This window comes from Neisseria sp. P0006.S004 (assembly GCF_051963015.1).
Taxonomy (GTDB): Bacteria; Pseudomonadota; Gammaproteobacteria; order Burkholderiales; family Neisseriaceae; genus Neisseria.
Window position 1 is genome coordinate 516,263 of the sequence record NZ_JBQCUS010000001.1, and the last position, 115,343, is coordinate 631,605.

Annotated in this window: 98 protein-coding genes, 1 other RNA gene and 2 pseudogenes (2 of these 101 running past the window's edge); 48 read left to right on the forward strand and 53 right to left on the reverse strand. The window is 47.1% G+C overall.

The window, feature by feature from the left end; all coding sequences use genetic code 11:
• From rnr to recR, 4 genes are all read left to right on the forward strand, one after another.
• Positions 1-2,075: the 3' portion of a ribonuclease R gene (rnr, locus tag ACTHR2_RS02485; protein WP_440375310.1), read on the forward strand. Its footprint begins 406 nt before the window's first position; 2,075 of the gene's 2,481 nt are visible here — the last part of the coding sequence; the start codon falls outside the window, past its left edge; it ends in the stop codon at positions 2,073-2,075.
• An 81-nt stretch (positions 2,076-2,156) separates the two neighbouring features.
• The gene (locus ACTHR2_RS02490) at positions 2,157-2,504 is read left to right on the forward strand and encodes an ArsC family reductase (RefSeq protein ID WP_128582770.1); all 348 of its coding nucleotides are present in this window, start codon (positions 2,157-2,159) and stop codon (positions 2,502-2,504) included.
• Between the two features lie 145 nt (positions 2,505-2,649).
• Positions 2,650-4,503, forward strand: coding sequence for a SurA N-terminal domain-containing protein (locus ACTHR2_RS02495; RefSeq protein ID WP_263335963.1), 1,854 nt, complete (start codon positions 2,650-2,652; stop codon positions 4,501-4,503).
• A gap of 82 nt (positions 4,504-4,585) precedes the next feature.
• Complete coding sequence (gene recR / locus ACTHR2_RS02500; RefSeq protein ID WP_263335966.1) at positions 4,586-5,191, forward strand: recombination mediator RecR; 606 nt, start codon at positions 4,586-4,588, stop codon at positions 5,189-5,191.
• 62 nt (positions 5,192-5,253) lie between these two features.
• On the opposite strand, the gene ACTHR2_RS02505 is transcribed toward recR, so the two are convergent.
• Positions 5,254-5,541, reverse strand: coding sequence for a hypothetical protein (locus tag ACTHR2_RS02505; RefSeq protein WP_003683377.1), 288 nt, complete (start codon positions 5,539-5,541; stop codon positions 5,254-5,256).
• A 214-nt stretch (positions 5,542-5,755) separates the two neighbouring features.
• Here ACTHR2_RS02505 and ACTHR2_RS02510 point away from each other — a divergent pair, with 214 nt between their 5' ends.
• The 4 genes from ACTHR2_RS02510 to ACTHR2_RS02525 all read left to right on the forward strand — a co-directional run bounded on the left by ACTHR2_RS02510 (position 5,756) and on the right by ACTHR2_RS02525 (position 10,873).
• On the forward strand, positions 5,756-7,006 hold the full coding sequence (locus ACTHR2_RS02510; RefSeq protein ID WP_263335975.1) for a lipoprotein-releasing ABC transporter permease subunit: 1,251 nt from the start codon (positions 5,756-5,758) through the stop codon (positions 7,004-7,006).
• Positions 6,999-7,682: a lipoprotein-releasing ABC transporter ATP-binding protein LolD gene (gene lolD, locus ACTHR2_RS02515; RefSeq protein ID WP_440375311.1), complete on the forward strand. Its 684-nt coding sequence runs from the start codon at positions 6,999-7,001 to the stop codon at positions 7,680-7,682. The genes ACTHR2_RS02510 and lolD overlap by 8 nt, the downstream gene beginning before the upstream one ends.
• 131 nt (positions 7,683-7,813) lie before the next feature.
• The gene (gene recD, locus ACTHR2_RS02520) at positions 7,814-9,577 is read left to right on the forward strand and encodes an exodeoxyribonuclease V subunit alpha (protein ID WP_440375312.1); all 1,764 of its coding nucleotides are present in this window, start codon (positions 7,814-7,816) and stop codon (positions 9,575-9,577) included.
• A gap of 96 nt (positions 9,578-9,673) precedes the next feature.
• Positions 9,674-10,873, forward strand: a complete 1,200-nt coding sequence (locus tag ACTHR2_RS02525; RefSeq protein ID WP_440375313.1) for a hypothetical protein — start codon at positions 9,674-9,676, stop codon at positions 10,871-10,873.
• A gap of 94 nt (positions 10,874-10,967) precedes the next feature.
• Here the strand turns inward: ACTHR2_RS02525 and ACTHR2_RS02530 are convergent, their stop codons facing one another.
• On the reverse strand, positions 10,968-11,369 hold the full coding sequence (locus ACTHR2_RS02530; RefSeq protein ID WP_003679090.1) for an RNA-binding S4 domain-containing protein: 402 nt from the start codon (positions 11,367-11,369) through the stop codon (positions 10,968-10,970).
• Between the two features lie 204 nt (positions 11,370-11,573).
• Here ACTHR2_RS02530 and ACTHR2_RS02535 point away from each other — a divergent pair, with 204 nt between their 5' ends.
• From ACTHR2_RS02535 to ACTHR2_RS02560, 6 genes are all read left to right on the forward strand, one after another.
• The gene (locus tag ACTHR2_RS02535; protein WP_049333774.1) at positions 11,574-12,533 is read left to right on the forward strand and encodes an acetyl-CoA carboxylase carboxyltransferase subunit alpha; all 960 of its coding nucleotides are present in this window, start codon (positions 11,574-11,576) and stop codon (positions 12,531-12,533) included.
• Positions 12,534-12,723: 190 nt separating this feature from the next.
• Entirely contained in the window at positions 12,724-13,959 is a 1,236-nt protein-coding gene (gene tilS, locus ACTHR2_RS02540; RefSeq protein WP_440375314.1) for a tRNA lysidine(34) synthetase TilS, read from the forward strand.
• A 211-nt stretch (positions 13,960-14,170) separates the two neighbouring features.
• On the forward strand, positions 14,171-14,770 hold the full coding sequence (gene rpoE / locus ACTHR2_RS02545) for an RNA polymerase sigma factor RpoE (RefSeq protein ID WP_004519728.1): 600 nt from the start codon (positions 14,171-14,173) through the stop codon (positions 14,768-14,770).
• Between the two features lie 5 nt (positions 14,771-14,775).
• Positions 14,776-15,324, forward strand: coding sequence for a sigma-E factor negative regulatory protein (locus ACTHR2_RS02550; RefSeq protein WP_440375315.1), 549 nt, complete (start codon positions 14,776-14,778; stop codon positions 15,322-15,324).
• A 118-nt stretch (positions 15,325-15,442) separates the two neighbouring features.
• Complete coding sequence (locus ACTHR2_RS02555) at positions 15,443-16,234, forward strand: TrmH family RNA methyltransferase (protein WP_188209743.1); 792 nt, start codon at positions 15,443-15,445, stop codon at positions 16,232-16,234.
• A 34-nt stretch (positions 16,235-16,268) separates the two neighbouring features.
• Positions 16,269-16,928, forward strand: coding sequence for a YecA family protein (locus tag ACTHR2_RS02560; RefSeq protein ID WP_188209742.1), 660 nt, complete (start codon positions 16,269-16,271; stop codon positions 16,926-16,928).
• Between the two features lie 69 nt (positions 16,929-16,997).
• On the opposite strand, the gene ACTHR2_RS02565 is transcribed toward ACTHR2_RS02560, so the two are convergent.
• The 4 genes from ACTHR2_RS02565 to ACTHR2_RS02580 form a co-directional block, all read right to left on the reverse strand.
• Positions 16,998-17,486 carry a DUF456 domain-containing protein gene (locus ACTHR2_RS02565; protein WP_188209741.1) on the reverse strand — a complete coding sequence of 163 codons (489 nt, stop codon included), beginning with the start codon at positions 17,484-17,486 and terminating at the stop codon, positions 16,998-17,000.
• Between the two features lie 143 nt (positions 17,487-17,629).
• On the reverse strand, positions 17,630-18,865 hold the full coding sequence (locus tag ACTHR2_RS02570) for an MFS transporter (RefSeq protein ID WP_440375316.1): 1,236 nt from the start codon (positions 18,863-18,865) through the stop codon (positions 17,630-17,632).
• A gap of 100 nt (positions 18,866-18,965) precedes the next feature.
• Entirely contained in the window at positions 18,966-19,364 is a 399-nt protein-coding gene (locus ACTHR2_RS02575; protein ID WP_263336020.1) for an extensin, read from the reverse strand.
• A 96-nt stretch (positions 19,365-19,460) separates the two neighbouring features.
• Positions 19,461-21,494, reverse strand: coding sequence for a TonB-dependent receptor (locus tag ACTHR2_RS02580; protein WP_263336022.1), 2,034 nt, complete (start codon positions 21,492-21,494; stop codon positions 19,461-19,463).
• A gap of 397 nt (positions 21,495-21,891) precedes the next feature.
• Here ACTHR2_RS02580 and ACTHR2_RS02585 point away from each other — a divergent pair, with 397 nt between their 5' ends.
• The gene (locus tag ACTHR2_RS02585; protein ID WP_263336025.1) at positions 21,892-22,512 is read left to right on the forward strand and encodes a TetR/AcrR family transcriptional regulator; all 621 of its coding nucleotides are present in this window, start codon (positions 21,892-21,894) and stop codon (positions 22,510-22,512) included.
• Positions 22,513-22,602: 90 nt separating this feature from the next.
• On the opposite strand, the gene ttcA is transcribed toward ACTHR2_RS02585, so the two are convergent.
• A complete protein-coding gene (ttcA, locus tag ACTHR2_RS02590; RefSeq protein WP_004519719.1) occupies positions 22,603-23,562 on the reverse strand; it encodes a tRNA 2-thiocytidine(32) synthetase TtcA in 960 nt (319 codons plus the stop codon).
• Between the two features lie 128 nt (positions 23,563-23,690).
• Positions 23,691-24,044 (reverse strand): RidA family protein, encoded by a 354-nt coding sequence (locus ACTHR2_RS02595; protein ID WP_003683286.1) that lies wholly within the window; start codon positions 24,042-24,044, stop codon positions 23,691-23,693.
• 98 nt (positions 24,045-24,142) lie between these two features.
• Here ACTHR2_RS02595 and ybaK point away from each other — a divergent pair, with 98 nt between their 5' ends.
• The 5 genes from ybaK to hemB all read left to right on the forward strand — a co-directional run bounded on the left by ybaK (position 24,143) and on the right by hemB (position 28,012).
• Entirely contained in the window at positions 24,143-24,628 is a 486-nt protein-coding gene (ybaK, locus tag ACTHR2_RS02600; RefSeq protein ID WP_263336029.1) for a Cys-tRNA(Pro) deacylase, read from the forward strand.
• A gap of 15 nt (positions 24,629-24,643) precedes the next feature.
• The gene (locus ACTHR2_RS02605) at positions 24,644-25,231 is read left to right on the forward strand and encodes a DnaJ domain-containing protein (protein ID WP_263336033.1); all 588 of its coding nucleotides are present in this window, start codon (positions 24,644-24,646) and stop codon (positions 25,229-25,231) included.
• A 3-nt stretch (positions 25,232-25,234) separates the two neighbouring features.
• Positions 25,235-26,107: an EamA/RhaT family transporter gene (locus ACTHR2_RS02610; protein ID WP_440375317.1), complete on the forward strand. Its 873-nt coding sequence runs from the start codon at positions 25,235-25,237 to the stop codon at positions 26,105-26,107.
• 160 nt (positions 26,108-26,267) lie between these two features.
• Entirely contained in the window at positions 26,268-26,978 is a 711-nt protein-coding gene (locus ACTHR2_RS02615; RefSeq protein ID WP_314591664.1) for a DUF6973 domain-containing protein, read from the forward strand.
• Positions 26,979-27,010: 32 nt separating this feature from the next.
• Positions 27,011-28,012 (forward strand): porphobilinogen synthase, encoded by a 1,002-nt coding sequence (hemB, locus tag ACTHR2_RS02620; RefSeq protein ID WP_440375318.1) that lies wholly within the window; start codon positions 27,011-27,013, stop codon positions 28,010-28,012.
• 205 nt (positions 28,013-28,217) lie between these two features.
• Here the strand turns inward: hemB and lipA are convergent, their stop codons facing one another.
• From lipA to ACTHR2_RS02635, 3 genes are all read right to left on the reverse strand, one after another.
• A complete protein-coding gene (gene lipA, locus ACTHR2_RS02625) occupies positions 28,218-29,201 on the reverse strand; it encodes a lipoyl synthase (RefSeq protein ID WP_440375319.1) in 984 nt (327 codons plus the stop codon).
• A gap of 129 nt (positions 29,202-29,330) precedes the next feature.
• Positions 29,331-29,933 (reverse strand): lipoyl(octanoyl) transferase LipB, encoded by a 603-nt coding sequence (lipB, locus tag ACTHR2_RS02630; protein ID WP_263336047.1) that lies wholly within the window; start codon positions 29,931-29,933, stop codon positions 29,331-29,333.
• Positions 29,933-30,208 carry an HP0495 family protein gene (locus tag ACTHR2_RS02635; RefSeq protein ID WP_049328369.1) on the reverse strand — a complete coding sequence of 92 codons (276 nt, stop codon included), beginning with the start codon at positions 30,206-30,208 and terminating at the stop codon, positions 29,933-29,935. The genes lipB and ACTHR2_RS02635 overlap by 1 nt, the downstream gene beginning before the upstream one ends.
• 213 nt (positions 30,209-30,421) lie before the next feature.
• On the opposite strand from ACTHR2_RS02635, the gene lon reads away from it, so the two are divergent.
• From lon to ACTHR2_RS02660, 5 genes are all read left to right on the forward strand, one after another.
• Positions 30,422-32,881 (forward strand): endopeptidase La, encoded by a 2,460-nt coding sequence (gene lon / locus ACTHR2_RS02640; RefSeq protein ID WP_440375320.1) that lies wholly within the window; start codon positions 30,422-30,424, stop codon positions 32,879-32,881.
• Between the two features lie 185 nt (positions 32,882-33,066).
• Positions 33,067-33,336 carry an HU family DNA-binding protein gene (locus ACTHR2_RS02645; RefSeq protein ID WP_003683413.1) on the forward strand — a complete coding sequence of 90 codons (270 nt, stop codon included), beginning with the start codon at positions 33,067-33,069 and terminating at the stop codon, positions 33,334-33,336.
• Between the two features lie 346 nt (positions 33,337-33,682).
• On the forward strand, positions 33,683-33,952 hold the full coding sequence (locus ACTHR2_RS02650) for a FeoA family protein (RefSeq protein ID WP_036490759.1): 270 nt from the start codon (positions 33,683-33,685) through the stop codon (positions 33,950-33,952).
• A 27-nt stretch (positions 33,953-33,979) separates the two neighbouring features.
• The gene (gene feoB, locus ACTHR2_RS02655) at positions 33,980-35,848 is read left to right on the forward strand and encodes a ferrous iron transporter B (RefSeq protein WP_070646101.1); all 1,869 of its coding nucleotides are present in this window, start codon (positions 33,980-33,982) and stop codon (positions 35,846-35,848) included.
• A complete protein-coding gene (locus tag ACTHR2_RS02660; protein WP_084824579.1) occupies positions 35,845-35,973 on the forward strand; it encodes a FeoB-associated Cys-rich membrane protein in 129 nt (42 codons plus the stop codon). Before feoB ends, ACTHR2_RS02660 begins: the two co-directional genes overlap by 4 nt.
• Before the next feature lie 142 nt (positions 35,974-36,115).
• Here the strand turns inward: ACTHR2_RS02660 and ACTHR2_RS02665 are convergent, their stop codons facing one another.
• The 8 genes from ACTHR2_RS02665 to yhbY all read right to left on the reverse strand — a co-directional run bounded on the left by ACTHR2_RS02665 (position 36,116) and on the right by yhbY (position 48,005).
• Positions 36,116-36,769 (reverse strand): DUF1287 domain-containing protein, encoded by a 654-nt coding sequence (locus ACTHR2_RS02665; RefSeq protein WP_440375321.1) that lies wholly within the window; start codon positions 36,767-36,769, stop codon positions 36,116-36,118.
• 224 nt (positions 36,770-36,993) lie between these two features.
• Positions 36,994-38,370 carry a UDP-N-acetylmuramate:L-alanyl-gamma-D-glutamyl-meso-diaminopimelate ligase gene (mpl, locus tag ACTHR2_RS02670; RefSeq protein ID WP_440375322.1) on the reverse strand — a complete coding sequence of 459 codons (1,377 nt, stop codon included), beginning with the start codon at positions 38,368-38,370 and terminating at the stop codon, positions 36,994-36,996.
• Between the two features lie 412 nt (positions 38,371-38,782).
• A complete protein-coding gene (locus tag ACTHR2_RS02675) occupies positions 38,783-39,121 on the reverse strand; it encodes a P-II family nitrogen regulator (protein WP_003683576.1) in 339 nt (112 codons plus the stop codon).
• Positions 39,122-39,210: 89 nt separating this feature from the next.
• Positions 39,211-40,995: a dihydrolipoyl dehydrogenase gene (gene lpdA / locus ACTHR2_RS02680; RefSeq protein WP_440375323.1), complete on the reverse strand. Its 1,785-nt coding sequence runs from the start codon at positions 40,993-40,995 to the stop codon at positions 39,211-39,213.
• Between the two features lie 77 nt (positions 40,996-41,072).
• Positions 41,073-42,635: a dihydrolipoyllysine-residue acetyltransferase gene (gene aceF, locus ACTHR2_RS02685; RefSeq protein ID WP_440375324.1), complete on the reverse strand. Its 1,563-nt coding sequence runs from the start codon at positions 42,633-42,635 to the stop codon at positions 41,073-41,075.
• Positions 42,636-42,783: 148 nt separating this feature from the next.
• Positions 42,784-45,447 carry a pyruvate dehydrogenase (acetyl-transferring), homodimeric type gene (gene aceE, locus ACTHR2_RS02690; protein WP_440375325.1) on the reverse strand — a complete coding sequence of 888 codons (2,664 nt, stop codon included), beginning with the start codon at positions 45,445-45,447 and terminating at the stop codon, positions 42,784-42,786.
• 618 nt (positions 45,448-46,065) lie between these two features.
• Positions 46,066-47,493, reverse strand: a complete 1,428-nt coding sequence (locus ACTHR2_RS02695) for a tetratricopeptide repeat protein (protein ID WP_440375326.1) — start codon at positions 47,491-47,493, stop codon at positions 46,066-46,068.
• A gap of 224 nt (positions 47,494-47,717) precedes the next feature.
• Complete coding sequence (gene yhbY / locus ACTHR2_RS02700) at positions 47,718-48,005, reverse strand: ribosome assembly RNA-binding protein YhbY (protein ID WP_263336086.1); 288 nt, start codon at positions 48,003-48,005, stop codon at positions 47,718-47,720.
• Positions 48,006-48,117: 112 nt separating this feature from the next.
• Here yhbY and ACTHR2_RS02705 point away from each other — a divergent pair, with 112 nt between their 5' ends.
• Both ACTHR2_RS02705 and ftsH read left to right on the forward strand, forming a co-directional pair.
• A complete protein-coding gene (locus ACTHR2_RS02705) occupies positions 48,118-48,738 on the forward strand; it encodes an RlmE family RNA methyltransferase (protein ID WP_263336089.1) in 621 nt (206 codons plus the stop codon).
• A gap of 70 nt (positions 48,739-48,808) precedes the next feature.
• The gene (gene ftsH, locus ACTHR2_RS02710) at positions 48,809-50,770 is read left to right on the forward strand and encodes an ATP-dependent zinc metalloprotease FtsH (protein WP_263336091.1); all 1,962 of its coding nucleotides are present in this window, start codon (positions 48,809-48,811) and stop codon (positions 50,768-50,770) included.
• A gap of 102 nt (positions 50,771-50,872) precedes the next feature.
• On the opposite strand, the gene tpx is transcribed toward ftsH, so the two are convergent.
• From tpx to trpS, 3 genes are all read right to left on the reverse strand, one after another.
• Positions 50,873-51,367 (reverse strand): thiol peroxidase, encoded by a 495-nt coding sequence (gene tpx / locus ACTHR2_RS02715; protein ID WP_263336094.1) that lies wholly within the window; start codon positions 51,365-51,367, stop codon positions 50,873-50,875.
• 42 nt (positions 51,368-51,409) lie between these two features.
• Positions 51,410-51,949, reverse strand: coding sequence for a hypothetical protein (locus ACTHR2_RS02720; RefSeq protein ID WP_263336097.1), 540 nt, complete (start codon positions 51,947-51,949; stop codon positions 51,410-51,412).
• Between the two features lie 83 nt (positions 51,950-52,032).
• Positions 52,033-53,043, reverse strand: a complete 1,011-nt coding sequence (gene trpS, locus ACTHR2_RS02725; protein ID WP_263336100.1) for a tryptophan--tRNA ligase — start codon at positions 53,041-53,043, stop codon at positions 52,033-52,035.
• A 257-nt stretch (positions 53,044-53,300) separates the two neighbouring features.
• On the opposite strand from trpS, the gene clpB reads away from it, so the two are divergent.
• Together clpB and ACTHR2_RS02735 are read left to right on the forward strand one after the other, a co-directional pair.
• Complete coding sequence (gene clpB, locus ACTHR2_RS02730) at positions 53,301-55,874, forward strand: ATP-dependent chaperone ClpB (protein ID WP_108699942.1); 2,574 nt, start codon at positions 53,301-53,303, stop codon at positions 55,872-55,874.
• A 230-nt stretch (positions 55,875-56,104) separates the two neighbouring features.
• Entirely contained in the window at positions 56,105-58,093 is a 1,989-nt protein-coding gene (locus ACTHR2_RS02735) for a recombinase (protein WP_315039346.1), read from the forward strand.
• 65 nt (positions 58,094-58,158) lie between these two features.
• Here ACTHR2_RS02735 and clpP read toward each other — a convergent pair whose 3' ends face one another.
• The 10 genes and pseudogenes from clpP to ACTHR2_RS02785 form a co-directional block, all read right to left on the reverse strand.
• Positions 58,159-58,779, reverse strand: a complete 621-nt coding sequence (gene clpP, locus ACTHR2_RS02740; RefSeq protein WP_003683589.1) for an ATP-dependent Clp endopeptidase proteolytic subunit ClpP — start codon at positions 58,777-58,779, stop codon at positions 58,159-58,161.
• Between the two features lie 90 nt (positions 58,780-58,869).
• A complete protein-coding gene (gene tig / locus ACTHR2_RS02745; RefSeq protein WP_263336110.1) occupies positions 58,870-60,180 on the reverse strand; it encodes a trigger factor in 1,311 nt (436 codons plus the stop codon).
• Between the two features lie 192 nt (positions 60,181-60,372).
• Positions 60,373-62,712, reverse strand: a pseudogene (locus ACTHR2_RS02750) (DNA translocase FtsK); the annotation flags it as partial.
• Positions 62,713-63,005: 293 nt separating this feature from the next.
• Positions 63,006-63,557: a hypothetical protein gene (locus ACTHR2_RS02755; RefSeq protein WP_263336117.1), complete on the reverse strand. Its 552-nt coding sequence runs from the start codon at positions 63,555-63,557 to the stop codon at positions 63,006-63,008.
• Between the two features lie 36 nt (positions 63,558-63,593).
• Positions 63,594-63,947 (reverse strand): nucleolar protein, encoded by a 354-nt coding sequence (locus ACTHR2_RS02760; RefSeq protein ID WP_263336119.1) that lies wholly within the window; start codon positions 63,945-63,947, stop codon positions 63,594-63,596.
• 47 nt (positions 63,948-63,994) lie between these two features.
• The gene (locus tag ACTHR2_RS02765; RefSeq protein WP_263336122.1) at positions 63,995-65,914 is read right to left on the reverse strand and encodes an ATP-binding cassette domain-containing protein; all 1,920 of its coding nucleotides are present in this window, start codon (positions 65,912-65,914) and stop codon (positions 63,995-63,997) included.
• Between the two features lie 171 nt (positions 65,915-66,085).
• Positions 66,086-66,853, reverse strand: coding sequence for an amino acid ABC transporter ATP-binding protein (locus ACTHR2_RS02770; protein ID WP_004520600.1), 768 nt, complete (start codon positions 66,851-66,853; stop codon positions 66,086-66,088).
• Positions 66,854-66,862: 9 nt separating this feature from the next.
• Entirely contained in the window at positions 66,863-67,579 is a 717-nt protein-coding gene (locus tag ACTHR2_RS02775) for an amino acid ABC transporter permease (protein ID WP_049336124.1), read from the reverse strand.
• On the reverse strand, positions 67,569-68,393 hold the full coding sequence (locus tag ACTHR2_RS02780) for an amino acid ABC transporter substrate-binding protein (RefSeq protein WP_049344811.1): 825 nt from the start codon (positions 68,391-68,393) through the stop codon (positions 67,569-67,571). Before ACTHR2_RS02780 ends, ACTHR2_RS02775 begins: the two co-directional genes overlap by 11 nt.
• A 155-nt stretch (positions 68,394-68,548) precedes the next feature.
• A complete protein-coding gene (locus ACTHR2_RS02785) occupies positions 68,549-70,459 on the reverse strand; it encodes an alpha-amylase family protein (RefSeq protein WP_440375327.1) in 1,911 nt (636 codons plus the stop codon).
• A 667-nt stretch (positions 70,460-71,126) separates the two neighbouring features.
• On the opposite strand from ACTHR2_RS02785, the gene ACTHR2_RS02790 reads away from it, so the two are divergent.
• Genes ACTHR2_RS02790 through ACTHR2_RS02800 form a run of 3 tightly spaced genes read left to right on the forward strand, consistent with a single transcriptional unit; the run spans position 71,127 to position 74,055 of the window.
• Complete coding sequence (locus ACTHR2_RS02790; protein WP_070647216.1) at positions 71,127-71,906, forward strand: (Fe-S)-binding protein; 780 nt, start codon at positions 71,127-71,129, stop codon at positions 71,904-71,906.
• Positions 71,903-72,604 carry a LutC/YkgG family protein gene (locus ACTHR2_RS02795; RefSeq protein ID WP_128581005.1) on the forward strand — a complete coding sequence of 234 codons (702 nt, stop codon included), beginning with the start codon at positions 71,903-71,905 and terminating at the stop codon, positions 72,602-72,604. Before ACTHR2_RS02790 ends, ACTHR2_RS02795 begins: the two co-directional genes overlap by 4 nt.
• Positions 72,601-74,055 carry a LutB/LldF family L-lactate oxidation iron-sulfur protein gene (locus tag ACTHR2_RS02800; protein ID WP_263336140.1) on the forward strand — a complete coding sequence of 485 codons (1,455 nt, stop codon included), beginning with the start codon at positions 72,601-72,603 and terminating at the stop codon, positions 74,053-74,055. The genes ACTHR2_RS02795 and ACTHR2_RS02800 overlap by 4 nt, the downstream gene beginning before the upstream one ends.
• Before the next feature lie 182 nt (positions 74,056-74,237).
• Here the strand turns inward: ACTHR2_RS02800 and ACTHR2_RS02805 are convergent, their stop codons facing one another.
• Positions 74,238-78,071 carry an FAD/FMN-binding oxidoreductase gene (locus tag ACTHR2_RS02805; RefSeq protein WP_263336143.1) on the reverse strand — a complete coding sequence of 1,278 codons (3,834 nt, stop codon included), beginning with the start codon at positions 78,069-78,071 and terminating at the stop codon, positions 74,238-74,240.
• A gap of 260 nt (positions 78,072-78,331) precedes the next feature.
• Here ACTHR2_RS02805 and ffs point away from each other — a divergent pair.
• Positions 78,332-78,428: signal recognition particle sRNA small type (ffs, locus tag ACTHR2_RS02810), an RNA gene on the forward strand.
• A gap of 117 nt (positions 78,429-78,545) precedes the next feature.
• Here ffs and ACTHR2_RS02815 read toward each other — a convergent pair.
• From ACTHR2_RS02815 to ACTHR2_RS02830, 4 genes are all read right to left on the reverse strand, one after another.
• The gene (locus ACTHR2_RS02815; protein ID WP_003679234.1) at positions 78,546-79,763 is read right to left on the reverse strand and encodes a uracil-xanthine permease family protein; all 1,218 of its coding nucleotides are present in this window, start codon (positions 79,761-79,763) and stop codon (positions 78,546-78,548) included.
• A gap of 167 nt (positions 79,764-79,930) precedes the next feature.
• Entirely contained in the window at positions 79,931-80,242 is a 312-nt protein-coding gene (locus ACTHR2_RS02820; RefSeq protein WP_263336149.1) for a hypothetical protein, read from the reverse strand.
• Positions 80,243-80,305: 63 nt separating this feature from the next.
• Positions 80,306-80,917: a hypothetical protein gene (locus ACTHR2_RS02825; RefSeq protein WP_263336152.1), complete on the reverse strand. Its 612-nt coding sequence runs from the start codon at positions 80,915-80,917 to the stop codon at positions 80,306-80,308.
• Positions 80,917-82,179 carry a multifunctional CCA addition/repair protein gene (locus ACTHR2_RS02830; protein ID WP_440375328.1) on the reverse strand — a complete coding sequence of 421 codons (1,263 nt, stop codon included), beginning with the start codon at positions 82,177-82,179 and terminating at the stop codon, positions 80,917-80,919. The genes ACTHR2_RS02825 and ACTHR2_RS02830 overlap by 1 nt, the downstream gene beginning before the upstream one ends.
• 192 nt (positions 82,180-82,371) lie before the next feature.
• Here ACTHR2_RS02830 and ung point away from each other — a divergent pair, with 192 nt between their 5' ends.
• Positions 82,372-83,031, forward strand: a complete 660-nt coding sequence (ung, locus tag ACTHR2_RS02835; RefSeq protein WP_440375329.1) for a uracil-DNA glycosylase — start codon at positions 82,372-82,374, stop codon at positions 83,029-83,031.
• A gap of 54 nt (positions 83,032-83,085) precedes the next feature.
• Here ung and ACTHR2_RS02840 read toward each other — a convergent pair whose 3' ends face one another.
• The 5 genes from ACTHR2_RS02840 to ACTHR2_RS02860 all read right to left on the reverse strand — a co-directional run bounded on the left by ACTHR2_RS02840 (position 83,086) and on the right by ACTHR2_RS02860 (position 86,754).
• Positions 83,086-84,159: a sulfate/molybdate ABC transporter ATP-binding protein gene (locus ACTHR2_RS02840; RefSeq protein WP_263336159.1), complete on the reverse strand. Its 1,074-nt coding sequence runs from the start codon at positions 84,157-84,159 to the stop codon at positions 83,086-83,088.
• The gene (gene cysW, locus ACTHR2_RS02845) at positions 84,156-85,016 is read right to left on the reverse strand and encodes a sulfate ABC transporter permease subunit CysW (protein ID WP_036490816.1); all 861 of its coding nucleotides are present in this window, start codon (positions 85,014-85,016) and stop codon (positions 84,156-84,158) included. Before cysW ends, ACTHR2_RS02840 begins: the two co-directional genes overlap by 4 nt.
• Before the next feature lie 83 nt (positions 85,017-85,099).
• Positions 85,100-85,936 carry a sulfate ABC transporter permease subunit CysT gene (gene cysT, locus ACTHR2_RS02850; protein ID WP_063069002.1) on the reverse strand — a complete coding sequence of 279 codons (837 nt, stop codon included), beginning with the start codon at positions 85,934-85,936 and terminating at the stop codon, positions 85,100-85,102.
• 161 nt (positions 85,937-86,097) lie between these two features.
• Positions 86,098-86,547, reverse strand: coding sequence for a DUF4124 domain-containing protein (locus ACTHR2_RS02855; RefSeq protein WP_263336164.1), 450 nt, complete (start codon positions 86,545-86,547; stop codon positions 86,098-86,100).
• Positions 86,548-86,559: 12 nt separating this feature from the next.
• On the reverse strand, positions 86,560-86,754 hold the full coding sequence (locus tag ACTHR2_RS02860; protein ID WP_263336167.1) for a hypothetical protein: 195 nt from the start codon (positions 86,752-86,754) through the stop codon (positions 86,560-86,562).
• Between the two features lie 185 nt (positions 86,755-86,939).
• Here ACTHR2_RS02860 and ACTHR2_RS02865 point away from each other — a divergent pair, with 185 nt between their 5' ends.
• From ACTHR2_RS02865 to ACTHR2_RS02875, 3 genes are all read left to right on the forward strand, one after another.
• Positions 86,940-88,568, forward strand: a complete 1,629-nt coding sequence (locus ACTHR2_RS02865; protein WP_070591311.1) for an ABC-F family ATPase — start codon at positions 86,940-86,942, stop codon at positions 88,566-88,568.
• Between the two features lie 9 nt (positions 88,569-88,577).
• Entirely contained in the window at positions 88,578-88,838 is a 261-nt protein-coding gene (locus ACTHR2_RS02870; RefSeq protein ID WP_263336172.1) for a hypothetical protein, read from the forward strand.
• 295 nt (positions 88,839-89,133) lie between these two features.
• Positions 89,134-91,605 (forward strand): type 1 secretion protein, encoded by a 2,472-nt coding sequence (locus ACTHR2_RS02875; protein WP_440375330.1) that lies wholly within the window; start codon positions 89,134-89,136, stop codon positions 91,603-91,605.
• 89 nt (positions 91,606-91,694) lie between these two features.
• On the opposite strand, the gene ACTHR2_RS02880 is transcribed toward ACTHR2_RS02875, so the two are convergent.
• Positions 91,695-92,912 (reverse strand): D-alanyl-D-alanine carboxypeptidase family protein, encoded by a 1,218-nt coding sequence (locus ACTHR2_RS02880; RefSeq protein ID WP_107723228.1) that lies wholly within the window; start codon positions 92,910-92,912, stop codon positions 91,695-91,697.
• A 204-nt stretch (positions 92,913-93,116) separates the two neighbouring features.
• Between ACTHR2_RS02880 and ilvA the strand changes: the two genes are divergently transcribed.
• Positions 93,117-94,640 (forward strand): threonine ammonia-lyase, biosynthetic, encoded by a 1,524-nt coding sequence (gene ilvA / locus ACTHR2_RS02885; RefSeq protein WP_263336181.1) that lies wholly within the window; start codon positions 93,117-93,119, stop codon positions 94,638-94,640.
• A 60-nt stretch (positions 94,641-94,700) separates the two neighbouring features.
• Here the strand turns inward: ilvA and trmB are convergent, their stop codons facing one another.
• From trmB to ACTHR2_RS02900, 3 genes are all read right to left on the reverse strand, one after another.
• Entirely contained in the window at positions 94,701-95,417 is a 717-nt protein-coding gene (trmB, locus tag ACTHR2_RS02890; RefSeq protein WP_263336184.1) for a tRNA (guanosine(46)-N7)-methyltransferase TrmB, read from the reverse strand.
• A 137-nt stretch (positions 95,418-95,554) separates the two neighbouring features.
• Entirely contained in the window at positions 95,555-96,211 is a 657-nt protein-coding gene (locus ACTHR2_RS02895; RefSeq protein ID WP_004520571.1) for a response regulator, read from the reverse strand.
• Positions 96,208-97,968, reverse strand: coding sequence for a histidine kinase (locus ACTHR2_RS02900; protein WP_263336198.1), 1,761 nt, complete (start codon positions 97,966-97,968; stop codon positions 96,208-96,210). Before ACTHR2_RS02900 ends, ACTHR2_RS02895 begins: the two co-directional genes overlap by 4 nt.
• 259 nt (positions 97,969-98,227) lie before the next feature.
• On the opposite strand from ACTHR2_RS02900, the gene mobA reads away from it, so the two are divergent.
• Positions 98,228-98,809 carry a molybdenum cofactor guanylyltransferase MobA gene (gene mobA, locus ACTHR2_RS02905; RefSeq protein ID WP_063068994.1) on the forward strand — a complete coding sequence of 194 codons (582 nt, stop codon included), beginning with the start codon at positions 98,228-98,230 and terminating at the stop codon, positions 98,807-98,809.
• Positions 98,810-99,194: 385 nt separating this feature from the next.
• Positions 99,195-99,773 carry an NAD(P)H-dependent oxidoreductase gene (locus ACTHR2_RS02910; protein ID WP_150537351.1) on the forward strand — a complete coding sequence of 193 codons (579 nt, stop codon included), beginning with the start codon at positions 99,195-99,197 and terminating at the stop codon, positions 99,771-99,773.
• Between the two features lie 261 nt (positions 99,774-100,034).
• Here the strand turns inward: ACTHR2_RS02910 and ACTHR2_RS02915 are convergent.
• Positions 100,035-100,971, reverse strand: a pseudogene (locus tag ACTHR2_RS02915) (IS5 family transposase).
• Between the two features lie 166 nt (positions 100,972-101,137).
• Complete coding sequence (locus ACTHR2_RS02920; RefSeq protein ID WP_263336204.1) at positions 101,138-101,839, reverse strand: glutathione S-transferase family protein; 702 nt, start codon at positions 101,837-101,839, stop codon at positions 101,138-101,140.
• A gap of 458 nt (positions 101,840-102,297) precedes the next feature.
• Here ACTHR2_RS02920 and ACTHR2_RS02925 point away from each other — a divergent pair, with 458 nt between their 5' ends.
• From ACTHR2_RS02925 to ACTHR2_RS02940, 4 genes are all read left to right on the forward strand, one after another.
• The gene (locus ACTHR2_RS02925) at positions 102,298-102,744 is read left to right on the forward strand and encodes a tetratricopeptide repeat protein (RefSeq protein WP_263336207.1); all 447 of its coding nucleotides are present in this window, start codon (positions 102,298-102,300) and stop codon (positions 102,742-102,744) included.
• 29 nt (positions 102,745-102,773) lie between these two features.
• Positions 102,774-103,757 carry an alpha/beta hydrolase-fold protein gene (locus tag ACTHR2_RS02930; protein WP_263336211.1) on the forward strand — a complete coding sequence of 328 codons (984 nt, stop codon included), beginning with the start codon at positions 102,774-102,776 and terminating at the stop codon, positions 103,755-103,757.
• Positions 103,758-103,985: 228 nt separating this feature from the next.
• Positions 103,986-105,266: an ATP-binding protein gene (locus ACTHR2_RS02935; RefSeq protein ID WP_263336214.1), complete on the forward strand. Its 1,281-nt coding sequence runs from the start codon at positions 103,986-103,988 to the stop codon at positions 105,264-105,266.
• A 26-nt stretch (positions 105,267-105,292) separates the two neighbouring features.
• Positions 105,293-107,101 carry an ATP-dependent nuclease gene (locus ACTHR2_RS02940; RefSeq protein WP_263336217.1) on the forward strand — a complete coding sequence of 603 codons (1,809 nt, stop codon included), beginning with the start codon at positions 105,293-105,295 and terminating at the stop codon, positions 107,099-107,101.
• Positions 107,102-107,245: 144 nt separating this feature from the next.
• Here ACTHR2_RS02940 and ACTHR2_RS02945 read toward each other — a convergent pair whose 3' ends face one another.
• On the reverse strand, positions 107,246-108,136 hold the full coding sequence (locus tag ACTHR2_RS02945; protein ID WP_440375331.1) for a LysR family transcriptional regulator: 891 nt from the start codon (positions 108,134-108,136) through the stop codon (positions 107,246-107,248).
• 128 nt (positions 108,137-108,264) lie between these two features.
• On the opposite strand from ACTHR2_RS02945, the gene ACTHR2_RS02950 reads away from it, so the two are divergent.
• On the forward strand, positions 108,265-109,113 hold the full coding sequence (locus ACTHR2_RS02950; RefSeq protein ID WP_440375332.1) for an aldo/keto reductase: 849 nt from the start codon (positions 108,265-108,267) through the stop codon (positions 109,111-109,113).
• A 123-nt stretch (positions 109,114-109,236) separates the two neighbouring features.
• Here ACTHR2_RS02950 and ACTHR2_RS02955 read toward each other — a convergent pair whose 3' ends face one another.
• Positions 109,237-110,307 carry a lipocalin-like domain-containing protein gene (locus ACTHR2_RS02955; protein WP_263336225.1) on the reverse strand — a complete coding sequence of 357 codons (1,071 nt, stop codon included), beginning with the start codon at positions 110,305-110,307 and terminating at the stop codon, positions 109,237-109,239.
• Positions 110,308-110,458: 151 nt separating this feature from the next.
• Between ACTHR2_RS02955 and ACTHR2_RS02960 the strand changes: the two genes are divergently transcribed.
• From ACTHR2_RS02960 to ACTHR2_RS02970, 3 genes are all read left to right on the forward strand, one after another.
• Positions 110,459-111,025 (forward strand): TetR/AcrR family transcriptional regulator, encoded by a 567-nt coding sequence (locus ACTHR2_RS02960; protein WP_263336228.1) that lies wholly within the window; start codon positions 110,459-110,461, stop codon positions 111,023-111,025.
• Between the two features lie 234 nt (positions 111,026-111,259).
• Positions 111,260-111,571 (forward strand): ArsR/SmtB family transcription factor, encoded by a 312-nt coding sequence (locus ACTHR2_RS02965; protein WP_308111336.1) that lies wholly within the window; start codon positions 111,260-111,262, stop codon positions 111,569-111,571.
• Positions 111,572-111,644: 73 nt separating this feature from the next.
• A complete protein-coding gene (locus ACTHR2_RS02970; protein ID WP_440375333.1) occupies positions 111,645-112,856 on the forward strand; it encodes an NADH:flavin oxidoreductase/NADH oxidase family protein in 1,212 nt (403 codons plus the stop codon).
• Between the two features lie 806 nt (positions 112,857-113,662).
• Here ACTHR2_RS02970 and ACTHR2_RS02975 read toward each other — a convergent pair.
• The 3 genes from ACTHR2_RS02975 to ACTHR2_RS02985 all read right to left on the reverse strand — a co-directional run.
• Positions 113,663-114,145 carry a hypothetical protein gene (locus tag ACTHR2_RS02975; protein WP_440375334.1) on the reverse strand — a complete coding sequence of 161 codons (483 nt, stop codon included), beginning with the start codon at positions 114,143-114,145 and terminating at the stop codon, positions 113,663-113,665.
• A 459-nt stretch (positions 114,146-114,604) separates the two neighbouring features.
• Positions 114,605-115,000 (reverse strand): pentapeptide repeat-containing protein, encoded by a 396-nt coding sequence (locus ACTHR2_RS02980; RefSeq protein ID WP_150537337.1) that lies wholly within the window; start codon positions 114,998-115,000, stop codon positions 114,605-114,607.
• A 5-nt stretch (positions 115,001-115,005) separates the two neighbouring features.
• On the reverse strand, positions 115,006-115,343 hold part of the coding region annotated (locus tag ACTHR2_RS02985) for an RHS repeat domain-containing protein (protein WP_440375335.1) (this coding region is incomplete at its 5' end). Its footprint extends 736 nt past the window's final position; 338 of 1,074 annotated nt are visible.

Consider the following 115,343-nt stretch of genomic DNA (forward strand, 5'->3'; position numbering starts at 1 on the left):
CCGTTCGTCCTGCCGGTATCGACCGCAGAGGCCGTCGTGAAGGTACGGTTTTAGATGTGGTGGAGCGTGCGCAGTCTAAAGTGGTCGGCCGTTTTTATATGGATCGCGGCGTGGCTATTTTGGAGGCAGAAGACAAGCGTTTGAGCCAAAGTATCGTGCTGGAACCTGAAAGCGTGGCGCACTTTAAACCGCAATCCGGTCAGGTGATTGTGGCTGAAATTGAGACGTATCCTGAAGCGCATCGTCCTGCTGTGGCTAAGCTGATTGAAGTATTAGGCGATTATGCCGACAGCGGTATGGAAATCGAAATTGCTGTACGCAAGCACCATTTGCCTCATCAATTCAGCGAAGCATGTGTCAAAGCTGCGAAGAAAATTCCTGATCATGTGCGTAAAACCGACTTGAAAGGGCGCGTGGACTTACGCGATTTGCCTTTGGTAACCATTGACGGTGAAACTGCACGGGACTTTGACGATGCGGTTTTTGCTGAAAAAGTCGGTCGCAATTACCATTTGGTGGTGGCGATTGCCGATGTCAGCCATTATGTCCGTCCTGATGACGGAATTGATGTAGATGCTCAGGAACGCAGTACCAGCGTGTATTTTCCACGCCGCGTGATTCCGATGCTGCCGGAGAAGTTGTCCAACGGCATCTGCTCGCTCAATCCTGATGTTGAACGCCTGTGTATGGTGTGCGATATGGTGATTACCTATGCCGGCAATATCAAGGAATACCGTTTCTATCCGGCAGTAATGCGTTCTCATGCGCGACTGACTTACAATCAAGTTTGGGATTGGATTTCAGACGGCCGGGATCATCCGTTTAAACCGCAAATTGATACTCTGTATAAGTTATTTAAAATCTTGCAGAAAAAACGTTTTGAGCGTGGCGCGGTTGAGTTTGAGAGCGTTGAGACTCAGATGGTTTTTGACGACAACGGTAAAATCGACAAGATTGTTCCCGTTTTCCGCAATGATGCGCATAAGCTAATTGAAGAATGTATGTTGGCGGCGAATGTTTGCGCGGCAGAATTTTTGCTGAAAAACAAACATACGGCTTTATTCCGCAATCACTTGGGCCCGACTCCTGAAAAACTGGCTACTTTACGCGAGCAGCTTGGTTTGCTGGGGCTGAGTCTGGGTGGCGGTGATAATCCGACGCCGAAAGACTATGCTGCGCTTGCTGAGCAATTTAAAAACCGTCCGGACGCGGAATTGTTGCAAGTGATGATGCTGCGTTCTATGCAGCAGGCGGTTTATGAGCCGCATTGCGACGGTCACTTTGGTCTGGCTTATAGCGCATATGCACACTTTACTTCGCCTATCCGCCGTTATCCGGATTTGACGGTCCATCGTGCCATTAAGGCTGTATTGAACGGACAAACTTACCAGCCCAATAAAACCTGGCAGGCTTTGGGCGTGTATACTTCTTTCTGCGAGCGCCGAGCCGATGATGCCAGCCGCGATGTGGAAAACTGGCTGAAAACTTATTATATGCGCGACAAAGTCGGCGAAGTCTTCAGCGGCAAGATTTCGGGCATGACCAGCTTCGGTATTTTTGTAACCTTGGATGATATTCATATCGACGGCTTGGTACATATCAGCGATTTGGGAGAGGATTATTTCAACTTCCGTCCTGAAATTATGGCGATTGAGGGCGAACGCAGCGGTGTCCGTTTCAATATGGGCGATACGGTCACTGTAAAAGTTGCGCGTGCCGATTTGGATACCAGCAAGATTGATTTGACCTTAATCAGCGGTGGTTCAGTCGGTAAGAAACGTGGCGCTAGAAAAGCAAAACCTGTGAGTAAGCCGACAGCTGCTGACAAACCTGTCGAAAAGCGTAAGCGTAAACTTTCGGCTAAAGAAATTGATGAAGCGTTGGCTACTCCCGTGAAGGCAAAGAAGAGCAAGGTGAAAAGTAAACCTGCCTCCAAGCCTGCTAAGTCAAGCAAACCTAAAGCCGCAAGCAAGAAAAAAGCGCAAACGAAAACAGTTTCTGTCAAAGCTGGGCATAAAAATAATGCTCAAGGTAAAAGCGTGAAGATTAAAGTGAAGAAAGCTGCTAAGAAATAAGTAGCATTCAATTCAGGCCGTCTGAAAAGTTTCAGACGGCCTGAATTCGTGATTTTATGAATAAAACTAAGGATAAATAAGATGATAAAACTATACGGTATTCCCAATTGCGATACGGTTAAAAAAGCGCGTAACTGGTTGGCGGAAAATGGCATCGAGTTTGAATTTGTAGATTTTAAGAAAAACGCCCCGACTGCTGATTTGATTGATGGCTGGCTGAATCAGGCGGCTTTGGAAATTTTGCTCAATAAAAGAGGCACGACTTGGCGCAAGCTGGATAAAGATGCACAGGAATCTGCCGCCACAAAAGAAGGTGCGATTGCTTTGATGGTGGAGAATCCCAGCATCATCAAGCGGCCTGTGTTGGTCAAAGAAGGGCAGGTTCATGTCGGATTTTCAGTAGAAGCGTATCAGGAAATTTTTGGATAAGGCATTTTTAGGTTTTTAGGCCGTCTGAAAAAGCAAGCCTTGAAAAAATACGTTACAATACGCGCTTTGAGCCTGTTTTCAGGATTTTAAGATTTTTGCGGCAGCATTTTGCGGCTGCCGCGCCAAACTTTTCTTTCGGATAAATATGTTCCATATTGTTGAAAAATATAAAACACCCGCCCAGATTGTTTTAGGTATCATCGGTCTGACCTTTATCGGATTCGGTGCCAATAATTTGTCTTCGCCGGGTTCTGATTACATTGTCAAAGTCGGGGATGAGAAAGTCAGCGAACACGCTTTACAGATTGCGATACAAAACGAGCAGGCTGCCGGCAATAATGCGCCTTCGCGTGATGCGGTATTCCAATCGTTATTGCAACGTGCTTATCTGAAGCAGGGTGCCAAGCTGATGGGCATCGCTGTGTCTCAGGAACAAATCAAGCAAGTTATTGTGGATGATCCGAATTTCCATGATGCTTCCGGTAAATTCAGCCAGGATTTGCTCAAGAAATATTTGGATCAACGCAGGATGACCGAGGATCAGTTCGTTGAAGATATCCGCGAACAGTTCCAGTTGCAAAATCTGTTGAATTTGGTGCAAAACGGCGCTTTGGTCAGCGATGCGCAAGCGCGTCAATTGATTAACCTGACTCAAGCAACGCGTACCATCCGTTCATTTACGTTCAGCCCTGAAGCATTTGCGGCACAAGTCAAAGTAGATGATGCGGCTTTGCAAAAATATTATGAAGCGCATAAGAAAGATTACTTGATTCCTCAAGCCGTTAAGCTGGAATATGTGGCTTTGAGCATCAAAGATTTGGCTGACAAGCAAACCGTCAGTGCGGAAGAAGTCCAAAAAGCTTACGACAGCAAAAGCGTAGATTTGTCGCCAAGAGCCGAAATTGCGCATATTTTTATTCCGGTCATGCCTAACGGAGATGAAGCAAGCAATGCGGAAATTAAAGCCGAAGTGGACAAAATGGCTGCGGAGCTTAAAGCACATCCGGATTCGTTTGCCGAGCTGGCGGCCAAGTATTCCAAAGACTTGTCCAGCAGCAATAAAGGCGGCAACTTGGGCTATCTGAGCAAAAGCGGCGGCAGCGGCTTCGGGCCGGAATTTGATAAAGCGGCATTTGCATTGGGCAAAGGCGAAGTCAGCGATACCGTTAAATCGTCTTTGGGTTATCACGTCATTAAAGTTTTGAATGTCGAAGCTGAGCCGACTTTGGAACAAGCCAAAGCGCGTATCGAAGCAGCCTTGAAACTGAAAAAAGCGGCTTCTGCCTTTAATGCCGCTAAAGAAAAACTGGGTGAAGATACCTTCAATGATCCGTCTTCTCTGGCAAAAGCAGCCGCCAATTCAGGTTTGAAAGTAGAAAGCCTGGATGAATGGGTGACCAAAGCGGGTGCGAAGGAAGCCGGCTTGCCTGAAGCATTGATTAATGCCGCGTTTAGTGATGATGTACTGAAGAAAAAACACAATTCTGAAGTGATCGCCATCAACAACGATACTGTTTGGGTCATTCGTGCGAAAGAAGTGCGCGAAGAGAAAATCGCACCATTTGCGGAAGTCAAAGACAATGTCCGTGCAGCATATCAGCGCTCTGAAGCCGCCAAACTGGCAGAGAAAAAAGCCCAGGAAACTTTGGCCGCATTGAAAGCCGGTAAAGCTGCCGATGTTCAATGGTCACCTGTTTCTCAATTGAGCGCGCAAGATGCACGTAAAACCATGTCTCCGGAGGCTTATGCGGCTTTGCTGAAAGCGCGTCCTGTCGGCGGCAAACCTGCGTATACATTGTTGGAAGGTATGCCTGCGCCGGTAATTATGGAAGTTCAGAGTGTTTCTGCTCCTGAAAATGCCGATTCACAGATTCCGGCTGCTAAACAGGCTTTGGTTCAGCAGCTTTCTGCCAATGTTTTCGATGCCTTGCTCCAGTATTTGGGTAAGAAAATCGATCGTACGCAAGGTGCACAACAAGTTAATAATGCTGCCGAATAAGCAGAATATTAGAGTAGGGCAGCCGGATGAATTCCGGCTGTTTTCTTATTTTTAGCTATCTTTTAAAAGGCCGTCTGAAATCATGAGTAAAAATCCTGATGCCTTTGTCCGCTTGATTAATGCATTAAAAATTCTGCCCAATGTCGGCCCGAAATCCGCACAACGTATGGCTTACCAGCTTTTACAGTACAAACGCGAAGAGGCTCAGGAATTAGTGGACGCTTTGCAATTTGCTTTGAGGCAGGTGCAGCATTGTCGGCTATGTAACACATTTTGCGAAGGCGATTTGTGTGAAATTTGCGCAGACGAAAAACGTGATAAAAGCCGTTTGATGATTGTGCATATGCCGGCGGATGTCTCCAGCATGGAGGCGGCCAATTGCCATGATGGCCTGTATTTTGTTTTGATGGGGCAAGTCAGCCCGGCGCAGGGGATGGATATTTCGGCAGTGGCATTAGATAAGCTGGTTGCCCGTTTGCAGGCGAGTGATATTGAGGAAATCATCATTGCCACCAACTTCACAGCAGAAGGCGATGCAACAGCGTATGTATTGGCGGAATTGTTTAAAAATCTTCCTTATAAAGTCAGCCGATTGGCAAGGGGAATTCCTTTGGGCGGCGAGATGGAATATGTGGATGCCGGTACTTTGGCACAGGCTGTTTACGATAGAAGAAATATCCAATCTTAAATGCCAATATAAAAAGGCCGTCTGAATGTTTTTCAGACGGCCTTTTCATTGATGAAATCAGATTATTTGCAGCTCACGCCTTGAATTTGAGGCGTATCGCCGTTGCCGACTTTGAATGCGCATTTGGTTGCGCTGCTGCCGGATACGGTAACAACACCGTTTCCGCTGTTGAGGCTGACAGGTTCTTTTACGCCCATGCCGACAGCAGTGGCTGCCAGTTTTTGAACATCGGCGTCGGAGTAAGCGGTATTGTTTGAACTGATTTTGATTTCTTTGGCGGCATATGCATTGAAGCTGAATGACAAACCTACAGCTACGGATACGAGGGCCAAGAATTTTTTGCTGTTCATTAGTGTATTTCCTTTTTGATGGTGACAAAGTGTGTCACAGCTTCAGAATAAGGGCGATTGGCCGATTGTGCAAGTTTTTCGGCGGAATTTACGGGAAGATACATGGTTTTACATACACTTTATCCCTGAATGCTACATCAGTCGGGCAATCGGACGACCTGTCGGTTTTACGGTACAATAAGCCTTTTTTGACAAACGAATGAGGCATTTTTGAATGGCTTCTTTAGAAACTTGGATAGGCCTGCGCTATTTGCGTGCGAAAAAACGCAATGGCTTTATGTCATTTATTACCATGATTTCAATCGCCGGTATCGCCTTGGGCGTAACGGCACTGATTGTGGTGCTATCAGTGATGAACGGATTTCAGAAAGAGATACGCGGCCAATTGTTGAACGTCGCACCTCATGCGGAAATCGGCTATTACGATGTCGGCAGTGCGCCGGGTTGGCAGAATTTGCGCGAATTTGTAAAAGGCAAAAAGGAAGTATTGGCCAGCGCGCCTTATGTTTCCGATCAGGCTTTGCTTGCTAATGCCGGGGAAGTGCGCGGTGTACAAATACGCGGTATTTTGCCGTCTGAAGAAAAAAATGTCGTTGATTACGGCAAGGATATGCCGGCCGGCAGTTTCGACGATTTGAAGCCGGGCGAATTTGATATTATTTTGGGTCAAGGGCTTGCTGAGGCATTGGGCACGGAGATTGGCGGCAAGGTTACAGTGATTACGCCAGAGGGTAATGTTACTCCTGCCGGCGTAGTGCCACGCTTGAAGCAGTTTAATGTAGTCGGTGTGGTAAAAACAGGTGTTTATGAGGTTGATAATACCTTGGCCATGACGCATATCAAGGATGCGCAAGTCTTGTATCGACTGGGTGAAAATGTCGGTGGGCTGCGTTTGCGGTTGGCTGATCCTCAGAATGCACCATCTTTCATAGCTAAGTTGATTCCTGATGCTAAAAAAGATGAGGTGTGGGTGCGCGACTGGACGTTTAACAACCGCAGCTATTTTGAAGCTGTTGAGTTGGAAAAACGCATGATGTTTATCATTTTGACATTGATTATCGCGGTTGCTGCGTTTAACCTCGTCTCTTCTTTGGTAATGGCGGTAACGGAAAAACAAGCCGATATTGCGATTTTGCGCACTTTGGGTTTGTCCCCGGGCGGCGTCATGAAGATTTTCTTGGTACAGGGCGCTTTTGCGGGGTTCTTTGGTACGCTTGTTGGTGTCGTATGCGGTGTATTGCTGGGTTGGAATGTCGGCAAGATTGTCACGTTTTTTGAAGACCTGTTTGGCGTGCATTTGATTAACTCACAGGTTTATTTCATCGATTACCTGCCTAGCGATGTGAATTTAAAGGACGTCGCCGTTATTGCCTGCATTTCGCTTGGTTTGGCATTTATTGCCACACTGTATCCGAGCTGGCGTGCAGCAAAAACCCAACCTGCGGAGGCTTTGCGCTATGAGTAAGATAATTTTGAAATGTATCGGCGTTGGCAAAAGCTATAATGATGGCGCATTGAATGTACAAGTGTTGAATTATTTAGATTTTGAAGTTGCCGAAGCGGAAAGCGTGAGTATTATTGGTTCATCAGGCAGCGGTAAATCCACATTGCTGCACCTTCTTGGTGGCTTGGATATGCCGTCTGAAGGCAAGGTAATACTGATGGATCAGGATTTGGGCGGTTTGAGCCAAAAACAGTTGGGCGAATTGCGCAACCGTTATTTGGGCTTTGTGTATCAATTCCACCATCTATTGCCTGAGTTTTCTGCTTTGGAAAATGTCATGATGCCGCTTTTAATCGGCAAAATGCCCAAGGCGATGGCTGAGGAGAAGGCTGTCAAGATGCTGGAAAAGGTTGGCTTGGATAAGCGTATGCTGCACCGTCCGAGCGAACTTTCCGGCGGCGAGCGTCAGCGTGCGGCGATTGCCCGTGCTTTGGTCAATGAGCCGAAATGCCTGTTGGCGGATGAGCCGACGGGGAACCTTGACCGTAAAAATGCGCAAAATGTGCTGGACATGATGCTGGATTTGAAACGTGAATTGAACACCAGCCTGATTGTGGTGACCCATGATGACGAGCTGGCTGAGCGTTTCGACCGGGTAATGACCATGAAAGACGGCAGCCTGCAAGTGCTGCAATAAGGTTATTATTTCAGGCAAATATTTTATGCTTTGAACGGTATAATAGAGTCCGTCTGAAAAATAGGTTTTCATTTATGGAAACACTGTTTTTCAGACGGCCTTTCTTTTTCCGTATCAATCAAGCTTGAGCCATGAATCCGACCGACTCCATCCTTTCCTCTGCCGCAGATGCGGCCATAGCTTTTTTCCGCCGCCACGAAGTACAGGGCGCATCCGTTATTGAGCCTTATGTGGTTCGACTGTTTGCAGCCTTGCAAAACGGGCATTCGTTTATTTACTTGGATAAAGCGGATGTCGATGCCTTAAGCAACTTGCCGAATTTGGTCGGCAATGCGGATAAACCGCTTATCCTGCAAGGCCGGAAATTGTTTTTAGGGCGGATGTGGCAGTTGGAGCATGATTTGGCTGTTGAAATCAAACGGCTGGCAAGTGCCGAGGCGGAAGAAGTGAATTTCATGGCGGCTTCAAAAAGCCTGAGCGACTGGTTTGATACTAAAGACAGCAAAGAGCAAAGGGGTGCTGCGGCTTTGGCCTTGCTGCAAAACTTTATGCTGATTACCGGCGGGCCGGGTACGGGGAAGACGACGACCGTAGCAAAGCTTTTGGGTCTGATTTGCAATAACAGTACGAAGCTGCCCCGTATTGCGTTGGCTGCGCCGACGGGCAAAGCGGCTGCGCATATGGCACGGGCTTTGCAGCGTGCTTTGGACGGTTTTGATTTGTCTCCGAGCGTCAAAGCGCATTTGGAAAACTTGGAAGGGCAGACTGTTCATCGTTTGTTGAAACTGCGTCCGCCGCAAATGCGCCCTGCGTTCAATCATGAATATCCGCTTGCATTGGATGTTTTGGTGGTGGATGAGGCCTCAATGTTGGATTTGCCGCTGGTGTTGGATTTGTTGCGCGCCGTGCCGACCGGCTGTCGTCTGGTGTTGCTTGGCGATGAAAACCAGTTACCGTCGGTTGGCTTGGGTGCCGTATTGGCGGCATTGTCGCGTCCGACGGCTTTGGATAAAGAAACCGCTGAAAAGCTGGAAGTGTACCTGCCCAATCATGGCTTTGAAATTAAAGGGCAGCCACAGGCTTTATCGCAAAACAATGCCAAATTGACATTCAGCCACCGTTTCGGTGCAGACAGCGGTATTGGTTGTTTGGCAAGGGCGGTGGTGTCCGGGGAAAAGCAAACTGCGGTCGAACAGTTTGACAAGTTCCCCAAAGAATTGGAAATGAAAACAGGCCGTCTGAAAGAGCAGGTCGCTTTGCTGTATCAAAAGCAACAGGATTATTGGCAGGCCGTGGCAGAGAATAATGTTGCACTCGCTTATGGTCATGCGGCCGATGTGGTGGTATTGGCAGCTTGGCGGCAGGATGCGGATGATTTGAATCAGGCTTATCAAGAATACTTGCAACGACAAGGCAAGGTTTCGGGCGAAACGCCTTGGTTTGCCGGACAAATCATCATGATTACGCACAATGATTACATGCTGGAAGTGTTTAACGGCGACATCGGGCTGATTATGAAAGATGAAGAATCGTTGAATGGCTTGTCTGCCTATTTTCCTGAGAAAGATGGATTCAAAAAAATTGCCATCAGCCGTTTGCCTGATTTTGAATCGGCTTTTGCCATGACGGTGCATAAGAGCCAAGGTTCGGAATATCGGGAAGTATGGCTGTTGCCCCCGTCAGTGCCTGCAACGACGGAAAGTGAAGAGGAAGCCCGAGGTTTGGATAAGGCTTTGCTTTACACGGCCATTACCCGTGCGCGTGAACGTTTTGTGTTTTGGGGAAATGCGGAGGAATTGTGTCAGGCTGTGGGATGCCATCAAAAACGCAGGACAGCATTGGCCGATGCCTTGAAATGGCAGTTTGAACAGCCTGATGAGCAGGCTTCTGTTTGACCTGAATCAAGAGGCCGTTTGAAAGGGAATAAAGCGTTTAAATCTGCTTGACTGATTACACTAATTTACATACGATAAAAATAATTAGTAAATAAAATGAATAATTTATACGAAATTCATAATTTTGTACGCTTTATCGAATACTTCACTTTCAATACCTTCTTTTGGAGAGTCGGCATGAAATTTCAAACCAAACTGATTGCAACCTGTATTTTATTGGCTTCATCATCTTATTCATTGGCAGAAAATGCTGATGGCGGACGTGATGCGGCGGCTTTGGCCACCACCAACGATTATGTCAATTCCGGCAGCATCATTCGCAAAGATGACGATAAAATCAGCATTTTCAATGATTTGTTGACTGTAAATGGTGGCTTGCGCGTACGTGCGGATACCAAAGACATCAATGCCAACAACAGCGGTATCAATCCGACGCCTGAAGACACCAATGCCAACTTCAATGCGGAGTTTTGGTTACGCACGAAACTGTACAAAGATTGGAAGTTGGTTGCCCAAATCGAGCCGAATATTGATTTGGAAACTGGTAAGTTCAACGGCGATCATGATGTGCCGGTGAATAAACTGTATGCCGAAGGTACTTTGTACAACAACATTAAAGCGCGTGTCGGTAAATTTGGCGCGTTCTCTTCATACGGCCGCGTATGGGATACCGAAGTTACCGGCGGCGAAATCTTCTTTGACAATAAAACCCTGCCTACCAAAATCTATGCGGGCCGCCGTACTGGCAATCTGAACGACAACACATGGGGCATTGGTGGCCGTCGCAGACATTTTGCCGCAGTTCAAAGCGTGTTGCCTGTAAATGAGAATATCAACGTCGGCGCAACCGTCAGCTACATGAAAGACATCGATGTACGCGGTGCGAAGAAAAATGCAGTCTTCGGAGAAATCGGTACGGACATCAAGTTTAATGACGATTGGCATTGGATGGCTGCAGTCAGCAAGTCCAATATCAAAGCCTATAATGATGCCGGCCAAAAAATCAAAAATGATGGCGTGTTCACTGAAGTGCGCTATAAATCAGCCGACTGGAACGTCCGCAATTCTTACGACGTATTCTTGAACTACCGCCGTGTCGGTTCGTTGTCCGGTGTCTCTTCCGTTGAGGATTACAGCAAAAACGTCCAAGGCGTGCAAATCGGTGCGACCTATATTCCTTGGAAAAACTGGAAACTCAAAGGCTTCTATTTAGCCGGCAAACAGGTTACGCCTACTGTTGGCACGGATAAGCAGGACGTAAACGTTATTCGTGGTCAGTTAGAATATAAATTTTAATCATCACAAATAAAAAAACAGGCAGGATGTCCTGCCTGTTTTTGGTTTTCAGACGGCATGGATATAGGGCCGTCTGAAATAATGGATTCAACGCTTACCAGCTATCGCGCTTCATACGGTCAAGCTGACGGCGGTCGCGTTTGGTCGGGCGTCCGTCCGGATAAGCAGCACTGATGCGGCTGGCTTGGTCGAGCTGTTTTTGAGCTTCGCGTTCGGCAGCCGTTTTCATGTCTTCTTCGTAGAGTAAACGCGCTTCCGGTGCCGGTCGGCGTTGATGATTGAGCGCGGCAACTTTGAATTTATAGGGCAGGGAGTTCAAAGTCATGTCGATGGTGTCGCCGGCAGAAATATTTTTGCTGTTTTTCACCTTTGAGCCGTTTACCAAAACCCTGCCCAGCTCAATATGTTTTTGTGCCAGCGCGCGGGTCTTGAAAAAGCGCGCGGCCCACAGCCATTTGTCCAAGCGCATGGACGAATTGTCATGATCGTTTTTCATAGCCTGTTTGAAATGATTGAACTGAATTGAAGTTTATCATAAGATACGGCACTTCATTCGTTTAGTGCAGATATACTATTTCTTTGTTAAAGGCCGTCTGAAAGATTTTTTATTGCAAAAGATGGCAGTTTCCCTTTGAGAAATGCTGTCAAATACGCCTGATTAGCGTATCATGTCAGCAACCGTTACCGAGAGCTTTGTTTTATGAAACCCGTTTTTTTGGACTTCGAACAACCCATCGCCGAATTAACCAATAAAATCGACGAGTTGCGATTCGTACAAGACGAATCTGCCGTTGATATTTCCGACGAGATTGCCAGACTGCAAAAGAAAAGCAGTGAGTTGACCAAGTCGATTTTCAGCAAGCTGACTCCGGCTCAAATTTCACAAGTGTCCCGCCATCCGCAACGTCCTTATACTTTGGACTATATCAACGGTATTTTTACCGATTTTGAAGAATTGCACGGCGACCGCCATTATTCTGACGATCATGCCATTGTCGGCGGTTTGGCGCGTTTCAACGGCCAAAGCGTGATGGTTATTGGTCATCAAAAAGGCCGCGATACCAAAGAAAAAATCCGCCGCAATTTCGGTATGCCGCGTCCTGAGGGTTACCGTAAAGCACTGCGCTTGATGCAGACTGCCGAAAAATTCAATATTCCGGTCATGACCTTTGTCGATACCCCGGGCGCGTATCCGGGCATTGGTGCGGAAGAACGCGGCCAGTCTGAAGCCATCGGCCGTAATTTGTACGAACTGACCCGCCTGCATGTGCCGGTATTGTGCACCATCATTGGCGAAGGCGGCTCGGGTGGCGCTTTGGCAGTGGCTGTCGGCGACTACGTCAATATGCTGCAATACTCGACTTATTCGGTGATTTCTCCCGAAGGTTGCGCCTCTATTCTTTGGAAAACTGCTGAAAAAGCAGCAGATGCCGCGCAAGCATTGGGTATTACCGCCAAACGCTTGCAAGAGTTGGATGTCATCGATAAAGTAATTGATGAGCCTTTAGGTGGCGCACACCGTGATTTTGAAACTACGATGAAAAACGTCAAAACCGTTTTGGAACAGCAATTAAGCGAAGCGCAAAGCATGACTATGCCTGACTTGCTTTCTCGCCGTTTCGACCGCATCATGGCTTACGGTAAATTTACCGATAAATAAGTTTGACTGTTGAAGAAGCAAGCAGATGCCGTCGCTGCTTGCTTTTTTTGTGTTCTATTTTTGAGTAATTCACAATTTCAGGCCGTCTGAAATGTCGCCAGTATCCCCTGATTCCCTATTTAAAAGTTTTCAAGCAGCTTTTCCTGATTTGCCGAGCCACACTGTTTTTGAAGTTGGCTTGAGTGGCGGATTGGATTCTGTCGTCCTGCTGCATCTTTTGCATCGGATGCGCGAATTTCGCTATTTTGATTTGCGTGCCGTCCATGTTCATCATGGTTTAAGTACCAATGCCGACAGTTGGGCTAAATTTTGTCAGGATTATTGTCAGCGTCTGAATGTTGCCTTGCGGGTGTGCCGTGTCAATGTGGAAAAACAAGGAAAAGGTTTGGAAGCGGCGGCTAGGGCTGCACGATATCAGGCATTTTCAGACGGCCTGAAGAAAATTATTGTTTTGGCCCATCATCACAATGATCAAATCGAAACATTTATGCTGTCGGCTGTACGCGGGGGTGGATTGCGCGGTATGGCGGCCATGCCGGTATGGCGTGATTTAAATGAGGAGATTCAAATCTGGCGACCGCTTTTGGCATTTTCCCGTCAGGAACTGGCTGAGTATGCGCAACAATGGGGATTATCTTTTGTTGAAGACGAAAGTAATGAAGACTCCGGCTATTTACGCAATTGGATGAGAAATCAGGCTTTGCCGCAATGGCAGCAGCGTATTCCGAATTTTGAGCAGCAAATTTGTGCCAATGTTCGATTATTGCAGGAAGATTTGCAGCTTTTAGATGAATTGATTGAGTCTGAATACCAGCGCATCAGTCCAAACGGAATATTCAGCATCAGCCTGTGGAGGCAATGTACGCCGCTTTTGCGTCGTCGACTGCTTTGGTATTTTTTGCGAAAGCAAACGGAATCATTGCCTTCTTATCACAGTATTGCCGATTTTGCCCGGGTGTTGGAAACTGCTGATCAGGCGAAGTTGAATTTGCCAGACGGAAAACTGGTCGCATATCGGGACAAGCTGTTTGTTTGTCAGGAAAGTGAGTTTCAAAAACTGCCTTGGTGTAATGGCAGGGAAGTTCAAGGCCGTCTGAAAGATATTTTGCTCGAAAATGGTTTTGTTTTATTACCGTTTAAGGGAGGTTTGTCGGCAGAGGAGTTGGAGAAGCCAGCGGTACTTAGAAGTGTGGCCAAAAGTGATGTGATTCAGTCGGGACAGAGGGAAAAATCAGTCGAAAAACTATTGCAAGAGTGTCATATTGTGCCACTCGTCCGTAAATATTGGCCGATTATCCTAAGTATGGGCAACAAGTGCCTTGCTGTTGTTAATCTTCGGGTGGGAAGCGATGTTCAAATAGGGGAAGGCTATCTGCCTGTTCATGAAAAGTTGGTCAAATATATAGCAGAAAAGCAAAGAGACTAACTGTAAATTTAGTAAGTATTAGTAATTTAACTACATTGTGCTAAGTGTATATATAATAAGCAATACAGCTTATGTTAGAGCATCTGCACGAATAAACTTTTGCGATTAAATGTAATCTTGTGGAACTATTTCAAAGCGATGCTGTCTTTATTGTGCACAGCACGCTTTACTATTTTTTGGTTTAAAGCAGTAAAACGATTAAAGGTTGGGTATGAACGATCGCCAAATAGATCAAGTTTTGGTGGAGCGCGCGCAGAAAGGTGACCATAAGGCATTCGAGATGCTGATGTCCAAGTATCAGCGTCGGCTAAACAGACTGATTTCCCGTTTTATTCAGGATGAGCATGAAGTGCACGATGTAACCCAAGAGGCAATGATTAGGGCTTATCGTGCGCTGGTTAATTTTCGAGGTGAGAGTGCATTTTATACATGGCTGTACCGTATCGGTATCAATACGGCAAAGAATTTCCTGACCACTTCGGGTCGTCAGTTTTTTGTCAGCTCGGAAGCAGCCAATGAGGAAGGAGATGTTCTTGATTTAACCGATCAGATTGCGGATTACCATACGCCGGAAGCTGAAATGATGAATCGGGAAATCTTGCAGACCGTCGAAGCAAGCATTGCGCAACTGCCAGACGATATGCGTCAAGCCATTACGCTTAGGGAAATGGACGGCTTGTCTTACGAAGAAATAGCTCGGGTAGTGGATTGTCCGATAGGTACTGTACGTTCGCGTATTTTCAGAGCGCGTGAACTGATTGCAAAAGATTTGCGGCCGCTGTTGGATACTTCTGAAGATCAAAGGTGGTAATAAAAATGAACGAAAAAACAAATAAAGCATTGGAGTATGTGTCTGCATTGATGGACGGTGAAGCATTGACTGATGAGATGCTGGATGCCGTATTGGCAGACGAGGAAGCTATGCGCGCTTGGCATGAGTACCACATTATCGGCGACTGTATCCGTCAGGGCGCGGCGGTGAAGGTGGCTGATGAAAGCATGCAAAGCAAAGCATTTACAGTGCCTCAAGCCGAAGCTGAAGGCAAACAGGAAAAATATGCTCAGCGTGAAGCGGCCAATAGCGGCTTCTTCAAATTCTTTGCAGCCGCTGCAAGCGTATATGCGATTGCTGTTGCAGTATGGCAATTTACACCGCAAACTTCTCGTGACGCTATGCCAGTTGCAGAGAAGTCTAATGTTCAGCCTGCACAAAATATCATTCCGGTAAGCGGTACGCCTGTTGATAAAGCAGCTTCCGAGCCTGGTGAGACTGTTGTGCCGAATGCGGCGAAAGACGGCAAACTTGAAAACCGTCCTACTGTCCGCACCGAGCAAAAAAATGAGCAGCAGACTGTTGTGCAGTAAAAAATGAAATCATGTAAAACCCTTGCTTTATTGCAAGGGTTTTTTATTTCCGAAGCAAAACCGTCAGGCCGTCTGAAAGCATAGCTTCAACGAAGTCAAAACAGTTATAATGCACTCCATGAAACTGATTACCTCTGCTCAAAACGAACAGCTCAAACATTTATTCCGTCTGCTGACGCAGGCCAAAGCAAGGCGCGAAAGCGGTGAAACCGTATTAGAAGGCGTACATCTGCTGCAAACTTATTTGCAAAGCGGCGGTACGCCCAAACAGGTTTACCTGCCTGAAAAGAAACAGCAGCATCCAGAAATTCAAGAAATTACGGCGCAGTTGGATGAGGGATTGATTACTTGGGTCGGTAACGAAGCACTGTCTAAAATCACCAGTCTGACCGATGCCGATGATGTGATGACTTGGATTGATATTCCGCAGCAGGCAGGTTTACCTTCAGACGGCGATTGCGTGGTATTGGAGCGGGTACAAGACCCCGGCAATGCAGGGACGATTTTGCGTAGCGCGGCGGCAGCCGGAGTCAGGCAAATTGTGTGTAGCAATGATTCCGTGGATATCTGGTCGCCCAAAGTGTTGCGAGCGGGGATGGGTGCACATTTTCTGCTGTCTATTTTCAGCCGAGTGGAATTATCCGCTTGGATGGAAACGTATCAGCATCAAATTTGGGCAACTGCCTTGGGTGGTCGCAATATCGGTTTGTATGAGATGGACCTCAGTCAACCTTGCGCTTGGGTGTTTGGCAACGAAGGTAGCGGCGTGAGCGAACCGACAAAAGAGAAGGCTGATGCTTGTGTCAAAATTCCCATGTTGGGGCAAACCGAATCCTTGAATGTCGCGATGGCGGCGACGGTTTGTCTGTTTGAACAAATGCGGCAGCGTATCCATGCCCAGGCCGTCTGAAAACAATAATACGATTTTATTTTAAGGAACAAAAATGCAAATACTGACTTTTGATGAAGCGGCACGCAGCCGATTGATGGAATTGTTGGATGCCAAATCCGAAGCCCACAACACCATGCGTTGTGATGAAGTGCAGGGTTTCATGATGGCTTTATTGAGCGGTCCGGACGCTTTGAATCCGACCAATTGGCTGCCTGAGATTTTGGGTGAAGAATCTTTGTTTGATGCCAAAGAGCGCACCGAAATCGAGCGTTTGGTCATGGCAATGGCCGCCGATATGCGCATGAAGCTCAACGAGAAAATCCTGCCTGATTTGTGGTTTTATGAAGATGAAGCCGGCAATCCGGATTTTTACACTTGGTGTAACGCCTATCTTTATGCACTGGATATTGTGCCTACCGATTGGTTTGAAGCAGTCGATCAGGAAGAGTTTGAGGATTTGTTCTATCCGATTATGGCTTTGGGCGGCATCTATGATGATGAGGAAAACGGCGAAGTCATCTTGCATCTCAATGAAAAAGAGCTGACCCAGCTGGAATCTGATTTGCCGCATGTCCTGCTTGATATTTACTGGTACTGGCAGGCCATCATCAATAAGCCACAAACCGTCCGCCGCGAAGGCGAAAAAGTGGGGCGCAACGATCCTTGCCTGTGTGGCAGCGGTAAAAAATACAAAGCCTGCTGCGGCAAATAAGAAAAATAAATAGTGAAATGAAAAGGCCGTCTGAATGCTTGAAATTCAGACGGCCTTTAATGTTTTGTCTTAGAACAACGAGGCCAACCAAACAAACAGGATGGTCATTGCAATGGTCAAGGCGCAGCCGATTTTGGCCACGGTGCCGATGATAAAGCCGATAAACGTACCGATACCGACTTTGCCTGCCTGCCAAGTGTCTTTGCGTGCGATAAATTCGCCGATGGCCGCTCCGGTCAACGGGCCGAGCAACAAGCCGGGAATAGAGAAGAATGCACCGACGATACCGCCGATAAATGCACCCCAAACTGCGGTTTTGCTTGCGCCGGTATATTTTGCACCCAATGCGCCCGCCACATAGTCCATCGCAGTACCGAATACGGCAACGATGGCCAAAAATGTCAGCGTACCCGAGCCAAACACTTGATAATCGCCGGCATAACCCAACAGCCATGCCCCACCAAACATCAAACCCAATCCGGGTAAGGCAGGGTAAATAGTGCCTAAAATGCCGACAACAATGGCGATCAAGCCGAGAACGATGAGAACAGCAGCCATGAGGTTCCTTTTGAATTTAAGAGTGTAATAACGGCAGTATTATGGGCACGTTTTGTTATATTTTCATGAGAGATTGTGCAATAAAATGAAAAATTATCCGGAGGAGCGCCCAATTAAAATCGATGGATAAATATCTGAACGAATTATTGTGAATCATGCTCTGAATGATTGAATAAATTTCTATTCAAATATAAAAGCAGGCCTACCAATACGGCCAAGTACACTGCAACCCAATACGCATTAGTATAACCAATAGCCTTTGCCAGCTGCAGGGCGGCGAAACCGGCCGCGTAACTGCCGAGCAGAACCACGGAAAATTGCAGGCTGCTGTCGAGTGCGGCGGTGGCACGGTTGGATTTGTCCATCACCAACGCCAGTATCACCGGCAGCAGCAGCGTGTAGCTCAGGCTCAGGGCGATGATTTGCGCGGGCGGCAGCCAAGGATGGACACGTGCGAGCGTATCGATGGCGGTCATGGACGCCAAAAGCGGCAGTTGCAGCGCGTAGAGCAGGAAAACGAGTTTGTGGCGCGGATAATTGCGCGAAAACCAGCCCGACAGCGGTGTAACGATCAGGCAGGCAACAGGAATGCCCACCGCCAGAATTCCGCCCGTCTGTTTCGGAGTGAAGCCCAAATCCGCCAGTTTGGGTACAAAAGTTGCCGCCATAAACGCATAAGGTGCGGCAACGGCAAACAGCAAAACCAGCCACCGCCAGCCTGTTTCAGGTTGCTGCCAAAAAGAAACTAGCCGTGCTGCCAACGCCGTCCAACTGCCTTGCGCAGTCGGACTTTCCGGCTCGCGGTAGTACAAGAGTTGCAGCAGCATCAGCAGGCTGAACGCCAGCATCAAGCCGGATGCCGCCGTCTGTCCGTATTCCTGATACAGCCACAATACCAGTGCGCCGCCGATCATCTTGCCGCCGCGCGCCGCCATCGTCTGAATCACGCCGCCGAAACCGCGTTCGCGGTGCGGCAGGACGATGCACGACAAACCCAGCATCGCGCAGCCGTACACCGCCGACATCGCCGAGAGCAGTATGCAGCAGGTCAAAAGCAGCGCGAAGTTCTGCGTTATGTCGGTACAGGCCATCAACCCGAACACTGCTGAAAGCCCCAGCGTCGCCGCCAGCAGCCAGCCGCGAAACCGCCCGAACCGCCCCGCCGGCCGCCGCTCCATCAGTGCGGCAAACAATACCTTCGCCGCTTCGATACCGCCGATTAAATGTATCCAGCTCAGTTGGTTCAGGCTGTAACCGTGATTTTTCAAAATAGCGATCAGCGCGACCAGATAAAAACCGTTTAGCGTAAATTTGTAAGTGCAGCCGCCGATAAGCAGCAGCCAGTCGCGTGAGTTTTGGGGAGTCTGATTGTCGGACATCACATGATTCTTTTGAAGATGAGGCAAATAAAGGGACAAGGTCGTCTGAACATATTGGGTGGCAATACTTGATTTGTATTTAAATAGGTTTAGTATCTTTTCAGACGGCCTTCAACGCTTCTTCTGCGCGAAGCAGGGCGGTTGTTTCATCTGCTTCGACGATGTAGTTCACGCCCAGCGCGGGGCCGAGTTTGGACGATTGTTCGCGGAAGAACGCCAGTTGCGCTGCGTCGGGTTCGATAAGGAGCATGGCGGCGCAGCGTTCGGACAGTTGCGGCCGATGTGCCTTTATCCATTCGATGTAAGTTTTGCGGTCGGCAATGCGCTGTTCATCGCTCACCTGCCGCCGCATCGGGGTGCAGACGGTGGCGAAGCGGGGGTTTTGGTTTAACAGGGTTTCGAATTCGGCCAGCCAGTCGGCGAAGTCGGCGACGTGGGTCAGGTCGGTCAGGTAGATGGTGCCTTCGGGCAGGGTTTTGGCGGGGGTGAAGTAGTGCATGGGATTCCTTTGGGTGTTTTGGAGGAATAAACGGTAGGTCGGGCATAAATGTCCGACCTATGTTTTTTCAGACGGCCTCCATCATTTCAGCTTCATTTAAAACTTCCATTCTGCGCTCACGCCTACGCTTCTGGGGCGTTGGTAGAGCGCGTCTTGGCGGTCGGCGCTGGAAATGAATATGGGTTGGCGGCGGTTGAACACGTTGTCGGCGTAGAGCGAGACGCGGCCTTGTTTGAAGTTGTAGGCGGTGTAGAGGTTGACTTGGTTGTATGCGCTGATTTTGCCTGATTCGGCATTGTCGGCAGCGGAGTAGTAGCCGCCGTAGAAGCGCACGTCGCCGCCGGCTTCCCAGCCTTTGTCGTTCAGGTATTTCACGCCGATGTTGGCGGTGTATTTGGGCGCGCGGCCGAGTTTGTTGCCTTCGATGCCGCTGTCGGGATAGCTTTTGATTTTGGTGTTGAGCAGCCCAAGTCCGGTGGTGAGTTTCAGGCTGTCGGTCGCCTGCCAGTCGGCGGCGAGTTCCGCGCCGTAGGTATGGACTTTTTTGGCGTTGCGGATGACGACGGAGTTGGTGCCGAGATAGAAGGGGAGCTGCATGTCGCGGTAGTGGTTCAGGAACAGGTTGCCGGAGAGTTGCAGGCGGCGGTCTGCGCTGCGCCAGCGAGTGTACCACTCGTAGTTGTTCACATATTCGGGTTCATAAGTGTAGGTTACGACAGGGCGGCCGAAGGTGATGCCCGCACCGCCGGGGTTGTAGCCGCGTGCGGCTTTGATGCCGCTGACCCATTGGTCGGTGGGTTTGAAGGCGATATCGATTTTGGGCAGGAACACGGTCTGGCCTTTGTCTAAATCAAGGTGCAGTGCGCCGCTGCCGCCGCTTCGTTTGTGCGTTTCTTTTTCAATGCGGGCGGCGGCCGTGATGTTCCATTTTTCGCTGGGGCTGTATGTGGTTTCGGCAAACAGGGCGTGCACGCTGTTGCGGTCGTCAAAGGTGTTGCGGCCGCCGATGCTACGGATATCTACCCATTCGTCTTGTTTGCTGCGGAAGTAGTGCAGCCCGGCAAGGCCTTTCAGACGGCCTTTGTTTGAAAAATGCAATACTGGCTCCCATTGCAGTTCGCGGCCTTTTAGTTCGGCGGGCACGCCTTGCGGGCTGACGGTCATCGGCAGGTGCAGCCGCTCGTTGTGGTAGCGGCCGTAAACCAGTTTGTTTTCCAGTTTCAGATAGTCGTTAAGCTGCCACGATACGTCCCAGATGCCCGATGTTGAGCCGGTTACGAACACGGGCTTTTCTTTTAAAAAACGGCCGCTGGCGGTGTTGCCCATGATTTCGTTTTGCGGCGCGCGCGAACGGATATGGTTCAGCGTCAGGCGGCTGTAAAAATCGGGATGGTTTTCGGGCGTGAGCAGGAGTTTGAAGCGCACGTTGGTATTTTCCACGCGGCGCGGGTTGCCGGTCGGCTCATAGGACACGAACGGCTCGTAGCTTTCGCGCTGCTGCCGTTCCGCGCTCAAGCGGAAGGCAAGGTTGTTTTTCACAATCGGACCAGACACTACGCCGGCGATGTTGCGCGTTTTCTGGTTGCCCAAACCCAAGCGCAGCGCGCCCTCCCATTCGTTGGTCGGGTCTTTGGAGCGCATCACCACTGCGCCCACCACTGCGTTCTGCCCGCGCACATGGCTTTGCGGCCCGCGCAAGACTTCCACCTGCTGCATATCCCACAGCGACTGCGTGCCGAAGGCGAATTCATTGTAAGTGGCGGAGCGGCCGTCTATGGACAGGTTCAGGCGCGGCCGCGTGCCCGCAAAAAACGCCACCGCACCGACGGCAGGACCAGAGCCATCCACGCCGCGCACGGTCGGTAAATCGTTGCCGCTGCCCAAGTCCACCGTGTTCACAGTCTGTTTGAGCAGGTCGGTTGCGGAAAGATTGTGGCCGCTGCGGTCGATGTTCGGCGTGGAGAAAACGCGGTTGGACGTGGCGGTTTCAAAGCCGCTGCGGTTGGTGCGTTCGCCGGTGACGACGACTTCTTCCAACTGCACTTGTTCCGCATCGGCGGCATAAATCCATTCGGAGGCGAAAGCGGCGGCAATCAATAGGGGGAGGCGGCGGAGGGTGTGTTGCTGCATTTCCTTATCCTTTCAGACGGCATACGTCGGGGTGGATTGAACATCAGGTAATCCAACCGCTCCATCAGTATGCAAATATTTGTTGTTTACACATTTACATAAAACAAACTATTAATGTAAAGTATAAGAAACAAAAAACAGGAATGCAAGTGTTTATCATTCACTTTGTTTCCCCTCTTATCGTGAATTGTCCAAAAAAATTCCTCTCCTATTTTTGGGAGAAGGTTGGAGGAGGCAGATTCTGTAACCTTTATGAATTTGGCCTGCTAAGCATCCGACAGCCCCCTGTCCGCAGGGCGGAGCGGAGGGACAAGGAAAGAGGCCGTCTGAAACGCCGCCGTATTGCCATTGCCGCCGTGGGGAAATATGATGAGTATCCGACTTGCGGATAACTTTAGTGAAAACCCTTTATGAACAAAATCAAAATCTTCTTACCGTCATGACCGCCAGCAAACAACAAACCATCGCCGACACCGCCCGCCGCTTATTCCGCGAACATGGCTTTTCCGCCGTATCCGTAGGTAGCATCTGCGCCGAGGCCGCCGTCAGCCGTGTTACTTTTTACAAATATTACAGCGGCAAAAACGCGCTCTTGCAGGAAATCGTTACCGAACAGAAAAACCGCGTCCGTGCCGAATTTGAGGCGCTGCTTGCACGGCAATGCAACCTGCGCGAAGCCGCCGAAGCCGTGTTTGCCCTACAAAAGCAATCGTTTGAAGAACTCTATTCCGCCGCCTTCCTGCGTGACATCGAAGAAAACACCGATTTGGAGCTGGAGCGGTTTTTCCACGAATTGAACGAAGAAAAATACGCCTTTATGCGCGGCTTCTTCCACACCCTACAACAACGCCGCCTGATTCAGCCCGATTTGCCGGTGGAACTCATCGATCTGTTCATCCGTCAGGCGGATATATTGATGCGCCATCCGCAACTGACCGCGCTTTATGACGCCGCGCCGCAAAAGTTGCCGCAAGACGTATTAGGATTGCTGCTGCACGGTTTGTCAGGGAAAGAATAGATAAAAAAGAATAGAAAAATTTTAAATATGAATATTCAGACGGCCTTTCGGTAAATAGCTACCGAAAGGCCGTCTGAAACTTAAATGGAATTATAAACCGCAGGTTTTAGGTTTGTTTGCCAGAATATTGATGACTTTGCGTTCGGCTTTTTGCGGCTCGATTTTGATTTCGCTTTCGTCTTCTTCGCTGCCGTCGGAGAAACGTTCCGGCATTTTTTCGCTATCAAACGCCAAGTCGCCGCCGTGTTTCAGGCTTTGACCGCGTTCTAAGCCAACAAAGTCGAAAAGCTCGGTATCGGCCAAATGTGATGGAACGACGTTTTGCAGCGCGGAGAACATAGACTCGATACGGCCGGGAAAGCGTTTGTCCCAATCGCGCAACATATCGCCGATGACTTGGCGTTGCAGGTTGGGCTGAGAGCCGCAGAGGTTGCATGGAATAATCGGGAATTGCTTCAGTTCGGCGTATTTGATCAAGTCCTTCTCTTTGACATACGCCAGAGGACGGATGACGATGTGTTCGCCGTTGTCGCTTACCAGTTTGGGCGGCATGGCTTTGAGTTTGCCGCCGTAGAACATATTCAGGAACATGGTGGCAAGGATGTCGTCGCGGTGGTGTCCCAAGGCGATTTTGGTGCAGCCCAATTCTTTTGCGGTGCGGTAGAGGATGCCGCGGCGCAGGCGGCTGCACAGCGAACAAGTCGTTTTGCCTTCGTCCAACACGCGTTTGACGGTGGAGTAGGTGTCTTCTTCAACGATTTTGTAGGGAACGCCGATGCTTTCGAGATAGGTCGGCAATACCTCTTCAGGGAAACCCGGCTGCTTTTGGTCGAGATTGACGGCGACCAGTTCGAAATCAATCGGCGCGCTGGCTTGAAGCTGGCGCAGAATGTCTAGGAGGGCGTAGCTGTCTTTGCCGCCGGAGAGGCAGACCATGATTTTGTCGCCCGGCTCGATCATGTTGAAATCGTTAATGGCATCGCCGACGGCGTGGCGCAGGCGTTTGCTGAGTTTGTTGTTTTCTAATTCTTGCTTGGTTTTTTTGGACATGGCTGTTTGTGCTTTGAAATAATAGAAAAATTTAAGGGCGGTATTGTACCGCAAAAGAATAAAGGCCGTCTGAAAAACTGCGCTTACTTGGTTGAAGCTGCATTTTCAGACGGCCTGATATTTGTGCTTTATTTGATTTGAAGGGCGGTAATTTTGATTTCAACCTTCCAGTCGGGCGAAGCCAGTTTCGCCTCCACGCAGGCGCGGGCCGGAGCGCGCTCGGGGGCTGTCCATGCGTCCCAGGCTTCGTTCATGGCGGCGTAGTCGTTCATATCGGGCAGATAGATGGTAGCCTCCAAAATATGGGCTTTGTCGGATTGGCATTGTGCGAGCCATGAATCGATTTGCGCCAAAACATTTTCAGTTTGCGCTTTGGCATCGGCTTCAGGATTTTCGGGAACCATGCCGGAGAGGAAAACCAAGCCGTTGGCTACGACGGCTTCCGAATAGCGTTTGCTTGCACCAAGATAGCGGATGTCCATGTTGTCTCCTGATTTCAAAAAGAAGGTATGGTAACATTGCGACTGTTTACGTTCCATATTTAAGAGGGGCCGTCTGAAAAAGGTGGCGGAAAACAACCATGAGTAAAGCAGAATATCCGGTTACGCAGGCAGTGCGCTTTTTACGCAGTAAGAAAATTGATTTTGTCCCCTATGTTTATGCGTATGAAGAACATGGCGGTACGGCGCGTTTTGCCGAGTGCACGGGCAAGCCCGAGCATCAGGTCATCAAAACGATTGTTTTGCAGGATGAGCATAAAAAAGGCTTGGTTGTTTTAATGCATGGCGACAAACATATTTCCACCCGTAATCTGGCGCGTGAACTGGGCTTGAAACACATCGAGCCGGCAACGGCGGAACAGGCGTCGAAATGGACGGGCTATTTGGTCGGCGGTACATCGCCATTCGGTATGAAAACTGCGTTGCCGGTTTATGTGGAAGAAAGCATTTGGGCTTTGGACGAGATTTTTATCAATGGCGGAAAACGTGGGTTTATCGTGGGTATAAAGCCTGAAAACCTGCGGACGCTCAATCCGCAAGATGTTCATGTTGCAGTAGATTCATAAAGGACTGGAAAACAGATGGAACAAGTAAATTTATACGAAGTTTTGGGCGTGTCTCAGGATGCAGATATTAACGTTATCCGCGAGGCTTATGGCAAATTGGTGGCCAATCCGGATATTCAGAAAGATGCGGAGCGGTTTAAAGTCATCGGACAGGCGTTTGAAGTATTGTCTCATCCGGAAAAACGTTTGGCTTATGATGCGGCTATGCAGTACGAGCGTCAGGAAGCCAATACCGACAACTTCACTAATATGGCGACAAATGTGGTCAATACGCCCAACTCTGACGTGAAAAACTATGTTTTTATCGCTTATGTTACATACGCTGTGGGCTTATTGATTTTGTTTACCCCCGTTGTCGGTGTGATTATGGCGTATGTTAAACGCGATGAGGCTCAAGGTAGCATTTACGCCAGCCATATAGATTATTTGATTAAGACATTTTGGGTATCTTTAGTGGGTACGGTTTTGGGAACTTTTACTACACTTATCTTAATTGGTTGGTTGATTCTGTTGGTAACTGCCATTTGGTTTATTTACCGTGTAGTCATCGGACTGATTAAACTGAATGAAGATAAGCCCGTCTCCACTCAAGGATGGTTCTAAAGCATGGCATATTTATTGGCAAGTATCGTTTGCAGCGTGTTGGTGTCTGTATTGCTGAAAGTGGCGCGCAAGCAAAAAATCAATATCGAGCAGGCGGTGGCGGTGAATTACATCGTTGCCGTCACTTTGACCATGCTGGTGTTAAAACCCGATTTGAGCAATCCGCAGGTATTTTTGCCGACTTGGTGGCTTTTTGCGGCCTTGGGCATCTTGCTGCCAACCGTGTTTGTCATTATGGGCAAGTCCGTAGATGCGGCAGGTATCGTCAAATCGGATGCGGCGCAACGCTTATCGCTGTTTCTGCCGATTGTCGCTTCATTCACGCTTTTTCATGAGCAGTTGACCGAAGGCCGTCTGATTGGTTTGGTATTGGCATTTACGGCACTGTTTTTCTTGCTTTGGAAAAGCGATGGTGGCAAGAAATCCGGCGGCTTCAGCACGCAAGTAATGCTGCTTTTGGGCGTTTGGTGCGGCTACGGCGTCATTGATATTTTGTTCAAACAAGTGGCGAAAAGCGGTACCGCGTTTGCCGGTAATTTGCTGGTGGCATTTTGTTTAGCCGGTATCTTAATGTTTGGCTACCTGTTTGCCAAAGGAAGCAAATGGACCAAAGAGGGCATAGTGGGCGGTATGATTTTGGGCTGTCTGAACTTTTTGAATATTGTTACCTACATTTCTGCACACCAAATCATGAAGGATAATCCGACCTTGGTCTTTGCCGGTATGAATATTGGCGTGATTGTTTTGGGTACGCTGATTGGTGCAGCAATATTTAAGGAAAAAATCAGCAGCATTAATGCAGCCGGTATCAGCATTGCTATTTGCTCGATAGCCTGTCTGTTTTACTGGCCGCAGATTCGCAGCTTGGTAGGTTAAAAAATACTTATGCCGTCTGAAAATTTTCAGACGGCCTTATTTTTATTATAAAATAGCCATTCATGCGCCGATTTGGCCGTATGGGAATTATTTTGCGCTTACGGGCGTTTCTATGTTAAACAATAAGTTGAACTCACACAATAATATCGATAGTTACATCATGAAACATATTCAAAAACACATTCAATGCGCCGTTCTTGGCATGCTGGTATTGTCCGGCTGTCAATCGTATCAGGAAGATCAAAGCCGCCGCAGTAAAATGGCTCAATTCGCGCTTAACCATCCCGTGGCCGCCCAAGTTATCGGGATGGAAGACGAAGGCTTAATCAATATGACCAGTAATGCCACACGCTTTGCCGAGCGTACAGGTTTGGACGACAAAGCAAACGGCGACAGCAGGGGAACACAGGTCAATGCCGTACGCCAAGCATTATGGCAGGCAGCGATTGCTTCTAAATTCGACAGCATTATTGCCGAAAAAGCAGGTAATGCGCGTCTGACGGATATGGAGTTGCGAGAAGGTAAAGACGACTACTTCAGCCGCTACCTTGCCGACCAGGCAGTCGATCAACGTAACAACCGTATCGGCCGCAGTATCGGCAGTGCCAAACCCGATAGCGATATGAAGACGCTGGCGGCAAGCATTTTATTCTACTACAACAAAGTAGGCTTATGGACGGCTTCCGAAGTGAACAACCGTTGGCGCATCAAACAGGAAAAACTTTCAGACGGCCAGTATGCCGAGGCATTGAAAAATATCGCCAAATTGGATCAAAACGGCATGACCGAACAGGAACGTAATAGTTATAAAACCGGTACGCTCAGCGAAATCAAACGTTCGGTCAAAGCCATACGTCAAGTCGAAGACTGATTTTAAGACTTCATTATTGAAAGGCAATTGTTATGAATTTCCCTCCGCGTTATGTCTCAAACACCCGTATGCGCCGTATGCGTAAAGACGATTTTTCACGTCGTCTGATGCGCGAGCATACTTTGACGGCAAATGATTTAATCTATCCGGTTTTTGTATTGGAAGGCCAGAGTCAGGAAGAGGCAGTCCCATCCATGCCGGGCGTCAAACGCCAAAGTTTGGACAAATTGTTGTTTACGGCTGAAGAAGCACTGAAGCTCGGCATTCCTATGCTGGCTTTGTTTCCCGTAGTAACGCAAAACAAAACCGAGTTTGCGGAGGAAGCTTATAATCCTGAAGGCTTGGTGCCGACAGTAGTACGAACCTTGCGCGAGAAATTCCCAGAGCTGGGTATCATGACCGACGTTGCCTTGGATCCCTACACCATTCACGGCCAAGACGGTTTAACCGATGAAAATGGCTATGTCCTGAACGATGAAACCATTGAAGTTTTGGTAAAACAGGCTTTGTGCCATGCCGATGCAGGCGCACAAGTCATTGCCCCGTCAGACATGATGGACGGACGTATCCTTGCCATCCGCGAAGCTTTGGAAGATGCCGGACATATCCATACGCGCATCATGGCGTATTCGGCAAAATATGCTTCAGCGTTCTACGGCCCGTTCCGCGACGCCGTCGGTAGCTCCGGCAATTTGGGTAAGGCAGACAAGAAAACCTATCAAATGGATCCTGCAAACACTAACGAAGCCTTGCACGAAGTAGCATTGGATATTCAAGAGGGTGCAGATATGGTAATGGTAAAACCGGGTCTGCCGTATCTGGATGTCGTCCGCCGAGTCAAAGACGAGTTCGGCGTACCGACTTATGCTTACCAAGTTTCCGGCGAATATGCCATGCTTCAGGCAGCCATTCAAAACGGTTGGCTGGATGGCGAAAAAACCATTTTGGAAAGCTTGTTGGCATTCAAACGCGCTGGTGCCGATGGCATTTTGACTTACTATGCGATTGAAGCGGCAAAATTATTGAAGAAGTAAAATAAAGAAATAAATTAAAAAGCGGCAAACAGTGTTTATCCTGTTTTGCCGCTTTTTTGTATTACTTAAGATTGGTTCAATAGAGCCTAGCTAAGGTTTATTTTTTGAAAATCTAAAAATTTTGTATAGTAAGTTATGACCAAATAAAGGCCGTCTGAAAAAAACAGTTTTCTGATTTTTCAGAAGACCTTATATGATTTAAACCTTAGTGGTGGCTGCAACCGCCGTGGGTTTCACGTAATGCTTCGGCTGCTTGTTCGTCTGCATGGTAGCTGGAGCGAACCATTGCGCCGATGGCGGCATTGGTAAAGCCCAATTCGTATGCTTCTTTTTCAAAAATTTTGAATTGGTCAGGCGTTACATAGCGCAAGACGGGCAGGTGGCCGTCTGAAGGTTGCAGATATTGGCCGATGGTAATCATCTCGATATTGTTGGCACGCATATCGCGCATGATTTCGCGCACGTCCTCGTCTGTTTCGCCCAAGCCGACCATGATGCCGGATTTGGTCGGGATATGGGGCATCATTTCTTTGTAGCGGCGTAGAAGCTCGAGGGAGTGTTGGTAGTTGGCACCCGGACGGGCTTTTTTATACAGGCTTGGATGGGTTTCCAAGTTGTGGTTCATTACGTCAGGCGGTGTTTCTGCCAAAATTTCCAGTGCGATGTCCAGACGTCCGCGGAAATCGGGAACAAGAATTTCGATTTTGGTATTCGGGCTGGTTTCGCGGATGGCTTTGATGCAGTCGGCGAAGTGTTGGGCGCCGCCATCACGCAGGTCGTCACGGTCGACGGAAGTGATTACGACATAGCGCAGGTTCATGGATTTGACGGATTCGGCCAAGTGTTTAGGCTCGTCAGGATCCAACATATTGGGGCGGCCATGGCCAACGTCGCAGAACGGGCAGCGGCGGGTACAAATATCGCCCATGATCATGAATGTGGCCGTACCCTTGGTAAAGCATTCGCTGATATTTGGACAAGATGCTTCTTCGCACACGGTATGCATTTTTTGTTCGCGAAGAATATTTTTGATTTCAAAAAATTTCTTGCCCGGTAATTTGGCGCGGATCCATTCGGGCTTTTTCAATTTTTGTTCCAATGGAACAACTTTAATCGGAATGCGTGCAGTTTTGTCTGCGCCTTTCAGTTTGATGCCGCGTTTGGGGTCGTTTTTTACTTCTTCACTCATGGTGATGTGTTCTTTCTGTCGTTATAAAGGCCGTCTGAAAAGCTGATTGCGGCCTTTATGGCCTAAGGGCTTGTGGGTTCAGAGGGGCAGTTAAAAGATGGCGTTGGGGTCGAATATTTTCAGACGGCCTTATGCTAGCTCTTTTTGTAAATGCTCGGTCAGTTTGTCTGAAACTTCTACCAAACTAGGTGCCGGAGAGACATAGTCGGCAATTTGGGTCATTTCCATACCGGCATAACCGCAGGGGTTGATATGGGTAAACGGACTTAAATCCATGTTTACATTGAGAGCCAAGCCGTGGTAAACGGAGCCGTCTTTGATACGCAGGCCCAGGGAAGCGATTTTACGCTCGCCGACATAAACGCCGGGGCGTTTGGGATCGGCTGCTGCTTCGATGCCGTATTCTGCCAAGGTGGCGATAATGCTGTTTTCAAGTGCGGAAACGATATGGCGGACGCTGGTTTTACGGCGTTTGAAATTGATCATCGTATAGACGACCAATTGACCTGGGCCGTGATAGGTAATTTGACCTCCTCTGTCAATTTGGACAACGGGAATATCGTCGCGGATGAGGAGGTGTTCGGGTTTTCCGGCCAAGCCTTGGGTAAATACGGGCGGATGTTCGACCACCCATAATTCGTCTTCGGTGTTTTCGTCACGCGAGGCATTAAATGCCTTCATGGCTTCGAAAGTCGGCAGGTAATCGACCAAGCCTTTGTGCACGATTTTCATTACAGCACCACTTTAACCAATTCGTGTGAAGTCAGGTCGCGGTAGATATTGTCGAGCTGCTCTTGGTTATCGACATTTACTTTGACGGTTGCGCTGGTGTAGTTGCCTTTGCTGCTTGGGCGCGTAGTAATGTGGTGCGGCTCGGTGTCGGGAGCGTGTTTACGCACGGTTTCCAAGATGGCGGATTCAAATTCGGGATGAACTGCGCCCATGACTTTTACAGGAAAGGTGCAAGGGAATTCAATCAGTGATTTTTTTTCGGTTGAGTCTGTCATGGTTTACTACCTTGTTTGGTTAGCCAGGGCCGTCTGAAAAGTTTTCAGACGGCCCGAAATCCGATATATTTTATCGTAAACGTCCATATCGGGCTATTAAAAATGATGTTTTCGAAAATAGGTACGGATAAGCTGTTTTCAAGTCTTGAAATGGAGCGCTTCAGCCCAATTTTGAGCTACATTCTGATTTAACAATGATTGAGATTATTAACTATGCCGACAAAAGACAAATATTTTGAGGAATACAGTGCGCTGGCTACCTTGCCTTTGCGTGATGTCGTGGTGTATCCGCATATGGTATTGCCGCTGTTCGTCGGTCGTCCTAAATCGATTGCGGCCCTTGAGGCGGCAATGGCTAATGATGATCCGGTTTTCCTGTTGGCCCAGCTTGACCCTAATACAGAAGACCCTAGAGCCGAAGATTTGCATCAAACTGGTACGGTTGCCCAAGTTTTGCAGGTTTTGAAGCTGCCTGACGGCACCGTTAAAGTGTTGGTAGAAGGTATCCGTCGTGCGCGTGCGTTGACGGTTGATGAAACAGGCGGATTGTTTTTGTCTCATGTTGAGGCGATTGATGAGAATAGCGACAAGGACAATCCCGAAATTGAGGCTTTGCGCCGTACTCTGCTGACTCAATTTGAGCAATATGCGAAGTTGAACAAAAAAATCCCTGCCGAAGTCATCAGTACCATCAGCAGCATCGATGACAACAGCCGTCTTGCCGATACGATTGCCGCGCATTTGCAGCTGAAATTGGAGCAGCGTCAATATGTGCTGGAGACTGCCGGCATTGTTGAGCGTTTGGAATTTCTGCTGGCTCAGTTGGAAGCCGAACTCGACATCATGCAGGTCGAGAAACGCATCCGTGGCCGTGTAAAACGTCAAATGGAAAAATCCCAACGTGAGTATTACTTGAATGAGCAAGTAAAAGCGATTCAGAAAGAGTTGGGCGAAGAAGACGAACGCGGCGAACTGGATGCATTGGAAGCAAAAATCAAAGAAGCAGGCATGAGCAAAGAGGCTGAAGAAAAATGTCTGTCTGAATTGAAAAAACTGAAAATGATGCCGCCGATGTCTGCGGAATCTACTGTCGTGCGCAACTATATCGATACTTTGCTTGAGCTGCCGTGGAAGAAAAAATCCCGTGTCAGCAAAGATATTGCCAAAGCTGATTTGATTTTGAATGCCGACCACTATGGTTTGGAAAAAGTCAAAGAACGTATTTTGGAATATTTGGCTGTTCAAAAACGTATGGACAAGCTCAAAGGCCCGATTTTGTGTTTGGTTGGTCCTCCGGGGGTAGGTAAAACTTCCTTGGGTGAGTCGATTGCCAAAGCCACAGGTCGCCAATATGTGCGTATGGCGTTGGGCGGCGTGCGTGATGAAAGCGAAATCCGCGGCCACCGCCGTACCTATATCGGCTCTATGCCGGGCAAAATCCTGCAAAACATGGCGAAAGCAGGTGTGAAAAATCCATTGTTCCTGCTTGATGAAATCGACAAGATGGGCAGCGATTTCCGCGGCGATCCGGCCAGTGCATTGCTTGAGGTGCTGGATCCTGAGCAAAACAACAAGTTTGCCGACCACTATGCCGAAGTCGATTATGATTTGAGCGATGTGATGTTTATTGCCACTTCAAACAGCTTGAATATCCCGACTCCGTTGCTTGACCGTATGGAAATTATCCGTCTGTCCGGTTATACGGAAGATGAAAAAATCAATATCGCCATGCAATACCTTGTGCCGAAACAAATGAAGCGCAATGGTGTGAAAGAGGGCGAGTTGGTGGTTGATGAAAGTGCGGTGCGCGATATTATCCGTTACTACACCCGCGAGGCCGGTGTCCGTTCGTTGGATCGCGAAATTGCCAAAATCTGCCGTAAAGTGGTGATGCAGGTTACTTTGAATGAGGACAAGAAAAAAGCGTCCAAATCCAAAACAGTAAGCAAGGCCAAGCCTAAAGCGATTAAAGTTACTGAGAAAAATCTGCATGACTATTTAGGCGTGCGCCGTTTCGACTATGGTGTGGCCGAAAGCGAAAACCGCATCGGTCAGGTAACCGGTTTGGCTTGGACCGAAGTCGGTGGCGAGTTATTGACCGTAGAGGCAGTTGCCTTGCCGGGCAAAGGTACGATTCAATGTACCGGCCAACTGGGCGATGTCATGAAAGAATCGGTATCGGCCGCATGGTCGGTTGTCCGTTCCCGTGCTGAATCAGTGGGTTTGGCTCCTGATTTTTACGAGAAGAAAGACATTCACGTCCATGTGCCTGAAGGTGCGACGCCCAAAGACGGTCCGAGCGCAGGTATCGCCATGACTTTGGCGATGGTTTCTGCCTTCACCAAAATTCCGGTGCGTGCGGACGTGGCGATGACCGGCGAAATCACTTTGCGTGGCGAAGTCTTGCCGATCGGCGGTTTGAAGGAAAAACTGCTGGCTGCTTTGCGTGGCGGGATCAAGCATGTATTGATTCCAAAAGACAACGTCAAAGATTTGGAAGAAATCCCTGAAAATGTCAAAACCGGTCTGACCATTCATCCGGTCAAATGGATTGATGAAGTGTTGGCTTTGGGCTTGGAAACTCAGCCTGAGCAATGGGCGGCTGAATTGGCGGTTGCCGATACCCCGCAAACTTCTAAGGCGAAGTCAAGAACAAAAGCAACCAAGCATTAAGTTGGCCGTCTGATGTTGCAAAAAATGTGGTTTTGCCCTGAATGCCACAAAAATAGGGCAATTCCACATCTTTTACTTGACATGATAATTTCAGAATTGCTATAAAGTGCGTATGTGCTTTAAAAGTGCTTAAGCCCCGAGTATTCGGGCATTTCATCATTTTTTACGATAGGAAGGGACTAATTGTGAACAAGTCTGAATTGATCGAAGCAATTGCTCAAGAAGCCGGCATTTCCAAATCTGCTGCGCAAAAAGCTTTGGATGCTACTACTAATGCCGTAACCAACGCGTTGAAAAACGGCGACACTGTTACTCTGGTCGGTTTCGGTACTTTCTACGTCGGCGAACGCGCCGAACGTCAAGGCCGCAACCCTAAAACTGGCGAGCCTTTGACTATTGCTGCTGCTAAAACTCCTAAATTCCGTGCCGGTAAAGCATTGAAAGACGCTCTGTAATTTAGAGTCTTTCCCTGAATGGGAATAAAAAACCGATTTGATTCGGTTTTTTATTTTGAAGGCCGTCTGAAACCTTTCAGACGGCCTTTAGTTTAAGTGTATATAAAGGCTGAAATCCTAATGATAAAAGGATTTCAGCCTTTTTAGTTTATCTTGTTACATTTGATTTTTACATCAATAAGATTTATCATTAGCAAAGAAAATAACAATACTTAAAATAAACCGCACTTATCGAAAGAAGGGGCAAATAGCCATTCATAACCAATCTTTCAAATGTGCCACACATTCGTCATTCTTCTCACGTTTTTTAATAATCTACTTTTAAAACAAATGAAAAGAGAGGCTTATGTCTACCATTCCTTTGTCGCGCCTGAAAAAAGGCGCAGTCGTACATATTGATTCTATTATTTCCAACCCTGTTTTTGGTGAATTGGATTCCTTGGTAACCCGTCGTCTTGCGGATTTGGGTTTTTCCAGCGGAATGCCGTTGCAAGTGATTGCCGTGGGCGGTTTTGGAAGAGGACCGTTTGCAGTACGCTTGGGCAATCAATCCCAATTTTCCCTGCGGTTGGAAGAGGCCGGGAAGATTATGTGTCGTATCGTTGAGGCCGTTTAAGGCCGTCTGAAAGAATAAGGAAAAATGATGGAACTAAGCTATTTTGCCTTGATTGGCGCGCCAAACTGCGGCAAAACCGTTTTGTTCAACGGTTTGACCGGCTCACATGCCAAGGTTGCCAATTATCCGGGCGTAACTGTCGATAAGCGCGAGGGCGCCTTCCTCGACGACGAGGCCGTCCGCATTATCGACCTGCCGGGCACATACAGCCTACGCACGACCAGCCCCGACGAAGCGGTGGCGAAAGATGTAATGGTAGGCAAGATGGGCATTCCGCCCGATGCCATTATTGCCGTTGCCGACGCGACCAACCTGCGTATGACCCTGCGCATGATTTTGGAACTGAAAACGCTGGGACTGCCTATGGTGGTGTCGCTGAATTTGAGCGACGTGGCCCGCAAAAGGGGCTTGAATATCGACGCGGCCAAACTGAGCGAGTTGTTGGATGCACCTGTTTTGGAAACAGTTGCAGTGAGCGCGTCGGGCGTACAGGCTGTACGCGAAGCCGTGGCGAAGCTGCCGCGCAAACGCTCTTTCCCCGCAAACCCCGCCTCTGCCGAACGCACGCTCGATGCGCTGGATAGCGACAAACTTTATCAAGAAGTCGAATCGATTTTGGCACAAGTGGTACGCACCCAGATGACGCTGCCCGCATGGCACAAAAAACTCGACGACATCGTGCTGCACCCCGTCTGGGGCATGATTATGCTGCTGGTGATCCTGTTTATGGTGTTCCAAGCGGTATACACTTGGGCGGCACCGATTATGGATGCTATTGAAGGCGGTTTTACCGCACTGGGAGAATGGATAGGCGCGAACATGGAACCGGGCATCCTCAACGATTTGCTGGTCAACGGCGTCATTGCCGGTTTGGGCAGCGTGTTGGTGTTCCTGCCTCAGATTACGATTTTGTTTGCCTTTATCCTGCTATTGGAAGACTCAGGCTATCTGCCGCGTGCAGCCTTCCTGCTGGATAACATCATGGCAAAAAGCGGTTTGTCCGGCCGTTCGTTTATTCCCCTTTTGTCCAGCTTTGCCTGTGCCGTTCCTGCCGTGATGTCGGCGCGTACCATTAACGACCCGCGCGAACGCCTTGTTACCATCGCGGTTGCGCCGTTGCTGACTTGTTCCGCACGTTTGCCAGTGTATGCGCTGATTATCGCCGCTGTTATTCCTGACCGTACAGTGGGTGGGATTTTCAACCTGCAAGGCCTGACATTGTTTATTCTTTATATCGTAGGCATTCTGTCGGCCGCATTGGCAGCGTATATCATGAAACGCTTGGCGCGGATGAAAGGCAATGTGCAACAATTCCCACTTTTGATGGAATTGCCGACTTTCCGTACGCCTAACTTCAAACACATCATGACCAGCTTGTGGGATAGGGTAAAAGCCTTCCTGAAACGCGCGGGTACCATCATTTTTGCGTTGGCCGTGGTTCTGTGGGGCTTGGTAAGCTGGCCGCAACCGCCTGAAGGCGCAACCGGTGCCGCCATCGATTACAGCTTGGCAGGTACGCTTGGTCATGCTATTCAGCCGTTTTTTGCACCTTTAGGCTTTACTTGGGAAATGTGTATCGCCATGATTCCGGGTATTGCCGCGCGCGAAGTGGTCGTTGCCGCTTTGGGTACCGTTTACGCCGTCAGCGCGTCGTCTGAAGATGCGGTACAAAACGCTTTGATTCCTATTATACACAACAACTGGGGCCTGCCGACTGCCTTTGCCTTCTTGGCTTGGTATGTTTATGCGCCGATGTGTGCCGCGACTTTGGCCGTAATTAAACGCGAAACCAAATCCACGAAAAATATGCTTATGATTACAGGCTATTTGTTCCTGATGGCTTATTTTGCCGCATTCGTAGTTTATCAAATTTCTTCAAGGATACTATCGTCATGACTCAATATATTATCGTTGGCTTGATTATGCTTGCCTGCATATTCTTCCTCTTGCGAAAATTCGTGTTCAAACCGAAAAAACGCGACTGCAGCAGCGGCTGCGGAAAATGTGGCGGTTGCGGTTAAATAAAGAGGGTTAGGTAAAATGAAAGGCCGTCTGAAATGGTTTCAGACGGCCTTTTTTGTATTTAATGCTATGTAAACTGATGAGGTATATTTGCTCTTTGTCGTTTCAGATTAATAGGTACCTAGGACTTGGCACTAAGGTTTATCGAACGGGAAGCCTGTAATGTCCGGTAATGGTGTAGCGGTAGAGGACATCGTCTTCACGGGTTCCTGAACCGATATTATGGATAATCAGTGGCCTGTCGCCGATTTTTCGATCGGAGACGATGCCGATATGGGGACGGTTGCCTTTCAGTTCCCAAGTTACAATATCGCCAGCTTGATAGTTTGCATCTTGAACGGCCCAGCCTTGACGCGTGAAATAAGTCATTAGGTTAGGCACGCGGCGGTGGTCAATATTAGTGTCCGGCTGTTTTAATCCCCACCGTTTCGGATAAACGGAAAAATTCCGACTCATATCTTGATGAACAAGCTCTTGCAAATCGATATTTTGGTCGCGCAAGGCACGGATGACCACGTCTGTGCAAACGCCTTTTTCCATCGGTACATCGCCCATTGGATATTTGAGCTTGGTGTAAGCCGGGTCGTAACGAAGGGTTTTGCCAATTTGGTTTCGCGCAGATTGTACGATTTGCGGTGATGGTCCTTCGGGTTCGGTAATCTTTTGTTGTAGAAAATCGGTATTAATACTTGAGATAGAGTTGTGATGACGGGCAAAAAATACAGCTGTTGTAATCAGAAGGATAGAAAGCGCAATACTGAGAACTATGGACTTAAAGGCAGTTTTGTGTTTCATGATATATGTACGGCTTAGATGTTGTCTGCATTATTATCAGATTTTGGGGAGGATTGGCAATCCATAATGAAAAAATGGTCTTGAGCAAGTATGTATGGGCTAATAATGGATGAGTGCTATTTGGGTATTACTAAAACGTTTTTTCGTAAATATAGATTTTAATTAGCACATGATAAAAGGCCGTCTGAAAGCTTTTCAGACGGCCTTAGTTATTGGAGAAGGCATTATTTCAATGCTTCTAACAGCTTTCCGTGTATTCCGCCGAAACCGCCGTTGCTCATGACCAAAATATGATCGCCTGCTTCGGCATTTTTCACGATTTCGGCAACAAAGGCATCGAAGTCTTTGCCGACGTGCAGCTTGCCGCCTAAAGGTGCAAGAGCTTCGGCGACGTCCCAGTCCACGCCGCCGGCGTAGCAGAACACTTGGTCGGCATCGTTTAAGCTTGCAGGTAGGGCGGCTTTCATTGTGCCAAGTTTCATGGTATTGGAACGCGGCTCGAGGACGGCGAGGATGCGTGCGTTACCGACGCGCTGGCGCAGGCCTTCGATGGTGGTTTCGATGGCGGTCGGGTGGTGGGCGAAGTCGTCGTAAACAGTGATGCCGTTTACCGTGCCTTTGATTTCCATACGGCGTTTGACGTTTTTAAATGCACTCAAAGCTTCGCAGGCCGTCTGAATATCGACGCCGGCATGACGCGCGGCAGAGATAACGGCGAGTGCGTTCATGCGGTTGTGTTCGCCCATCAGTTCCCACGCGACGTGTCCGACCGTTTCGCCGTGATGGCATACGTCAAACGAGCCGTCGGCATGGACGCTACCAACCTGCCAGCCTTGTTCGGTACCGAATTTTTCTACGGGCGTCCAGCAGCCTTTGTCCAAAGTATCTTGCAGGCTTTGCTGCTGGCCGTTGCAGACGATGAGGCCTTCAGACGGCACGGTGCGTACTAAATGATGGAATTGGGTTTGAATGGCGCCCAAATCGGCAAAAATGTCGGCGTGATCAAATTCCAGATTGTTCAAAATGGCGGTACGCGGACGGTAGTGCACGAATTTGGAGCGTTTGTCAAAAAAGGCAGTGTCGTATTCGTCGGCTTCGATAACGAAGAATGGGGATTTTGAATTAGGGTCTTGGCGCGGCGTTTGCGGCAGGCGGGCAGAAACACTGAAGTTTTCCGGTACGCCACCAATCAGGAAGCCAGGTGCGAGTCCGGCATATTCCAAGACCCATGCGAGCATGGAGGCTGTGGTCGTTTTGCCGTGTGTGCCGGCTACGCCGAGTACCCAGTGCCGGTGCAATACATTTTCAGCCAGCCATTGTGGGCCGGAAGTATAAGGCAGGCCTTTGTTCAAAATGGCTTCAATCACATCCATGCCGCGTTTGGCAACATTACCGATAACGTAAATATCGGCTTTAAATTCGTCTAATTGAGCGGCATCAAAGCCTTCGTGTACGTCAATGCCCAAGGCTTCGAGCTGGGTACTCATTGGCGGATACATCTTGGCGTCGCAACCGCTGACTTTAAAACCTGCTTCTTTGGCAATAGCCGCTACGCCGCCCATAAATGTGCCGCCAATACCGATAATGTGGATGTGTTTCATGATAAGACCGTCTTGGAAATGAATTAATTTTAAAGCCGTCATTATAACGGAGTTTGGATAAAGAAAGGGGTCGTCTGAAAAGTTAGGCAACAATAAGAATAGGAAAAAAATACAAGGAATTTGATTTTAAAAGGAGGGTATTGAGGTTTTGCAAGTATGGGATTGGGTAAGCACTACTTTGGAAAGAGTTATTTGATACGGTAAAGTCGTTCATGAAGATCAAGGGAAGCATTGCCTTGAATTCCTCCATACTTGATGGCGTGAGGTTTTCGGTAACCAGTTTATTTGGATAGACTTTAGAAAATGGATGGTTGTTGTTATTAAAATAATGCCGTCTGAGAAATAAGTCTTGATTAAAACAAGTCATGACTTTTTTCGGACGGCATTTGTATTCTGTGTTTTGCGATTTCTATTAAAGCGCTGCTTCTGAGCGTTCACCGGTACGGATACGGATAGCCTCTTCAACCGGATAAATAAAGATTTTACCGTCACCGATTTTGCCGGAATGCGCGGTTTCTAAAATGGCATCCACAGCCTGATCGACTTTGTCGTCAGCCAATACCAATTCGATTTTCACTTTAGGCAGAAAATCGACTGCGTATTCCGCGCCGCGATAAATTTCCGTATGGCCTTTTTGGCGGCCGAAACCTTTGACTTCGCTGACAGTCATGCCGGTAATACCGATTTCAGTCAGGATTTCGCGTACATCGTCGAGTTTGAAAGGTTTGATAATAGCTTCGATTTTTTTCATATTAAGTCTCCTTGTTTGCAAAAAGGCCGTCTGAAACATTCAGACGGCCTTTGTTCCATCAAGTTCGTTCAAATTTTATTTGAGTGAACTTATTTCTTTTTCTGAGCAGGCAGGTCGGTACATACGCCCAATGCCACTTCCGCAGCCATACCGATGGATTCGCCCAGGGTTGGGTGTGGGTGGATGGTTTTACCGATATCGGCTGCATCACAGCCCATTTCAATCGCCAAGCAGACTTCGCCGATCATATCGCCGCCGTTAGGACCAACGATACCGCCACCGATGATGCGGCCGGTTTCAGCATCAAAAATCAGCTTAGTGAAACCATTGTCGCAACCGTTGGCAATCGCACGGCCGGAAGCAGCCCATGGGAAGTTGGCTTTGGTGATTTTGCGGCCGGATGCTTTGGCAGACAACTCGGTTTCGCCAACCCATGCCACCTCAGGAGAAGTGTAGGCAACGCCCGGAATAACGCGTGCGTCGAAGTAGGCTTTGTGGCCGGCACAGTTTTCAGCGGCAACGTGGCCTTCGTGAACGGCTTTGTGTGCCAACATCGGTTGACCGACGATGTCGCCGATAGCGTAGATGTGCGGCACATTGGTACGCATTTGTTTGTCCACTTCGATAAAGCCACGGTCGGTTACGGCAACGCCTGCTTTTTCAGCGCTGATCAGTTTGCCGTTAGGAGCACGACCGGCAGCTACGAGTACGGCATCGTAACGTTGTGGCTCTTTAGGTGCATTTGCACCTTCAAAGGTAACGTAAACTCCGTCTTCTTTAGGCTCGACAGCAACAGTTTTGGTGTTGATCATGATGTTGTCAAAACGGTATTCGTTTTGTTTTTGCCATACTTTAACCAAGTCGCGGTCTGCGCCTTGCATCAGGCCGTCCATCATTTCAACAACATCCAAGCGAGAACCCAGAGTGCTGTAAACCGTACCCATTTCGAGACCGATAATACCGCCGCCGATAATCAGCAGTTTGCCCGGTACTTCTTTCAGAGCCAGTGCACCGCTGGAATCGATGATGCGTGGATCTTCAGGAATGAAAGGCAGTTTGGTTACGCGGCTACCTGCTGCAATGATACAGTTTTTGAAGGCAACGATTTTTTTCTCGCCGGTAAGAGTCGCTTGCTCGTACACGTCGCCGGTAGTCAGTGACACTTCCAAGTGGTGCGGATCTAAGAATTGGCCGTCGCCTTGGATAACGTCTACTTTACGGCCTTTAGCCATACCGGCCAAACCGGTAGTCAGACGGGAAACAACGCCGTCTTTGTAGCCGCGCAGCATGTCGATGTCGAGTTCAGGCTCTGGGTATTTGATACCGTTGGCAGCCAAGTGACGTACTTCATCGATAACGGCAGCGTTGTGCAACAAGGCTTTGGAAGGGATACAGCCGACGTTCAAGCAAACGCCGCCCAAAGTTTTGTAACGTTCAACGATGGCAACTTTCAAGCCTTCGTCAGCAGCGGCAAATGCAGCGGAATAACCGCCGGGGCCGCCACCCAATACGACTACATCGTATTCAGCATCGGCAGAACCGCCAAATTGTGCAGCTTGAGGAGCTGGAGCAGCAGCTTTAGGGGCTTCTTGTGCAGGAGCAGCTGGTGCTTCAGCTTTAGGAGCGGCAGTCGCAACTTCGGCTTCAACGATTGCAATCAAGCCGCCTTCGGAGATTTTATCGCCGACTTTAACTTTAACTTCTTTAACGACACCTGCAACTTCGGCAGGTACGTCCATAGTGGCTTTATCGGTTTCCAAAGTAATCAGGGTATCGTCCACAGCAATGGTATCGCCCACATTTACTTCAACCGCAATAATATCTACATTTTCGTGACCGCCAATGTCGGGCACTTTCAATTCAACTAAGCTCATGTCTAATCTTTCTGAATGATGTTCGGACTTCTTTTTTCAGACGGCCTGAGTAAAAAGGCCGTCTGAAAATGCTCGGATTACAGAGTAATGCGGCGGAAGTCTTTCAACAGGTTAGCCAGGAATACGGTAAAGCGCATACCGGCGGCACCGTCGATGACGCGGTGGTCGAAGGACAGGCTCAATGGGCACATCAGGCGAGGAGCGAATTCTTTGCCGTTCCAAACCGGTTTGATTTGGGATTTGCACACGCCCAAGATAGCAACTTCAGGAGCATTCACGATCGGCGTGAAGCCTGTGCCGCCGATACCGCCCAAGCTGGAAATAGTAAAGCATGCGCCTTGCATTTCTTGTGGTTTGAGCTTGCCTTCGCGGGCTTTTTTAGACAATTCGGTCAGCTCTTGGCTGATTTGTTTCAAGCCTTTTTGATCCACGTCTTTGATTACTGGAACAACCAAGCCGTTTGGCGTGTCGGCTGCAAAACCGATGTTGAAGTAGTTTTTCAGCACCAAGTTGTCGCCATCCAAAGAGGCGTTGAATTCAGGGAAGGCTTTCAGTGCAGCAACAGAGGCTTTAATGATGAAGGCCAATGGAGACAGTTTCACGCCTTCGCGTTCCCATTCTTTGTTCAGCTGTTTGCGGAATTCTTCCAATTCGGTCATATCCGCTTCCTCGTGTACGGTAACGTGAGGAATCACAACCCAGTTGCGAGACAGGTTTTGACCGGAGATTTTCTTAATGCGAGACAGTTCTTTAACTTCGACGCTGCCGAATTTAGAGAAGTCAACTTTAGGCCATGGCAACAAGTCCAGACCACCGCCCAAAGAGGCAGCGGCAGGTTTGCCAGCACCGCTTTGCATAACGGATTTAACGAAGGCTTTAACGTCTTCGCCCATGATACGGCCTTTCAGACCGGTACCTTTGACTTGACCCAGATCTACGCCCAATTCGCGTGCCAGTTTGCGTGCGGAAGGACCGGCATGTGCTTTGGCAAATGCAGCTTCGTCAATTTTGGCAGCTACAGGTGCAGCCGGAGCAGGCGCAGCGGCTGGTGCGGGAGCAGCAGGAGCTGCTGCGGCAGAACCGGCAGTTTCTACTTCGATAATGGCAGAACCTTCAGATACTTTGTCGCCAACTTTTACAAATACGGCTTTAACCACACCGGCTTCTGTACATGGTACGTCCATAGTGGCTTTGTCGGTTTCCAGAGTAATCAGAGTGTCGTCAACGGCAACAGTGTCGCCAACTTTAATTTCAACGGCAATAATGTCTACATCTGTATGACCGCCAATATCCGGTACAACAACTTTTACAGTTGCACCGCCTGCAGGGGCTGCGGCAGGAGCGGCAGCCGGAGCCACAGGAGCTTCAGCTGCAGGAGCCGGGGCTGCATCGGCAGCAGCGGCACCGGTTTCAACGGTCAGAATTACACCGCCTTCGGAAATTTTATCACCGACTTTAACTTTCACTTCTTTTACTACACCTGCTGCATCGGCAGGTACGTCCATAGTGGCTTTGTCGGTTTCTAAAGTAATTAGGGTGTCGTCAACGGCAATGGTGTCGCCTGCTTTAACTTCTACAGCGATGATGTCGACGTTTTCATGACCGCCGATATCAGGGACTTTGATTTCTACGATACTCATTTGAGTTCCTTTAATATTTTCAGTTTGATTCCGTCTGAAAACTATTTCACACGGCATCGGTACAGTTTGTCTGTTCAAACCATTCAAGCATTTGGTTTTCAGACGGCCTAATATCGGCATGAAGCAAACAGGCCGTCTGAAACATCAATTAGCGTTTCCAGCTAGGAGCTGCATCGGCTTTGATGCCATATTTTTCAATGGCTTGTTGAACGGTTTCTTTGCTGACTTTGCCTTGTTCGGCCAAGGCGCTCAATGCAGCAACGGCAACGTTGTAGCGGTCAACTTCGAAGAAGCTGCGCAGGTTGGCACGGCTGTCGGAGCGACCAAAGCCATCGGTACCCAAGACGTGGTAGTCGTTAGGGATGTAGGCGCGGATACGGTCGGCATAGCTGCGGATGTAGTCGGTAGCGGCAATAACTGGACCGTCATGACCTTGCAGTTGAGAAGTAACAAACGGTACTTTTGCAGTTTCCAATGGGTTCAGACGATTGAAGCGTTCAACTTCGATGGCATCGCGGTGCAACTGGTTGAATGATGGGCAAGACCAGATGTCTGCTTCTACGCCGAAGTCGGCTTTCAGCAATTCGGCACCGGCAATCACTTCTTGCAGGATGGTACCGGAACCCATCAATTGGACTTTTTTATCGCCTTTGCCGCCGGCTTTCAGCAAGTACATACCTTTCAGGATGTCTTGTTCTACGCCTTCAGGCATGTCCGGATGGGTGTAGTTTTCATTCATCAGGGTGATGTAGTAGAACACGTCTTCGTGGTTAACATACATGCGGCGCAAGCCATCGTGTACGATAACGGCTACTTCATATTGGAATGTCGGATCGTAAGTTACACAGTTTGGAATCAAGTCTGCTTGAATGTGGCTGTGGCCGTCTTCGTGTTGCAAACCTTCGCCATTCAGTGTTGTACGGCCGGCAGTACCACCCAACAGGAAACCGCGTGCATGCATATCGCCTGCTGCCCATGCCAAGTCGCCAACGCGTTGGAAACCGAACATAGAGTAGTAGATGTAGAAAGGAATCATGGCAAAGTCGTTGTTTGCGTAGCTGGTCGCAGCAGCAATCCAGTCAGCCATGGCACCTGGTTCGTTAATACCTTCTTGCAAGATTTGACCGTCAACAGATTCTTTATAGAACATCAGTTGGTCTTTATCTTGAGGAGTGTATTGTTGGCCTTTAGGGTTCCAAATACCGTATTGGCGGAACATACCTTCCATACCGAACGTACGGCTTTCATCAGGAACGATAGGCACCACGCGTTTGCCGATTTTTTTGTCTTTCAGCAAAGTAGACAGGATGCGGACGAAAGCCATGGTGGTTGAGAATTCACGGTCGCCGCTGGATTTCAGTTGAGTTTCAAATGCTGACAGTTCAGGCACTTCCAGAACTTCTTGGGTAGGTTTGCGTTGAGGCAGGTAGCCACCCAAAGCTTCACGGCGTGCATGCAGGTATTTGTATTCTTCGCTGTCGGGAGCAAAAGTCAGGTAAGGCAGGTCGCCACTGTCGATTTGCTCGTCGGTAACAGGAATGTCAAAGCGGTCACGGAATTGTTTCAGAGAAGCTTTGTCCATTTTTTTGGCTTGGTGGGCAACGTTTTGGCCTTCGCCGGATGCGCCCATGCCGTAACCTTTAATGGTTTTAGCCAAAATGACAGTAGGTTTGCCGTCAGCGTGGTTCACTGCACGGTCGTAAGCGTTGTACACTTTTTGAGGGTCGTGGCCGCCGCGGTTCAATGCCCAAATTTCATCATCGGTCATATCGGCAACCAATGCTTTCAGTTCAGGGGTATTGAAGAAGTGTTCACGGACGTATGCGCCGTCTTTGGATTTGTAAGTTTGGTAGTCACCGTCCAAGCATTCTTCCATGCGTTTGCGCAGAATGCCATCTTTGTCTTTTGCCAAGAGGCGGTCCCAACGACGACCCCAGATGACTTTCACAACATTCCAGCCGGCGCCGGCAAAGTTGCCTTCCAGCTCTTGAATGATTTTGCCGTTACCGCGTACTGGGCCGTCCAAACGTTGCAGGTTACAGTTGATGACGAATACCAAGTTGTCCAAGCCTTCGCGTGAAGCCAGAGCAATAGCACCTTGGCTTTCAGGTTCGTCCATTTCGCCGTCACCGCAGAATACCCATACTTTACGGCCTTTGGTTTTAGCCAGGCCGCGAGATTCCAAGTATTTCAGGAAACGGGCTTGGTAAATCGCCATCAATGGGCCAAGACCCATAGATACGGTTGGGAATTGCCAGAAGTCAGGCAACAGGTGAGGGTGAGGATAGGAAGGCAGGCCATGACCGGCAACTTCTTGACGGAAGTTGTTCAATTGGTCTTCAGTCAGACGGCCTTCAACGAAAGCACGTGCATAAATGCCGGGAGCGGCATGACCTTGGAAGAATACCAAATCACCTTCTTCGCCTTCGCCTTTGGCTTTCCAGAAGTGGTTGAAGCCAACTTCGTACATGGTCGCAGCAGATTGGAAAGATGCAATGTGTCCACCCAATTCCAGATCTTTTTTACCCGCGCGCAATACGATAGCCGCGGCATTCCAACGTACGAAAGCACGAATGCGGTGCTCGATGTTTTGGTCGCCGGGAATGCCTTTTTCGTTTTCAACGGAAACAGTATTCAAATATGGAGTAGTGGTGCCGTGAGGCATGCGGATGCCTTTGTCACGGCTGTATTTGACCAAACTTTCCAGAAGGTATTGGGCGCGTTCGCGGCCTTCATATTCTAAAACAGAGCTTAACGCGTCTAACCATTCTTTGGTTTCAATTGGGTCAACATCGTGTAATTGGGTGGACATAATATCTATCCTTGTGTTGAGTGTTTTTCAATGACGGAGTAGTACCCCGATATTTTCGTTTGTGAACAAATACGGCTTATAAACGAAAATTCCAAGAGTCAAATTCGAAAAAATTTTAATTATTTAAATATTTTCAATACGTTATATTAAGTAATGAAAATTCTGAAAAATTAAAATTTTTTGCAAACTGGCTAACCTGCAAATGCTATCAGTAATTGGGCAAACTGGCAAATCGCGCTGTTGATATTAATAGGAGGGTAGAGGTTGAATTGATGATTTTTTGAGAGTGCTCTTATGATGGTTTTTAAATTGAAATATTAAACAGACACGGTAAAAAATCTCTGTTGTTTGGATGAATAAATTCGAATACGAAAATTAATTTTCAAAATTTGTCTAAAATCGAAAATTAAATTTAAACTTTGAGTTTGGAAAAGAAAATTAGACCGTGTCATTTTTTACAAGAGAATGGGCCGTCTGAAGATTTTGGAAGAGGTTAAGAAAGAGTGAAATTCTAAGAAGACGATGATTGAGGAAGGGAAAATTAAAAAATGACATGCGCAGGCTAGTTGAATAGCTGGGCATGTCATTTGTTAGTAGTCTGAGAATTTCAGACGGCCTTTAAACTGCAGAGGATTTTTGAGCAAATTGCTTCCATTGAGCTAAAAGCTCTTTGAGAACATCTTGCTGTTCATGTCCATGTTGGATGGCTTCTTGCAGCCAAAAACATGCATTATTGATGTCTTTCTCTACACCCAGGCCGTGGTAATACAGACAGGCAAGATTATATTGAGCCATTGTATCCCTTTGTTTGGCTGCCGCCTCAAACCATTTCGCCGCTTGGGCATAATCGACAGGTACGCCTTGTCCGCTGTAATACATCATGCCAAGATTGGTTTGTGATTTACTGTGTCCTCGTTCTGCAGACTGAAGGTATAGCTCCAGTGCTTCAGCATAATTTTGTTGGCGTTTTAAGCCATAGTGCGCTGCAAATGCCAGCTTGTAAAGACGTTCAGCTTCCTGACGTTGGAGGGCGATTTCTTTCGTCAGCTTATAGTTTTGCTGGTTATTCAATGCGCTGTCAGACAGAAGTTTTTGGTAAGCGACAAGATTACCTAAATCAGCCGAGCGTTGATAATATTGACGCGCGGTGTCTGTATCAACTGCTCGTCCCAATCCGTAGCGATGGATATCGCCTAAAAGACGCAATCCTTCCGGGTCATTTTGATCTGCAGCCAATTTAGCATGCTGATAGGCCTTTTGAGGGTCTCGTTCGGTGTTTTTACCCAGAAGATAGATTTCGGCAAGTGCTACATGCGCATTGCTGTCACCTTGTTCGGCCGCTTTTTCAAACCATTCCAATGCTTCAGCAGGATTTGATACGGCTAAGAGTTCTGCAAGAGAAGTTTGCGCTGGAACAATGTCGTAATCGGCGGCAATACGCAAATGTTCGATTGCTTTTTCAGGGTTTTGTGCAACACCTTGCCCCAATTTGTATTGAAGGCCGAGTTGCCAGTGTGCCGCAATAAATCCCTGTGCAGCGGATTGCTGATAAAGTTTATGGGAATATTCCAAATCAGGAGAGCTGGAATATTGGTAATGCTGGGCTAAGAAGTATTGTGCCTGAGGATTTTGTTGTTCGGCAGCTTTCAGTGCCCATTTGACTGCTTCTTGGTCATTGCCATTGTCTGCATATAAACGCATCAGGCGCAGTTGGGCAGGAGCCAATCCTTCTTCGGCAAGCTCCTGATAGGATGCGATGAGCTTTTCTACTTCTATTCCATTATTTTCTTGTAATTGGAGAAGATTATAGCGGGCGTATGGATGACCAGCTCTTGCAGCTTGCTTTAAATATTCAACTGCAATTGCTAAATCTTGTGCATTTTCGTGGTGTTCGATCAGGCATCCTGCCAGCTGAAATGCAGCCTCAACATGCCCGGCTTCTGCTGCTTCGCAGAGCAATGGGATGGCTCGTGCAAAGTCAGGTGGGTCTTGAGTGATTAATTTTTCTGCTAGCAGAAAAGATTCTTCATATTGTTGAGCATTCATCGGTTTGCTTTTATATTTTGTGAAGGATTAAGAATAAAATAATCGGCCGACAGGGTGCGGCCGTTATGATTTTGTAATTTTGAGGTTATTTACAAAAACAGGCAACCGTATTTGTATTTTTATACTTAGAATAATGAAATAATTTGTTTTATGCTGCATAAATACAACAGAGGCATGTGATAAAGTGGGTTGAGAAAATACTTCTGCTGTTTATTCACTTTAAATTATTTATCGTCCGATTTTTTACGCCACAAAACAAGTAATTTGCCAATATGTTGCACCAGTTGAGCACCCAGTGTTTCACACAGGGCATTGCAAATTTCAATACGTTCTGCACGGTCATCGCCAAAAACACGGACTTTAATCAATTCGTGTGCTGTCAATGCGGCGTCGGTTTCTTTAATGACGGAGTCGGTCAAACCTTGTTGGCCAACAATAACAACGGGATGAAGGTGGTGTGCTTGGGCTTTCAAGGCCAAAATTTCTTTGGTGCTTAGTTTGTTGTCGCTCATTTTGATAAGTATCCAATTAAAAAGAATAATGGCTATATTGTACGCGATTTAGAACATTTACGGGAGAAATAACGTACAATACTGGTTTTTAACTTAAGTATTTCAAACCAATATGGCTGTACGCTCAAAATCTTCAAAAGCATGGCTGCATGAGCATGTCAACGATCATTATGTCCATATGGCACAAAAGGATGGATATCGTGCCCGAGCGGCTTATAAATTATTAGAAATCAATCAGAAAGATAAATTGATCAAGCCGGGTACGGTCTTAGCGGATTTGGGTAGTGCGCCGGGAAGTTGGTCACAGGTGGCAGCCAAGCTGGTTGGTAAAACAGGGGCGGTGTTTGCATTGGATATTTTACCGATGGATGCGATTGATGGTGTGTTGTTTATTCAGGGTGATTTTAGGGAAGATGCTGTTTTGGAGCAGTTTGAAGCTTTGTTGGATAATCGCCCGTTAGACCTTGTAATCTGTGATATGGCACCCAATATGTCAGGCAATGCCGTAACAGACCAGGCACGCAGTTTTTACCTGTGTGAACTGGCTTTGGATTTTGCCTCGCAGCATTTGAAACCCGGAGGCAGTTTTTTGGTGAAGGTGTTTCAAGGCGTGGGCTATCAGGAATATACGGCGGCAATGCGCGAAATTTTTGCCAGTGTACAAACTAGAAAGCCGGATGCTTCCCGCAATCGTTCCAGTGAGATTTACCTATTAGGCAAAAATAAACGCTGACAATGTAGGGTGGGTGCTTTAAAATTCTTTCCCTTGATTTTATTTATTTTGTAACCATGGAGCCTGTTCAGTGGGGAATACCATTAAAAACATATTAGTCTGGGTAGTGGGTGGTGCTATGCTTTTAGCAGCATTCAATGCACTCAGCGATAAGCAGGAAGATAAACAGCAAATCGAATATTCTCAATTTATTCAGCAAGTTAATAGTGGCGAAGTATCCAATGTCAATATTGAAGGATCTGTTGTCAGCGGCTATCTGATTAAAGGTGAGCGCACCGATAAAACTGCCTTCTATACCAATGCGCCTTTGGATGACAACTTGGTTAAAACACTGTTGGATAACAAAGTACGCGTCAAAGTGACTCCGGAAGAAAAACCAAGCATGCTGGCCAGTCTGTTTTACAGCCTGCTGCCTGTTTTGTTGTTGATCGGTGCATGGTTCTACTTCATGCGCATGCAAAGCGGCGGTGGCGGTAAAGGCGGCGCCTTCTCTTTTGGTAAAAGCCGTGCGCGTTTGTTGGATAAAGATTCCAATAAAGTGACTTTTGCCGATGTTGCCGGTTGTGATGAGGCAAAAGAAGAAGTACAAGAAATCGTAGATTATTTAAAAGCCCCCAATCGTTACCAAAGCTTAGGCGGTCGTGTGCCGCGCGGTATTTTGTTGGCTGGTAGCCCTGGTACGGGTAAAACATTGCTGGCCAAAGCGATTGCTGGTGAGGCAGGGGTGCCATTCTTCAGTATCTCAGGTTCTGACTTCGTAGAAATGTTTGTCGGTGTCGGTGCGAGCCGTGTCCGCGATATGTTCGAGCAGGCCAAGAAAAACGCTCCATGTATCATCTTTATTGATGAAATTGATGCGGTCGGCCGTCAGCGTGGTGCCGGTTTGGGCGGTGGCAATGATGAGCGTGAGCAAACATTAAACCAATTATTGGTTGAAATGGATGGTTTTGAAAGTAATCAAACCGTTATTGTGATTGCAGCAACCAACCGCCCTGATGTACTTGACCCTGCGTTGCAGCGTCCGGGCCGTTTTGACCGTCAAGTCGTTGTTCCATTGCCTGATATTCGTGGCCGTGAGCAAATCTTGAAAGTTCACGCTAAAAAAGTGCCTTTGGATGCATCTGTAGATTTGACTTCTTTGGCTCGTGGTACACCTGGTTTTTCAGGTGCAGATTTGGCAAACTTGGTCAATGAAGCTGCTTTGTTTGCCGGTCGTCGTAATAAAGTTAAAGTCGATCAAAGCGACTTTGAAGATGCTAAAGACAAAATCTACATGGGTCCGGAGCGTCGCAGTATGGTAATGCACGAAGATGAAAAACGTGCGACAGCCTATCATGAGGCCGGTCATGCAATCGTAGCGGAAAGCCTGCCGTTTACCGATCCGGTTCACAAAGTAACGATTATGCCTCGTGGCCGTGCATTGGGTTTGACTTGGCAACTGCCTGAGCGTGACCGCATCAGTATGTACAAAGACCAAATGCTGAGCCAGCTCTCAATCTTGTTTGGTGGCCGTATTGCTGAAGATATTTTTATTGGCCGTATTTCTACCGGCGCATCTAACGACTTCGAGCGTGCAACTCAAATGGCACGCGAGATGGTAACGCGTTATGGTATGAGCGACAAAATGGGTGTGATGGTTTATGCTGAGAACGAAGGTGAAGTATTCTTGGGTCGCAGCGTAACCCGTTCTCAAAATATTTCCGAGAAAACTCAACAAGATATCGATGCGGAAATCCGCCGTATTTTGGATGAGCAATACCAAGTGGCTTACAAAATCTTGGATGAAAATCGCGATAAGATGGAAACCATGTGCAAAGCACTGATGGATTGGGAAACCATCGATCGAGATCAAGTTTTGGAAATTATGGCCGGTAAACAGCCTAGTCCGCCTAAAGATTACAGCCACAATGTCCGTGATGACAAAGTAGAAGAGCCTGAGGCGCCTGTTGCTGAAGCTGCTGAACCTGTTGAGCAAAATGAGGTTCAGAATACTGAGTCAGTAGAAGCAGACAAAACAGATAAATCTGTATAAGGTCTGAAACAGAAAACGGTAGCTTTAAGCTACCGTTTTTATTTTGAAGATAAGCTAAAGGCCGTCTGAAAAGCTTCAGACGGCCTGATTTTATTTGGTTAATTACAAAACAGCCAAAGCCGCTTCGTAGTCAGGCTCGTTCGCAATTTCAGAAACCAACTCAGCGTGGAGAACTTGGTTTTGCTCGTTCAAAACCACCACTGCGCGGGCAGTAAGGCCGCGTAATGGGCTTTCTGTCAGTGTAACACCATAATCGTTAGAAAAGCTGCTGCGGAATGTAGAAAGTGTCACTACATTTTCCAAACCTTCTGCACCGCAGAAACGGGCTTGTGCAAACGGTAAATCGGCAGAAATGCACAAGACTACGGTATTGTCCAAAGACGAGGCACGTTTGTTGAAAGTGCGGACGGACTGGGCGCATACGCCGGTGTCAATACTAGGGAAAATATTCAGCACTTTGCGTTTGCCTGCAAAGTCAGCCAATGATTTCTCAGATAGGTCTGCCGCTACCAATGTGAAATCAGGTGCAACTTGGCCGGTAGCAGGCAAATTGCTGTTTGTAGAAATAGGTGAGCCTTGGAAAGTAACTTGAGCCATGATTCAGTCCTTGTGTCAGGGGAAAATAGGATGGTCAGGGGTTTAGTAATGGCGGCGACGGAAATAGAACATGCCTTCGCTGTCAATTTCTAAAATATAGCGGCCGTTTTGTACGGCGGCATAACCGCTTTTGCCCTCGGTATAAGGCTGTAAAGCAGCGTGTGAAATCAGATAGTCGGTCAGTTTGTTGCCGTCTTGGGCAATATTGTCTACCATTTTTGCAAAGACAGTGTGGCAGACGCCGTTGGCTGACCAGCCGGCTAAAACGCCTTTTTCATTTTTTTCCATGCATTGGCCGCTGATGACTTCTAAGTCGGTAGGGTGCTTGCCAATCAGATTGATAACACCGCCCTCTATACCATTAATGGGATAAGTGCGTTGTTTTTTACCTTCTTTCGTTTCGCCTTCTTGAGCTGTACCTAAATCCAAACCGGCTATGGCTTGTTCATCGATATATTTAACTTTGAAGGTAGGCTTGGGTGCTTTGCCTGAAGCAGCATCATTGGCTACAGTATCTTCAGATTTACCGCCGCAGGCAGCCAAAGATAGGCTGAGCAAGATAAGGGGGAAGGTTTTTTTCATATGAGAAACCCTAGAAAACGATTATATTTCAAATGATAAACGATATTATGGCCGTCTGAAATATTCAGACGGCCTTACTATTATTATTTCAACGGACGAATACCTACTGCATCGCGTACTTTATCCAACAATTCGCGTGCTTCTTTACGCGCTTTTTGTGCGCCGGCCTGCAAAATGTCTTCAATTTGAGAGGGTTTGGCTGTCAACTCATTGTAACGCTCGCGGGGTTCTGCGAGTTCGGCATTGATTTTTGCACCCAAGAGTTTCTTAGCTTCGCCCCAAGCAAGGCCTTCGGCCAGCATTTGCGTGAACTCGGCAGTTTCAGACGGCGTGGAGAAGGCTTTGTAGATTTCAAACAGAGGACTTTCATCAGGCTGTTTCGGCTCGCCGGGTTCTTTCATATTGGTGATAATTTTGTTAACCGATTTTTGGGTTTTCTTGTCATTTTCCCAAAGTGGAATGGTGTTGCTGTAGGATTTGGACATTTTACGTCCGTCCAAGCCGACCAAGAGTTCGACATTTTCGTCGATTTTTACTTCAGGCAGGGTGAAGAGTTCTTGGAAGCGATGGTTGAAGCGGCCGGCAATATCACGTGCCATTTCAACGTGTTGGATTTGGTCGCGACCGACTGGTACTTCATGGGCATTGAACATAAGAATGTCGGCAGTCATGAGGATAGGATAGCTGTACAGGCCCATTTCCACGCCGTGATCCGGATCTTCCTGACCGTTTTCGGTATTTGCCTGTACTGCGGCTTTATAAGCGTGAGCGCGGTTCATCAGGCCTTTTGCAGTGATACAGGTCAGAATCCAGTTCAACTCCATCACCTCGGGAATATCGCTTTGACGATAGAAAGTGGTCTGTTCCGGATTGAGTCCGCAGGCAAGCCATGTGGCGGCAACAGCTTGAGTAGATTGATGAATCATTTCCGGCTCATGACATTTGATGATGCCGTGATAGTCGGCCAAAAAGAGGAATGATTCGGTATTGGAATCTTGCGCCGCGCGGATGGCCGGGCGGATGGCACCGACATAGTTGCCCAAGTGTGGAATACCTGTTGTGGTAACACCTGTTAAAACTCGTTTTTTGCTCATGAAAGTATCCTTCGGCACAAAGGCCGTCTGAAAATAAATATGGTGCCGATTATACCTGATTATTCTTGATTTTTCAGACGGCCTTTTGAGTAAAGGGTAACTGGATAATAAAGTTATACACATAAAATTATAAAAATAAAACTTTATAAAACAACAAGATAATAAAAATTTTTAATTAATGGAGTAAATAGCTATTGAGTTATCCACATTTGCGCTTATATAGGCTCTAACAGAATATATTTGAAGAGGAACTTAAAATGAGATTTGATAAATTAACTGCCAAATTTCAGCAAGCTCTGCAAGAAGGTCAAAGTCTGGCTTTAGCTGCGGACAGCAGCTATCTTGAGGCCGGCTTTATCTTAAAAGCGTTGCTTGACGATCAAAACAGTGGTGCTGCTGCGTTACTGGCTCATGCAGGTGTGAATGTGCCTCAAGTGAAACAACGTTTGCAGCAACATTTGAGCAGCTTGCCAAAAGTATCCGGTCAAGGCGGCGATATTATGCCTAGCCGTGAGCTGCAAGCTGTATTGAACTTGATGGACAAGGCTGCAACCAAACGTGGCGATGCCTATATCGCCAGCGAACTTTTCCTGCTGGCTTTGGTTCAGCAGAATGATGCGACCGGCAAAATTTTGAAAGAAGCCGGTGCGACCGAACAAAATATCAATGCCGCGATCGATGCGGTACGAGGAGGACAAAACGTGAACGATGCGAATGCTGAAGACCAACGCGATGCTTTGAAAAAATACACACTCGACCTGACTCAACGCGCCCGTGACGGTAAGCTCGACCCCGTTATCGGTCGTGATGATGAAATCCGCCGTGCAATTCAGGTATTGCAACGCCGTACCAAAAACAACCCTGTGCTGATTGGTGAGCCGGGTGTAGGTAAAACCGCTATTGTTGAAGGCTTGGCGCAACGCATTGTTAACGGCGAAGTGCCTGAATCCCTGCGTAACAAACGTCTTTTGGTTTTGGACTTGGCGGCTTTGATTGCCGGCGCGAAATACCGCGGCGAATTTGAAGAACGCTTGAAAGGCGTGTTGAACGACTTGGCTAAAGACGATGGCAACACTCTGATTTTCATTGACGAAATCCATACTTTGGTTGGCGCAGGTAAAACCGACGGCGCAATGGATGCAGGCAATATGCTGAAACCGGCTTTAGCGCGTGGCGAATTGCACTGTATCGGTGCGACTACTTTGGACGAATACCGTCAATACATTGAGAAAGACGCGGCACTCGAACGCCGCTTCCAAAAAGTATTGGTTGGCGAGCCAAGTGTGGAAGATACCATCGCTATTTTGCGCGGTTTGCAAGAGCGTTATGAGATCCACCACGGTATCGATATTACCGACCCTGCTATCGTTGCTGCAGCGGAGTTGAGTGACCGTTACATTACCGACCGCTTCCTGCCTGATAAAGCGATTGATTTGATTGACGAAGCTGCCAGCCGCATCAAAATGGAGCTGGACAGCAAACCCGAGCAGATGGACAAACTCGACCGCCGCATCATCCAGCTCAAAATGGAAAAAATGCACGTTGCCAAAGAAAGCGATGACGCCAGCAAAAAACGTTTGGAACTGATAGATGAGGAAATCGACGGCTTGCAAAAAGAATACGCCGATTTGGACGAAATCTGGAAAGCCGAGAAAGCCGCCTCTTCCAGCACTGCCGACATCAAGAAACAGATGGACGACATCAAAGTCAAAATCGAGCAGGCCAAACGCCAAGGCGACTTTGCCCGCGCGTCTGAACTCGAATACGGTGAGTTGCCGAAATTGGGTGCACAGTTGCAAGCTGCGGAAAGTAACCCCGACGGCAAAAAACAAAACAAACTTTTCCGTACCGAAGTTGGTGCGGACGAAGTGGCCGAAATCGTATCGCGTATGACCGGCATCCCTGTGTCCAAAATGATGGAAGGCGAACGCGACAAGCTGCTGAAGATGGAAGAAGTATTGCACCGCCGCGTGGTTGGTCAAGACGAAGCCGTGCGCGCCGTGTCTGACGCCATCCGCCGCAGCCGTTCCGGTTTGGCCGATCCAAACAAACCTTACGGCAGCTTCCTGTTCCTAGGTCCGACCGGTGTGGGTAAAACCGAGTTGTGCAAAGCTTTGGCAGGCTTCCTGTTTGACAGCGAAGATCATCTGATTCGTATCGATATGTCCGAATACATGGAAAAACATGCTGTTGCCCGCTTAATCGGTGCGCCTCCCGGCTATGTTGGTTACGAAGAGGGCGGTTACCTGACTGAGCAAGTCCGCCGCAAACCATACAGCGTGATTCTTTTGGATGAAGTGGAAAAAGCCCATCCGGACGTATTCAACATCTTGCTGCAAGTATTGGATGACGGCCGCTTGACCGACGGACAAGGCCGTACCGTAGACTTCAAAAATACCGTTATCGTGATGACTTCCAATATTGGTAGCCAACATATCCAACAAATGGGTACTCAGGACTACGAAGCGGTGAAAGAAGTTGTGATGGAGGATGTGAAAGAACATTTCCGTCCTGAAATGATTAACCGTATTGACGAAGTCGTCGTGTTCCACGGTTTGGATCAGGCCAATATCCGCAGCATTGCGAAAATCCAGCTTAAAGGTTTGGAAAAACGTTTGGAAGCGCAACATCTGCATCTGAAAGTCGATGATGCTGCCTTGGATCTGATTGCCAAAGCCGGTTTTGATCCTGTGTATGGTGCCCGTCCGCTCAAACGTGCCATCCAGTCAGAAATCGAAAATACGCTGGCAAAAGCATTGCTTGAAGGAAAATATGCACCTGATAGCACAATCCATGTTAAAGAAGAGGGTGGTAAGCTCTTGTTTGCATAAGGTTAAAATAATGTAGTATGTTGTTGTAAAAAGGCCGTCTGAAAGAATTCAGACGGCCTTTCTTAATTATTGATTCATATCATATATTTATTATGTAATTTAATTATTCATTGAATTTTAGAGGATATTAATTGAAAATCTTGTGCCGTGGATTGATAAAGAATGCGATATAATCCGACCTATTTGCCGAAGTTCTTGCTAAATATCTCATCTTATGTAATAATACTACAATGCAAAAACTGACTAATCAAAATCTTCACATTATTTTGTCGGAACGCTTAAATGATACCGACTTTGTTCTTATTCTCAATGCATTAATCAAATTTTTGCGCCGAGGAGGCAAAAAACAGGCTTCCGAACGTTTCGATTTGATTTTATCTACTTTAAAACAAGACGATGCTCTATGTCGTCAATTCAGCCTGCGCTTTTATACTTGGCTGTCCAAAGTTCACATCTATCCTGCGCTGATTAAGCTGGGTATTTTCTCACGTCATAGTTTTACTCGGGAGATGGGCATACGGATTTATGAACGTTTCAGCCCGTCTTATAAAGATTTTTCCAATCTGCGCGAAGTATTTTTATATCTTTTTCATTCGAAAAACGATGATAAATGGTTGCAAACCCTGAGTTTGCGCCAATGGTTGAGTATGTATGAATTGTTGCAGGGTAAGGCGGATCCTGCTTTGCTTCAGACGGCCAGCCGACAGTTGGCAGATGCCCGTTTGCGAGCGGTAGAAATGCTGTCGATTTGGATTGCTTCCGAAGCGATTGAGCCGGATTTAATACGGATTGCCCCCCGTTTGTTGGAGGCAGATTCGGCATTTGTCGCTTTGCAACGTGAAATTGCAAAATTGGTAGAACACTATCGCCATAGCGAAGAAACTTACGATACGGCGCACTTGGAGGTCATGTTTGACCAGTGCGACAAGCAAATTGAGTATCTGCGTCGTCGTGGTACAGGAGCAGGGTCTGGCTCATCAGTGAAAGTGGCGCACTTGCTGGAGCGTTTGCAGCAAACTATCAGCCGTCTGAAACTGTTGACCAATATTCAAATTGAAACCGGCAGCCGCACCCGCCTAACCATCAATCTGATGAATGCGATGATTTACGCGGCGGTAGAGCAATACAGCACCAGCCACTTGCGTAAAAGCAGTATCCGAATGCTGGCGCGCAGTATTACGGAAAACAAAAGCCATCATGGTGAGCATTACATTACGCGCAACCGTAGCGAATATTTCAAAATGTTTTATTCCGCAGCTGGCGGCGGCGTAATTATTGCTTTGATGGCATTGAATAAAATCCATATTGCGTCTTTGGGATTCGGCGAGTTTACGACTTCATTCCTTGCCGGACTTAACTACGGCTTAGGCTTTATGCTGATTCATATGCTGCACTGTACCGTTGCAACCAAGCAGCCCGCCATGACGGCGGCGAGCTTTGCCGAACAGGTGGACTCGAATGAAGGCAGTAAAGCGGTGGATAATAAATTGGCTAAACTGCTGATTGACGTGTGCCGTTCGCAAAGTGTCGCCGTGTTTGGCAATGTATCGATTGCGGTATTGTTGGCGGCAGGGATTGCTTGGGCTTATGCCTACACGCATGGACAGCCTTTATTGAATGAGGCGGTTACAGCCTACCAGCTTAAATCTATTGAGATTTTTACCCAACCGACCTTGTGGTATGCCACTATTGCCGGTGTGTGGTTGTTTTGCTCGGGGATTATTGCCGGCTTCTTTGACAACCGTTCCGATTATCTGAACTTGCGTCAGCGCCTGCCGTTTAATCCGTTTTTACGAAAAATCATGCGTCCGCAGCCACGCCGCCTTCTGGCCGCTTATATTCATAAGCATTACGGCTCGCTTATGGGCAATTTTATTTTCGGTATGCTTTTAGGTATGACCGGCTATTTTGGCCATCTTTTCGGCTTGCCGCTGGATATTCGCCATGTGGCGTTTTCTTCGGCAAATTTGGGTTATGCTGCGATTAGCGGTCATACAGATATATTCACTTTTATGCTTGGCTTGGCAAGTGTATTGGCAATCGGCATGGTGAATCTGGTGGTCAGCTTTTCTTTAGCTTTGGCCGTTGCGCTCCGCTCTCGAGGCACGCGTTTGGGCAGTATGCGTAATCTGCTGAAGAGTTTCTGGAGTCAAGTGAAAGCCAATCCTTTGATTTTGCTGTATCCGGTTCAAGTGAATAACAAAGACAACACGAAGTAAGATTGAAGAAAGGCCGTCTGAATATATATTTTTCAGACGGCCTTTTGATTTAAAAACTATAAAGATTAGGCTTGCAGAGAGGCGCGGTTTTCCAAAACTTGGTCAATCAAACCATATTCTTTAGCTTCATCGGCAGACATATAATTGTCGCGGTCGGTATCGCGTTCCAAGTCGGCCAAATCGCGATCACAATGTTTGGCGAGTAAGCGGTTCAGTTTCTCTTTGATTTTCAGCAGCTCTTTAGCGTGAATTTCAATATCGGAAGCCTGACCGGCCAAGCCGCCGCTGATGAGCGGTTGGTGAATCATGATGCGGCTGTTTGGCAGGGCAAAGCGTTTACCTTTTTCGCCTGCGGATAACAGGAATGCTCCCATACTTGCCGCTTGACCCAAGCATAAGGTAGAAACATGAGGCTTGATGAAGTTCATGGTATCGTAAATCGACATACCGGCAGTAACTGAACCGCCCGGAGAGTTGATATAGAAGAAGATATCTTTATCAGGGTTTTCACTTTCCAAGAACAGTAATTGCGCAACAACCAAGTTGGCAGATTCGTCTGTCACCGGGCCGATCAAGAAAACGATGCGCTCTTTCAAAAGGCGTGAGTAGATGTCGAATGCGCGCTCGCCGCGACCGCTTTGTTCGATAACGGTAGGGACAAGGTAATTATTGAAATCGAAGGACATTTTTGTCTCCTGTTAATGATGGAAAAGCACCAAAGCCATTTAAAGCGCTTCGGTGCTTTTGATTGTCTGTTTCAGACGGCCTTAGAGCAATTAAGCTTGTGCGCCCATTACTTCGTCAAAAGACAGCGCTTTTTCAGTTACTTTAGCTTTGCTCAGAACGAAATCAACAACGTTGCTTTCTACTGCCAAAGAAGTTGGGCCTTGCAGGCGGGAAGGCTCTGCGTAGTACCAGTCGATAACTTCTTGAGGATCTTCGTAGCTTTCAGCGAAGTTGGCAACAACGGCTTTGATTTGGTCTTCAGTTGGCTCAAGTTTGTTTTCTTCAACCAATTTAGCCAAAATCAGACCCAAAGCAACGCGGCGTTCTGCTTGTTCTTTGAACATATCCAAAGGCAGATCCAAGTTGGCAGCGTCAGCCATACCTCGGTTAACGAAGTTTTGTTTCATTTCGTTTGCCAGGCGGGCGGCTTCTTCGTTGACCAAAGCAACAGGAACTTGCAAGTCAGTCGCTTTGAGCAGGGCGTTCATGACAGATTCTTTGGTTTGTTCACCGATGCGGCGCTCAACTTCGCGGCCAACGTTTTTCTTCACTTCTTCACGCATTTTGGCAACGTCGCCGTCTTCAATGCCCAGAGCTTTGGCAAAGTCAGCGTTAACTTCAGGCAAAGTAGCTTCAGAAACGTTGTTCAGAGTGATGGTGAATACGGCAGATTTACCGGCAACATCTTTACCGTGGTAGTCTTCAGGGAAGTTTACGGTAACATCTTTGCTTTCACCGGCTTTCATACCGACAACACCGGCTTCAAATTCAGGCAACATTTGACCTGCGCCCAATACGAAAGCGTAGTTTTTAGACGCGCCGCCGGCGAAAGGCTCGCCGTCGATTTTGCCTTCAAAGTCGATGATGACGCGGTCGCCGTTTTGGGCTTCGCGGTCAACATGGTTGAAGCGGGTGCGTTGTTTGCGCAGGATTTCTACAGTTTGGTCAACTTCGGCATCGCCAACAGTCGCAGTAACTTTTTCTACTTCTTGGGCAGACAGGTCGCCAATAGTTACTTCAGGGAAAACTTCAAAAATAGCGGCAACTTTGAAAGACTCTTGATCGTCTTGTTCTTCAACGGCCTCAAAGCGTGGGTAACCGGCAACTTTCAATTCTTGAGCAACGGCAACATCGTAGAATTCGCGTTGTACCAATTCGTTGATAACGTCGTTTTGTGCGCTTGCGCCGTACATTTGAGCAATCATTTTGAACGGTGCTTTACCCGGACGGAAGCCGTCAACTTTTGCACGGCGTTGGGTTTGTTTCAGTTTTTTCTCAGTTTCTGCGTTGATTTTGGACCAAGGCAGAGACAATACTACTTTGCGTTCCAGATTTTCTAAAGTTTCAACAGTTACGCTCATCGTAAGCCCTTAAATTTGTTGTGTTTAAACGGTTATCCTTCTGCTCAGTATTCCGAAGAATTTCGGAAGCGTGCATAAGGTCAAAATTTAGCTGCTTAGTATAACACAATGTTTCACGAATAACATAAAAAGGCCGTCTGAAAAGTAGGAAATTCTTTTCAGACGGCCTTTGTGTTTCGATATTGTTGTTTTTTACAACTGGTCTTTTTGCGCCAGAATCCGTCGGCTGCCGTTGATGTCTGCAGGAGAGAGAACACCGGCATTTTCAAGCGCATCTATTAAATTGGCGGCACGGTTGTAGCCGATGCGTAATTGGCGTTGCAGGGCAGAAATGGAAGTCTTGCGGCTTTCTAATACGAAGGCAACGGCTTGATCGAATAGCTCATCGCTGTTTGCGTTCGGATTAACAATATTGGTGGTTTCGATGGCTGCTTCGCCACTGAGCAGGCCTTCCACATAATTGGTCGGAGCCTGTTCTTTGACGAAATTGACGACTTGATGTACTTCATCATCGGAAACAAACGCACCTTGCAGGCGTGTCGGTTCTGCGCTGCCCGGTTGCAGGAATAATGAGTCGCCGTATTTGAGCAATTCGTCCGCACCCATTTGGTCAAGAATGGTGCGGCTGTCGATTTTGCTTTGTACGGTAAAGGCCATTCGTGTCGGAATGTTGGCTTTAATCAGGCCGGTAACCACATCGACACTCGGGCGTTGAGTGGCGACAATCATGTGAATGCCTGCAGCACGCGCTTTTTGGGCAAGGCGTGCGATTTGCTGCTCAACGGATTTACGTTCGGTCATCATCAAGTCTGCTAACTCATCGATAACGACCACAATCAACGGCAGTTTTTCCAGAGGCTCAGGATCGTCAGGATTTAAGCTGAACGGGTTGAGCAATGGTTTACCTGCTGCTTTGGCTTGTTCGACTTTTTGGTTGAAACCGTCCAAATTACGCACGCCGGCATGGGAAAGCAGGCGATAACGTTTTTCCATTTCGGCAACACACCAGTTCAACGCTTGTCCGGCTTCGCGCATATCAGTTACGACCGGACAGAGCAGGTGCGGAATGCCGTCGTAAATGCTCAATTCCAGCATTTTCGGGTCAATCATAATGAAGCGGACTTCGTCAGGCGTGGCTTTGAAGAGCATGGACATAATCATGCCGTTCACACCGACGGATTTACCCGAACCGGTCATACCTGCGACCAAAAGATGCGGCATTTTTGCCAAGTCGCCGACAACGGGCGTACCTGCAATATCTTTACCCAAGGCAACGGTCAGTTTGGACTTGGCGTCAGTAAACACGGATGAAGAGAGGATTTCGCTCAACATGACGTCTTGGCGTTTCTCATTGGGTAATTCAATGCCCATGGTGTTTTTACCGGCAATGGTTTCTACGATACGTACTGCTTGCAGAGACATCGAGCGCGCCAAATCTTTGGATAGCGCGACAATTTGGCTGCCTTTGACACCTTGTGCCGGTTCGATTTCGTAGCGGGTAATCACGGGGCCGGAAGTAGCGGAAACAACCTGTACGCCGATGCCGAATTCAGCCAGCTTGGCTTCGATTAATTCTGCGGTCTGTTGCAATTCATCCGGATTGACGGCAACCGGTTCTTCAGACGGCATACGCAACAGGTTCATGTTGGGTTTGTGGTACTCGCCATTGTTTTTAGGTTCAGTATCGTCAAATAGGGAAGTTTGGATTTTAGGGGGCGGCGCAACGGATACGGCAACGGTTTTACGGTTGCTGCTGCTGCCTGCCAACGGAGCAACCGGAGTGGCGGTAATGGTTTTGGCTTCTTTAACCATGCGGCGCGTATTTTGGGTTTCCAAAGCTTCGGCGCTGACATCTTCTTTTTTATTTTGATATTGAGACAGTTTTTTCATCAAGCTGCCAAACAGGTCGCCCACATGGCTGCCGGATTTGGCCATGACTTCCAACCATGACACCTGAGCCAGCAGGGAAATGGACAACAGCAACATCACCAGCATAATCAACAGGCTGCCCGACTTGCCCAACAACCAAGCCAAGCCTGAACCCGCTAACAAGCCGACCAAGCCGCCTGCACCGACGGGAAGGGATTCGCTTAATGCGTTGTCAAACAGGAAGTGTTCGATAATCGGGCTGCACACCAGTAGGAGGAATAATGCCAAAGCGGCTACGCCGTGATTGTAGGGCTTGTGGTTTTCCTGCTTTTTCATGGGGCGGAAGTTTTTGTAGAGGAAAACGCAAGAGGCGACGATCCACCACCAAAATGACAGGCCGAACAAATAATACCCGACATCGGAAAGATAGGAACCAAAAAGGCCGCCGAGGTTGGCAACATCATGGCTTTGGGGAACGCTGCGCGACCATGCAGGGTCGTCCATGCTGAAGCTGGCCAGGGAAATAGCCAGATAAATGGTGATAACCAAGCCAAACAGCCATAAAGCATCATTAATCAAGTTGACGACATGCTCGGGGCGCGCTTTTTTTTCTTCGTTTCTTTGCAGCTCTTTGGCGGCCTTGAGGCGTTGGGAGACTTTATTGTCGGCTTGAGTTTGTGCTTTGGTGGATTTGCGTGTGGTCGGTTTGGCTGCCGGTTTGGTAGAGACGCGTTTTTTTGTTTGGGTTTTAGAAGATTTTGCAGTCATGAGATAAAGGCCGTCTGAAAAGACCGGAGGTAATGTGCGTAAAGGGCAAATTATACCGTATTTACTAGGCACAAGAAATTGAAACGGGCGTAATCATTATAGGATTCAGGCCGTCTGTTTGGCGTGACGAAAATTTTGGATTTCGTTTCCACCTGTTCAGACGGCCTGATGTTTTGATTGATTTGGACTTACATTCTGCCCAGTTCGCGTTGGAGGGCTTGAATATTTTTCTCCCTATCCAAAACCGCACCTTGCAACGTACTGATGGCCTGTTGATTGACGCTGCCGCCTTTGGCTGTCCGCGCTTGGCTCAGTTGCTTTTTGGCATCGGCCAAAGCCGCGCGTTCATTGGATAACTCGGTTTCCAAAATAGAGCGGCGGCTGTTGACGCCGGAGGACTTGGGAACCGGAGGAGGAGCCGTTTCAGAAGCGGTACGGACAGGGGCAGGTTTGGGCGTTGCCTTATGGTAGGATTTTGCCGCTGTATTTTTACTTTTTGCCGGAGCCGTTTGTGATGTCGGTGCGTTGAGTGTAGGCGCATCGCTAACCGGGGCGTCGTATCGGCTGCTGCTGTATTTGCCGACAATCGGCAAATCGTTGACGGCCTGGCAGTTACCGCTTGGACGCGAGGTATAGACAATTGAGCCGTTGACTTCACAGGTGTAGATTTTTGCGGCGTGGGCTTGGCTGTTGAAAACGGCAAGCGGCAGCAGGGATAGGGTAAGCAGATATTTTTTCATGATTCAGGTAGGGCTGATTCGTTGCAGTTGAGCATTTTATTCTTGTTCAGACGGCATGGGCTGCTGTTTTTTAGCTTTTGTACCGTTTTTGTTTTTGCTCGGTTTGTCGGCTTTTTTCTCTTGTTTATCGGATTTTCCCGCGCGTGCCTTTTTCTTAGGCTTTGCACTTGCGCGTTCATCAGAGGCATTGAGACTGCGGATGTTGAGGTGGTAACCGCTGCCTTGATGGCCGCTGATTTTAGGCAATTGTGCCTGTGCGCAGGAGGAGTTGGGTTCGGAAGTATAGCTGCCGTTGCCGCAGGAATAAACTGCGGCGGCTGCGTGAAGAGAAATGCCCAAGACGAAAGAGGATACGAGGAAGTATCCGGCTTGTTTGATGGTTGAAGTCATGTTTTTCCGTATTGTGTTTTATTTCAGACGGCCTGATGGCTCTATTTTTATTGGGAAAACTCGGCTTCGACATCAACTTGGATTTGCTCAAGCTCTTCCTGCCATTGCAGCCAGTTTTCTTCCAGTTGCGTTAATTTTACTTTAGTTTCTGTTAATTGTGCGAGTGTCTCTTGCAATTTGGGTTTATTTTCTTCTGAATAAGCAGATTCTTGTGCCAAAAATGCTTCACAGGCCGTCTGAATATCAGTCAATTGTGCGATTTCTTTTTCGGCTTTGTCGATCTTCTGCTGAATCGGTTTGCTGCGTTTGGCTTTTTCCTGACGGATTTGTGCTTCTATGCGCTTGGTATCCTTACGGCTTTGGCTTTGTGCAGAAGCGGCGGGGGCTGCTGCGGCGTTTTCTTGTGCCAATCGCCATTGACGGTAGTCGTTCAAATCGCCGTCGAAGTTGTTTAGACGGCCTTTATCAATCAATAGGAAGCTATCGGTAGTCGCTTCAAGCAGGCTGCGGTCGTGCGAAACGACAATCAATGCGCCTTGGAAACTTTGCAGGGCAAGTGTCAGGGCGTGGCGCATATCCAAGTCTAGGTGGTTGGTCGGTTCGTCAAGCAGCAGCAGATTAGGTTTTTGCCAGATAATCATGGCAAGGGCGAGCCGCGCTTTTTCCCCACCGGAGAACGGCTCGGTCTTTTGAACCGCCATATCGCCGACAAAGTTGAAACCGCCTAAAAAGTTACGGATTTCCTGTTCGCGGACTTCGGGCGAAAGCTGCTGGATATGCCAAACCGGACTTTGGTCGGCGCGTAAGGTATCCAGTTGATGTTGGGCAAAATAGCCGATATTGAGCTTTTCGGAGCGGACGATATTGCCGGAAAGTAAATCGATTTTTCCTGCCAATGCTTTGATAAATGTGGATTTACCGCTACCGTTAACGCCCAGCAGGCCGTAACGTGCGCCGCTTTCCAGAGACAAGGTGATATCGTGCAAAACGATATTGTCGCCATAGCCCAAATCGGCATGGTCGAGTTTCAATAATGGATTGGGCAGGTGGGTCGGATTGGCAAACTCAAAGGAAAATTCGCTATCCAAATGCGCAGGGGCGATGCGCTCGAGTTTGGCTAATGCCTTCATGCGGCTTTGGGCTTGTACGGCCTTTGTGGCTTTGGCTTTGAAACGGTCGATAAAGGATTGCAGATGTTTGATTTGTGCCTGCTGTTTGACGTAGGCGGCTTGTTGTTGCGCCAGACGTTGGGCGCGTTCGGCTTGGTAGAAATCGTAATTGCCGCCGTATTGGGTCAGTTTTTGTTGCGACAGCTCGATGGTGTGCGTTGTGGTGGCATTCAAGAAGTCGCGGTCATGGGAGATGATGATTTGCGTACAGGGTAGGGAAGCGAGATGGTTTTCCAGCCACAATACGGTTTCTAAATCCAAGTGGTTGGTCGGTTCGTCCAAAAGCAGCAAATCTGCACGACAAATCAGCGCTTGGGCGAGGTTGAGGCGCATACGCCAGCCACCGGAAAAGGATTTGACGGGGCGCGTATGTTCTTCTTGCGCAAAACCTAAGCCGTTAAGCAGCTTGGCAGCGCGTGCCGGCGCGGTATAGGCATCGATTTCTTCAAGTTTGGCGTGATATTCGGCTTGCTTCATGCCGTCGTTTTGCGCTTCTGCTTGAGCCAAGGCCGTCTGAAAAGCCTGCAATTCGGCATCACCTTGCAAAACGTAGTCTAAAGCGGAAATATCTAAATCGGGCGTTTCTTGAGAGACGGAAGCCAGACGCCATGTTTTGGGAATCAGGATTTCGCCGCCATCTTGCGTGATTTCACCTTTTATCAGCGCAAACAGGCTGGATTTTCCCGTACCGTTTTTACCGATTAAACCAACGCGTTGGCCGGGGTTGATTACGGCATCGGCTTTATCGAGCAGGACTTTCAAACCGCGTTGTAAGGTGAGTTTTTTAATTTCTATCATGATGGCAGGCAAGGGGGTAAGTAAAACGAAAGGCGTTATTTTACCTGAAAAGATATATAAAAGGCCGTCTGAACAAGTATGAAAACGAAATCAACGATTTCTATTTCACTTATTCAGACGGCCTTTATGAAATGACAGTCGGAAATGCTTTCAAATTGTCTGTCGTTTCAATTAAATTTGAAGATCGGCATTGTCCGCACGGATTTGGCGCAGGAATTTTTGTGTCCGCTCATGTTTGGGATGATTGAACAAATCTTGCGGGCTGCCTTGTTCGACAATAACGCCGCCATCCATCACGACGACGGTGGTTGCCACTTCCAAGGCAAATTTGATTTCATGCGTAACGACAACCATGGTCCAGCCTTCTTGTGCCAACTCCTTCATGGTATCCAAAACATCTTGCACCAATTCAGGGTCAAGCGCGGAAGTCGGTTCGTCAAACAGCATCAATTCAGGCTGAATTGCCAATGCTCGGGCAATGCCGACGCGCTGCTGTTGACCGCCGGAAAGCTGGTAGGGGTAGAGGTCAATCTTATCGCCCAAACCGACTTTTTTAAGCAATTTGACAGCCTCTTCACGCGCTTTGGCGACAGGCTTGCCTTGTACGGCAACCGGCCCTTCCATAACGTTTTCCAACGCAGTTTTGTGCGGAAAGAGATTGTATTGTTGGAACACCATGCCGGACTTGCGGCGCAGTGCCAAAATATCGTGTTTGCTTGGTTTTTTGGAAAAATCGATGCTTAACGGCTGCGCATTGTCAAACTCGATCTGACCTTGTTCTGGCATTTCCAAAGCATTTAAACAGCGTAAAAACGTGGTTTTGCCTGAGCCGGAAGGGCCTAAGATGACAACCACTTGTCCTTTGCCGACATCCAAATCGATGCCGCGCAAAATGGTATTTTCGCCAAAGGTCTTATGGATATTGCGGATTTTAATCATGACAACTCCTTATTTGGCAACATAGCGGTCGAAACGTTTTTCCAAACGCGCCTGAATCAGAAACAGCACTTTGCAGAAACACCAATAAACCAATGCGGCTTCGATATAAACGGGTAAAAAGTCATAAGTACGGTTTGCTGTCTCTTGGGCAACACGGAAAAGCTCGGTTACCGTTACCACTGCGGCAAGCGAGGTGTTTTTGAACAAGCCGATAAACTCGTTGCTTAAAGGCGGTACGGCAACGCGGAATGCCTGTGGCGCGACAATGCGGCGGAAAGTCTGCATATAGGTCATGCCGATGGAGAAACCTGCTTCCCATTGGCCTTTAGGTACGGACAAAATTGCCGCGCGTATGGTTTCGGAAGCGTATGCGCCAACATTGAGCGAGAAGCCGATGATGGCGGCAGGAATCGGGTCGATATAGATGCCGACGGAAGGTAAACCGTAGAATACGATGACCAACTGTACCAAAAGCGGCGTACCGCGAATGACGGAAATATAAAATTCCACCAGCTTCAGCAAGCATTTTTGGAAAATGCCACCGGAGGGCATGATTCTTACCAAAGCAACGGCTACGGCAATAATCATGCCGATAACGAAAGAAGCGATCGCCAAAGGCAAAGACACTGCGAAGCCGGCTTTAACCATGGGCCAAAACGCGCTGATGAGCATATCAGCGCGTGTTTCCGTCATAAACGGCAGAGAAGCAAGGAAATTATTTAACACTGATGTCTTTTCCGAAGAATTGTTCGCCCAGTTTTTTCAGCGTGCCGTCGGCTTTCAGCTCAGTCATGGCAGTACTGAATTTAGCCAATGCTTCATCATTGCCTTTATTGACAATCAGGCCTGAGCCGACTTTTTCGTCAGCAGGGGCAGACCAAACGATTTGTACGCCGGCATTTGGGTTTTTCTTCAGGTAGTCCAATACCGCCAATTCGTCGTTCAGGGTTGCGTCGGCACGTTTTTGTTCAATCAGGGTCAGAGATTGCGCCAAGCCATCCACCGGTACGAGTTCAGCTCCTGCTGCTTTGGCTTTTTCGCCATAGTTGCTGGTCAGGGATTGTGCGGTTTTTACGCCTTTGATGTCGTCGATGGATTTGATATTGCTGTCTTTACGCGCGACTAAAACAGCACCGCTCCAGCTGTAAGGCTCGGATTTGTCAAAAGTTGCTTGACGTTCAGGGCTGGTCAGGCCGACTTGGTTGGCAACCACGTCGAAACGGCCGGCTTTCAAACCTGCCATCATGGAGTCCCATTGTGTTTCTTTAAATTCGACTTTTACGCCCAGTTTGTCGGCAACGGCGCGGGTAACTTCGACATCGTAGCCGGTCAATTTGCCGTCTTTGTCGTGGTAGGTGAAGGGTGCGTAAGTGCCCTCTGTGCCGACAGTGATGGTACCTTTGTTGTTGATACGCTCAATCAGTGAGCCGGAGGCCGCGCTGGATTGGGCCGGTGCAGAAGAAGCTGAGTTGCTGCCTTCGCCGCCACAGGCAGCCAAAACTACTGCAGCGATGGTGCCGAGTACGAATTTTTTCAACATGGATTTTTACTCCTGATTTTTAGTGTGTCATCTGGTATTAAAGCATGCATTCTAAGCGAAACTGCCCAAAATACAAAATACATCTTAGTTTCTTAAAAGGCCGTCTGAACGCTGATTTGTTCAGACGGCCTTGAGTGGTGTATCAAAATTTCGGCTTATGCAATTTCAAGCCACATGACTTGATAGGGTTGCAGTACCAAATCCTGATTCAGGGAAACGGTTTGACCGCTGATCAAATCGTGCGCTTTAAACGGCATGGCTTGCAGCGTATGCGCGCTGATGGTTTGCGGATGTTCGCTGAAGTTGCCGAATGCCAACAGCGCGTTGTTGCGCATATAGCCGATGATGTGTTTGTTGTTGGTATTGAAGGTAACCAACTTGCCGCCGTCAAAGCGCGGATTGTTTTGGCGGATGGCAATCATATGGCGCAAACCTTGGAAGATTTGACCGGCAGTGGTCGAGCTGTCATGGCGTTGGTTGTACAACTCCTCATTATAACGAGGACGGTGTGCCCAGCGGCTGTCGTCGCTCTTATTACTGTCTTGCGACCAGTCGTCATCATTGAGCGTACCGACTTCGTCGCCCAAGTAAATCAGCGGCAGACCGCCGGTACTCAGGGCGATGCTGTACAAAAGTTTGATGCGGTCAACGGCATACGGGTCATTTTGAGCCAAACCGACCAATGCTGCGGCTGTACCGCTGACACGGCAGTCGCCAGTGTTGGGGTTGTATTGGAAGGGGACGCCGCGCGCGAAGCTGCCATCAAAATGGTTGACGAAGAAACGGTTGAGGAATTGTCGGTGGTCGTAGCCGTGGATGCCGAACTGCCATGCGTCCTCATCGGCAAATGTCCAGCCGATGTCGTCATGGCTGCGGACGTAGTTAACCCATGCAGTGTGGTCGGGCAGGTTGTGGTGGTAGGTCAGTGCCTGATGGAGTAGGTTAACTTCGCGCGTGGCAAGCGTGTTCCACAACAATGCCATTTGTAGAGGGTTGTAGCCGATTTGGCATTCATCTTGGCTGATGTATTGGACAACTTGGTCAGGATGGACGATGGCTTCGGATTTGAAGAACACGGCCGGGGCGGCAATACGCATTACGGAGTTAAACGCACGAATCAGAGCGTGTGCCTGAGGCAGGTTTTCGCAGCTTGTGCCCATTTGCTTCCAAATAAAGGCAACGGCATCCATGCGCAGAATATCAACGCCCAAATTGGCAAGGAACATCATTTCGCCTGCCATAGCGCGGAATACCCAAGGATTACTGTAATTCAAGTCCCATTGGAAGGAATTGAACGTTGTCCATACCCAGCGGCCGTCTTCCAATTGCGAGAAACCGCCCGGATGTTGGTCGGGGAAGATTTCACGCAGGGTGCGGTCGTATTGGTCGGGCATCCAGCGGTCAGGGAAAATATAGTAGAAGTTGTCGTAGAGTGGATCGCCGGCAGCGCAGCGTTTTGCCCATTCGTGTTCGTTGGAAGTGTGGTTGAAGATGAAATCGACAACGGCGGAAATGCCTGCTTCGTGCAAGGCGGCAATGACATCGCGCAAGTCGTCTATTGTACCCAGTGCTGGATTGACATCGCGGTAGCTGCTGACCGCATAGCCGCCGTCGCTTTTGCCTTCAGGGCATTTAAACAGGGGCATCAGGTGTAGATAGGTCAGGCCCAATTCTTGGAAATAAGGGATTTTGGCTTTCAACCCTTGCAGATCGCCTGCGAACAAATCGACGTAGCACACGCCGCCAACCTGTTTGTTGGACAAAATCCAGTCAGGATCGTTTTCTCGCGCGATATCAATATCTTTTAAAGATGCGTTGCGTTGGGAATAGCTTTGCCATGCTTGGGCAATCAGTTGCTCCAGCATAGGGAGGACGGCTTCGTTGTTGTTGTATACGTTGTCCAGCTCGTGCATCAGTTTTGGGAAGTGTTCCTCAAGTCGTCTGTCAAACTGTTTCCAGTCTTCAGATGTCTCGATGCTTGCACGCTGTTCGGGGGTATAAATCGATAGGGTGCGTTCTTTAAGGTGATGCAAGGTCAAATCAACCTGTTGAGTCTGGGTCAACATAATGCCTACTCCGAAATTAAGGTGAAATTGTTTTGAAGCTTGGTTTCACTTCTTTTACAAATCCATGCCGATTGTGGGCGGCTAAGACTGTAATTTTGCGTCAAGAGACTGTCTCAATGATACTGGAAGTGCTTGAGTGTGCATAGAGTTTTCAAGGTTAAGAAGGATGATTTTTCAAGTGTTTGATTTTGATTAAAAGTAAGGTTGAGCATATGGAAAGCGGCCTTTTGACGAACTTATCTTTCAGACGACCTGAGTCTTGTGAGAAAAACTTTTATTTTTATTATCTTAGATATCTTGTTATCCCAATATGGCCGTTTGAAACATATGTACAGCATAGCGGGTTGCTTGTTTTGTCTAAAAATATGTCATAGTGATTAAATTCATGACTTCTGATGTAAATCAACATTCTAGAAAGAGGCAGTTATTCTGTTTCAAATAGAGAGAGAATGTATGAGTTTCATTCATTAAAAAATAAATCCATCAGTTTTCTTATTGATAGTGGTTATTATGTAGATTATCAAGCTAATAAGGGAAAGGTGTCTGTCTGGTTTGTCATGCTTTTTTAATATTATTTTTTAAAATTAGACTTGACCCATTACAAGCAATTACTTAAAGTACCCATCTTATTTTTACACAAGAAAACGGGCTGTCCCGTTCCAAAAAAATGAGCGCAATCAAACCACCACAAATCACTGTATTCGACAGCAAGCCAACCGATGCTTATTTCTTCGGTACTTGCGTTCTCGACCTTTTCATGCCGGAAGCAGGCATGGATGCCATCACTTTAATCGAACAACAGGGCATCCGTATCCATTATCCGATGGAGCAAAGCTGCTGCGGTCAACCGGCCTATTCGTCAGGTCATCCTAAAGAAGCCTTTGATGTTGCCAAAGCGCAACTGGATTTATTCCCTGAAAATTGGCCGATTGTCGTGCCTTCCGGTTCTTGCGGCGGCATGATGAAACACCACTGGCCGACTTTGTTTAAAGGTACCGAGTACGAACAAAAAGCCATTGATTGCGCCAATCGTATCATTGAATTTACCCACTTCCTGCTGGCGATTGGTTACAAACCTGAAGATAAAGGCGAGCCGGTTAAAGTAGCCGTTCATACTTCCTGCGCGGCGCGTCGTGAGATGAATGTCCATGTGTCAGGCTGGCAGCTGATTGACGGTATGGAAAATGTTGAACGTATCGTTCATGACCATGAAAGTGAATGCTGCGGTTTTGGCGGTACATTCTCTGTGAAACAGGCTGATATTTCCGGCGCGATGGTAACCGACAAAGTTGCAGCACTGAAAGAAACAGGCGCAACTGAAATCATCAGCGCGGATTGCGGCTGCATGATGAATATCGGCGGCAAAATTGCCAAAGACGAACCCAATATGCCACGTCCGAAACATATTGCATCTTTCCTGTTGGAACGTACCGGAGGTAAAGCATGAGTGCGCGCGAAAATATTTTAGCGAAATTGAAAAAAGCCGATGCCTTGCCGATGGAAGAACCGCCGGTTTTCGATTATTACCGTGAAATGGGTGTTTCTTGGGCAAACGATGTCGAACGCTTGAAACATTGGGCGGCTGCCATGCGTGCCGTCAAAACTGAAATCTATTGGGTTACCAAATCCAACTGGCCGCAAGTATTCCGTCAAGCCGCCGAAGGCAAAGGCTTGAAAAACATTCTGCTTCCATTGGAAACAGAACATGGTCAGCTGGCCCGTGCAGCTTTGGCCGATACTAATATTGAAGCGTGTGGTTTTGAGCGAAAAATCGACGACTGGAAAAACGAATTCTTTACCGATATTGAGGCTGGTTTTAGCGGCTCTAAATGCGGTATTGCCCGTACCGGTACGATTATGCTGGAGTCCAGCCCTGTTGAGCCGCGCAGCCTGAGTTTGGTTCCGCCTGTGCATTTCTGCCTGTTTGACACCAGCAAGATGTACAACGAATTCCATAATGCTGTTGAAGGCGAAAAACTGGTAGAAAAAGGCATGCCTACCAACGTTATTTTGATTTCCGGCCCGTCTAAGACTGCCGATATTCAATTGACTTTGGCCTATGGTGCACACGGCCCGCGCGATTTGGTGGTTTTGGCCGTTCTGCCTGATCACATTTCCCCTGCCGATTTGGAGGAAAAAGCATGAGTTCCCAAACCATTAAATTCCATATGAAGCCGGAAACATTCAAGCAAAACGCCGCGATTTCTTTGCAAGACAAGCCTCTGCGTAAAAGCTTACGTACAGCGATGGATATGCTGATGACCAAGCGCAAAGCCGTTTTGACAGATGAAGAAGAGTTGCAAAGCCTGCGTGATTTGTGTGAACATGTCCGTCAACGTTCGTTGTCCAAATTGCCTGCATTGTTGGAACAATTGGAAGAAAATCTGACCAAGTTGGGTGTTAAAGTTCACTGGGCGGAAACTCCTGCCGAAGCCTGCCAAATCATTCACAACATCATTACCGATAAAAACGGTAAGCTGATGGTGAAAGGCAAATCTATGGTCAGCGAAGAGATTGAGCTGAACCATTATCTGCAAGATCAAGGCATCAAAGCGATTGAGAGCGACTTGGGCGAGTTTATCGTTCAAATGGCCGGCGAGAAACCAACCCATATCGTGATGCCTGCCATTCATAAAACCAAAGAGCAGGTTAGCGAGCTTTTCCATCAAAACCTCGGCACTCCATTAACAGACGACGTAGACCAGCTGACCGGATTTGCGCGTAAAGCATTGCGCGATATTTACAGCACTGCCGATGTCGGTTTGAGCGGTGTGAACTTTGCCGTTGCTGAAACGGGCACTTTGTGTCTGGTCGAAAACGAAGGCAACGGCCGCTTGAGTACCACTGTACCGCCTGTGCACATTGCCATTACCGGTATTGAAAAAGTGGTTGCGAAGCTGTCGGATGTTCCACCTTTGTACAGCCTGTTGCCACGCTCCGCCATTGGTCAGAACATTACTACTTATTTCAATATGATTACCGGCCCTCGCCGTAGCGAAGAGCTGGACGGCCCTCAAGAAATGCACTTGGTACTGCTTGATAACGGCCGTAGCCAAGCTTATGCAGAAGATCAAATGCGCCGTACCTTGCAATGTATCCGTTGCGGTGCGTGTATGAACCACTGTCCGGTTTATACCCGTATCGGTGGCGCGGCTTACGGTACGACTTATCCCGGCCCGATTGGCGAGATTATCTCTCCGCATTTGTTAGGTTTGGATGCGACACGCGATCTGCCGACTGCGTGTACCATGTGTGGCGCCTGCGTTGAAGTTTGTCCGGTACGCATTCCGATTACCGAACAAATGCAACGCCTGCGTGTTGAAGCACAACGTTCGCCAACAGAAACCGTTCCACATCCTATCCGTGGTCAAGGTGCATCGCATACTTTCGGTGAACAAATGGCATGGCGTACGTTTAACGGTATTTTCAGCGGCAGTAAAGCTTATCGAGCATTCGGCTGGGCTACTACCAAATTCCGTGCATTGACGCCAAGCAAGCAGTTAAGCTGGACTAATAACCATGTTCCGATGAAACCTGCCAAGCAAACATTGCATGAAATGATGGCAGAAAGAAAACGTCAGCAAGAAAAAGCATAAGACTTGAAAATAAAACCTGGGAGATAAAAGCCTCAGGTTTTATTTTTTATTAAATACTGCTGGTGTAGCATCGCTATTTGTAAAGGTATTTGATTATTGTATTTTGATTCTTTTGAATAAAAAGGCCGTCTGAAAGATTTTCAGACGGCCTTTATTACATCCAAAAGTTTTTGTCTAAGTCCTTAGAGTAATACTTTTTCTATACCGCCGTTATTGGCTTTTTTCACAAACTCATCCAGCCAGTTTTCACCGAGGATGTGTTTTGCCATTTCGATGACGATGTAGTCTGCAGGCATATTGTTGTCGTCGGCGTAGCGGCTCAAGCCTTGCAGGCAGGCTGGGCAGGAGGTGAGCATTTTGACGGGTTCGCCCTGCGGCAGCTCTTTGAGGTTTTTCTCAATTTCCTCTTGTTTGCGGAACTTGATCTGAGTGGCAATGTCGGGTCGTTTGACGGCAAACATACCGGACTCGCCGCAGCAGCGGTCGCTTAAGACGACTTTCTGTCCCATCAGGCTGCTGGCCATTTGGGTGGCGTTCATGGTTTTAATCGGGGTATGGCAAGGGTCGTGGTAGAGGTACTGCTGACCTTGCACTCCGTTTAGCTGCACCCCTTTTTCAAGCAGATATTCGTGGATGTCGATGATACGGCAGCCTGGGAAGATTTCCTCAAAACGGTATTTTTCCAGTTGGTCATAGCAGGTACCGCAACTGACGACGACGGTTTTAATGTCGAGGTAGTTGAGGGTGTTCGCCATACGGTGGAAAGCCACGCGGTTGTTGGTGCTCATTTCTTCGGCTTTAGCCTTATTGCCGCCAGCGTCTTGCGGATAGCCGCAACACATATAGCCCGGCGGCAGGACGGTTTGTACACCGACATGCCAGAGCATGGCTTGAACGGCAAGTCCGATTTGGCTGAACAGACGCTCAGAGCCGCAACCTGGGAAGTAGAACACGGCTTCGGCATCTTCGGGCGCGGCCGGATTGCGGATGATAGGAATACTCTTGTCATCTTCGATGCCCAGCATGGAGCGCGGAGTTTTGGCTGGCACGCTTTTCGGTAAAGGACGGTTGATGAAATGGATAACCTGTTCTTTGATTGAGGCGGTACCGACGGTGGCTTTCGGTTCAGCTTTTTGCTTTTTAGTGCCGATCGGAAGAAGCTTGCCGATTTTGTATGCAAAGTTTTGCGCTGGGAAGCCGGTCTGTATCATGGCGGCGCGAAGGGCTTTGATGGTTTTCGGGCCTGTTGCGTTCAAAAATGCCATGCCCATTGAAGCCGCAGGCGCAAAGCGTTTGTGGCCGGAATCGGCAAGGTAGTTGCGAATGGCTACGGTAACGTTGCCGAAGTCGATGTTGACAGGGCAAGGTTTAACGCAGCGGTGGCACACGGTGCAGTGGTCGCCGATGTCCATCAGTTCTTCAAAATGTTTGACGGAAACGCCGCGACGGGTTTGTTCTTCATATAAGAAGGCTTCGGTCAGCAATCCTACGCCGAGGATTTTGTTGCGTGGGCTATACAGCAGGTTGGCACGCGGAACGTGAGTAGAGCAAACAGGTTTGCATTTGCCGCAGCGCAGACAGTCTTTGACGGAATCGGCGATGGTGCCGAGGTCTGATTTTTCCATAATCAGAGATTCCGCCCCCAAAAGCTCGAAAGACGGCGTATAGGCGTTGCGCAGGTCCGAGCCTTTCATCAGTTTGTGACGGTTGAAGGTGTGTTTGGGATCGACTTGGTTTTTGTAGTTCCAAAACGGTTGCAAATCTTCATCGGTCAAAAATTCGAGCTTGGTAATGCCGATGCCGTGTTCGCCGGAAATTACGCCGCCGAGCGAACGGGCGATTTTCATAATGCGTTCGACCGAACGATAGGCCGTCTGAAGCATTTCGGCATCGTCTGAGTTAACCGGAATATTGGTGTGAACGTTACCGTCGCCGGCGTGCATATGCAGGGCGACAAAGACGCGGCTGCGTACGGTTTTGGCGTGGATTTTGCCCAAGCCTTCGATGATTTTGGTGTCGGTTTTGCCGCTGAAGATTTCAGAAAGTGGCTTCATTACGTCTGCTTTGACAGACACGCGCAGGTGGAAATCGCGGAAGGCAATAAAGCAGCTTTCATTGTCTTTGGCTTCGGGCGCGGCGTGGACGGCTGCGCCATAGTGGACTTTATAGTCGGCAAGTGGTGCGTCTAAGTTAGCAAGCAACCATTCCCAACGCGCTTTGACAGCGGAAACGTGGGCCAGGGCGTGTTTGCCGCGTTCGCCCAACAGTTCGGCGGTTGGCAGGTCTGTTCCCATTTTGTCGATGGGGAGTTTGCCGGACAGATATTGCTCCAAGGCGGCACAGAGTTTGAGTTTGTTTTGGATGGAAAGCTCAATGTTGATGCGCTCGATGCCGTCTGAATACTCACCGAGTCTTTCGAGTGGGATTACCACGTCTTCATTGATTTTAAAGGCGTTGGTGTGTTTGGCTATGGCGGCGGTGCGGCTGCGGTCAAGCCAGAAGGTTTTGCGGGCTTCGGGAGATATGGCGATAAAGCCTTCGCCGTCGCGGGCGCGGGCGAGTTCGCAGATGTGTTCGGCGGCTGCCTCTACGGCGGCTTCATCGTCGGAAACCACGTCTGCCAGCAAGACCATTTTAGGCCGGCCTTTGCCTGCTGCTTTGGTGGCATAACCGACGGCACGGACGTAACGCCAGTCTAAATGTTCCAAACCCGCCAGCCGCACGCTGTCGTGGGCGAGCAGGAAGTCGCGGATTTCAACGATAGAAGGCGTGGCGGTGGCAACCGTGCCGAAAAACTCCATACACACGGTGCGCGTGTATTTCGGCATTTTATGCAATACGAAGGCGACGCTGGTGATGATGCCGTCTGTGCCTTCTTTTTGCACTCCGGGCAGACCGCTCAAGAATTTGTCGGTAACGTCTTTGCCCAAACCGACTTTGCGGAATTTGTGGCCGGGTATTTCCAAACGTTTGGTATTGACGATATTGCGGCCGTCTGAATCCAGCGTATGTACGTCAAACACGGCAATTTCTTCATCGTGGATTTTGCCGAAATTGTGGCGCACGCGTTCGATACGTAACCATTCGCCTTGAGGGTTAACCATGTTCCAGTAGGCGAGGTTGTCCAAGGCAGTACCCCACAGTACGGCCTTTTTGCCACCTGCATTCATCGCCACATTACCGCCCACGCAAGACGCATCGGCGGAAGTCGGATCGACGGCGAACACCAAACCCGCCTGATGCGCGGTTTCTTCTACCCGGCGTGTTACTACGCCTGCACCGCAATGGATAATCGGATGTCTGCCGTCCAAGCCTGCCAGCTCAACGTCTTCCACGCCGCGATGTTTGTCGAGTTTTTCGGTATTGATGACTGCGCTGTTTGCATCCAAAGGTACTGCGCCGCCGGTATAACCTGTACCGCCGCCGCGCGGGATGATGACCAAGTCCAACTCGATTAAGGCGCGCACCAAAGGCGCGATCTCTGCCTCGGTATCAGGATTGACGACGACAAAAGGATACTCCACGCGCCAGTCGGTTGCATCGGTAACGTGCGTTACGCGAGCCAAGCCGTCAAACATAATATTGTGCGGCTTGGTAATTTTGCTTAAGCGATCCAAAATTTGATGGCGTTTTTGGCTGGTTTCATCAAAACTACTATCAAAACGCTCGACTGCTTTTTCTGCTGCGGCAACCAAGACATCCACTTGCCGATTATCGTCGCGGCGTTTGCGGATTTCATTTAAGCGGTGGCGCATTTCGCGTACCAACGCGGCGCGGCGTTTCGGGTGCTCCAGCAAGTCATCGACCAGATACGGATTGCGCACGACCACCCAAATATCGCCCAACACTTCAAACAACATTCGCGCCGAACGTCCTGTCTTACGCTGACCGCGCAGGTCTTGCAGGATTTGCCACGCTTCGTCGCCCAACAGTCGGATGACGATTTCGCGGTCGGTATAAGAAGTATAGTTATAGGGAATTTCTCGAATACGCTGAGGGGCAGTAGTCGTGGTCATGCTCGTGTTCCGTTGATGGATGTAATGTTTTTATATTAAAGGCCGTCTGAAAAATGCAATTTCTTCTTGATGGCGTAAAGTGTTAATGTAGTGTAATTTTCGATATTTTTCAACGGAAAAGACAATAAACATTTCAATGGGAATGATTTGCAACTAGGTAATATTGTTTACAATCTTGTCGTGTAAATGGTTTTCAGACGGCCTGAGAGATTTTATCGCTTGAGTTTTTCTATAAAACCGCTATAATGCGTTTCTTCTATGGCGGGTCTCCCCGCATGGTAATTCGGAACACCGGGTCAGGGGCGGAAGCCAGCAGCCCACTCTGATGAGCCAGTGCCGGGGGTTCGGCTCGCCACCTTATTCAAAAATGCCGGAGATGGTTAAGTCTCCGGCATTTTTCATTGTATAAAGCGTAATAAAAAGGTCGTCTGAAATCTCATTTTCAGACGACCTTTGAGTTTATGAACCAGCTATTTATGCTTCTTCTGATTTTGTATTGGGCAAAACGCAGTTCAGGATAATGGCCAATACGGCGCACAAACCTACACCGGCGAAGCTCAAAGTACCTACTTTGATAATCATGCCGCCGATACCGGTCGTCAATACGGAGCTGACGATAACCAGATTTTTCGGCTGCATCAAATCGACTTTCGCATCAATCAATGTTTTGATGCCCAAAGAGGCGATTGTACCGAACAGCAGCAACATAATGCCGCCCATAACCGGCATAGGAATCGAAGCCAAAAACGCGTTGAACTTACCGAAAAATGCCATGAAAATCGCAAAAATTGCCGCCCAAGTCATGATAACGGGGTTGCTGTTTTTGGTAATCATCACCGCGCCGGTTACTTCGCCGTAAGTGGTTACAGGCGGGCCGCCGATCAAACCGGCCACGCACACGCCCAAGCCGTCGCCGGCGAGGGTTTTGTCCAAGCCCGGGTCTTTAGTGTAGTTTTTTCCGGTCACATTACCGATGGCCATAATGCCGCCGATGTGTTCGATGGCCGGGGCGATGGCAACAGGCAACATAAACAAGGCAGCCTGCCAGTTAACTTGGGGCGTTTCAAAATGAGGGACGGCAAACCAAGGAGCGTTGATGATGGCGCTGGTATCGACCAAGCCCATGATCAAAGCCAACACATAGCCGGAAGCCACGCCGATCAAAATCGGAATCAGCTTCATCATTTTGCTGCCGAAGACAGAAACAATGACGGTTACCGCAAAGGTAAAGCCGGAGAGAATCAGCGAGTCGATATAGTCGATGACCTGTTTTCCATCTGCCTGACCCATGGCCATGCTGCTGGCTGCAGCGGCCACGGACAAACCGATTACCATAATCACCGGACCGATAACCACGGGTGGCAACAGCTTGTGTACCGCATCCAGACCGCGCCATCTGATCAACGCGGCAAAGACAAAGTACATGAAACCTGCCGCAAACAGACCGAACATGGTAGAAGGCAGACCCCATTCGCCGATGGAGTAGATAATCGGTGCAATAAAGGCAAAAGAAGAACCGAGGAAAATCGGCACTTTACGTTTGGTAACCAATTGGAACAACAAGGTGCCTAAGCCTGCGCCTAATAATGCCAAAGCCGGGTTCAGTCCCGTCAGAAGCGGCACAAGCACCATGGCACCGAATGCGACAAACAAAATCTGCGCACCGGCTACCGCCGTTTTAAGCTGGTTCATAAAAGCTCCGAAGAAAATTCAAACGGCGCAGATTATACTGATTTATCCTAGTCATGAACATTTATTTACAAAAGGCCGTCTGAACAAATGTAACGATGACACCTGTTCAGACGGCCTTGTTTGATAGTGAATGGTTAATAACTTATCAAAATCGATTAGGAAAATTTTCAGCCGCGTGTTTCGCGCCAAACCAGATAATCGCGCAGGGGTGGCATGGGCGGATTGATGCAGTGCGGACAGATACCGGTTGTGTCTTCATCGTCGCTGTCGATATGGTAGTCGTTTGGATCGAAGCGCACCTGCTGCATCACAGCTTGCGCCAATGCTTGTTCCTGTATGACATCAAATTCAAATTTTTCCAAAATCTCATTCAATAGGCAGATTTCGCCGTCGCTGAAAGATTCGCTGTGTTTGACAATGAGGCGTTGATAATCTTCATTGCTGATTTTTTCGTGAAGTAAATCGGTCTGGATAGTCATGATTTTTATTGTTGAAATAAGGTGGTTAAGTTGCGGATTATAGCAGATATCGTGGTGGCTGTTTTAAAGGCCGTGTTCTGGTTCGGAAAGTGCCTCTGTTTTGGCTTTTTTTGGCATTAGGCTATTTAATATTGAGTTAATTGCTTGGTAATCGTCGCTATAAAAAAATTCTCCGATATATATGGTTTCCTCATGATAAACAAATGACCATGCACCTTGTTTACTATTTGGTTGTCGTAAGGGGCTGGAGATGGTGGATGTATTCCTTCTCTGGCTCAAATAGTTACGCAGTGTTATTTTAGTGTTTTTAGTATTTGCATGGTTCTCATGTGGCTGCCATTGCGCTATTTCTACGAGTGAAAATTTTTTACCTTTTCCCAATCCAAACAGCGCGAACTGGTGTGAAAGTATTCCATTTTGAACATGAATATGTTCTTGTCCAAAAAGTTGCCACAGTAAGTCATAAATACATTGGAAAGAAAGCAGACCCAAAAATATGAGGAGTATGATATTAAATGCTGATTCAAAGTTTAAATTTGGAATGTTTGCTAATATCAATAGTACGATTACAAGGTCTCTGCAAGTTAATAGAAGTTTGAGTCGGTTACGTATAATTTTTGCTGACAAGGTAATTTTGCTAGGTGTTTGTTCAATTTTATAACGTGAAGATGTCATCAATATCCTCCTACTTTGTCTGCCTGATATGCTTTTTGCAGCGGTGTAATTTGCGCTAAGCGGGCATGATCAATTTGTTCGGCGATAAGGTGCGCTTTTCCTTGTGCGTAGCACTCGGCGGCGATTTTGCCTGCATCTACTTGGTTGGCAGCTTCAAGTAAAGCCAGCCAGTGTTCGCGTTGCGGATAGGGGGTGTCTTCAAGGTTCAGACGGCCTTGTTTGTCGGCCACGCAGACGTTTAAGGCCGTCTGAAAACGTTCGGGGCGGCGGAAGGCATCGGTTTTTTTCAAAACCTTCAAAATGGTTTTGCTTTTGAACTGCCCGACTTGGTGGAGCATGATGTGCCAGCGGCAGACGAGTTCGGCAAGCTCGGCGCAGTGTTTGGGCGCGCGCAGGCGTTGATTGACTTCGCGGACGGGTTCGACACCATTGATGTCGTGTTCGTAGTGTTTCGGCAGGATATCGGCCGGTGTTTTTGCCTTGCCCAAGTCGTGCAATAGGGCGGCATAGCGTTCGGCAAGGGACAGATTCATTTCGGCGGCTAGTTGTACAACCATCAGCGTATGGATACCGCTGTCGATTTCGGGATGATAGTCGGCGCGTTGCGGTACGCCGAAAAGGGCGTCAAGTTCGGGCAGCAAGACTTTGAGCGCGCCGCATTCGCGCAAAACTTCAATCATTTTGCGCGGGTTTTTCTCCATCAAGCCTTTGGCCAATTCCTGCCAGACGCGTTCGGCAACCAAGGCATCCGCTTCGCCGTTTTCTATCATTTGCCGCATCAGCAACATGGTTTCATCGGCAATTTGAAACCCATAACGCGCGGCAAAACGGGCGATACGCAAAATCCGCACGGGATCTTCGGCAAAGGCAGGCGAAACGTGGCGCAGGATGCCGTCCGCTAAGTCTTGTTGTCCGCCAAAGGGATCGATGATCGTGCCGTCTGAATCCTGAGCCATGGCATTGATGGTCAGGTCGCGACGCATTAGGTCTTGTTCCAGCGTAACGTCTTTATCGGCATGAAAGCTGAATCCGGCATAGCCTTTGGCGGTTTTGCGCTCGGTACGGGCGAGGGCGTATTCTTCGTGGCTGTCCGGATGGAGAAAGACAGGGAAATCCTTGCCGACAGGTTGATAGCCTTTAGCCAACATGGTTTGCGCATCTGCACCGATGACTACCCAATCGCGGTCTTTGACGGGCAGGCCTAACAGATGGTCGCGGACGGCGCCGCCGACAAGATAGGTTTTGATGGTTTGTGTATTCATATAAAAATCGAACGATATAAAAAGGCCGTCTGAAAAGCCGTATTGGGTTTTCAGACGGCCTGAGTCAGAACACTATTATGACGCTTTAGGCTTGTTGCTGTCGATAATCTTCAGTCCGGCGGCGACAACAAACCATATCATTATGCGGCATATCCTTTATAATAAGTCCATTCAAATACGGAGCGGTGAATAATGCAAACTTGGCATGAGGCAATTGGTGCAGAAAAAGAAAAGGCGTATTTCCAAACGATTTTGGAGAAGGTGCGCCATGAAAGGCATACGGGGATAACCGTTTATCCGTCCGAGCGCGATGTATTCAATGCCTTTCGGACGACTGAATTCGGAAATGTAAAGGTAGTGATTTTGGGGCAAGACCCGTATCACGGTGCAGGTCAGGCGCATGGTTTGGCGTTTTCCGTGCAACCTGAAATTGCGGTGCCGCCGTCACTGGTCAATATTTATAAAGAGTTGGCGACGGATATTGAAGGTTTTCAGATTCCGCAACACGGCTATTTGCAGCATTGGGCGGAACAGGGCGTGTTGCTGTTGAACACGGTATTGACTGTTCGTGCCGGTGCGGCGCATTCTCATGCGACCTTCGGCTGGGAGGCGTTTACCGATGAAGTCATCCGTCAATTGGATAAGGAACGCGAGCATTTAGTCTTTATGCTGTGGGGCAGCCATGCGCAGAAGAAAGGCGCGTTTATCGACCGCAACCGCCATTTGGTGCTGACCGCGCCGCATCCTTCCCCTTTATCGGCATATCGCGGCTTTTTCGGCTGCAAACATTTTTCGCAGGCAAACGCTTATTTGCAGGCACATGGTTTAGAGCCGATTGATTGGCAGGTTTAAATAAGATAAAAGGCCGTCTGAAAGCTGATTTTCAGACGGCCTTATGATTTAGTTTCAGATCGAATATTCAATCAGCTCGTTTTGAGAGAAGACATAAACCTGTTTCGGAATCAGATTCAATTCTTTGCCTTCGGCGATTTGGTAACGCGCGGCATCGCTACCTGCCAGCGTGATGTGCACGTCCTGTTTGTCGTGTTTTACCACAATATGCGTTAATGCGCCGACGGCGTGGATTTTTTCGATTTCGGCGCGGATCATCGGTGTTTCATGTTCGGCGGCTAGCTGCCATTCGTGCGGACGGATGTAGCCGATAGCGGTTTGTTCCTGCCATTTGTAGTGTGCATCCAATTTCCACGCGAAGCCGTGGTAATGCCAGATGCCTTTTTCGATGCGTCCTTCAAATGCGTCGGTTTCGCCGAGAAACTCGGTAACGAAGGCGTTTTCGGGTTTGCGGTAAATGACTTCGGCGCTGCCGGTTTGTTCGATTTTGCCGTGGTTCATGACGACAATTTCGTCGGAAACTTCGAGGGCTTCTTCTTGGTCGTGAGTTACTAAAATACTGGTCACGCCCAAGTTGTGATGGATGTCACGCAGCCAAGTGCGCAATTCTTTGCGCACTTTGGCATCCAGCGCGCCAAAGGGTTCGTCCAGGAGCAGGAGTTTGGGTTCGACGGCGAGAGCACGGGCAAGGGCGATGCGTTGGCGTTGGCCGCCGGAGAGCTGGTGCGGATAGGATTTGGCGAGGTGGGAGAGCTGCACGAGTTTGAGCAGTTCTTCGACTTTGGCGCGGATTTGTTCTTTGGACGGGCGTTCGGACTTGGGCAATACGGTCAAACCGAAAGCGACGTTGTCAAACACGTTCATATGGCGGAAAAGGGCGTAGTGTTGGAACACGAAGCCGACTTTGCGTTCGCGCACATGCTTGGCGGTTACGTCTTGGCCGTCAAAGAGAATTTGGCCGCCGTCGGCGTTTTCCAATCCGGCGATGATGCGCAGGAGCGTGGTTTTGCCGCAGCCGGAAGGGCCGAGCAGGGAAACGAGTTTGCCGGTGGGGACGTTGAGGTTGATGTTTTTCAGCGCGTGGAACGCTCCGAAGTGTTTATTTAAGTTTTGGATGGTGATGCTCATGCTGCGTTCCTTTCGGCGGCGGCGAGTTTTTTATCTTGTAATTTGGTGATGATGTTTTGCACCAGCAAGGTGGCCAAGGCTAAAAGTGCCAATACGCCGGAGAGGGCGAATGCGCCGGTAAAGTTGTATTCGTTGTAGAAGATTTCGACCAAAAGCGGGATGGTGTTGGTTTCGCCGCGAATGTGCCCCGATACCACGCTGACCGCGCCGAATTCGCCCATCGCGCGGGCGTTGGTGAGGATGATTCCGTAGAGCAACGCCCATTTGATGTTGGGCAGGGTAACGCGCCAAAACATCTGCCAGCCGTTTGCGCCGAGTATCAAGGCAGCCTGTTCTTCGCTGTCGCCCTGCGCCTGCATCAGCGGAATGATTTCGCGCGCGACAAAGGGAAAGGTAACGAACAGTGTCGCCAAAATAATGCCGGGGATGGCGAAGATAATCTGTATGCCTTGCGCTTCGAGCCAGCCGCCCAATGCCGTGTGCGCGCCGAACAATAAGACGAACATCAAACCGGCCACCACGGGCGATACGGAAAACGGCAAATCGAGCAGGGTAGTCAGCAACTGCTTGCCGCGGAAGTCAAAACGGGTCAGCAGCCACGCCATCGCCACGCCCAAGACGGCATTGACGGGAACGACAATCAGCGCGGTAATCAGCGTTAATTTGATGGCAGACCAAGCTTCGGGATCGGTCAAGGACTGCAGGTATAAATCCCAACCGCCTTTTAAGGCCTCGTAGAATACGGCAACCAAAGGCACGACCAGCATCAGCAGCAGAAAGCCCAAGGCGGTAGCAGTCAGCAATACGCGCAGCCAACGCGGTTCGCTCAAGTTTGGATTAGTGGAATGGGTTTTCATGGTAGGGTAGTCTCTATTTATTCTTGTATCCGTTTAGGCCGTCTGAAAAATGTTGCTTGATGTTTCAGACGGCCTGTTGTTTGTTAAACCCTCGCTCCGGCGCGGCGGCTCAAAGTCCATTGCATAATGTTTAAAATCAGCAGGATGACAAACGAAATCATCAGCATAAACAGAGCAACGGCTGACGCGCCCTGAGCATCGTATTGCTCCAGTTTGCCGGTAATAATCAAGGGCAGAATTTCAGACACCATTGGAATATTGCCCGCGATAAAAATGACCGATCCGTATTCGCCGGTAGAGCGGGCAAACATCATGCCTGCGCCGGTCAACAGGGCCGGCGTGATTTCAGGCAAGAGGACGCGGCGGAACGTAGTCCAACGGCTTGCGCCTAAAGTCGCCGCCGCTTCTTCATACTCGCCCGACAATTCTTCCAATACCGGCTGCACGGCGCGGACGATAAAGGGCAGGCTGACGACAATCAGCGCAATCCAAATGCCGATGGGCGTAAAGGCGATTTTGATGCCCAAAGGCTCGAAAAAACGGCCTATCCAGCCATTGGGGGCGTATAGGGTTGCCAACGCAATGCCTGTTACCGCCGTCGGTAGTGCAAACGGCAAATCGACCAAAGCGTTTACTAATCCTTTGCCTGGAAATTCATAGCGCACCAATACCCAGGCAACCAGCGTGCCGAACACGATATTGGTCAACATCGCATAAAACGACATCCGCAAGCTCAGCCAGACGGCCGCCAAGACATTGGGTTCGGTAATCGTGTTCCAAAATCCGCTCCAGCCGATTTCCGCCGCTTTGGCCGCCATCATCGCAAACGGCAAAACCACCAAAAGCGACAGGCACAAAACCGTCAAACCCAGGCTGAGCTTGAAACCCGGCAATACAGAAGGCGTTTTGAGTAACAACATAATGGCAACCGTCAGAATTTAATACACGCTTACTTTAACAAGGCCGTCTGAAAACTGGAAAGAATGCTTTGTTTGGTATAAAGACGATTTTGTTATATTGAAAAGCTGAAAAGGCCGTCTGAATATCAAATTTCAGACGGCCTTGCTGGTGCGGTAAGTAATCAATAGGCAACAGGATCTTGAGATGCAGGCTGGTGTTGCGCCGCGTCATGGTTTTCCTGAGCCGAGCGGACGGCTTTTTCCAAACCGTTGATCCGTTCGAGATAGCGGGCATAGTTGCGTTCATTGCCATAACGCACTTTTTTGCCTTCTTCCAAATTTTTCTTGGCGGTATCTAAAGCACGCTTGGCCGCGCCGACATCAGCCGGATTGACCGGGGCGACAGCTTCTTCCGCCTGCTCGGTTTTGCTAGGGGAAATCGGCGTTGCCGGTGTTGAAACAGGCGCAGAAGTATATACGGACGGTTTGCCGATATTGCTGGCTTTGCAGTTTTTGCCGCCGGCTTGGGTATAGATTTTGCGGCCGGCAGAATCGGTACATTCAAAAATAGGCGCGGCGGAAACCGCAGTTGTCAACGCGAGCAGTAATGTGCTGATCCAAATTTTGTTCATTTTTATTTTTCCTTAAAACCATTTCCACCAAACAAACAAAGCCGCAATCATGATGACGTTGGCGAATAGGATGGATTTCCACTGTCTGGGTGCGCGCCGCAATTCGGCGCCCGAGCGCGTGCGGCGGATATAGAAAAACGGGCTGAGCAGCATGGAAGCGGCACATACTAAAATAATCACGGCGTAATAGATTTTGTGCGTTTCCATATCGTTTCTCCGTTTCAGACGGCCTGAAATGCTGCCTACAACGCATTTTTGTGTGAAGCGCTGCCTATTTTCATCTTGTATCGAAATTGGGCACATTTGCCATGGCCTCAATCCTGAGGTCTTTGCAAAAATATGCTACAATCGCGTCCGATTATAACATTCTATTTATAAAGGTTTTACGAATAATGATTTCTACCAACGGCATCACCATGCAGTTCGGCGCAAAGCCGCTGTTTGAAAACGTATCCGTCAAATTCGGCGAAGGCAACCGTTACGGCTTGATCGGCGCCAACGGCTCAGGCAAATCCACCTTCATGAAAATCCTTGGCGGCGATTTGGAACAGACTGCCGGCGAAGTAGCGATTGAAAACGGCGTGCGTTTGGGTAAATTGCGCCAAGACCAATTTGCCTACGAAGACATGCGCGTGCTGGACGTGGTGATGATGGGGCACACCGAAATGTGGGCGGCGATGACCGAGCGTGATGCAATTTACGCCAATCCCGAAGCCACCGAAGACGACTACATGAAAGCCGCCGAACTGGAAGCCAAGTTCGCCGAATACGACGGCTACACCGCCGAAGCGCGCGCTGCCGAATTGTTGAGCGGCGTGGGCATTTCCGAAGATTTGCACAATGCGACCATGGCAGAAGTCGCCCCGGGCTTCAAATTGCGCGTATTGCTGGCGCAAGCACTGTTCTCCAAACCAGATGTATTGCTCTTGGACGAACCGACCAATAACTTGGATATTAATACCATCCGCTGGTTGGAAGGTGTATTGAACCAATACGACTCCACCATGATCATCATCTCGCACGACCGTCACTTTTTGAACGAAGTCTGCACCCACATGGCGGATTTGGACTACAACACCATCACCATTTATCCGGGCAACTACGACGACTATATGCTCGCTTCCGCCCAATCGCGTGAGCGCGCCCTGAAAGACAACGCCAAAGCCAAAGAGAAACTGCAAGAGCTGCAAGAGTTCGTTGCCCGCTTCTCCGCCAACAAATCCAAAGCCCGTCAGGCAACCAGCCGTCTGAAACAGGCCGACAAAATCAAATCGGAGATGGTCGAAGTCAAACCTTCTACCCGTCAAAACCCGTATATTCGTTTTGAAGCCGACGAAAAAGCCAAGTTGCACCGTCAGGCGGTGGAAGTTGAAAAACTGGCTAAACGTTTTGAAACCCAGTTGTTTAAAAACCTGAACTTCATCCTTGAAGCAGGCCAACGCCTTGCCATCATCGGCCCGAACGGCGCAGGTAAATCTACCTTGCTGAAACTCTTGGCCGGCGCATACAACCCCGAATATTCAGACGGCCTGTTGCCGGACGAAGGCACCATCAAATGGGCGGAAAAAGCCAGTGTCGGCTACTATCCGCAAGACCATGAAAACGACTTCGACGTCGATATGGACCTGAGCGAATGGATGCGCCAATGGGGTCAGGAAGGCGATGACGAACAAGTCATTCGCGGCACTTTGGGCCGCTTGCTCTTCGGCAGCAACGATGTCGTGAAAAAAGTGAAGGTTCTCTCCGGTGGCGAAAAAGGCCGTATGCTTTACGGCAAACTGTTGCTGTTGAAACCCAATGTCTTGGTCATGGACGAACCGACCAACCACATGGACATGGAAAGCATTGAATCCTTGAACATGGCGCTGGAAAAATACAACGGCACGCTGATTTTCGTATCACATGACCGTCAGTTTGTATCTTCATTGGCTACCCAAATCATCGAATTGGATGGCAAAGGCGGATATGAACACTACTTGGGCGATTACGAAAGCTATCTGGAGAAAAAAGGAGTTTTGTAAGGAAACAATATGAATGCACATCTTAAAAAACTACTACAAAATCTGTTTGCACTAATCGTATTGCCAGTGCTAGGCTGGTACATTACGCTTGGAGACACTGTAAATGTTGTCGATACCGAACATGCTTCTCGTAAAGGCCGAGCAGTTGCTTGGTTATTTAACGAGTTCGGTGCAACTGGTGTTTGGGGCTTCTTGGGCATAATTTGGATTGTCTGCCTGTTTTTAGCCATTTGTTCATACCAAGCATGGCAGAAGGATAAGTCGCAGTAAATCAAGGTGTTAGGTAGTCTAAATATAAGTTAACGCGCACATAATTTATCAGATTAGATGACAAAGGTGGACATAAAACGGGCGATTAAGAAAGCTATCTGGAGAAAAAGGCTTAGTTTACGCTCATACTGATAAGCCATTAAGGTATTGAAATGCCGTCTGAAAACCGTTGTGTTTTCAGACGGCAATCAAACTTAATAATAGATTACTGAACTTTTATGCTAATTTTATGACCAATAGGAGCTTATATCGGAGATTAATTTAAAAATACAATATTTTTGAAGGAATATATCAAATGGTAGACCTTAAAACTGTAGTACCAAACGCTTCCCAATATGGTGCAAAACTTGCCTACACGACTTACGAGGCAGAACAAGGCGAGTTGAAGAACGGTATCATTGAGAACCAGTCTTCTTCTAAAGAAACAGAACGCGCAACTGCCCGTGAAGCAAGCGGTCAGGCATATGTTGATTTGCCGACTAATGCATCTGTGTCATTTATTGCACAAGCAGATGCCAATGCAGCAACCATCCGTTATACCGTTCCTGACGGTGAAAGCGGTAAAGTAGAAGTCAAAGTCAATAATACAGTGATCGGTACTTTGGATTTGTCTTCCAAATCTAACTGGCAATATTTGGATAACTATACATATCATCCGAATGACGATATTAAAGTTCATGATACGCCTGCGGCAGATAGGCTTGCCCGCTTCCAATTTGACGAAGTCAGCCAATTATTTAAAGATGCCCATATCAATAAAGGAGATACAGTTACCATCACTAATCTTGACAGCACACCCGTAGGCATTGACTTGGTTGATTTGGAAAAGGCACCGGATACCATTAGACAGCCTGAAAACAGTGTCAGCATTACTGATTTCGGCGCAATTGCCAATGACGGCTCGGATGATTACCAAGCATTCATGGCTGCGATTGAATCTGCCAAAGCGTCTAAAAAATCTGTTTACATTCCTGAAGGTCAATTTGATTTTTCACGACCGATTTCTCTTTATGTTCCTGATGGCATTAAGATTACCGGTGCAGGGCAATGGCACACTAAGTTACATTTTTTGAATACAGAAGCTGCTAAATACGATGATAAGGGTTATGCGAGCGGTGGCGGTGGTATTACTTTTGAACCCGGTAGTAACAATATAGATTTGGGCAATCTCTCCATGGATTCAAATCTGAACTCAAGATATGATGAGAAAGCCAATTACAAAGGGATATCTGGAACTTTAGGTACTAGCTCTTCTATTCACGATATTAAAATTGAACATTTTGAAGCTGGCGTATGGATTGGGGATTATTCTAAAAACAAACCTTTAAATTACACTGATGGTTTGACTATCTCCAATGCCACTATTCGTAATAACTTTGCAGACGGCGTTAACTTTGCCCAAGGTACCAGCAATTCCACCGTTATCAATTCCAATATTCGCGGCAATGGTGATGATGGCTTAGCAACATGGTCAAGTCATCATGAGAATACCAATGCCCATGTTGCTGAAAATAACCACTTTTTAAACAATACCGTTGAATTAGGCTGGCGTGCGGCAGGTATTGGTATCTTTGGCGGCAAAGGTCATGAAGTAGCCAATAACCTTATTAAAGATAATGCCAATTGGGGTGGCGTACGCTTAAACACTGTATTCAAAAACAGCCATAATTTTGATTTCAATGATACGGGTATTTCCGTTCACGATAACTTACTGGTAAACAATGGGACTAATGCGGACACATATGGTCGTGTTAAAGGTTCTATCGATTTGGAAGAAGGCAGGGATTATGCTACTCCCAAAAAAGATATTTTGGGAGAACTCAACAATGTCAAAATTGAAAATAACACTATTGTGAATAATCTTTCCGATCAAGAAATTACCAAAACCCGTAATCCTAAAGAAGGTAATATTCCAGAGTCTGTAAACGAGACTACATTGACCATCGAAAATAATCACAGCCTTTCGGTAGCAGAAAATAATTCTGCAAAAAATGTAGCGGAAGTAGATGATCACAGTCTTACCCAAGCCTCACTTCATTTAGGTGCTGATAATATCATCACAATTACAGACAGCAGCCATGCTCTTGTCAGCGGCGGCGATGGCAATGACCGTATCAGAGGCGGTTTGGGCAATGATACGATTAACGGTGATTCAGGTAATGACATTATTTTTGGCTATGATGGAGACGATCGTCTCAATGGCGGTATGGGTAATGATTCTATACATGGAGGCAATGGCAACGATACTTTATGGGGCGAAAGTGGCAATGACCGTTTGAATGGCGGCGATGGTAACGACATTTTGTTCGGCGGACAAGGAACCGATTACTTGGTAGGCGGCAAGGGTGCCGATACTTATGTTTTCAGCCTTGGAGAAGGTAAGGATACGATTGTCGATAATGTGGGCGAACATAATGCACTGCAATTTGGCCAAAATATTTCTGTTAATGACCTGCATATTGATGCCATTACTGATGTTCGAGGCAATATCGATTGGAAAATTACCATCAAGGGATCAGAAGGGGACAGCATAACCATCAATGACCAATTCGTTTCCGGTAACACTAACGATGCCGTGATTGATACTTTCCGTTTCGATAAAGGTACATTAAGCTTGCAAGAGTTGATGGGCAGGTTGTCAGGTAATGGCAATATCAGTAATTTGTCGGACGTCAATACGCATACTGACCGTATGAGCTACTCGTCTGTCGATACGGCTGATGTTCATGATGACACAGCATCTACCGCCAACGCTGGAATTATCTAATTAGCTGTCTTTTAGGCTGAATAAAGGCCGTCTGAAATCTAGAAAATAGGTTTCAGACGGCCTTTATTTATGTTTTGATAGAAAGAGGATTAACTGAATAAACCTTTAAACCACAACACAATCGCGTCCCACATACGGCGCAACCAGCTGCCTTCTTCCACGCCGGTCAGGGCGACGACGTCTTTTTCGGCAATGACTTTGCCGTCTTTCATGACTTTCAGTTTGCCCAATACTTGGCCTTTTTCAATTGGGGCGAGGACAGGCTGAAGTGTTTCTAAGATAGGTTTGACGTTTTTGCCGGTATCGTGGGGGATGGTAATGTAAACATCGTCCAAGAAACCGATGTCTACGGCTTTGGTGCTGCCTTTGTAAACTTTGACTTGGGAAATTACTTCTCCGCCGTTATAAAGTTTGGGTGTATCAAATGCCTGTAACGCCCAGTTGAGCAGTTTGCTGCTTTCACTGGCGCGCGCTTCGGTAGATTCGGCACCGGCAAGGATGGAAACAATACGGCGGTTGTTGCGTTTGCTGGAAGCGGCAAGATGGTAGCCTGCGCCTTCGCTATAGCCGGTTTTCAAACCATCGATACTGCTGTCGCGATAGAGTAGGAGATTGCGGTTGGGCTGCTCAATGTTATTGTATTTGAAAGATTTGTTTGCAAATAAAGGATAATATTTCGGATAGTCATTAATGAGCGCGGCTGCCAAGATGGCAAGGTCGCCAACGGTTGAAACATGGCCGTTAGAAGAAATACCGGTCGGGTTGTTGAAGTGGGTGTGCTTCATGCCCAAGCGTTTGGCTTCTTCATTCATTTGTTTGACGAATTCGTCGATAGAGCCGTTGCCAATGGCTTCGGCAAGGGTAATGGCGGCATCGTTGGCCGATTGGATGGTTGTACCCTTAATCAAGGAGCTGACGCTGACAGGAACTTTCGGATCAAGGAACATGCGCGAACCTTCGACTTTCCATGCGGCATTGGAAACGGTCAACATTTGGCTTGCTTCAAGTGTACCGTTTTCCAGTGCTTTAAAGGCAAGGTAGGCGGTCATCATTTGCGTCAACGCGGCTGGCTCGATAGGTGTATCGGCATTGTTGGATGCCAAGGTTTGCTTGCTGTGCAGGTCGGTAACGATATAGGCCGTCGCCGCAATTTCCGGCGGCGTTGTCGGGCTGTTGATGCTGTGCAGCAGCGGCTGCGTTTGAGCCTCGCTTTGTACGGCAGGTGCAGATGCAACCGGGTCGGCAGCGAGGGCAGGAGTATTCAGGAGGGCAGCAAAAATTAAGCTAAGTAGCGTTTTTTTCATCATTATTTGTGGATTTGAATATGAGTGGATACTGTTATGAAGCAAACAGTTTGGCATATTAAATAGATATTAAGCGGACATTATACCGTCTCATTTAGGCTTTGCTAAGATTTTTCTTGCCTTCAGACGGCCTCAGGGGTATGGTTTTAACTTTTTCCTCCGGTCGGTTTGACCGAATTGCAATTTATTTCCGAACACTAAAATACCATGAACCATTCCCTTCCTCTTTCTGATTATCTAACCCGTATTTTGACCGCTTCCGTTTATGATGTGGCCGTAGAAACGCCTTTAGATTTGGCGCGCAGTCTGTCAGGCCGTCTGAACAATCAGGTTTTGCTCAAGCGCGAAGATTTGCAGCCTGTTTTTTCATTCAAAATTCGCGGTGCGTACAACAAAATGGCGAAGCTGCCGAAAGAAGCTTTGGATTGCGGCGTGATTGCTGCCAGCGCGGGCAATCATGCGCAGGGTGTGGCTTTGTCGGCCCAGTATTTGGGTTGCCGCGCCGTCATTGTGATGCCGGAAACAACGCCTAAAATCAAAATTGACGCGGTCAAGAGCCGAGGCGGCGAAGTGGTATTGAAAGGCGTATCTTACAACGACGCCTATGATTATGCGATGGAGTTGGCAGAAAAGGAAAAACTGACCTATATTGCGCCGTTTGATGATCCTGACGTAATTGCTGGTCAGGGAACTATCGGCATGGAAATTCTCCGTCAACACCGCAATATCAATGCGATTTTTGTTCCGATTGGTGGCGGCGGTTTGGCAGCGGGTGTAGCGGCGTTTATCAAACAAGTTTGCCCTGAAATTAAAGTGATTGGCGTGCAAACCAATGATTCTTGCTGTATGAAGCAATCGGTCGAGGCTGGGGAAATCGTACATTTGAAAGATGTCGGCCTGTTTTCAGACGGCACGGCGGTTAAAGTGGTGGGTGAGGAAACATTCCGCCTGTGTAAAGAGCTGTTGGACGAAATTATTACGGTCAATACGGATATGTTGTGCGGCGCGATTAAAGATATTTTTGATGATACGCGCAGCATTACCGAGCCTGCGGGTGCATTGGCACTTGCCGGCCTGAAGGCTTACGTTGCGAAAAACAATATCCAAGGTCAAAACCTGGTTGCCGTCACCAGCGGCGCCAACATGAACTTCCACCGCTTACGCCACGTTTCAGAGCGCAGTGAGCTGGGCGAGGGCAACGAAGGCATTTTCGCCGTTACCATTCCTGAAGAAAAGGGCAGCTTCCTGAAGTTTATCAATTTGTTGGGAAGCCGGAACATTACTGAGTTCAATTATCGCTACGGCAGCGATAAAAATGCGCATATTTTTGTCGGTTTGCAAACCGCCGGTGCGCAAGACTTGGCCGTCATCAGTGAACAACTGACTGAAGCAGGCCTGCCCAATGTCGATTTGACCAATGATGAAATCGCCAAAATCCATATCCGTTACATGGTCGGCGGCCGTACGGAAAAAGTAGCCAACGAACGTTTGGTCAGCTTTGAATTTCCTGAGCGCCCCGGTGCATTGGCCCGTTTCTTGAACCATATGCGTGCCGAGTGGAATATTACTTTGTTCCATTACCGCAACCATGGCGCAGACTACGGTCGTATTTTGGTCGGTATCGATGTGCCGGAAAGCGACAATGAAGCCTTTACCGACTTCTTGGAGAGCTTGGGTTATGTTTATAAAGAAGAAACCGATAATCCGGCTTATAAACTTTTCTTGGCTTAATTCAGTAAGATAAAAGGCCGTCTGAAATTTTTCAGACGGCCTTGTGTTTTATGTTTGGCTTTATTTCTTACGGAACACCAAGTCCCAAACGCCATGACCCAACCGCTTGCCTCGGGCTTCAAATTTGGTTTCAGGACGATAATCAGGCGTAGGGGAGTAATCGGCAGCCATGTTTTGCAAAGCGTCGAAACTGCTCAAAACTTCCAGCATTTGCACGGCGTATTCTTCCCAGTCGGTCGCCATATGGACATAGCCGCTGCTTTTGAGTTTGGGCAATAGCTTTTCAACAAACGGCACTTGTACCAAGCGGCGTTTGTTGTGACGTTTTTTGTGCCAAGGGTCAGGGAAGAAAATATGAATGCCGTCTAAAGAACCGTCTTCCAGCATCTTTTCCACCACTTCCACCGCATCATGACGCATCACGCGGATATTGGAAATGTGTTCTTCCTCAATCAGCTTCAAGATATTGCCGACGCCCGGACCGTGAACATCAATCGCTAAAAAGTCGGTATCAGGCAGACGTTTGGCGATTTCCACCGTTGCGACGCCCATACCGAAACCGATTTCCAAAACTTTAGGGTTGTCCCGTCCAAAAGCATGGTTCAAATCCAAAGGGGCTTCTTGGAAGTCCACACCGAATTGCGGCCACATCGTATCGATGGCGCGCTGTTGGGCAGCGGTCATATGGCCTTGGCGCAAGACGAAACTGCGGATGCTGCGTTTGTGTTCTTCAGGAACGGTATTTTTGGGTGTATTTTCTGGAATGTTTTCGGACATGTTGTTTTAAATCAGTGAGAAATCAAATAAAAAGGCCGTCTGAAAGAATCAGACAACCCTGCATATAAATCGGCGTGATTATAGCGAATAAACACTTTTCCTGAAACCTTTTAAAAAGAAGGTTTCAGACGGCCTGATTAAGACAATACCGGTTGCGGTACTTTGTGTTGCACCGCATAAACCGCTGCTTGAACGCGGCTGCTTAGGTTCAACTTGCGCAACAGGTTCTGCACATGCACTTTGACGGTTGACTCAGCCAAGTTCAAATGGCGGGCAATGATTTTATTGCTGTGTCCGGCGGCAAGGTAGCCCAAGATTTCCATTTCGCGCGGGGTCAGCTGCGCCAGCAGATGGTCTGAGCGGGAAGGAGATGGAGAAATCAGTGATTGCACCAAGCGGCTGGTCATTTCAGGGGAGAATACATTGTCTCCGTCGACGGCTTTGCGGATGCTTTCCAACAGGAAGTCGGCATTGATGTTTTTCAGCAAAAAGCCTTTTGCCCCCATACGCATACATTCGGTCAAGTCGTCACTGTCTTCGGAAACAGTCAGCATGATGACGGTCAGTTGCGGATTGATGCTCAGAATTTGAGCCAGTGCTTCGCGGCCGTTCATAACCGGCATATCCAAGTCCAGCAAAACTACGTCAGGCTTGAGCTGTTCGACCATTTTTACGCCGGCCAGGCCGTCTGAAGCTTCGCCGACGACTTCAAAATCAGGCTGGCGGGAGAGTAGGGCTTTGATGCCGCTGCGAAATAGGGTGTGGTCGTCAATAAGGGTAATTTTAATCGTCATGATGCTGTTCTCATTTGTTGCGGCAAAGTCAGCATAACCGCCGTACCTTGCCCAATCTGCGATGTAATGGCCAATTCTGCGTTAATCCGTTGGGCCCGTTCCTGCATAATGCCCAAGCCGACATGTTCGCCTGAAGGCCGGTTTGATAGGTGTTCTTTATTAAAGCCTGCGCCGTCGTCCAGAATCGTCATGACAAAATCGCCGTGGTTGGCAATTTCGACGCTGACATGTTGCGCACGCGCGTGCTTCCGGATATTGGACAGGCTTTCCTGCAAGATGAAGATGATCTGCAAATGCTCATCATAATTCAAAGCCTGCCCATCGTCCTGCCATTTTAAATCAACTGGAATACCGGTTTGTCGTTCAAAACGCGCCAGCAGCGATTCTACCGCTTCAGGGAAATCTTTATTACTGATTTTGGTGCGGAAATTCATCAGAAGCTCGCGGACGTCTTCATAGCATTCCTGCACGCCGTCTTTAATGAAGCTGATGTTTTCTTCAGCCTGCTCGCGTTGGTTTGAAGCAAACGCGCTTTCCAACATTTGCACCTGCAAATTCAAAAAGGTCAGGGCTTGTGCAATGCTGTCATGCAAACCTTGTGCAATCAAGTTGCGTTCCTGCAAGACGGCAAGCAGGCGGCGTTCTTGTTCCATGCGGTTGTTGGCGATGGAAATCCCCAGCTGCCCGCTTAAAGTCTGCAATAATTTTTCATCTTGCTCATTGGGCATATGGCCGTCTGAAAAATACAGGGCCAATACACCGAGCTGTTCGTCTTGGTAAACGATTGGGAATTCTACATGATTTCCCTCTTCGGTTTCACCGACACTTGCCGCCAAGTCAGAGCGTTTGCGTTCTTCATCGGAAAGATATACCGTACCGCCCAAAGCGGAAAACGCCGGCAGAATCTGAGCCAAAAATTCTTCTGCGGCCTGTTGCGGCGTAAAGGTTTGGTGCAGGTTGCGCGTAGTCTGGTAGAGCAGGGTCAAGTCACGGTTTTGCCGAGCCAAGTCTTGGGTTTGTTGGGCAACCTGTCCTTCTAAATCCGTATAAAGCGTTTTCAGACGGCGGCTCATTTGGTTGAAGCCCTTGCTGACTTGGGCGAATTCACGAATTTGGTCTGTATCGATTTGCACCCCGAAACGACCTTCGCTGATGGTTTCTACCCCGTCGCGCAATTTTTCCAGCGGCCGGATGATCCACGAATAATGCCAAACAATCATCAAGCCGGCAGCCACTAAAATCATCAACATCATCGCCATTTGAAAACGGCGCAGCCACAAAGTATTTTGCTCGTTGGCGTTTTCCATCGCTTGTAAAAACAGCTCGATATTGCCGGCAAAACGGTATAGGCCGATTTGGGTCGGCCGCTCGTAATGTTGCAAAGAAGGCTTGATGTTGGATTCCCAATCAATCAACAGCATCGATTGAATCAAATCGTAAGCCAGCGGCATTTGTGACGGAATCAGCGGATGAATGGCATCGCTTTGCGTTACATTGGCCAGCGTACGTTCAAATTCTTTGATTTGGTTGTCAATTTGCGCATTGGGCGTACGGACGCTTGCCATATAAGCCAAACGATACACCTGCATTTTCAAGCTGCCCGCATCTTCAATCGTTTTGGCCGCGCTTTCCAAACGCCAAGAAAGCAGCAGGGTAAAGGCAATCGATAAAAAAGCCGAGCCGACCCATAACACAGTCAGCAGTTTTAAACGCGAGGACAGGCTCAGGCCGTCTGACGATCCGGAGAATAAACGCATAAAGCACGCAGGAAGACTAATCCGATAATCTTATAAAAATATCATTCTTTCGGCTTATAAACAACCTGTCTAAAATAATTGTATGGTTATGATAAGAAAAAACAGGGGTTTAATGTAAAATCATGTTATGATAAAATTCATCTTAAGTGAATTAAATTACAAAACCAGGTTTCAGACGGCCTGAAGCCTTAAAACTTATTCCATAAATACAACATCGCGAATAACACCTACACACTCTGCTTTGCAAAGGACTACCAAAATGAAAATTTTTGCACTGATATTGGCCGGCGGGCAGGGAAGCCGGATGGGAGGTGTCGATAAAGGGTTGGTGCAGTGGCACAACAAAGCCTTGATAGACCACGTTATCGAAAAAATCCGCCCGCAAGTTAGCCATATCGCCATCAGTGCCAACCGCAATCTCGAATCCTACGCCCAACGCAGCGCGCACGTTTTCTCCGATGCGCGCCAATGGCAACATTACGGCCCTTTAGCCGCCTTGTGTACCGCCGCCAACGATTTGCAAATTGCTACTGCAGACTGGCTGCTTATCGTCTCCTGCGATATGCCCCGCCTGCCTGAAAACTTGGTTTCCCAGTTTGAGACCATCGCCAAACGCACGCCGTTGTGCAATGCATTTTACGTTGAAACCCCGTCCAGACCGCATTACAGCGTGATGTTTATCCGTCCGCAAATCCTACAAAGTACCGTGCCATACCTTTATTCAGGAATGCGCAGCATCCGCGGCTGGTTGCAGCAGCAACGCGCAAGGGTTGTCCATTTCCCTCATGAGCAGGATTTTATCAGCTACAACACAGAAAATGATTTGGCCCAGCCTTTGTAGTCGGCTCAGTAAGGGGGCTAATGTTCAGGTAGAGATATGCCAAATTAATGATTATTTAATATCTTTCAATAGGTAATAACTATCTTGTAATTAGTTCCCTTAGAAATTCATCAATCCGTATATTTAAATAAAATATACGTTCTTCGTTAAAATAAACTTTGGCTTTTTCCCTATCAACTGTAGCTTTTAGGTCATTTAGTCTGCCTAAGTCCAAATTATCTACGAACAAATCCTCGTAAAACAGTTGACCGAAAAAATTCACGGGATTTTCTGATTTTACGTTGCGTGGCTTAAGATGTGCAGACGGCCACACTTTCAAAATAAAGGCTAAAACGGCATAATAGCAGCCCCTCTTTGTTAGAATTGCCTGGTTTAGGGGAGTGAAATGAATATTTTATTATTAGACGGCGGTAAAGATTTCGGACATTCGCATGGCGAGTTGAACCACACGCTTCATAAAAAAGCGAAAGAAGTTTTGACTGCGCTTGGACATAATGTAAAAGAAACCGTGATTGATGCCGGCTATGATGTTGAAGCAGAAATCGAAAAATTCTTGTGGATGGATGCGGTGATTTGGCAAATGCCAGGCTGGTGGATGCACGAACCTTGGACAGTGAAAAAATACATAGACGAAGTATTAACCGCCGGACACGGCAAGCTTTACCACAGCGATGGCCGCCATCGTGTCAATCCAACCGAAGGCTACGGCACAGGCGGTTTGTTGCAAGGCAAAAAACACATGCTCTCGCTTACTTGGAATGCGCCGATTGAAGCCTTCACCCGTGAAGGCGATTTCTTCGAGGGTAAAGGTGTGGATGTATTGTATATGCACTTCCACAAACTCAACGAATTCATCGGCTTGACCCGTCTGCCGACATTCTTATGTAACGATGTGATTAAAAATCCACAAGTAGAACAATACTTAGCAGACTACCAAGCACATTTAGAAAAAGTATTCGGTTAATTGCAAAATATTAGTTTAGAAGGTGAGCATTTTGGCTCACCTTTTTTATTTCAAACACTTATTAAATTCCCAAATAGGGAGGGGAAGATGAATAGACTGAGTTTAGATAAAACAAGCAGAGACCTTTGCAAAATACCTTTCCTCAACAGCCGAAGCCCAAAACAGGATTTCGGCTGTTTTCGTTTCAAATATTCACTAATCCTACCCAAATACCCCCTTAATCCTCCCCGGATACCCGATAATCAGGCATCCGACCACCTTTTAGGCAGCAACAGGCGCGCTTAGCCTGTTAGCTGCTTTCAACAGGTTTAAACACATCGCCTTCAGATGGCTTTGCGCACTCACTTTACACAGACCAAAATAGGCTGCCCGGGCATAGCGGAATTTACGGTGCGGCGTACCGAAGCTTTGTTCGACCACATAACGGGTTTTCGATAAATATCGGTTACGCTTCGTTTGAGCTTCCGCCAGCGGACGGTTGCGGTGGGCTTTGCGCATAATGCCGTCCAGCAACTGATGTTCTTTCAGATGTTGCCGGTTTTCCTTGCTATCGTAGCCTTTGTCGGCATAGACGGTCGTACCTTCGGGTAACCTTTCCAACAAAGGGGACAGATGGTTGCACTCATGGGTATTGGCGGGGGTAATGTGCAGTTTCTCGATATAGCCTTCCGCATCGGTACGGGTATGTTGTTTGTAACCGAGTTTGTAGAGGCCGTTTTTCTTTATCCAACGGGCATCTTTGTCTTTACTCAGTGTGGTTTGGCCGCTGACTTGTCCTTCTTCATCGACTTCTATGGCCTGGCGCTGTTTGCTGCCGGCGGTCTGAATAATGGTGGCGTCAACGACGGCGGCGGATGCTTTCTCTACTTTTAGGTTTTTTTCGGTCAGTTGTCGGTTAATCAGTTCGTCAAAACGGCAAAACAGGTTGAAATCGATGCGGGTGATTAGGCTGTGTTCGAGTTCGGGATCGGAGAGGCTGTGCCATTGTCCGAGATTGTCCGAGCAGGACGGCTTTGAACATGGACAACAGGGGATAGGCGGGACGGCCGCGGTGGTCTCGAAGGTAATGGGTTTTTTGACGATTCAGGTATTGTTCGATCGGTTGCCAATCAATCACTTGATCCAACTTCAATGGTGGGAGGCGGTCGATGTGTTTGGCGATCATGGCTTGGGCGGTTTGCTGGAAGAAGGTGCTCATGAGAAATCCCCTAAATGTCTTGGTGGGAATTTAGGGGACTTTGGGGAATTTTGCAAAGGTCTCAAGCAGTCAAGTTTTGACGAATATTTGCAAAAAAAACTAAACTTTGGCCGAATTAAGAGTGCCGTCTGAAACCTAAATTTCAGACGGCCTTTGATTTCTTGCTTTATTCTCCAAATACTGCCCGATCGAAACGTTCAATATAGGCGACTAAATTTGCTTTGGTTCTTGCATATAGCGCAATTTCAGTGTCGATGGGGGTAAGAATCAGGTTTGCAACAACAGGCACGATGGACACATCAACGGAGGTTAATTCTTCGCCGAAAAAGTAGGATTTTTTGCCTAAGTAGTTGCTAATGGCGTCTAAATCTCCTTTTCCGAAGGCGTAAATATCGGATTGCGTGTGTCTTCCGATACCATGTCCGTACATTTCTTTTTTCGCGTTTTCCTGTAACACAGCAAAAATCGCTTCGGCTTGTTCGGTCGGCATACCATCAAACATTGCCTTCATCATAAATGGTTTGCTGAGAGGATCGACGAAACGGTTATATACGACCATCCAATATAAATGTTCTTCTGTCATACGGCGAAAGGCTTCAGCAATCGCTTTTTGTTCAGGCGTTAAATGTTTATCTAAATCAATGCCGTAGGTTTCGGTTAGATAACGCTGAATGAGAGAGCTATCAGGGATCAACTTCTCGCCATCTTGCAATACCGGAACTTTGCCTTTAGGCATTTTGCTGAGATCGGCAACATATTCTTTTTCGAAATCTAAGCCGGATAAACGCAGCATCGCTTCAGTTTTCCAAGCGAAAGGTGATGAACTGCGAATTTTACCTTCACCGGGTAAAGTAAATAATTTAAGCATTTTGTTTTCCTTTCATTATTTGTTATTCAAATACGGTTCTACAATAGTCCAAACAGCCGGGAAGTTTAAGACAAATACCGGATGTGGCGAATTTGGGCATGATTGCCAGCGCAATCAGTCAAGCCATTCGCTAGCTGGAAAATTATTACGGCGTCAAATTGCTTAACCGCACCACACGCAGCCTAACGCCGACAGCATCTCGCGCCCATTGGCACAATGGCAAACCTTGATTTGTGCTTCCCCAGACTATTTACACAAACTCCCCACCCGCACCCTTTATGCCACCACCGCACATCGCACCCAATCAGCAAAAGTACGCACCGTATTGGATTGCTTAATGCGTTGTTTTGGTGAAGAAAAGGATTGATAAAAAGTGCTGAAAATTGACCGCACTTTGATGTCTAAAACAAAACTTTGTACTATTATTTCAACTTGCGATACATGTTAGGGAGTAATTTATGAAATCCAAACTATCCGCGCTCGTCGCTACAGCCCTTCTCGCCGCCTGTTCTACCGTTCCGCAACATAATGAGCAGGCGAAAGCCCTATTGGACGAAGGCATCGCCTTGTATCAAAAACAGGATTACCAACATGCAATGTCCTACTTTGAGCAAGCTCAACAGGCTGGGCATATGAAAGCGCCGCGTTATCTGGGACTGATGTATCTAAACGGCGAAGGTGTCGCCAAGAATGAGAAAACTGCTTTTGCCTACTTCATGCAAGCGGCAGAAGCGGGCGACATCACCGGGCAATACTGGCTCGGCCATTGCTACGAAAACGGCATCGGCACGGCAAAAGACATGACCAAAGCCGTGCATTGGTATCAAGAGTCTGCTAAACGAGGCGACCATATTTCCCAGCCAGCGATTGATGCGTTGAACCGTTTAGGCATCGAAAAAAATTAATGATTTCCCGCAAAATTTAAGGAGTTTCCATGATGAAGAAAACAGCAACAATTATCGCCGCAAGTTTGTTGCTTGCCGCTTGCAATGCCACTCAAAATGCGACTGAAACAGCAATGACGGCTCAAAACACGCAAAATGCAGCTTGGGACAAACAATACGGCGGCGCAGATAAATCCTACGATAGTCGCTTGCTTGCCTTGCGTGAACAAATTGCACCACGTTTTGAAGTGTTAACGTTTAAAGATCCCAAAACAGGCAAAGAAATGCAGTACAACCTGTACACCCCGAAAAATCTTGAGCCGGGTCGCAAATATCCGTTAGTCATGTTTATCGCAGATGCCAGCACAGCAGGAAAAGGCGTAAAAGCCCCACTAATGCAAGGCTACGGCGGCATTATCTGGGCAACCGATGAAGCGCAGGCGAAACACCCAGCCTTTGTCCTTGTACCGTCTTACACCGAAACGGCAGTCAACGATAAATGGGAAACAACTGAAGAAGTCCCCATGACCTTACGCCTTGTCAAAAATCTGATCGCCGAAAAAGCGATTGATGCCAATCGTGTTTACACCACGGGTCAATCCATGGGCGGTATGATTTCATTCTACCTAAATAGTATCGAGCCTAACTTCTTTGCGGCGTCTATGTTTGTCGGCAGTCAATGGGATATCAATGTTTTAAAACCATTGGAGAAAGCGAAGTTTATTTATACCGTTTCGGCTGCCGATCCAAAAGCCTCCGCAGGCATGGCTCAAGTTGGAAAAATGCTGAAACAAGATAAAGTCAGCTACGCCGAAACTGAGTTCTCTGCCAAATTACCGCAGACCGAACAAGACGCAAAAGTCCAACAAATGCTTGCCCAAGGCAAACGTATTAACTTCATCCGTTTCGCACCAAATACCGTAATTCCGGAAAACTCAACCCACAAAGGTGCAGAGCATATGTACTCATTTGATTACGCCTATTTACTCGAACCTGCCCGTGATTGGTTGATGAATCAGAAGAAAGGAAAATAATTTAAAAAAAACAAGCGGTCAGATTTTGAAGGTGAGTTGCAAAAACATCTCAAAATTTGACCGCTCTTTTTTCTAAAAGACTGTCTGAAAAACTATCTTTTGCTTTAAAAAGTGAGCAAATTAACATTTTTTTCATTGAAAAAGCGTAAAAATACAAACTTATATCGTTAGAAAAAGTGTATGCGGTACTGTATAATTAGCCTACATCCCTTGTTTTAGAGAAATATTATGCAGCGTAAAATCATACAATCCTTAGAAAAGTGGAAGCACAAAACAAACAGAAAACCATTAATTATTCAAGGAGCAAGACAGGTAGGAAAAACCTGGGCGATGAAACACTTTGGCGAGCAATCCTTTGAAAAAGTGGCGTATATCAATTTTGATAATAACCCTCGCATGAAAACGCTATTTTCTGGCGATTATGATATTGATCGCTTAATGCTCGGTTTGAAAATTGAAAGCGGTGTCGATATTCAAGCAGAAAACACCCTGATTATTTTTGATGAAGTACAAGAAGTCCCACAAGCATTATCTTCACTCAAATATTTTTACGAAAATGCACCTCAGTTTTATATCGTCGCGGCAGGTTCATTGCTTGGGGTATCACTACATCATCAAGTCTCTTTTCCTGTCGGCAAAGTGGACTTTCTACCACTTTATCCCATGGATTTTCATGAATTTTTAACCGCACTTGGCAAACAAGATTTGGTGAAATTGCTTGAGCTGAAAGACTGGTCGCTAATTTCAGCCATGAAAACCACTTATATTGATTTACTCCGTTTATATTATTTTGTCGGCGGTATGCCCGAAGCGGTAAAAGTATTTATCGAAACACAAAATGTCGATGAAGTGCGCCAAGTGCAACGTAATTTATTGATGGCGTATGAGCAAGATTTTTCCAAACATATTCACGATGGCCAAACCGTGCAAAAAGTGCGGTCAATTTGGGCTTCCATTCCTGAACAGCTTGCCAAAGAAAATAAAAAATTCATCTATGCTCAGCTACAAAAAGGGGCGAGAAGCAAAGACTATGAAATTGCGCTGCAATGGCTAAAAGACAGCGGCTTAGTGCATAGCGTGCCTCGTGTGAAGAAACCACATTTACCACTTTCCGCTTATCAAGATAACGCCTTTAAATTATATGGCTTAGATGTGGGGCTACTTGCCGCACAAAGCAATTTGGATGCCAGCGTATTGCTAGAAGGTAGCCGTATTTTTACCGAATTTAAAGGCGCTTTAACTGAACAATATGTTTTGCAACAACTGATTGCCACCCAAGAAAACCCTGTTTTTTATTGGGCCACTGAAAAAGGTACAGCAGAGGTCGATTTTGTTGTGCAACGTAAGCAAACTGTGATTCCGATTGAAGTCAAAGCAGAAGAAAATTTAAAAGCGAAAAGTTTGAAAGTGTATGTAGAACAATTTCAACCTGAGCAAGCAATTCGTTTTTCCATGGCAGACTATCGGGAGCAGGATTGGCTGGTGAATGTGCCGTTGTATGCTTTTTAACATGTTAATTAATAAGGAACTAAATTATGGAATTTCCATTATCTATTACAGCTAATATCAATAGCCATGAAGGTAATTTTTCTAGAGAAATTGAACTACGATCACCATTAACATTTATTGTTGGGCCAAATGGTTCAGGAAAAACTCATTTATTAAAGGGATTAAAAGAAAGTTTTAATAGTTACACGCATAAAAATGTTCGTTTTATTTCTGCTGGACGGTTAGGTCCTTTGGAAAGATATCGTTCCAATTATGACCAATATGATCGCCCTAGAGAGGCAGATAATGCCACACATGGTCATAAATCTGATTCTGAATATCGCCATAAAATAGAAACTATTAATGGAGATTTTCATACACTGTCAGCTCGCACTGATATTTTAATTAAGGTCAGAGAACGTTTACAAAAATTGTTTAAACGAAATATTAAAATTGATTGGGATGCTGGAAATTTAAAAGTATCATTTGCTAGGCTAGATAACGGTAATTCATATTACTCCTCTGGGCGTGAAGCATCCGGTTTATTACATCTGGTTGGAATTTTATCTGCACTATACGATGATGAAGTCGGGGTTTTACTTATTGATGAGCCTGAAGTTTCATTACACCCACAATTACAAGCCTTTCTACTTAAAGAAATTACACGAGTTGCAGGAATTCCTAAGCAGAATGACTATAAAAAAATAATTGTGATGGCAACACACTCAACGGAAATGATCAAGATTTCTAAAACAGATGATTTGTTATCTTTTATTTTTTGTAATGATTTAAAAGAAGATCCTATTCAAATTCCCAAAGATGCAGGAGAGTTACAAAATAAACACTTAAAATCTCTTGTTGCTCGATTAGGACAAGAGCACAAATTAGCCTTATTCTCTAGAACACCTCTTTTAGTTGAAGGTCCATCTGATGTTATTATCTGCAATGCACTTTCAGATAAATTAGATTTAAATCTTGAAGCAGCAGGTTCTCAGATATTACCGATTAATGGTAAGGAAGCTATGTCTGAAACAGTTAAGTTATTTAGACTAATGGGTAAAACACCAACAGTTTTAGTTGATGCAGATGCTTTTGCGGATAGTTTGAATCTAGTTCGTGACTATTTTCATAATGAACAAATACAAAATGCTGCAGATAGATTAGCTAGTAAAAACGGTCATTCAGGTATTTTAGCTCTTGCAAAGAATATTTATGACGACTTCTGTTCGTTAGTCCAAAATAACTGGGATGATATTGCTAACATAGCTCAAAATCATTCATATTTTACCTTATCAGAAAATGAATTATTGAATAAAAAACGCTCAGCTTTATGTACAGTATTAAATGAGCAAAATTTGAATGATGATTGGAATAATATAAAAAATAGACTCACTGTATTATTTGATATTTTTGAAAAAATGGGATTGTTTATTTTAAAAAAAGGAGCTCTTGAATCCTATTATCATGATAATAATGCAATTACAGATAAAGTTGATGATGCAGTTACTGAAAGTGAATATATTTTATCTTCATCAGAAAAGCTTGAAAGCACATACCAAGATATTCTGAAGTGCTTGAAATATGCATCAGATAGTGAATCTATTGATGAATCAAGAGCAATTCGAGATGAGCTTTTAGACTTTTTTTCCACAATTTATGCCCATTATAAGAGCGGGGAAGAAAATTTGGATACATTAGGAAGACAGTCATCAATATTTTCTTATCGAATTAATGAAGAAGGGAAACTAGAATTATCCATAACTAGTAACGTGCTAGATGTAACAGGTTTTCCTATTATCTTGAATAAAAATGATGATTTACTAACGGTTATTAATAAGAAGTTAGGAATTGAATAAATTGAATGGATCTTAAACACTAATATTTTCTTTAATAGGAAGTTTTAGGTGGATTAAGACTTTAAGTGGTCGAATTTTAAGATGATTTGTAAAAACATCTTAAAATCTGACCGCTCTTTGTTATGAAAAAAGCCGTCTGAAATTTCAGACGGCTTTAACTTTTAACGCATCCACAATCAACTTAAACACATTGGAATGCCCGCGGCGGCTGGGGTAATAGAGGTAAAGCGGTTCGTAAGTCATAGCATACTCAGGCAACAGCTCAACCAGGTGCCCCGAATTGAGTGCATCCGCTACGCTCATATGTGCTATCCACGCAATGCCAAGGCCGTCTGAAACGGCTTGCAGGCGCAGATGATTGTTGATGGAAAACTGCGATTTAGGTGTGAACGTAATCAGCTCTTTTTTGTATTTGAATTCCCACTGCATCTCCGTGCCATGTTCAGCGGAGAGTTTTATGCCGATAAGGCGGTGTTGTTGCAGATCATCAATATTTTTCGGTGAACCGTGTTGTGCCAAATAATCGGGCGAGGCAACCAATACCATTTTGAGCGGTGCGGAAATTGGTACCGCAATCATCTCTTTCGCTACCTTGTTACCTAACCGAACGCCCATATCAAATCCTTCTTTCACAATATCTGCCCAACGATCGTCCACCACGATTTCCAAGCGGGTTTTCGGGTATTGGTTCAAAATCGGCTTTAATTTTGGATACAACACGGCTTCCGCTGCTATTACAGGGGCATTGATGCGAATCAATCCCGATGGCGTATTCAAAAAATCATTTAATGCATCGACTTCTTGGTTTATGGCTTGATAAAGTGGGGAAAGTTGGTCGAAAAGCTGCTGCCCGGCTTCGGTCAGCGACACATTGCGTGTAGTGCGGTTGAACAGACGCAAATTTAGCCGCGTTTCTAAATTTTTCATGCTATGGCTCAACGCCGAAGAAGAAATCCCCAAAAGTTGCCCCGCTTTCACAAAACTCTGCGTTTGCGCCAGTGTCAAAAAATAATTCAGCTCGTTAAAGTTCTGCATTTTCCTACCCCGTTTTAGGTGATTAGTGAATTTAATTCACGACATCATAAAACCAAACCTAATTTATCTCAATAAAAACACGGGCTAAAATGGCTACACTTTCATGAGAACAAACAGGAGACAATATCATGCAAAACATCACATTAAACAACGGCGTACAAATTCCTGCACTTGGTTTCGGCGTATTCCAAATTCCGCCCGCAGAAACCGAACAGGCCGTGATTGCCGCCATCAAGGCAGGCTATCGTCACATCGACACCGCGCAGGTTTATATGAATGAAACCGAAGTCGGTTTGGGGATTAAAAACAGCGGTGTGGCACGCGAAGAATTATTTGTTACCACCAAAATTTGGGTGGAAAATTTCGGCTACGAAGCCGCCAAAGCCTCGCTGGATCGTTCATTGGGCCGTCTGAATTTGGATTACATCGATATGGTGCTGATTCATCAGCCTTACGGCGACAGCTACGGCACATGGCGCGCGCTGGAAGAATATCAGGCAGCCGGCAAAATCCACGCTATCGGCGTGAGCAATTTTTCGCCCGTACGCGCGGTGGATTTGGGACTATTCAATAAAGTGATGCCGCAGGCTAATCAGATTGAAATCAATCCGTTCCAACAAAAAACCGAAGCCGTTACCGCTTTGCAGGCTGAAGGCATCGCCGTGGAAGCATGGGCGCCGTTTGCCGAAGGCAAAAATGATATTTTCCACAACCCTGTATTAAGCAAAATCGGTGCGAAATATGGAAAATCCGTGGCGCAGGTGATTACCCGCTGGCTGGTGGAACGTGGCATCATCGTGTTGGCAAAATCCACCAAACCCGAACGCATGGCGGAAAACTTGAACGTCTTTGACTTTGCCCTCAGCGATGAAGACAAAGCCGAAATTGCCAAACTGGACGGTACGTTCGCCGCCATCGTCAATCACGACACGGTGGATAATTTGAAACGTATCGCTTCATGGAAAACGGGACAATAACCGCAAACATCACATCCCTTTTTTTATAAATTTAGGGCTAATCTACGTCAGCCCCAAAATCTATTGGGAATTATATAGTGCTACCGCTTGAACCTAAACCGAAGCGGTGATTTAAACCATCAATTAAGGCAATAAAGCCTTGCCAAAATACATCAGCTCCCAAAGTGCTTCATCTTCTGCATAGGCAACCTGATTGCCATTGACAAAATGGGCAATGCTCACCTTACCAACAAATCGCAAATAAGCCCCGTCATCGCCTGCTTCCAACATTTTGGCTCGTTGTTCAGGTGTGGCTTGGTCAATAAACTTAGATGCCATAATTGTTTTTTCTCTATGGAAAGTAATGACATAGCGATGCTCATCATTGACCACTTCGTATTTGACGATGTCGGCAACAGGTTTTTGGGTGGCTTCATCAATGTGGATTTCGTCAATGGAAAAACGCACCGCCTGTTCATCGTCCGCCACAATCTGCCCATTTTTTGCCAACATAAACAGCGTTTGTGGCGTGTAATCAAATGCTTCGGCTGCTGTGATGTGCGAGGCAATCACGGTAAAATCGCCCACTTTGGCACGCCCCCAATACCAATGATGAATCAAAGACTTCATCGGTGCATTGCCCCAGTTGTGGTCGTGATAGCCTGTGCCTTGTGCCACAAATTGTTCATCGCCAAGCTTGATATTTGCCGACACTTCACCTTGCGGTACACTCGGCAACCACGCAAACAATTTGTCGCCACAATACATATGCCCTGATTTTGGTCGCCACGCTCTGATTTGCCCTGTTAAAGTCACATCAACCGACAATTCATCAATCTGGGCTTGAATGTGGTAGCGGTGCAAATCGCCTTTAAAATGATTGTCGGCAATTTTTACATCGCAAGTTTCTTTTGCGCTTGTAAAGGTATCAGCAGGGAATAATTTGGTTTTTTGCACTGAACGTCCATCTGGCAATTCAAGGGCAATGCGGATAAATGGCGACAAAGGCAAATGGGGCATCGTGTTTGGCTTGGTATAAAATACCACCACTAATTTTGCACCATTGTCTAAATGAGCATCAAAATACCACCATTCCCAAGTGCCAGACGAACCATCAGTCCGCAAACCGTCTTCAAAAGGCTTAACCTCCACAGGATCAATCCCTAGTTTTTCATAGTCGGTCATGTCGTTTGCTAAATACATTGATTGGGACATTACATATTCTCCGTTAACAATTCATAAGATGGGCTCATTCTAAAAGATTGTTTGGTCAATAAAAATGGTCAAATTAACCCTCAAATGGTATAATAAGAGTATAAATTTTAAAATCTGTATTTATAAATAGATGAATTGAGGTAATATTGTTATGCCGTCTGAAAAACAAGACCTACGGGTACAAAAAACACACAAAGCCATTCGCACCGCTTTTGTGGAATTGTTGCAAGAGAAGTCTTTTGAAAACATTGCAGTGCAACAGATTTTGGATAGGGCATTGGTTAATAGAAATACTTTTTATAAATATTATTCAGGCAAAAGCGATTTGGCAGGGGCGATGATTAGTGAATTAAAAGCGGAATATTCCTATTTGATTGAAAAACGAAAACAAATTATTGATTTAAATGAATTCATTGAAATTATTTTGCCGCTATTTTATGAAAAACGGCGATTGATTTTGGCGTTATGGACAATTAAAACCAAACGCCATCATTTGTGGGACGATATGTTTTTAATGTTAAAAAATCATTATATCGCCAAGCAACAAACACAATTCCCTCATAAAAATTTGGATTATCAAGGGGAAATGGTTGCTCATTTAATCTTAAAAACTTTGCACTATTATTTTAAACAAGATTTACCCGTTCCCATTCGCCAAGTGTGGGCGGAATTGAGTGAAATGGTTAAGGCTGTTCAGGCTGCCGACATTCTTATGTAACGATGTAATTAAAAATCCACAAGTAGAACAATACTTATCAGACTACCAAGCACACTTGGAAACAGTGTTTGGTTAATGATAAAACATCAACTTGAAGAGGTGGGCTTTTGCCCACCATTTTGTCAGTCGCTAATTGGTACGCGAACCCGTCTTCTAAAATTCCCTTTGACATTCCCCATCGTTCCCTTTAAAATGCGTTCAAGTTTTTAAACATATAAACTCAAGAAGCCGAATATGCCGCAACAAACCATGAATTTAATGCGCGAGTGCATTCCCATCTTTACCGTGTTGAGCGATGAAAACCGCCATCAAATCCTGCGCGTGCTGTGGGAACACGGCAGAATGAATGTGAATGAGCTGACCGAGCATCTGCATCTGTCGCGCCCTGCGGTGTCGCATCACTTGAAAATCATGCTACAAGCCGGGGCAGTGGCGGTGGAGCAGGTCGGCAAAGAGCGGTTTTACAGTATCGCCATGGCGGATGCGGTGGCAAGATTGAAACAGCTTACCGATTTAATGGCTCAAAATTGCCCGCTTTCAAAATAGGGTTATCTATTAACCCTTTATTTTCACCCAGATACGTTTACATTTTTAAACTTATCAACTTAAAGGAACGATTATGTTATTCACTTCATTCACTTTTCCAAACGGCAAAATTGCCAAAAACCGTATCTTCAAATCCGCCATGGAAGAGCAACTTGCCCAAAACGACCAGCCGTCTGAAAAACTCATCCGCCTGTACGACACTTGGGCGCAAGGTGGTGCGGGCGTTTTGGTTACGGGCAATGTGATGGTCGCCGAAAGCGGCAAAGGTTCGATAAACGATGTGGTGATTTCAGACGGCCGCAGCCTTGAGATGCTGAAAAAATGGGCGAAAGCCGGCACGCAAAACGACACGCTGCTCATCATGCAAATTAATCATGCGGGTAAACAGTCGCCTGCGGTAGTCAATAAAACGCCGCTTGCGCCGAGCGCCGTGCCGTTGGTGGGCATGGATGGCTTCATCAACCCGCCGCGTGAATTGACTGCCGATGAAATCAACGGGCTGATTCAGCAATTCGTACAAACCGCCAAAATTGCCGAACAGGCAGGCTTTTCAGGCGTACAAATTCACGCCGCACACGGCTATCTCATCAGCCAATTTCTCTCACCGCACCACAACCGCCGCCAAGACCAATGGGGCGGCAGTTTGGAAAACCGTATGCGCTTCCTTTTGGAAACCTACACCGCTATCCGCGCCGCTGTGGGCAAAGATTTCTTGGTGGGCGTAAAACTCAATTCGGCGGATTTCCAAAAAGGCGGTTTTGACGAAAGCGAATCGGTACAGGTGGTGCAAAAACTATCGGAAATGGGCATTGATTTTATTGAAGTTTCCGGAGGCAACTACGAAAGCCCGCAAATGCTCGCCGCCAAAGACAGCACCCGCAAACGCGAAGCCTTCTTCATCGATTACGCCGAAAAAGCCCGTGCAGTCAGCCAAGTTCCGCTGATTATCACCGGCGGTTTTCGTTCACAAAGTGCAATGGAAGATGCCTTATCTAGCGGCCATTTGGATTTGGTCGGCGTCGCCCGCCCGTTTGCCTTAGTGCCTGATTTGGCGAACCAAATGCAAAACGGCACTTACCAAACCGTGCAAATCGACCGCATCAAAACTGGCGTAGCATTTGTTGATAAAAAAGTGGGCGCAATGTTGGAAATGAACTGGTATATGACGCAAATGGACTTAATTGGCCAAGGCAAACAGCCTGATCCTAAATTATCGGCGTGGAAAGTATTGTTGAAAACTTTGTGGGAAAACGGCAAAGCAGGGTTAAGTACGGGTAGAGCTTGATGGGGCAAGCGATTGGATTTGAATGAGGATTAAATTTTTAAATTTAACCGTATTTAAAAGCATGGAATATAAATAAATTGATACTAAAAAACCGTTTGAATCTTTAAGTTCAAATGATTTTTAGAATTTTAGATATCCACTGAGCGATACAAAAGATCCTGTTCTTTGAAAGTGGCTTAGAATAAGAATTTAAAAAATACTAATTAAATTAGTAAATTATGATTATAATTTATAATCATAATTTAACATAATATAAATTATTTTCCTTTTTCCTATTCTTATACAAATTCCGCTTATTGTTCCTGTATGTCAAATGAGAATTAATAGTACTCTAGAGAGTGTGCTCATAGTACTCCAATTTTTATTATAAAATCAATAGGTTTTAAGAGAAATTTGTCTGTAACTCTACCACTTAATTATTGAGTAATAGAGTAGGGTAGAGGGGAGGAAACTTATTACGATATTAAGTACCTTCAGCTCATAGCATATAGCTAATTTATAATGTAAAGGCCATCTGAATATCAGACGTCCTCCTGTCTATTAGAATTTAGACATTGTAAATTTCTTCGTTCTTCACATTTTCTTAAGGCTTCCGCTTCAGTCGTACCCGGAGGGTTTATACCAAAAAAGCTGAACCATCCTTGTAACTTGAGTCAACTAATACGATCGATCTGAAAAAAAAAAACTTGCTCAAACTGAAATCAAAATAAAGCCATCGTTAACACCGAGATTTGGAAAGCTACGTGAAGGTTTTTCAAAGAGTACGAAGCATTTTACTTTCAGGACAAGCTTTGAGTTGGAACAGATCATTTGTTCTTATAGATGAGATTTTCAGGTTTTTTGTCGGGAGAAATAAGAAGTTTATCAAGGTATTCGGGGTCATGCCAGTCATCCCAAGGTGCTAGACTAAAATAAGCTTTAATAAAATCATCAATAATAGCTGAACCTTCGGTATTAATACCCATAATATTTCCTTGTTTAATTAAATCAATATTAGGAAAATATTGTTTCAGTATATTTTTATTTACTATACCTTGTTGAATAATTGGCCAGAATCCTTTATCTAACGATTCTTCAGTAATAAACATAGCAGCAATAACATCGTTTTTATCTATTTTTATATCTTCATATAAAGGAAGGTTTTTTGAGGAAATTTTCATTTTGGTAATTAAGCAGGTTACACCTATCCAATCATATTTTCCAAGAATCTGTCCAACAGCTAAAAAATCATCTTCTATGGGAATGCCAAAATAATCGCCTACCTGCCATTTCTGTTTTTTTCTTGCCATTTTTTAAAGTTCCTTTCTGTAATTCAATAAGGCATGGGAATTTTTCCACCTGCTGCACGGTAGCGAGGTTCAGACATCTGATGACGTTTATTGGCCAAAGGTCCTCCTCGACTCTTGATACCGCCTTGTAATCTAATGTGATCTTCTTCCAATCGGTCTAGACATTGACCAGATTTAGTTTGCCCAAGTAAGGTAAACCTGTGAGTTGCTATGAATGCTCTATTATGTTCTCTTTGCCTGGCAAAATATCTTATTGAGGATTTGGCTTGGCCTACATATTTTTCGCCAGTTTTAGGATGTGTCCTCAGATAAACAATTCCACAAGTACCTGGTGGACAATAGCAGGGGTCAGTTTTCTCTGATTCTGGTTTGCTACACACTCCTTATGGCCTCTAGAGGCAATTACTGCTGTTGCCGTCTAAAAGGCGGCTTGGATGCCTTGTTCAACATTGTAATAAATTATATTTCATTTGTAGAAAATATATTATCTTCTATATAGCAGTTTTGAAAAGAGCAATTAGATATTAAATTATCTTGTATATGCATTGATCTGAATACACAATTAATAAATGTGCAATTAGTAAATTTTGTATTACAAACTATTGCCGTAATAAAAGAACAATTAATAAAATTACAATTAGTAAAGGAACTATAGCTTATGAAAGCACCACGAAATGAACAGAAAGAAAATTTGAGACTTCCAATTTCCCTATGGGATATTTCGTATCTGTGAAAATCAATATTATCTATATGGGTTAACTGTCTAGAAATTAAGACATCTAATTCTTTTGTTTCGATTTTAATTAGAGACTTTATAATATTTTTAAGTAATTCTTGAATGTCATTTGATATCATTTTTATTACCACCAATCTATAGGGTCTGGTTGTATATCTCTCAAAGGTATTCTTGGTTTAGATAATGGAGCAGTTCCTGGGGTACTAGCAGGTATTTGATTACACAATAATCCAGCTACCATTCTATGGTTACCATCTACAATAGTATTTCCATCCATTTTAACTGGAGGGGCAATACTACCTCTTTCAATCAATGCTGTGTATCTCGCAACAGCAGGGATGGAAACACTTTTTTGTAATGTTAGATAAGATGTTTTTGCCGTAACCATTTTAATGTTGTCTACTGTAGCATCTAAACATTTCTTACGTTTTTTTTCTTCCTGGCATTTTCCTGTACATGTAT

Coding starts and splice junctions, on each gene's coding strand:
- ACTHR2_RS02490 (WP_128582770.1), top strand. CDS start 2,157: ATGATAAAACTATACGGTATTCCCAATTGCGATACGGTTAAAAAAGCG.
- ACTHR2_RS02495 (WP_263335963.1), top strand. CDS start 2,650: ATGTTCCATATTGTTGAAAAATATAAAACACCCGCCCAGATTGTTTTA.
- recR (WP_263335966.1), top strand. CDS start 4,586: ATGAGTAAAAATCCTGATGCCTTTGTCCGCTTGATTAATGCATTAAAA.
- ACTHR2_RS02505 (WP_003683377.1), bottom strand. CDS start 5,541: ATGAACAGCAAAAAATTCTTGGCCCTCGTATCCGTAGCTGTAGGTTTG.
- ACTHR2_RS02510 (WP_263335975.1), top strand. CDS start 5,756: ATGGCTTCTTTAGAAACTTGGATAGGCCTGCGCTATTTGCGTGCGAAA.
- lolD (WP_440375311.1), top strand. CDS start 6,999: ATGAGTAAGATAATTTTGAAATGTATCGGCGTTGGCAAAAGCTATAAT.
- recD (WP_440375312.1), top strand. CDS start 7,814: ATGAATCCGACCGACTCCATCCTTTCCTCTGCCGCAGATGCGGCCATA.
- ACTHR2_RS02525 (WP_440375313.1), top strand. CDS start 9,674: ATGAATAATTTATACGAAATTCATAATTTTGTACGCTTTATCGAATAC.
- ACTHR2_RS02530 (WP_003679090.1), bottom strand. CDS start 11,369: ATGAAAAACGATCATGACAATTCGTCCATGCGCTTGGACAAATGGCTG.
- ACTHR2_RS02535 (WP_049333774.1), top strand. CDS start 11,574: ATGAAACCCGTTTTTTTGGACTTCGAACAACCCATCGCCGAATTAACC.
- rpoE (WP_004519728.1), top strand. CDS start 14,171: ATGAACGATCGCCAAATAGATCAAGTTTTGGTGGAGCGCGCGCAGAAA.
- ACTHR2_RS02550 (WP_440375315.1), top strand. CDS start 14,776: ATGAACGAAAAAACAAATAAAGCATTGGAGTATGTGTCTGCATTGATG.
- ACTHR2_RS02555 (WP_188209743.1), top strand. CDS start 15,443: ATGAAACTGATTACCTCTGCTCAAAACGAACAGCTCAAACATTTATTC.
- ACTHR2_RS02560 (WP_188209742.1), top strand. CDS start 16,269: ATGCAAATACTGACTTTTGATGAAGCGGCACGCAGCCGATTGATGGAA.
- ACTHR2_RS02565 (WP_188209741.1), bottom strand. CDS start 17,486: ATGGCTGCTGTTCTCATCGTTCTCGGCTTGATCGCCATTGTTGTCGGC.
- ACTHR2_RS02570 (WP_440375316.1), bottom strand. CDS start 18,865: ATGTCCGACAATCAGACTCCCCAAAACTCACGCGACTGGCTGCTGCTT.
- ACTHR2_RS02575 (WP_263336020.1), bottom strand. CDS start 19,364: ATGCACTACTTCACCCCCGCCAAAACCCTGCCCGAAGGCACCATCTAC.
- ACTHR2_RS02580 (WP_263336022.1), bottom strand. CDS start 21,494: ATGCAGCAACACACCCTCCGCCGCCTCCCCCTATTGATTGCCGCCGCT.
- ttcA (WP_004519719.1), bottom strand. CDS start 23,562: ATGTCCAAAAAAACCAAGCAAGAATTAGAAAACAACAAACTCAGCAAA.
- ACTHR2_RS02595 (WP_003683286.1), bottom strand. CDS start 24,044: ATGGACATCCGCTATCTTGGTGCAAGCAAACGCTATTCGGAAGCCGTC.
- ybaK (WP_263336029.1), top strand. CDS start 24,143: ATGAGTAAAGCAGAATATCCGGTTACGCAGGCAGTGCGCTTTTTACGC.
- ACTHR2_RS02605 (WP_263336033.1), top strand. CDS start 24,644: ATGGAACAAGTAAATTTATACGAAGTTTTGGGCGTGTCTCAGGATGCA.
- ACTHR2_RS02610 (WP_440375317.1), top strand. CDS start 25,235: ATGGCATATTTATTGGCAAGTATCGTTTGCAGCGTGTTGGTGTCTGTA.
- ACTHR2_RS02615 (WP_314591664.1), top strand. CDS start 26,268: ATGAAACATATTCAAAAACACATTCAATGCGCCGTTCTTGGCATGCTG.
- hemB (WP_440375318.1), top strand. CDS start 27,011: ATGAATTTCCCTCCGCGTTATGTCTCAAACACCCGTATGCGCCGTATG.
- lipA (WP_440375319.1), bottom strand. CDS start 29,201: ATGAGTGAAGAAGTAAAAAACGACCCCAAACGCGGCATCAAACTGAAA.
- lipB (WP_263336047.1), bottom strand. CDS start 29,933: ATGAAAATCGTGCACAAAGGCTTGGTCGATTACCTGCCGACTTTCGAA.
- ACTHR2_RS02635 (WP_049328369.1), bottom strand. CDS start 30,208: ATGACAGACTCAACCGAAAAAAAATCACTGATTGAATTCCCTTGCACC.
- lon (WP_440375320.1), top strand. CDS start 30,422: ATGCCGACAAAAGACAAATATTTTGAGGAATACAGTGCGCTGGCTACC.
- ACTHR2_RS02650 (WP_036490759.1), top strand. CDS start 33,683: ATGTCTACCATTCCTTTGTCGCGCCTGAAAAAAGGCGCAGTCGTACAT.
- feoB (WP_070646101.1), top strand. CDS start 33,980: ATGGAACTAAGCTATTTTGCCTTGATTGGCGCGCCAAACTGCGGCAAA.
- ACTHR2_RS02660 (WP_084824579.1), top strand. CDS start 35,845: ATGACTCAATATATTATCGTTGGCTTGATTATGCTTGCCTGCATATTC.
- ACTHR2_RS02665 (WP_440375321.1), bottom strand. CDS start 36,769: ATGAAACACAAAACTGCCTTTAAGTCCATAGTTCTCAGTATTGCGCTT.
- mpl (WP_440375322.1), bottom strand. CDS start 38,370: ATGAAACACATCCACATTATCGGTATTGGCGGCACATTTATGGGCGGC.
- ACTHR2_RS02675 (WP_003683576.1), bottom strand. CDS start 39,121: ATGAAAAAAATCGAAGCTATTATCAAACCTTTCAAACTCGACGATGTA.
- lpdA (WP_440375323.1), bottom strand. CDS start 40,995: ATGAGCTTAGTTGAATTGAAAGTGCCCGACATTGGCGGTCACGAAAAT.
- aceF (WP_440375324.1), bottom strand. CDS start 42,635: ATGAGTATCGTAGAAATCAAAGTCCCTGATATCGGCGGTCATGAAAAC.
- aceE (WP_440375325.1), bottom strand. CDS start 45,447: ATGTCCACCCAATTACACGATGTTGACCCAATTGAAACCAAAGAATGG.
- ACTHR2_RS02695 (WP_440375326.1), bottom strand. CDS start 47,493: ATGAATGCTCAACAATATGAAGAATCTTTTCTGCTAGCAGAAAAATTA.
- yhbY (WP_263336086.1), bottom strand. CDS start 48,005: ATGAGCGACAACAAACTAAGCACCAAAGAAATTTTGGCCTTGAAAGCC.
- ACTHR2_RS02705 (WP_263336089.1), top strand. CDS start 48,118: ATGGCTGTACGCTCAAAATCTTCAAAAGCATGGCTGCATGAGCATGTC.
- tpx (WP_263336094.1), bottom strand. CDS start 51,367: ATGGCTCAAGTTACTTTCCAAGGCTCACCTATTTCTACAAACAGCAAT.
- ACTHR2_RS02720 (WP_263336097.1), bottom strand. CDS start 51,949: ATGAAAAAAACCTTCCCCCTTATCTTGCTCAGCCTATCTTTGGCTGCC.
- trpS (WP_263336100.1), bottom strand. CDS start 53,043: ATGAGCAAAAAACGAGTTTTAACAGGTGTTACCACAACAGGTATTCCA.
- clpB (WP_108699942.1), top strand. CDS start 53,301: ATGAGATTTGATAAATTAACTGCCAAATTTCAGCAAGCTCTGCAAGAA.
- ACTHR2_RS02735 (WP_315039346.1), top strand. CDS start 56,105: ATGCAAAAACTGACTAATCAAAATCTTCACATTATTTTGTCGGAACGC.
- clpP (WP_003683589.1), bottom strand. CDS start 58,779: ATGTCCTTCGATTTCAATAATTACCTTGTCCCTACCGTTATCGAACAA.
- tig (WP_263336110.1), bottom strand. CDS start 60,180: ATGAGCGTAACTGTTGAAACTTTAGAAAATCTGGAACGCAAAGTAGTA.
- ACTHR2_RS02755 (WP_263336117.1), bottom strand. CDS start 63,557: ATGAAAAAATATCTGCTTACCCTATCCCTGCTGCCGCTTGCCGTTTTC.
- ACTHR2_RS02760 (WP_263336119.1), bottom strand. CDS start 63,947: ATGACTTCAACCATCAAACAAGCCGGATACTTCCTCGTATCCTCTTTC.
- ACTHR2_RS02765 (WP_263336122.1), bottom strand. CDS start 65,914: ATGATAGAAATTAAAAAACTCACCTTACAACGCGGTTTGAAAGTCCTG.
- ACTHR2_RS02770 (WP_004520600.1), bottom strand. CDS start 66,853: ATGATTAAAATCCGCAATATCCATAAGACCTTTGGCGAAAATACCATT.
- ACTHR2_RS02780 (WP_049344811.1), bottom strand. CDS start 68,393: ATGTTGAAAAAATTCGTACTCGGCACCATCGCTGCAGTAGTTTTGGCT.
- ACTHR2_RS02785 (WP_440375327.1), bottom strand. CDS start 70,459: ATGTTGACCCAGACTCAACAGGTTGATTTGACCTTGCATCACCTTAAA.
- ACTHR2_RS02790 (WP_070647216.1), top strand. CDS start 71,127: ATGAGCGCAATCAAACCACCACAAATCACTGTATTCGACAGCAAGCCA.
- ACTHR2_RS02795 (WP_128581005.1), top strand. CDS start 71,903: ATGAGTGCGCGCGAAAATATTTTAGCGAAATTGAAAAAAGCCGATGCC.
- ACTHR2_RS02800 (WP_263336140.1), top strand. CDS start 72,601: ATGAGTTCCCAAACCATTAAATTCCATATGAAGCCGGAAACATTCAAG.
- ACTHR2_RS02805 (WP_263336143.1), bottom strand. CDS start 78,071: ATGACCACGACTACTGCCCCTCAGCGTATTCGAGAAATTCCCTATAAC.
- ACTHR2_RS02815 (WP_003679234.1), bottom strand. CDS start 79,763: ATGAACCAGCTTAAAACGGCGGTAGCCGGTGCGCAGATTTTGTTTGTC.
- ACTHR2_RS02820 (WP_263336149.1), bottom strand. CDS start 80,242: ATGACTATCCAGACCGATTTACTTCACGAAAAAATCAGCAATGAAGAT.
- ACTHR2_RS02825 (WP_263336152.1), bottom strand. CDS start 80,917: ATGACATCTTCACGTTATAAAATTGAACAAACACCTAGCAAAATTACC.
- ACTHR2_RS02830 (WP_440375328.1), bottom strand. CDS start 82,179: ATGAATACACAAACCATCAAAACCTATCTTGTCGGCGGCGCCGTCCGC.
- ung (WP_440375329.1), top strand. CDS start 82,372: ATGCAAACTTGGCATGAGGCAATTGGTGCAGAAAAAGAAAAGGCGTAT.
- ACTHR2_RS02840 (WP_263336159.1), bottom strand. CDS start 84,159: ATGAGCATCACCATCCAAAACTTAAATAAACACTTCGGAGCGTTCCAC.
- cysW (WP_036490816.1), bottom strand. CDS start 85,016: ATGAAAACCCATTCCACTAATCCAAACTTGAGCGAACCGCGTTGGCTG.
- cysT (WP_063069002.1), bottom strand. CDS start 85,936: ATGTTGTTACTCAAAACGCCTTCTGTATTGCCGGGTTTCAAGCTCAGC.
- ACTHR2_RS02855 (WP_263336164.1), bottom strand. CDS start 86,547: ATGAACAAAATTTGGATCAGCACATTACTGCTCGCGTTGACAACTGCG.
- ACTHR2_RS02860 (WP_263336167.1), bottom strand. CDS start 86,754: ATGGAAACGCACAAAATCTATTACGCCGTGATTATTTTAGTATGTGCC.
- ACTHR2_RS02865 (WP_070591311.1), top strand. CDS start 86,940: ATGATTTCTACCAACGGCATCACCATGCAGTTCGGCGCAAAGCCGCTG.
- ACTHR2_RS02870 (WP_263336172.1), top strand. CDS start 88,578: ATGAATGCACATCTTAAAAAACTACTACAAAATCTGTTTGCACTAATC.
- ACTHR2_RS02875 (WP_440375330.1), top strand. CDS start 89,134: ATGGTAGACCTTAAAACTGTAGTACCAAACGCTTCCCAATATGGTGCA.
- ACTHR2_RS02880 (WP_107723228.1), bottom strand. CDS start 92,912: ATGATGAAAAAAACGCTACTTAGCTTAATTTTTGCTGCCCTCCTGAAT.
- ilvA (WP_263336181.1), top strand. CDS start 93,117: ATGAACCATTCCCTTCCTCTTTCTGATTATCTAACCCGTATTTTGACC.
- trmB (WP_263336184.1), bottom strand. CDS start 95,417: ATGTCCGAAAACATTCCAGAAAATACACCCAAAAATACCGTTCCTGAA.
- ACTHR2_RS02895 (WP_004520571.1), bottom strand. CDS start 96,211: ATGACGATTAAAATTACCCTTATTGACGACCACACCCTATTTCGCAGC.
- ACTHR2_RS02900 (WP_263336198.1), bottom strand. CDS start 97,968: ATGCGTTTATTCTCCGGATCGTCAGACGGCCTGAGCCTGTCCTCGCGT.
- mobA (WP_063068994.1), top strand. CDS start 98,228: ATGAAAATTTTTGCACTGATATTGGCCGGCGGGCAGGGAAGCCGGATG.
- ACTHR2_RS02910 (WP_150537351.1), top strand. CDS start 99,195: ATGAATATTTTATTATTAGACGGCGGTAAAGATTTCGGACATTCGCAT.
- ACTHR2_RS02920 (WP_263336204.1), bottom strand. CDS start 101,839: ATGCTTAAATTATTTACTTTACCCGGTGAAGGTAAAATTCGCAGTTCA.
- ACTHR2_RS02925 (WP_263336207.1), top strand. CDS start 102,298: ATGAAATCCAAACTATCCGCGCTCGTCGCTACAGCCCTTCTCGCCGCC.
- ACTHR2_RS02930 (WP_263336211.1), top strand. CDS start 102,774: ATGATGAAGAAAACAGCAACAATTATCGCCGCAAGTTTGTTGCTTGCC.
- ACTHR2_RS02935 (WP_263336214.1), top strand. CDS start 103,986: ATGCAGCGTAAAATCATACAATCCTTAGAAAAGTGGAAGCACAAAACA.
- ACTHR2_RS02940 (WP_263336217.1), top strand. CDS start 105,293: ATGGAATTTCCATTATCTATTACAGCTAATATCAATAGCCATGAAGGT.
- ACTHR2_RS02945 (WP_440375331.1), bottom strand. CDS start 108,136: ATGCAGAACTTTAACGAGCTGAATTATTTTTTGACACTGGCGCAAACG.
- ACTHR2_RS02950 (WP_440375332.1), top strand. CDS start 108,265: ATGCAAAACATCACATTAAACAACGGCGTACAAATTCCTGCACTTGGT.
- ACTHR2_RS02955 (WP_263336225.1), bottom strand. CDS start 110,307: ATGTCCCAATCAATGTATTTAGCAAACGACATGACCGACTATGAAAAA.
- ACTHR2_RS02960 (WP_263336228.1), top strand. CDS start 110,459: ATGCCGTCTGAAAAACAAGACCTACGGGTACAAAAAACACACAAAGCC.
- ACTHR2_RS02965 (WP_308111336.1), top strand. CDS start 111,260: ATGCCGCAACAAACCATGAATTTAATGCGCGAGTGCATTCCCATCTTT.
- ACTHR2_RS02970 (WP_440375333.1), top strand. CDS start 111,645: ATGTTATTCACTTCATTCACTTTTCCAAACGGCAAAATTGCCAAAAAC.
- ACTHR2_RS02975 (WP_440375334.1), bottom strand. CDS start 114,145: ATGGCAAGAAAAAAACAGAAATGGCAGGTAGGCGATTATTTTGGCATT.
- ACTHR2_RS02980 (WP_150537337.1), bottom strand. CDS start 115,000: ATGATATCAAATGACATTCAAGAATTACTTAAAAATATTATAAAGTCT.